Raw genomic sequence first — 106,211 nt, 5'->3', positions numbered from 1 at the left:
AGCATATCCACCAGCCATTCAAGAATTAATAATGGGGAAATCCCTACCAAAAGAAATCTTGATTAGACAGACTAAATATCTAAACAACATTGTGGAGCAAGATCACCGATTCATTAAGAAAATCACAAAACCGATGCTTGGTTTCAAATCGTTTCTTACAGCGGATCAGACGTTAAAGGGAATTGAGGCTTTACATATGATAAGGAAAGGGCAGGCCGATGATAATTCGACTGTCCTCACTGCTGTTGAATGGCTAAATAAGATACTTGGTTTAGTGGCATAGTCAAAGTATAGTTTGTCGTGTAACTGCGACTTTTTTAAATCCTTGCACCAGAACCACATTTATTAATTGAAATAAGGGATGTAGAAACGGAAGGCCCGATTGAATGGGGGGAGACAAAATCCTATTATTCGAACGGTCCTTATTTGTTTTTGATAGTATAATGGGAAAGAATGTGACGATGATAATTTAAATGTGAAACGGGCAGGCGAATGAGATGCATGAAGTTTGAACTCGATCGTAGTTTACTAAGAGAACTTGTATCTGAACGGTATGAGATAGTTTTTTATATGATATAATTAGAAAATAACTCCAAAAAATCAGGATGGCGAAAAATCATGCAGAATCATGTTCGGCGTATTTTTGAAAGGCAGGCCAAAGCTGATCCTGTGAAGATAACAGCAAAAGATATCGAACTGGACATAGATGGTTTTCGGTGTATTATTGATGGGATGAATATCGAATTAACGCAAAAGGAATTTCATTTGCTACAAATTTTAATGCTTAACGAGGGTCGTACCATGACACGCGATTATCTTCTCAATACGGTCTGGGGTTACGACTATTATAACGAGAGCCGTGTTGTCGATAATCATATAAAAAATATACGACGTAAGCTTGGGACTTATTCGATATCTATCAAAACAGTCATTTCTGTCGGGTACAAATACGAGAAAAACATATGAAAATTAAGAAATCAATAATGCTTCAAATATTTTTTACAATCTTATCTAATATTTTTACTTGTATTTGTTTTGCAATTTATATTTTTTGGCAAATATTTCACTTCCCTATATAGCAATTTTTTATTAAGAGATATCCGTGCAGAATTTCAAAGTGCGGTTGAACAATTTTCTAGCAGCAAAAATGAGCAGGCCAATTCTGTTTTAAGTACCTATGCTGTGTCTTATGACGCACCTGTGTTTGCTTTTACCGAAGATTACAGCGTTATTGGGCAAGGGCTTTTCAACTACCTAAGCATTTTGACGGTTCGAGTACCCGGAGTTGGCATTTGTCGTATTCTTATCAGCGGTTTAAATGAAATGCCAAATATTAATTTAAATGATATACTCACGATTGAAGCGGTACGTGTGGGTGAAAGCAATTACTTTGAACCCTATTCGATCCTCTCTACGAACAATATCTATCTATATCGACAAACAGAGAGAGCAAAGAGCACGAAAACAATGACGGCAACCAGTAACTGGTATACTAAAAATGAAGGAAGTCTTTTAAACAACCGTGCACGAATCATCTATGATCTAATGAAAGCTTGCCTGATTAAAAGAAAAGATATAAAAACTTATCTTGCTGCGATTACAAAAGAGCCGTTTACAGATAAGAGAGGAACTTCGTACTATATTATTTCAGAAAGCAGGCGTAAAGACGGAGTTGTGACTTATTTTGTAACGATCCGGCCTATTGTTGTATCCAATAGTGAAGTGCGATATTTTAGCAATTATTTTTATACAGTGTATTGTATTCTTGGCATCCTTTTAATAGCCGCGGTATTTATTTTGTCCAGGAAGCTAAGTGCACCTATCGTGCGTCTTTCAAATGTAACCAGTAAGCTTGCTTCCAAGGATTTTTCAGTCAGGGCAAATGTCAACTTACAGAACGAAGTTGGACAACTTTCAGCAAGCATAAATGTGATGGCAGACAACCTTCAAGCAGCAATGGAAGAATTGCAGCAATCGGCTGAGATAGCAAAAGTAAACGAAAAACGTATGAAGCTGCTGCTTGCTGACCTGGCACATGAGTTTAAAACACCGCTTGGGATAATTTCACTTTATAGCGAAGTCATTGAAAACGGAATGTTTGAAAAGGAGCCTGCATACTATTTTGGAATGTGCCGCATGAGAAATTAGATTACTCATCTTTCAACTTGAATCTCAAGTTACTTGAGGTTTTATAATAACTTTGGAGGTGTTGCAACGTGCACTCAAATTCGAGGAACAGCGTAGACACCACACAAGATCAACAGACTGATCCGACAGCAAAAGAAGTGAAGTTTTCCATCGGACAAGTGGCGAAAATCACAGGATCTACTGTACCCACTGTCCGTTATTACGACGAGATCGGCCTGCTCTCACCTGCAGAGATAACGTCTGGCGGTCATCGTCTGTATACAGCAGCGGAAATATGGCGGTTAAAACTGATCCTTACGCTCCGTTATCTGAATTTTGGCATTGATGAGATTCAGAAAATGATATCTGGGGATACACCTGTTGATACAGCAATAGACTGGCAAATGGAAGTGTTGGACAACCAAATGCGTACGCTTGCCAGCATGAAATCCATTTTGGAACAGACCAAGCAGAGTAAGGGTGGCACAGATTCTCTCCGCTTTATGTACGAGCTGGTTGAATCAATTTCAGCAAATACATTGGCACGGGAAAAGTTTATTTTGGAAAAAATGTTCTTGTCCGTTTTCCCTGAACAATTTCCGGTTGAATGGCGAGAGATTTTTTTACTTGGGATTAAAGTCTCTACTTTGCTGGATGGTAAGCTTTCGGCAGCACAAACGGCTGCATTAGATGAGTTGGAGGAAATGTTTAATGATTCACAGATTGTTCGGGAGTTGAAGAAAGATTTTCTGTCCTACCTGGAAGTCGTTCAGCTACCGAGAATCAGCGTTGAGATGTGGAGCGCCAAAATGATGAAAAACCATAAACAGTTGTTGAAGTTAGCGGAGCAACATGCAACTCCTGACAGTCCTTTCGTACAGGCGAACGTTCAAGAGTATGTCTCGCTGTTTGCCGATGTTGACGAACCCCTTGTCTCGGAGTCATTTTTCCGGCGGTTTGCAGAAAAGATGCTTTCAATGCAGTCAGAAAATCTCGAACGTTTCAGAAGAATTAGCTTTATCTTGTACCCAAGTCTGCAATCGTATATGAAAACAAATGAGTTATTCTACCAAGCATTAGTGTGGAAGCTTCAACAACTGGATAAAGAGTAATAGAACTCTTTGTCTTTCACTTTCTTTGGAAGCGTTAACATGATTAACGTACAGTTTGCAAAGGAGGTGAAATCATAACAATCATCGGAAGTACTTTCAGACAGAAAAGTGAAGTAGGGGGGACTGTAGTTATATGAAGAAAAACAAGCGAAGAACGTTCAGAGTCTTTTTGGGGGGATTTGTGACTCTCTGTATGTTTATGGTGGTTGGCTGCAGCAGTCAAAAAAATGAACCAGCCGAGCAAAAAGAGAGTGCCAAACCAGAGATGGGCGGAACCATTACAGTAGCGTACCCTTATGATCCGGATACGTTAGATGTCCAGAAGTCTGCTGGATCAGCTGAGGTCTATACCTGGTTGCTGGGTGGATCCCTGCTCTATAAGGATCCTGCCACAAACGAATACAAGCCCTCTCTTGCAAGTGACTATAAAATTTCAGAGGATGGCAAAACGTTGACCTTTACCATTCGTTCCGGGATTACTTTTCACGATGGGACACCTCTGACCGCAAAAAGTTTTAAGGAAACCTTCGATCGCGCTCTCAATCCGGAGACGAAAGCAATGACAGTCGGTGAATTAATGACTCCAATAAAAAGTGTGAAAGCGCCAGACGATCATACTCTCGTTCTGGAACTATATGAACCCAATGCTACCTTTCTCTATACGTTAGGGATTAATTCCTCGCAGCCGTTATCGTTGAAAGCGATTGAAAAGGCAGGAGAGGCTTACGGCCGGAATCCTGTAGGAGTAGGGCCGTGGAAGTTTGAGAGCTGGAAAGCGGGCAAAGTCACCTTGGTTAGAAATGAAGCTTTTAAGTGGGGAGAGGCCTATTATGAAAATCAAGGACCTCCAAGAGCGGACAAACTTGTCATAAAATCGATTCCTGACACCAATCTGAGGATGTCAGCGCTAGAGAGTGGTGCGATTGATGTAGCAACGGAGGTACCTGTTAAAGAAGCGAAAAAATTTCAAAACAATCCGAAATATCAAGTTATGGAGCGTGTACGTTCTGGAGTGGGTATGTTGCTGGAGATGAATCTGAGAAGACCGGAGTTTCAGGATATTAAGGTGCGTCAAGCATTAAATATGCTCGTCAATAAAAAAGCCATTATCCAAGCTGTTATGCAGGGAGATGGGGAAGTAGCCCAAACGCCGTTATCTCCAGCAACGCTAGGGTATGACAAATCTTTAGAGAAGTATGGGTACGAGTATAATGTGAACGAAGCAAAGAAATTGTTGGACGACGCTGGTTGGAAAGTTAACGGGAGTGGTGTGAGAGAAAAGGACGGGAAAACATTTAGTCTGGATTTGCTTAGTAGTACAGATATTGACAAAGAAGCCCAATTGGTACAAGCAATGCTGGGGGAAGCTGGTATCAAAATTACGATTCAGAAGCTAGAACTAGGGACGTATTTGCAGGAAGCAGTCAAAGGGAATTTTGATCTAACGCTAATGACCGGTGCGTATGATGATCCAGATATTTTATACTTTTACTTTTATTCCAACGGTGCCTACAACATGACAGGTGTAAAAGATGACAAACTGGATGCTCTCCTTTTGAAAGGGCGTACAACCATACAGATTGATGCCAGAAACCAAGTGTATAAGGATGTACAAAAACGTATAGTTGAGCAAGCGTATGTTGTCCCAATCTATTTCGATAAGGTCTTTACCGTCATAAATTCGCGAGTAAAAGGAGTGAAGTGGACATCTATCATGCCCACCTATAATGACAGCTGGATCGAGAACTAACAAGCAATTAGACGATCTATATGTGAAAGAAGGGAGAGTAGCGAATGCAAAATAACGGATGGGTTGATTCTTTTGAAACGTATGCGGAAAAATTGATAACTAAAGGTCAGGTTCCTGGTGTAGGTTTGGGATTGGCAAAGGATGGACAACTCTTTTATCAAAAGGGATTTGGCTTCCGAGATGTAGAACAGCAGGTAGGCGTTACGATCGATACGGTATTTGGAATTGCATCCATAACGAAATCTTTTACTTGTGTGGCGATCATGCAATTACAGGAAGCCGGTAAGTTATCCGTACATGACCCTGTAGTGAAATACTTGCCGGAATTCCGATTGAAAAATATTGATGTTGGGCAAATCACGATTCATCATTTTATGACGAATACGAGTGGCATTCCTCCCTTGCCAACAATGTTTGCAACGGTGATGCGAAGTTTGGAAGCGAATGGGGCAGAAGACCATTCATTCCCGGAAAGCAATAGAGGTGTTACGGTACCAATCGATACGTACGAAGAATTGATGCATGTTATTTCTACATTAGATGTAGAGCTTTTAGGGCCTCCAGGTACAGAGTTCAGTTATTCTAATGATTGCTTCGCCTTGCTGGGGGCGATCATCAATCGCGTCAGCGGCAAGTCGTATGAGTTGTATGTCAAAGAGCACATCCTTGAACCAATCGGGATGGAGCACACTAGCTTTTTCTTGGAAGAGCTGAATGGGTATGAGAATATTACAAAACTGTATATCATGCGTGACAGAGGCGATCAAAAGGAAGTGATCTCATCTCCGAATTGGTGGGATTTTCCCGCTTCCCGGGGGGCAGGAGCATTGAAATCAACGGTGCGGGATATGCTGCGATATACGGACATGTTCTGCAAAAGTGGGCTTACAGCCGGGGGAAACCTTATCCTGACACCTGAAAGTGTACAACAAATGATGACTCCTTATTTCCCGACAGATATGACACCTGGTCAGTTTTACGGGTACGGCTTGATCATAACGTCTGATTATTATGGAAAAAAGTTTGTTGAACATAGTGGTGGTTTAAAAGGGGTTACCAGTCAGATGTGCTTCTTTCCCGAAACAGGACTGGCCGGAGTAGTGCTGTCCAATATCGAATTGTCGCCGGCTTTGGCGATCATGTCGGGTGCGCTAAATAGTTTGGAAAACCGCCCTCCAGAATCCTCACACCTGGATAGCAAGTATGATTCCGTATCTGAGGAAGTAATGCATCAATTCGTGGGGGATTATCAATCGAGAGAGATTGGGACTTTGCCGGTCAGATTGGATAATGGTCAACTGATGCTCTCCTTTTCGGGAGAAAACTATGTGATGAGACCATTTGCTGAAGATCTTTTTGTCATCCGGCTTTTTGGAACTGATGCCTCTGCACGGTTTATCAGAAACGGAAAGAATGAGATTGTTCGAATGGCTTTTGCGGGGAGACAATGTTCGAAAGAGGTAGCTGCGAATACGTTTGGAAATAAGGCGAGTGGGGGAAACGAAAAATGACACAGCGAGCCAACGCAAGTGATGTGAGATGCCGCCAGCTTGACGAGCTTCTTTCAACAATTGCTGAAAAAAACAATTGGAGCGGGAACCTATTGATTTTGGAAGAAGGGAACCCTTTCTATCAAAATTCCATAGGGATGGCCAATCGGGAAACAGCTGAAAAATTGTCACCGGATTCGGTATTTGAACTCGCATCGGTTTCCAAGGCATTTACAGCAATGGGCATCATGATCCTGCAGGAACAAGGGAAGCTCGATTATTCAGATAAAGTTGACAACTTCTTCCCGGATTTTCCCTATGCCGATATTACCGTAGAGAATCTACTGGTGCACACATCCGGTTTGCCTGATTACATGGAGCTATTTTCTCATTGCTGGGATAAAACGAAAATTGCTACGAATCAAGACATTCTCGATCAGCTACAAAAGCATCGACCAGACGTCTTGTTTCAACCGAATGAAAAGTATGAGTACAGCAATACCGGCTATGCTTTATTGGCTTCCATTGTAGAACACGTAGCAGACACACCATTTGCAGATTTCTTGCAAAAGCATATTTTTCAACCACTCAATATGCACAACACAAGAGTGTACAACCGAAGATATTCTCCTCAGTTGATCCAGCATTACGCCTATGGTTATGTATATTCTGCCCCATCTGAAGCATTTGTGTTGCCCGATGAATCAAGTGAGCACGATTTTGTCATTCATCTGGATGGCATTCAGGGAGACGGTGCTGTCAACTCAACTCTGGATGACTTACGCAAGTGGGACAGAGCGCTTTACACAGAAAAACTGGTCAAGAAAGAAACGCTAGAAAAAGCCTTTTCCCCAGTGCGACTTTCTGACAACAGTATGTCTAATTATGGTTATGGCTGGCGACTGCAAGAAGATCAGGTGACAGGAAAAGTGGTCCAACACGGCGGAAGCTGGCCGGGGTATCGAAGCTGGTTACGACGATATATTGGGACAGATAAAACGATTATTTATCTTACAAACGTGGATCAGGAACATCAGTGGACGGAAAAGACTCTTGAAGCAGTCGAAAATATTATATTTGAACGACCGTACATCATTCCATAAGGATGGGGGTGAACACATCATGAAGCAATACATTTTCAAGCGACTCATTTCGGGTGTCATTGTTCTCTTTGGACTCTCGATTTTTACCTTTATGCTCATTCATTTCATCCCTGGCGATCCGGTACGTATTATGCTCGGTCAGCGGGCAACGGTTGAACAAATCGAGGCGCTGCGAGAAGAGCTTGGGCTCAATAAGCCTCTCGTGACTCAGTATCTCAGCTATGCGTCCGGGGTAGTAAAAGGAGATTTGGGTACGTCACTCAAGACAGGAAGACCTGTAAGCACGGAAATTGCAGAGCGCTTTCCAGCAACGGCGAAAATGGCAGTGGCAAGTCTAGGTGTTGCTGTTGTTGTCGGAATAGGCATGGGAGTCCTTGCTGCGAGATGGAAAGATACGTTTATTGATAGCTTCGTCATGACGTTGTCAACCTTTGGCATGGCACTGCCGGGTTTCTGGTTAGGTCTTCTTGTGATTTTGGTGTTTTCTGTGCACTTGGGCTGGTTTCCGATCGCAGGAGGCACCGGATTCATGGATATCGTACTGCCTGCGTTCACGCTCGGTATTTTGATGGCGACATCGCTCAGTCGTTTGACACGTGCAGGCATGGTGGAAGTTTTATCCAATGATTACATCCGCACAGCTCGTGCAAAAGGCATGAGTGAGCGACTTGTGCTAATGCGGCACGCATTTCGCAACGTGATGATCCCGATTGTTGCGGTAATCGGACTAGAATTCGCGGGACTGTTAGGCGGGGCTGTCATTGTTGAGCAAGTATTCAACTGGCCGGGGATAGGGACATTGGCGATTCAAGCGATCAGCTCGCGAGATTTCCCCATGATACAGGGAACGACATTGTTTATCGGTGCGATTTACGTTCTTGTCGTGATCGTAATTGACGGGTTGTACGCCATCCTCGATCCACGTATCGACTACACGGTAAAACGAGAGGGAGTGTAGTATGGGTCAGGTCAACAAAACGATTTCCGTCGATTCGATAGGGCGTAAAGAAAGGTCTCTTCCCCGTTTTGAATTGCTAGGAAAGATTATGCAACAAAAGAAAGCACGATTTAGTTTCATGATGATGCTGGGTATTATTGTAATCGGTATCATCGGTCCTTGGATTGCTCCACACGATCCGACCAAAACGTATTACGAAGCTTTTATGCAAGGTCCATCGAAGGAATTTTGGCTTGGGACGGATGCGATTGGCCGCGATATATTATCGCGTTTGCTGTATGGAACTAGGGTGACGTTGACAGTAGCGGTGATGGCGTCTGCAATGACGTTTGTAACCGGAACGCTCATCGGTGTGACAAGCGCCTATTTGGGAGGATTATTTGATAACGTGATGATGCGGATCATGGATGTCTTGCTCGCGTTGCCAGGGATTGTATTGGCTTTGGCGATCGTAGCAGTCCTTGGGCCCAGTCAGGAAAATGCGATGATTGCAATCGGCATCGCGTCCGTACCCGCTTTTTCTATCCTCGTCCGAGGGGCAGCTCTAACCGTCAAGGGAGCAGGGTATGTGGAAGCAAGTCGGTCAATCGGAAGCTCCAACTGGTGGATTATTATCAACCAAATGATACCGAATATTTCAAATATACTAATCGTGTATACGACTATGTTCATTGGAAGCGCAATTTTAGGTACATCCGCACTCGGGTTTATCGGCCTTGGAGCGCAACCGCCTACTCCTGAGTGGGGAACGATGCTGAGTGAAGGCAAGGATTATTTGGGGGAAGCATGGTGGCTGGCGACGTTTCCGGGAATCGCGATAACTGTCGTAGTTTTTACTGTATACATGCTAGGCGATGCCCTGCGCGATATTTTTGACCCGAAAACATAGAAACGGTAAAAAATCAGCTTTCATTCAGTAGCAAGGAGGGGACAACATGACTAACGTACTGGAAGTGTACGGTTTGACAACTACGTTTACAAAAAATAATAAAGAATTCAAGGTAGTGGATGATCTTTCTCTGTACGTCGGGAAAGGAGAATCCCTGGGAATTGTTGGAGAGTCTGGGGGCGGGAAAAGCGTTACCTCCCTCTCTATCATGCGCTTGCTCGGGAAGAACGGAAAAATTGAAGGAAGCATTCAGTTAAACGGTACTGAAATATTGGCGTTTAACGAAAAAGTGATGCAAAAAATCAGAGGAAAAGAAATGGCGATGATCTTTCAGGAGCCGATGACCGCGCTTAATCCTGTTTTGACAATCGGCAAGCAAATGAGTGAAGGACTCGAAAAGCATGAAGGTATGAAGCGCGCGCAAGCAAAGCAAAAGTCGATTGAGCTACTTACACAGGTAGGGATTTCACGAGCGAATGAAATCTACAACGAATACCCTCATCGTTTATCTGGAGGGATGAGACAGCGGGTCATGATTGCGATGGCGATCGCTTGCAGCCCGAAGCTATTGATTGCGGATGAGCCGACAACAGCTCTCGACGTGACGATTCAGGCACAAATTCTGGATTTGATTCAAAAAGTCCGCGTGGAATTGGGCATGTCTCTGATCATGATCACACATGATTTGGGAGTTGTTGCCGAGACTTGTGACCGGGTGATGGTGATGTATGCGGGGCAGGTCATTGAATCAGCAGATGTCCGTACGCTGCTGCGTAACCCGAAGCATCCATACACCATCGGCTTGATCCATTCCACTCCGCATAAGGCAAAAGGACAGAAGCGTCTGAACAGCATCGCCGGAAGTGTACCGGCCCCAGACGAATATCCCAAAGGCTGCCGCTTTGCTCCGCGATGCGACAAAGCCATGCCCATTTGTGCCGAACAGAATCCTCAGTTGATGGCTGTGGACGATCAGTCCCATTGCCGGTGCTGGTTGTATCAAGATATAGGGAAGAGATCGGCGGTGAATGTATGACGACGCCTCTTTTGGAAGTGAAAAATTTGCAGAAGCGGTTTCTTACAAGCAAAGGGTGGTTCCAACAGCCAACCTACGTACACGCTGTCAACGACGTGAATGTGACGGTAAACGTGGGAGAGACCTTAGGCATTGTCGGGGAGTCAGGATGCGGCAAATCGACGCTTGGAAGGTGCATTCTGCGCTTGGTAGAGCCGACTGATGGCGAGATCGTGTTCCAAGGCAACAACATCCGTACTTTCAACAAAGCGGACATGCACAAGGTACGGCGTAATATGCAAATGGTGTTTCAAAATCCTTTTGATACGCTGAATCCCAAGCTGACGATTCAGCACGTCTTAACAGAACCGCTGATTGCCCATGATATACCAAAGGAACATAGACAATCGCTGATCGAAGAGACGATTGAAATTGTCGGTTTGAGCAAAAGGCACCTCTCACGATACGCGCATGAGTTTTCAGGGGGACAAAGACAAAGGATTGGGATTGCTCGTGCCTTGATGCTAAGGCCAAAGCTAATTATTGCCGACGAGCCGGTTTCCGCTCTAGATGTATCGATTCAATCCCAGATTCTTAATCTGCTTCAAGATTTGCAGGAGCAGTTTTCTCTCACATACCTCTTTATTTCTCATGATTTACGTGTCGTCGAACATATTGCTGATCGAGTAGCGGTCATGTACTTGGGGGAAGTTATCGAGCTGGCGAAAAAAGAAGAGCTATTTCAAAGGCCGATGCATCCGTACGCGCAATCACTTCTCTCAGCCGTTCCCGTTTCTGATCCAGATGAAAAAAGGGAACGGATTATTTTAACGGGGGACTTGCCCTCACCCTCCAATCCTCCCAAAGGGTGCAAGTTTCACCCGCGCTGCTGGGCATGTATGGATGTTTGCAAAACAGAAACTCCTGTGTTGAAAGAAGTAGAAGGAAGAATGGTCGCCTGTCATCTCTATTCGATGGCGGGAAAATAAAAAAAGATGGCGGAGGTGTCAGTGATCGATGTTGGACTCACGTCTTACCAAATTGGCGAATGTGCTGGTGAACTACTCGACTCATGTACAGCCAGGGGACAATGTACTGATTGAAGCGATTGAAATCGACACGCCTTTGATCAAGGAGCTTGTGAAAGCTGTCCATAAAGCGGGAGGACATCCTTTTGTTAACTTGCGAGATATCAGCATACATCGCGAGCTTTTGTTGAGAGGAACCACAGAACAGTTTCGGACTTGGGCAGAGATTGATCGTTATCAGATGGAGAAGATGCATGCTTTTATCCTCATTGATGGCGGAAACAATATCAACGAGCTGTCCGATGTGCCTGATGAGCAGATGAAGCTGTCCGCTTCCTTTACCAAATCGGTGCGAGAGGTTCGTCTCCAGAAAAAATGGGTCTATCTCCGTTATCCCAATCCTTCTGTGGCTCAGCTGGCTAACAAGAGTACAGAAGCTTTTGAACAGTTCTACTTTGATGTCTGCACGATGGATTACGCCAGAATGGCCAACGCAATGCTTCCGCTAAAGGAACTGATGGAAAGAACAGACAGAGTGAAAATAATCGGACCAGGCACCGAGCTTACCTTTTCGATCAAAGGCATCCCAGCAATTCCGTGTGCGGGAGAAATGAACATACCCGACGGAGAAGTATTTACTGCTCCGGTACGAGATTCGGTGAACGGTGTCATCACATTTAACACGCCATCTCCTTATCAAGGCTTTACGTTTGAAAATGTTCGTCTGGAGTTTGCAAACGGGAAGATCGTGAATGCGACAGCTAATGATACGAAGCGATTGACGGGCATTTTGGATACGGATGAAGGTGCGCGGTTTATTGGCGAGTTCGCACTGGGGGTACATCCTTTCATTCGGGAACCCATGAAGGATATCTTATTTGACGAAAAAATTGATGGCAGCTTCCACTTCACACCGGGACAATGCTATGACATTGCTCCAAATGGTAACGATTCCATGATTCACTGGGATATGGTCATGATCCAACGTCCAGAGTATGGTGGGGGAGAGATCTGGTTCGACGATCGGTTGATTCGAAAAGATGGACGGTTCGTGATACCGGCAATGGAACCGCTCAATCCTGAAAACTTGAGATAAAATCGGCGCAGCACAAGAGAAGCGAGTAAAGATAGAATGCCAAGGAAAAGGAGTGGAAAAAGCGCATGACACACGTTATTGATGCTCATTTTGATCTGCTGTTGGATGTGGCAGTCCAACGGGAACATGGCAAAAGAAACGTCATTGTATCGGACTATTTGCCTGGTTTTGTAGCAGGCGGGGTACATACCATCGTCGCTGCAATTTATATCGACAACAAATTTTTGCCAGAGATGGGCCTGCGAAAGGCGCTCCAGCAAATAAGTGCGCTACATGCAGAGGCGCATGAATCACCTGACAAAATCATGGTATGTAAAAGTGTGGATGATATCGAAAATGCAAAAAAAGCGGGAAAAGTCGGCTTTGTCCTTTCTTTGGAAGGAGCCGAACCGTTGTACAACGATCTGAGTATGCTTCGAATCTTCTATGAGCTGGGCGTGCGTTTTATGGGACTCGTGTGGAGCCGACGCAACTTCGTTGGAGACGGCAGTCACTTTTCGCCAGTGCGTGAGGGAAAAAAAGGGGGAATTACCGAATTTGGCGTGCGACTGGTTGAAGAGGCAGAAGCAATGGGGATGATCATCGATGTGAGCCATCTAAACGATGAAGGCTTCTGGGATGTTATCGAAATCGCCAAAAAGCCAATCATCGCCTCCCATTCCAACTGTCGGTCACTTGCTGACTCTATGCGCAATCTTACAGATGAGCAAATCAAGGCGATTGCTTCCACCAATGGGGTGATCGGCATAAATGGTGTCAATATTTTTGTAGCAGATAACGATGACGAGTCAGATCTCGAACACCTGCTGAACCATGTGGACCATATTACATCACTCGTTGGGGTAGAGCATGTCGGAATCGGCCTGGATATAATCGAGCCATTCATGAAGTACGATTCGCCAGATGCAATCGCACAGGCATCGCGCAAAGATTTTGACGTTGTAAAAGGACACATCCAGGTACCGGAGATTGCCAGGGCTCTTGCTAAAAGAGGGTATACAGAAGAAGCGATCGAGCTGATCATGGGCAAAAACTTTATCAGGGTCTATAAAAGAAGTCTGGAAATAAGAGAGAAATTGGATTGAACGACGATATAACATGATGCGCGACTTAAAATGGCTACATCTAAAAAGGAGGTCCGTAGTGTTACGAAAGCGCTTGGATTTGCACATAGGGTATTTGCTGTTTGTATGTTTACTCGCCATTTCTACAGTGGGATGTACTTCTGCACCCCCACCAGTAGAAACGGCCGATCAACAGTCAAAAACGAATGTCAGCCTGACGCCAAAAACAGGGGGAACAATCACAATCGGGTACCAAGCGGAGCCGGATACGTTAGATCCGCAAAAAACAGCTCTTCCAGCCGGCAACTTCGTAGGCGGTTTACTGGGAGGAGCCTTGATGGTTATGGACCCATATACCTTTGAGCTGAAGCCGAATCTGGCTGAATCGTACACGATCTCCAAGGATGGAAAGACCTGGACGTTCAAGCTTCGCCCGGGGGTGAAGTTTCATGATGGAACACCGCTGACCGCATCTTCCATCAAGCAAAGCATGGAGCGGGCAATGGACCCCAAAACTGCTTCACCGCTTACCGGACAAGAGTTAGCTTTGATCCAGTCCATTTCTGCACCCGATGATTCTACTCTAATTTTTCAATTGAAACAGCCTTCTGCTCCGCTGCTTAGTGCTTTGTCCTATGGAGGATACCATCAGCCTTTATCGATGGAGGCGGTGAAGAAATACGGAAATAATTATGGACGAAATCCTGTGGGAGTGGGACCGTGGAAGTTCGAGAGCTGGAAGACGGGGGAATCCATTACGCTGAAACGAAACGATGACTATCAATGGGCGCCTCCGTTTGTGGAGAACAAAGGCCCTGTACGGCCAGATCGGCTCGTCATCAAGTTTATCAAAGACAATCAGACTCTGATGGCTGCGCTTGACAGTGGAACAATTGATATCGCGAACGTACCTGCAAAAGACGTGAAGAAGTACAAGAATGATAAGAAATTCACCGTCGTGGAAGGGACGCAGCCAGTTGAGAACTTCATCGGAATGAATTTGGAAAATGAGATTTTGCAAGATATTAACGTACGCAAAGCTCTTAATCTGGCGATCAACAAGGAAGCGCTGATCGCCGCAGACCTGAAGGGAGAAGGAGTGCCTGTCTACGGACCTATCCCGCCTACAATGATTGGGTACGACCCGGCAGTGGAGCAATACGGCTACAAATACAATAAAGAGGAAGCGATGAGATTGCTGGAGGAGGCCGGTTGGAAGACCAATGAGCGAGGAATCAGGGAAAAAGATGGAAAAGGGCTCAGCCTCATGATGATCATCGACACTCCAAAGCCAGGAAATCAACTTGTGCAAAGCATGCTGAAAGAAATTGGTGTCGATTTGAAAATTCAAAGCTATGAAATGGCCACAGCCACAGCGCAAGCAGTAAAAGGCGCATTTGATTTGATGGCGACTGATCACGGAAGCAATGACCCCGATATTTTGAATCTGCTCTTGAATTCCAATCAAATCGGCGGCTTGAATTTTTTCCGCATCAGCAATAAGAAGCTGGACAGCCTGCTGGAAAAAGGCGCCACAATAATGGATAGCGGGCAAAGAAAGAAAACTTATGCAGCAATACAGAAGCTTGTAGTTGATGAAGCTTACTGGATTCCGCTGTATTCTGCGAAGATGTTCCAGGTCATCAACAATCGCATTCAAGGGGTCAAACCTAACCCGTTGGCGACTTTGAACATCCAGGATATGTGGGTGAACGAATGACATTCGTGCAGTTAGGCGAAGGATTTCGCTTTACCATGAAAATCGAAATATTGATCTGTATATGCTTCCGGGAATGAAGTGGACTGGCTTGGTCCGGCAAATGCCGTTGATGGTGATGGAAGTACAAGATGAGGGGTGTGGGAGACACAAGAACACCGGTGTACGTCACCTTTAATATGAATATAATCAATGTGGTCTTAAATGTTTTTCCTTCTTTAACTGACGAGTCCAGTACGCTGCATTTAGCTTTGGAGAAGGGAAAGGGAACTAGCGAATCGATTCAAACTTATGTGAACATTAAAGGAAAAAAATTACGGCGATTAACAGCACCTATCCTCTTTATGAAGGAAACAAAATCATAGGTGCAGTTGAAATAGCCAAAGATGTCACTAAGATCATGAATATGCATGATGAGATTGTAGATTTGCGCCGACATTTAATAGAGACGAACAGGAAAAAAAATTATCCGTCGGTACTGCAACCTATCACTTTGATGACCTAATTGGATCTGACCCTACCTTCAGGCAAGCAATATCATTAGCTAAAAAAGCCACACGAACCCAGTCGCCGATAATGATTTGCGGAGCAACCGGAACAGGAAAAGAGCTCATTGCCCAAAGTATTCACAATGCAAGTATCCGTCGCGATAAAGCTTTTATAGCGATTAATTGCGCAGCTGTGCCGAAGGATTTAATGGAAGGGCTATTGTTTGGAACCCAAAAAGGAGCTTTTACAGGTGCGGTGGATCGACCTGGTTTTTTTGAACAAGCGGATGAGGGCACGTTATTTCTTGATGAATTGAATAGTCTTGATATTTCTTTGCAGTCCAAATTGTTGCGAGTGCTGCAAGATAGGAAGATTCGTCGGGTTGGTGGCGATGTTGAACAAGAAGTCGATGCAAGAATTATTACAGCAATGAATATGATGCCGAGTGAAGCTTTACAAAGTGGTATTATTCGTTCTGATCTGTTTTATCGCTTAAACGTAGTGACGATAGTTATGCCTTCACTGCAAGAACGTAAATCAGATATCCCTGAATTAGCAAATCATTTTATCCAGCATTTTAATAATTTGTTTGGCATGGATGTGAAAGGGATTAGTGATCCGGCTATGCAAAAAATGATGCAGAATCATTGGTCTGGAAATATACGTGAACTTGAACATGCTATAGAATCGGCTTTTAATATGATGGACGGCGGGCAAGATCTGATCCAGGAGTATCATCTGCCGGCCTATGTTTTTCAAACGAAAAAAGAAGAAATATCCCTAGCCTCTCCGGCCGATTTCTCACAAGAGATCGATTTGCCCAAAATGCTTGAAGAACTGGAACGGGATGCAATTATGACTATGCTTGATAAATGCCAGGGCAATGTAAGCAAGACGGCTGAAGCGCTAGGTTTGAGGAGGCAGGCGCTGCAATACAAATTAGACAAGTACAATATTCAACGGGTGTTTATTCAGAAAAACAAAGTGGAACCGTCCAGCGATTACATTTGATCTATTACCAACCTTGCAGGCCGCCGACGAAGGACACATCGCAAGTACCGAGACCGTAAGCAGTGTTAAGTGCGCGGGCGACGTCTGCGAGGTGCTCCAACTTGATGACGAAAGACATCTTGATCTCGGACGTGCTGACAAGCTTGATCGACACGCCCTGCGATGAGATCACCTCGAAAATTTTGGCGGCTACACCCGAAGTACTCTATCTCGTGCGTCGCTTGGCGGTATCCAAGGTCGGCCTGGATGCTGTCGATGACGGTGAGCGCTTTGTCGAAGTCGATCAGCGCCGTCGTGAATGAAAAGTCGGCTACTCCGTCAAAAACCATGCCCTTCGTGATGATGTCCACATTGATCTGTTCCTTTGCCAGTGCGGTGAACACCTTCGCCAATTGATCCGGCTTCTCTGGCACTCCTAGAATGTTGATTTTTGCGATGTTCTTATCATAAGCGATGCCTTGAACGACAATGCCTTGTTCCATGACCGCTTCCTCCTCCACTTCGTCTAATAATTCCACTCAGTTATTGCTCTAGATTCTGTTTACAGATCATAGGGTCCTCATTTTTTTGCCCATCTTTCTTTAGATATCAAGGGAAAATTGCATGCTCAGCCCACTGAAAACATTACGGGTCTTCCTCTCAACAGAGCTCAGTAATAACCAGTATACTAGAAGACATATTTGTGTGTTAGTCAAATTATCTGGCACTGTGTTAGAAAAAGGAGGGCTGTTCACCCTCTTTTTTCTATGTTTTCAACGATTCGATTATTGGCACGATTATTGCTTTATAGAAAAAAGTTCATACCTTGGCGGAAGTAGACACTATCGGGAAATTGACTTGTGGAAAGATGTAACGGAGGAGCAATGGAATAATATCTTAATTTTTGCTTCTATGCCAGCTGCTGTGACTGTACGACAATTAGTATCCAAGTGTATATTTTGGATTGCATTCGCATCTTTCATTGTTTTGCCAGTCATGATAAAGATGCTTGACTGAACCTTTTCCCTTTTTCATTATAAGCTTGTTTTGTGGTGATGGTTATGGTATAAATGAATAAAAAATGATAAAATAACTTCATCAAATAGAAAAATTGAAGTTGTAACTTCAATATAACCGAGGGAGGTGTTAATCACGAGTTCTTTAGTATCGAATAATTACTTCGATCAGCAGCGAGAGTATATTATTCAAACCTATCGCGATTTGCATGATTTGGCAGAGCCCAGTTGGCAAGAAGAGAAAACATCGCGCTACTTGCAAGAACGCTTGCAACAGGCTGGTTTTACGGTTCTGACATTTGCGGGGCACTACGGTCTTGTAGCGGAGATTCAAGGGGAAACAACGGATGTCGTAGCTCTTCGTGCTGATATGGATGCATTGGTACAAGAGGTTGATGGGATAGTGAAAGCCAACCATTCTTGTGGTCATGATGCTCACAGCACAATGGTCTTACACACCGCAATGGCTCTCAAAGACTGTCAAATTCGTCCTCATAAAACGATTCGCTTTATATTTCAGCCCGCAGAGGAAAAAGGAGAGGGAGCGCTACAAATGATCCGCGACGGCGCCATGGATGGAGTAACGATGCTCTTAGGGGTGCATTTGCGCCCAAGCATGGAAGTGCCGTATGGCAAAGCCGCTCCCGTTATTGTGCATGGGGCGTCTACGTCCATTCGGGGAGTGATATTGGGTCTGCAAGCCCACGCTGCTCGTCCGGAAAATGGTAAAAATCCTCTTGAAGCAGCAGCCTTGATCATTCAAGCATTACAGGGAATTCGCCTGCAAGCACGGTGCCCGTTTTCTGTGAAAATCACGCAATTGCAAGGAGGCGGTGAAACCTCCAATGTCATACCGGAGAGAGCTGAATTTACGCTCGATCTGAGAGCCCAGACCAATGAGGGAATGGTCGAGTTAAAAGAAAAAACCGCTCATGTTCTTCACACGGTTGCCACATTAACGGGTACTAACGTGGAGTGGAAGTATGACGGCTACGTACCTGCAGCAACAGTAAATGAGCAGATGGTAAATCTCGCGAAAAAAGCTATCAGCAAAGTGCTTGGGCCTGAAAATATGGCGGATCAATGCATGACGCAGGGAGGGGAGGATTTTCATTTCTACCCTCTGGAAAAGAACGGTCTAGTATCGACGATGATTGGACTCGGCTGCGATTTAAAGCCCGGCCTGCACCATCCCCACATGTCGTTTGTATTGGATGCTTTGGTGTACGGCACACAAATTTTATCAAGTGCAGTGTTGGAAGCTGCCCAAGCATAAACTTTAACTTACAGGAGCTGTTAATAGAGAATATGTCGTTTGAACAACTGGTCAAAGAAAGGTTTAACGAATTATCACCGGGTCAGAAGAAAGTAGCTGAGTACTTGGTTCAACAACCGGAGGAAGCTGTATTTAGCAAAGCTGCTCAGATCGGGCGTAAAGTGGAAGTAAGCGAAACAACTGTCATTCGGTTATCGTATGCGCTCGGTTTTAGCGGATTCACAGATATGCAGGAAAAAATCCAACGACAATTATTTGTAAACAATCATCAGTCTCCTATATTATCCGACATTAACAGTTCGGTACACTTTGAACAGGCAGACAGAGAGATCAGTCCATACGCTGAGGTTATCGAAAATGAGATCTTGTATTTAAGACAGATGATTGAGCAATTAAAGACAGAAGAAATGGATAAAGTAATTGACCGTTTGATCAACGCTGATCAAATCCTGATCGCCGGGTTTGGTTCGTCTTATGCTCCGGCCTATTGGTTTTCTTACACGCTTGGCATGCTTCGGGAAAACGTCACGGTTTGTCATCAGACGGGGGAATTTTATCAGAAGGTATGCAACCTCACAGAGAAATCCGTGGTCCTTGTCCTGTCTTTCCCGCGTTATAGCAAGGATGCCTTGCGCGTCGCTGTATGCGCAAAGGAACAAGGTATCCCATTGATTTCCGTGACTGACCGCATACTTTCGCCTGTAGGGCGTATTTCCGATATCACGCTGCCAACAAATGTGGATCCCAACTCCATTGCCACCGTCTTCAGTTTTCTTTTTCTGATTATTGAGGGGATCAATCACAAAGACAAAGCGAGAATACAAACGAGACAGCAAAAATTGGAGCAAATGTACTCAAGCTATGAAGTTTTTATCGAATAACTCATTTCTATTTTTGTCAAAATGTCAAGAAAGGGGATTGACATGTTGGGGAATAATAAGTTGGAGACGCACATTTCTGTACGACTTTTACATTCCTTCGAGGAATTGACCTTGGTGCAGGAATTGGAGGGAATGGTCTGGGAAGCAGATCATCCCCTTCCGATTCATCAAACCATAACGGCAGTAAAAAATGGAGGAATAGTGCTCGGAGCCTATGACGAGGATAAGCTCGTCGGATTTCAGTACAGTTTTGCTGGATTCGACGGAAAGAAAGCCTATCTATGCTCACACACGCTTGGCATACATACTGACTATCGAAAATGCGGGATTGGGGAGATGCTGAAACGTGCACAGCGAGATGAAGCTATAAAAAAAGGCTATGACCTGATTACCTGGACGTATGACCCGCTGGAAACTGTCAACGCGAATCTAAACATTAAGAAGCTAGGGGCCATATGCTCTCAATACATCGAGAACTGTTACGGAGAAATGCCGGATAGCCTCAATGCAGGAATTCCATCTGACCGGTTGCTCGCGGAGTGGTGGATTATTAGCGATCATGTCGCTGAAACCTTAGGACATAATGGCGGAGCACAGGTTACCGTTACGGATTGCTCAACCGTAATTAAGGTGAACATCAATGATCAAGGATATCCTGTTCCGGTGGAGACGATTACAAGCTTGACTACCAAAGACGTAAGACTTCTTGTACCGGTTCCTGCTTTCTATCAAAATATCAAGGGGCACGATTTATCGTTGGCATTATCGTGGCGAATGGCCACACGTTCTGTGTTCACTCATTATTTTCAACAAGGATGGCAAGTGGTTGGTTTTATTAAGAATGAAGTAGCGGAGCACGAAAAAACCAGCAGCGTTCATTATTATGTGATGGAAAAGAACAAGTAAAGATAGGTGGAGGAATTTGACATGGAGATCGAGCACATTGTACTGCGACATTTGAAAATGAAATTGTTGCAACCGTTTACAACGAGTTTAGGCAAGGAACTAGATAAAGACTTTATACTGGTTGAGATCAAATCCAAACAAGGGATATCCGGTTGGGCAGAGTCCGTAGCCAGTATTAACCCTCTGTATAAAGAAGAAACAGTAAAAACGAACTGGCATGTGATGGAGGATTTTTTAATTCCGCTCTTGTTTCAGAAGGAAATCGAGCATCCGGATGAAGTGACGGAACGCTTCAAGCATATCCGGGGCAATTACATGGCCAAATCTGCCCTGGAAGGGGCGATGTGGGATCTATACGCCAAAGAACAGGGCATTTCACTTGCCAAAGCATTGGGAGGCATAAAGGAGAAAATCGATGTCGGTATAAGCATAGGAATTCAGGATTCCGTTGGGCAATTGCTGCGGTTGGTAGATGAAAACGTAACGAAAGGCTATAAAAGGATCAAGGTGAAAATACAGCCTGGATGGGATGTCGACGTCATCCGGGAAATCAGAAGACATTTTCCGGATATTCAGTTAATGGCTGATGCCAATAGTGCCTATACGCTGCAGGACTTGGAACACTTGGCTGCTCTGGATGAGTTCAACTTGATGATGATTGAACAGCCAATTGCTCATGATGATATCATTGACCACGCAGTGCTGCAGGCGAGACTGAAAACACCTATTTGCCTAGATGAGAGTATTCATTCTGTAGACGATGTGCGAAAAGCGATCCAGCTGGGCAGCTGCAAGGTAATCAACATTAAAATCGGCAGAGTAGGGGGATTGACGGAAGCTAAAAAAATTCACGACTTGTGTGCAGAACATCAAATCCCGGTATGGTGCGGTGGCATGCTGGAGGCGGGAATAGGCAGAGCGCATAACATTGCGATCACTACATTGCCCAACTTCATAATGCCAGGAGATACGGCAGCTTCCTCAAACTATTGGTCACAGGATATCATTGATCCGGAGGTAACCGTGGAAAGCGGCGTTATTACGGTGCCAACCACGCCTGGGATCGGCTATGAACCCAATCGCGAACGGATTGCAGAGCGCACGCTGTACAGCAAATATTATCGGGCTTAAGAGGGACGATATCCAGTCGCTCACAGTACGAAGGAGGAAGTTATTATGTGACGGACTTATAAGTAATAATTTTTCTCCATCAGTGGCTGCTTTAGGAAATCAGAAAATGATTATGAGAACCTATTTATGAGGGGGAAAGATATTGAAAACAAAATCTACGAGTCTGTCAAGAATTTTGTGTAAGCTCTCAAAATCGATCTATTAAACTGCGGCGCCGCGGCTTGACATGGAGCCGGCCAAATAGCAGGAGTGAGAGAATGAAACCTGTTCTTCATTTTGCAATAGTAACCGAACCAGCGCACATGTCAGATGTCGAAGAGTTGCAACGTCAAGTTTGGGGAAACAAGGCTACAACGCCGCTTGCGCAGCTTGTAGCGGCAATTCACAATGGCGGGGTCGTCATTGGAGCGTACGATCAAGACCAATTGGTTGGTTTTTGCTATGGGTTTGCCGGGATTAAGAACGGTGAAGTCTCGCTATGTTCTCACATGATGGCGATAGATCCCGAATATCGCGATCTAGGCTCGGTTATCAGCTAAAACAAAAACAGCGCATTGGGCAATTGATTACGGCTATAAAAAAATCATCTGGACGTTCGACCCGTTGGAGACGCGAAATGCATATCTCAATCTATGCAAATTAGGCGGTACGATACGGACGTACCTACCTGCTTTTTACGGAGATTTGGCTGACGAAGTGAATAAAGGATTGCCGTCAGACCGCTTTTTGGTCGAGTGGGAACTGGAATCTGTGCGAGCAGTTGATGCCGCAGCAGGTAAATCCATTACCAGTGAAAGATGGCAAAGCTATCCGTCACTGGTGAAGTGGTTGCAATCAGGGAGCTTTGCCCGCCCTGTTCTTGGCCAAGTGCTTGGGAATGAGAACGAGTATATCATTCCGGTGCCACGCTATCTTCATGATATGAAACGAGATCAGTTAGATTTGGCGAAAGAATGGCGATTTATCCTGCGCGATCAATTTCAACATGCTTTGGCAAACGGATATGTAGTCACCGGGTTATTACGCAGCGAGGATCCGGTTCATTATTATGTGGTTGAAAAAATGACCGTTTGAGGAGATCTCGTTGTCCGCTCATAAAACTGATTTAGCATGGTAGGGATATAAAAAAAGCGATTTCAAAGAATGGAGGGTCGAAATGGAAATTTTTCAATCTATGGTGAAAGACGATTACGAAGAGGTTTTGTTCTGCCAGGATAAGTGTTCGGGATTAAAGGCGATCATCGCTATTCACGATACCACACTGGGTCCGGCACTGGGCGGAGCGAGAATGTGGAACTATGCTTCCGATGACGCTGCAATTGAAGATGCTCTGCGGTTGGCCAGAGGAATGACCTATAAAAACGCCGTATCGTCGCTTAACTTCGGTGGGGGAAAAAGTGTCATTATAGGTGATCCGAAAAAAGATAAAAATGTAGAAATGCTGCGTGCATTCGGACGATATATTCAACACCTGAACGGACGCTACATTACTGCTGAGGATGTAGGCACTACGGTCGAGGATATGGATATCATTCAACAGGAAATGAAGTACGTGGCAGGTAAATCCGCTAAACAAGCGATTGTCTACAGCCTTTGACAGCGTCACCTTGTATGGGCAAGACCCTGATTACCGTCCCGACATTTATGGGAAAATCGGCAACAGCGGTGTGAGCATATGCACATTGGACGACATGAAGAAGCTGTATGAAGGTTTTGACCTGTGTCATCCTTCCACAGTGTGTCCATGACCATCAATGGACCGGCACCGATAATCTTGGCGATGTTTATGAATACTGCCATTCATCAGCAGGTCGAAAAATTCGTCGGGAAGAACGGAAGACAACCACGTCAAGAAGAATACGAGAGCATCAAAGCGTATACGCTGCAAACGGTGCGCGGCACGGTTCAAGCGGATATTCTCAAAGAGGACCAAGGGCAAAACACATGCATTTTCTCTACCGAATTTGCGCTAAAAATGATGGGGGATATCCAGCAGTATTTCATTGATCAGAAGGTGCGCAACTACTATTCCGTCAGTATCAGCGGCTATCATATTGCCGAAGCGGGAGCCAATCCCATTAGCACGTTCGACGGAAGAAGAAAAGCGAACCCAGATCGATAATCTTCAAGCTTTCTGGTCGAAGCACGAAGTGCAAGGCCCTATAGCGCTTGAACGCCTGAAACAGGTTGCCCTTCAAGATGGCAACATTTTCGAAGAACTGATGGAAGCCGTTAAAGTAAATTCCCTTGGACAGATTACCACCGCTTTATATGAAGTAGGGGGACAATATCGTCGAAATATGTAGCTTGTTTTGTGGTAATGGTTATGCTATAAATGGTAAGAATGACAAAATAACTTCATCAAATGAAAAATATGAAGTTGTAACCTCATACAAGGGAATCTTTGGTGTACGGCACACAAATTGATAATTTCGTTATGTCCATCGATCACAGAAACGTTGTATGAATCGCAGCTTTCCGACCAGATCGTAGGAAGAACGAGGTATTCCATCCATCCTGCCAATCAAATTCAACAAGCCATTCGTTAAAAATGTAGCAGGTGCCAAAACAATATTGGTTGACGGAGAGAGTTTCAGCTGGTACGGGACGCACATGATAAAGGCCGCTAGCTATTTAAATCTGCTCATTAATGGTTTAAAACAATGAAAAGGAAGAAACATCGAAAGCGAAGCGAGGGATAAGTCATGTACAACAACAATATTCTGGGGAAATCGTTGGAACGATGGATAGAGGAATTTCCTTTGATAACGCAATTGATTTCCACCGAGGAAGTATTTTGGAACAATCCACATTATCGACCATTTGAACAATGTGCTGGTGAGCTTCCCTTGGAAGAAAAACATGTACAGGATGCGGAGCAGAGGCTACAACGGTTTGCTCCTTATCTGGCCAAAGCTTTTCCTGAAACAAGACAAATGAATGGGATCATTGAGTCTCCTCTCGTGCAAATTCCAGCTATGCAACAAGATGTGGAGGACAGGTACGGTCAAAAAATTCTTGGGCAATTATGGCTCAAATGCGATAGTCATCTGCCCATTTCAGGATCTATAAAAGCAAGAGGCGGCATTTATGAAGTATTGAAGTATGCTGAGGATTTAGCCATCCATCATAACATGCTTACCGTTGAAGAGGATTACTCTATCCTGGCTGACCAAGCTTTCAAGGATTTCTTTTCACAATATTCTATCGCCGTAGGATCAACGGGTAATTTAGGGATGAGCATTGGAATTATTAGTGCCGAAATCGGGTTCCATGTAACTGTGCATATGTCTGCGGATGCAAAGCAGTGGAAAAAAGATTTGCTTAGAAAAAAAGGCGTGGTTGTCGTTGAATATGCATCGGATTACAGCAAGGCCGTAGAAGAAGGACGTAAACAATCGGAGCAAGACCCTACTTGTTATTTCATTGATGATGAAAATTCCCAAGATTTATTTTTGGGGTATTCGGTAGCCGCCCCCCGATTAAAGAAACAACTGGAAGACAGGAAGGTCATTGTAGATGAAGACCATCCGCTGTTTGTATATCTCCCATGTGGAGTAGGTGGGGGACCGGGCGGCGTAGCTTTTGGCTTAAAGTTGCTTTATAAGGATCAAGTACATTGCTTTTTCGGTGAGCCTACCCATTCACCATGTATGCTGCTTGGTTTAATGACGGGTATGCACAATAAAATTTCTGTACAAGATTTTGGGATAGACAACATTACAATTGCTGACGGACTAGCAGTGGGAAGGCCGTCCGGTTTTGTTGGAAAAACCGTCGAAGGTTTATTGAGTGGAATTTATACAGTGAGTGACGATCAGTTGGTTGAACTGTTACGTGCGCTAGTCGATACGGAAAACATTCACCTAGAGCCTTCGGCATTGGCGGGTGCTTATGGCGCCATTCAATTATTCAAGAGCGAAGCCGGGCACAATTATGTGGAAAAGCATGACTTGCGAAAAAAACTAATGAATGCCACACACATCATTTGGGCAACCGGAGGTAGTATGGTTCCTGAAGATATCATGGCATCCTACTATTCCATGGCCAAATCGTGAGTGTCAATATTTTATTGAGCTATTCAAAGCATATCGGGGAGCAGCTCTCATATGCAGAAGCCACGCTTCAGACGATGCACGGGGAGATTCGAGCAGGGTGGAAGAAACTGGATCATGCTCGCGTTCAATTAGCCGTCGCGATTCCAGCCAATACGACAGCTGAAATCATCCTCCCGCCCGTACCAGCCAAACAAGTATCGGAAAGTAGAAATCCCATCATGAGCATGGAAGGTTTGCATTCCTCGTAGAAGGCGATGATGGATTGATCATTCGCATAGGTTCCGGAAGTTACTGTTTTGATTATTAAAGTGAAATTTTGGATAAAAAACCCCCGATTGGAAACCCTATCCTTATTCAATAGAAGGATGATTCCAGGAGGTAACGACAATATGTTAAATAATGAACAAGGAGAAGTAATACTTTTTGACCTTGAATTGGAACCATACTTCATTTTGATGATGATACCGGTATTACACATTAAATGAGTTACCTACAAAGTTTTCAAATTCTTCGCGCAAAAAATTAAAATTAGAAGAAAGAAAGCTCCTATGCAAATTATAGTAAAAGTAACCAAATGACTTTCTTAGTCCAGTTTTATTATCAGTTTCATTGGTTTCGTAGTTTTTAAGGAATTCGTAATAGTTTAGGGGCCAGTTTGTAAATATGTGCAACCTTTTTAAAATCAAACCCGCACTTACAAAAGTCAATTATATTCCTGCCCTGCCAAGATATCGTTTTTTTGCAAGAAGGGCAACTATCTATTAGAGAAATTAAATGTCTTTCGCAAGCAGTATAAAAGGCAAGTTCCCAGACTTTTCTGCTATACATAGGACTTTCACTTAAGCACATTGGACAGACTTTTGATTTAAGATTATGTATAGCATTCTCAGGTATAGTCTCATTTCCGTAAATTACAAACCTACCTTCTGATTCACAAAACGTTAAATTCCGTAAAGAGTCGCTAGAATAATTGCACAAAATACTTAGTCTTTCAAGGCTTTGAGTGGCCTCAATATCGTTGTACAAGCTATTCTGCTTAAATATCCCGGCATTGTTAATCCAGAAAGTTGGAACATGGGAAGTGGATTCTCGAAATGATTAGCGGATGCCAGTCGAAAAATGTAACCCGAGAGGCTTTCATCGAAAAAGGGAATAGGTCGTTTTGGAAGAATCAATATTGTAACTCCATTCAATTAGAAAACGTAATAAAATAACTTTAATTCAAATTATCATTTTTTCATTATTAACATAAATATCCATAATTATAACTCAGGCTAAAGGAACAAAAATTGGAGTACAGCCTACTGGATGATCTTCCATTAATACTTTTATCAGCCTAAACGTAAAATACTGTGTTTTCCTTGTTCAAGCCAAAAACAGCTAAGTTCTTTGGGTTTCTGCACATATTTAGAAACGCATTGAAGTTTATAAGGCCAGCGGACTCACTATGGTAACATGGTGCAGTACCAATCAAGTCAATTTGGAACAATTGAAATATTGGACACGGAAACTCAAAAAAATCGCCTCGTCAGACATCGTTTCTTCGGCCCGCTTTATTCCGGTTACCGTCACGGAGCTCGCCGCTCCTCTTGCCTCTTCTTCGCTTGTTATTCATGTCGGGCCTGCCAGCATCACCCTCCAAAAAGGATTTGACCGGCAGTTGCTACGTGAAGTGGTAGAAGCCTTAACCTCATCATGCTTACGTTTTCAAACGCACACCCTGTCTATCTGGCTTTCGGCGCCACGGACTTGCGTAAATCAATCGATGGACTCGCTGCGCTCGTCCAAGAAGATTATGGCCTGAATCCATTCTCTCCGAGCTTGTTCGTGTTTTGCAATCGCGAGCGTAACAAGCTCAAGCTACTCTTTTGGGAGGTCAACGGCTTCTGGCTTTTTTACCGTCGTCTTAAATTTTGAAGGTCGACGATTCTCAATCCCATATAGCCCGTTAAATCAGGCTTCTCAGTCTAAAACTTTATTTTCACTGGTCACTAATAACTACTTCAACTATTCGCCAGTTAGTTTAGCGGCCGGGGGCGAAAAATTAAACAAATTTAATATATTTAAACGACTTTATTATGAATTAAGCAACTTAATAACAGCTCGCATCTATCTTACGTGCGCGCGTAACTTTCAGCTGCGCAAATGATTTCATGAATCCCGTCGCTTTTCTAGGTGTGCGGGATTTGACGCTTACTTATCAGCTACCGCTACGTCACTGTTGTCCATCAATCATCGAGAGGGATTAGGCAAAAGTGTTGGTCGTGTTGTAAAAATTACGCCATTACTAATTACAAACATTCATAAAAAAGACATTTTAAATTACAATAAATGTCGTTTTTGCTTTACAAATTAGCCATGAAACAGATAATTAAAATAACAAAACAAATTACAATTCACAGTGTGTTTGTTGTAATTAAAAATGTCGCTGGCCCTTACCTTGATGGTGGGGGCTTTTCTTATGTTTTCATAAAATTCTATATTTGCGATTTGTTCAGAAATGGAATATTATTTGTCGTTTTTCAGGAATTTCAGATAGCGCCAAAAAGTTTGTGTATGGAAGTTGTAGGGTCTTCATCGGAAGGCGGGTTCAGATTTTCCTGCAGAGGAGGTAAATCAGTTTGCGAATCCACGATTGTGTCTCCCAACTAACATGGCCTGACTACATGAATGAAAATGTCTTGGCCTGTGCATCTACAAGTTCTATAATGGAACTGCAGGTGACAGGTTGATACTTTTTTTGGTAGATATAACTTTGAGTCCCAGACTTGCCGATTGTGATATCGGCTCAGTACAGCTCGAATCGGTTCGCTTCCTTCTTGAAGAGATGAATCTAATGTCACTCGAGTTATTCGACGTTATAGTTACCTTTTATGAGGCAAATGGTTCATAATTACCCTGGCCGCGCAGCGACTCTACATTCCTATTGAAAGCAGGTACAGAACATGAGCAATGCCAAGGAGACCCCCATACATAAGTTGATTGCCGATATTTTCAATACACTGGCTTTTACTCACAGGCAAGTGTTCATTTTCGAGCTGTTGTACAAGGCACTCACGCTATTCATATTTATTCCGGCGATTTCTTTCATCTTCCACAGGCTTCTCCGCTTGGGCGGATATGTCGGTGCGACGAATTATGAGCTGCTGAATTTCGTTTTGAGCCGATACGGTTTCCTATGCATGCTTATTTTGATCCCGGCCGCTACGGTATTGATATTTTTGGAATTTTCGGTTCTGGTGATCATTTCGTACTATGGGCAAAAGAAACAAAGAATCGGGCTTATCCCGGCATTTCTGCAATCAGTGGCCTATCTTCCGTCGCTTTTCAAATACGGCTTTGTCGGCTGGGCCTTTTACTTACTGCTGGTTATTCCTTTGCTGGGTTCGGGCGGCGGCTCCACCCTGTTGCCTACCCTGCAAATTCCGAATTTTATTTCTGGAGAGCTGTTGAAAACGGGCTGGGGCACGCTGCTCTATATAGGGCTGTTCGTCGTCATGACCTTTTTCAATATCCGGTGGATCTTCCTGCTCCATGTGATCGTCATTGAGGGAACAAGCAGCTTCCGGCAAGCCGCTAAAAAAAGCGCAGCTATCCTGAAAAAAAGCTATATCCGAATGTTCGTGGTGCTGCTGTGCATTTCTCTTTTGTTTGCAGTCGTCGTTGTCTTGATTCTGGCCGCGGTGATTCTCATTTATATCGTGCTGCCTCAAGAGACAGTTTTTGCTGAAATTGCGTGGTTCGTCGTATCGAAGAGCGCCGTCATTTCTTTGTACCTTGCTACCTTGTTTGTAACGCCGCTTTACATTACAACGCTCACCAGAATCTACATAGCCAAAGCGGACCCGGATCATGCCGTCCTGCAAATGCCCGACTGGAGCGCCATTGAAAACCGCTCCTCCCAAAGCTACGGTCTACTTCACAAGCATAAACGAAAGCTGATCGTACTCGGACTGATCATCGCCTTCGCAACGGCACTCGTGCTGGTTCCGACTCTGAGCGATATCCAGCCAAACGATCAAAAAGCGACGGTGATGGCCCATCGCGGCTATATTTCGAAAGGCCCCGAGAATACGATCGAAGCGATTCAAGGTGCTATAGACGCCCATGCGGATTATGCGGAAATCGACATATTGGAAACGAAGGACGGGGAGCTCGCCGTCATTCACGACACCAATCTGAAAAGACTGACAGGCAGCAACGCGGAAGTGTACGATTTGACGATGGCTGAACTACGGAAGCTGGAAGTTAAACAGGGGAATTTCACAAGCCAAATCAGCAGTCTTGCGGAAATAATGGACGCCGCTCGCGGAAAAATCAAACTGAATATTGAAATAAAAACGCACGGAAAAGAACGTAATTTAGTCAATACGTTCATTAAGACCATTCGTGAAAATGATTTTCAGACACATTGTGTCGTGCAATCGCTGGATTATGAAATCGTGCAAAAAATCAAAGCCGCGGAGCCGGCGCTTCAGGTCGGCTTCATCATGTTCGCCGGAGTCCCCGATATAGGACAGATCCGCGCCGATTTTGTCGTGATGGAAGAATATATGGTCAACGAATCGATCGTCGCTTCGGCCAAGCTGCATAACAAACCGATCTATGTATGGACGGTGAACGACAGGGATAGTATGGAACGATTTATCGGCATGGGGGTCGACGGGATCATTACGGATTATCCGGAAGATGCGATTTCCGTTGTGGAAGAACTGCGCAGCGGATATCTTGTTCCCCTCCTACGGTGGCTCAACACCCTGCGGATTTAAACATTCAATATAATGCATAAACATTCACGTGTGTATATTGGTGAATGCTTATGCATTTTCTTTTATGTCCGGATGAATAAACAAGTTCATTTAGTGCGTTCTTCTCCTGGTAAAAAGCCAGCCGCCGGCTACGAAAACGAAATAAAGCATAAGGTTAAATCCGACGCCCGCCGGCAGCGAGCTGTTGAATAACAGTGCTTTGAAAAAATAGACGACATGAACGCGCAGCGAAGGAATCGCCGTTCCAATCGGGATTGCAGCAAGGAGCAGCGCCCACAGCAGCCAACCGACAGGGTGGTAGTAACCGGAGATCAGCATGCTTAGAAGCGCCATCGCCATCAAATAAAAGGCGATTTGGTAAAGAAAAGAACCTGCCAAGCCAAAGTCAACCCAATGAAACGCTTCAATAAGATCAACGGTGTTCGTATAATTCCGGATTACATTCACTTCCAGCACAAACCATAAAGAATTGAACAAAGCGATGGCTGCTGCCCAGACGGCAAAGACGAATTGAAGTCCCTTAAAATATTGCTCGCGGCTTGCGCCCAAATGTACGATGCGTTTGTAATAACTGAGCGGCAGCACGATAGCAATAAGGAGCAAAATGAGAATCAGCATGTTACCGTCCGAAAGGCGGGTATTTTTGCTGCTGTCCGCAAAGAGGCTAACAATGAAATCCGCAAGCCTTCCAAGAAGGATAAGAATAATGACGCACCAGATATAAATTCTCATTTGCAAATAGGTTGCCTTTAAATGAACGGCCCATGCGCCCAACTTAGTGACCTCCTTCGATCAAGTACGAGAAAAACTTTTGAAGTGTCAGATGTTCAATCGAAATGTCCATCTCGCGCGCCTGCTGCAAGTCCCCATCGTCCAGCATTTCGTAAATAGCGGCAAGTGTGCCGCGGCCATAGGCTTCCGTATGTAATACTCGCTTTCCGGCTGTAAACGAAGCCACCGCTTCTGAATTTCCCCGGATCAGATGAGCTGCCATACGTATCCGATCCATCTCATCATGAAGCAGGAGGGAGCCGGCTTCAATGATGTACACTCTTTCTGCGACGGTGGCGATTTCGTCAACCAAATGCGTAGACAGTAAAATCGTGCGAGGGTGATTGGCGTAATCCTCCAGAAGCGCCTTGTAAAACCTTTCCCGCATCAAGACATCGAGTCCGAGCACCGGCTCGTCGTATAACGTCAGCGACGCCCGGCTGGCCAGACCGATGATGTTTCCAACGAGCGATTCCGTGCCTCTTGAGAGCTGTCTGATTTTTTTGTGCGGATCGAGCCGAAACGTCTCGAGCAGCTCATGAGCGAACGTCCAGTCCCAGTTTGGATGAAAATTCGCAGCAAGCTGCAAAACCTCGATAACCCGCGCTCCTCCGAAGGGTTTGTTTTTCTCGCGTACGAAACAGAAATCCTTCGGAAGTTCTCCCTTGCCCAGCTGTTTTCCTCTTACTTCAATTGTGCCGCTGTCCGGGAAGATTCCGCCTGCGATCATGTTAAGCAGCGTCGTTTTGCCGGCGCCGTTTCGCCCAAGCAAGCCGTAAATGACGTTTTCCTCCAGCTGCAGATCCAGATTCCGCAATGCGTCAGTTCGACCGTATTTTTTGTTTAGATTGCCGCAAGTCAATGCAATGCTCACGGTTCGTTCATTCCTTTCTCAACTGTTTGATCATGTCCATAATCTCTTCGGTTGTCAGCCCGAGCTTGTCGGCTTCATTCAGCAGATTGGACAACAGTTCCTTGTAGAAACGATCTCTTCGTTTCATCTGAATCTTCTGTTTCGCATCGGTCGTGACATACATGCCAAGCCCTCTTTTTTTGTACAGAATACCTTCGTTGACGAGCAGGCCGATCCCCTTCACGACGGTCGCCGGATTAATTTGAAACAGTTGAGAAAACTGAGCCACGGAAAGAATTTGCTCGTCCACGCGGAAAGTGCCGTTCAAAATATCGTCCTCAATGATGTTGGCTACTTGTTGAAAAATCGGTTGTTTATCGTCGAAAGTGATGTTCATTGCCCCACCTTCAGTGTATCGGTATGTTATCCATCCAGCATACGATAATTTATATGCAAACAATTGTCAATAAACGATTCGTTCGATCGGGTAGAGGGGGGCGAACTGGACGATTTCGAACGTATGATTGGTGATTGACAATAATTTGAACATGAATTATAGTGTGCTACATGAGTAACATACCGATATGCCGAAAGAAAAAAAATTTGGCAAAGAGGAACGGACAAAGTTTCAACAATTGTAGTCGAGGAGAGGTCGGAAGTGAAAAAGTTAATCGAGTTCAAAAAAGTAACGAAACAATACAAAATAGGAGAAGTGCCAATCAAGGCGCTTGACGGTGTTGATTTTTCCATTTCAGAGGGGGAATTCGTCGTTATTTTGGGAGCAAGCGGCGCGGGTAAAAGTACGATTTTGAATATCCTTGGCGGTATGGATACGGCTACCTCAGGCCAAGTGTTTGTCGGCGATCAAGAAATAACAGGATACAACGAAAAAAAATTAACCGAATATCGCGCTGAGAAGGTTGGTTTTGTCTTTCAATTCTACAATTTGATTCCGAATTTAAACGCACTGGAAAATGTCGAATTTGCCGCTGAAGTATGTAAAAACCATCTGGATGCTCAAGATATTTTACATCGAGTCGGATTAAAGGATCGAATCAAAAACTTCCCTTCCCAGCTCTCCGGAGGAGAACAACAACGAGTGGCAATTGCTAGAGCGGTCGCCAAAAATCCTTTGCTTTTACTCTGTGACGAACCGACAGGAGCTTTGGATTATGTTACCGGTAAATCCGTCTTAAAGCTTCTTCAGGATTTAAACAGGGAAACGAAAAAGTGTGTTGTATTGGTCACACATAATTCCGCAATCGCTCCGATGGCCGATAAAATTATTAAAGTAAAAAGCGGAAGGATCGAAGACGTTACGATCAATGAGGTGAAACAAAGTGTGGAAGGAATTGAGTGGTAATGATGAAATTAGTATTAAAATTAATAAGGGACATTAGACAATCGATAGGGCAATTCCTAGCCATTGTTTCGGTTATTGCGGTAGGAGCTTTTTTCTATGCGGGGCTGACCACGTATAGTGATACCCTTAGTGCTTATACGAAGGTATACTTTAAAGAACATAATTTAAGCGATTTGAATGTGTATTACAGTCAAATTTCCAAAAATGATGTGGCTCGTTTAAGTGAAATTGAAGGGATCAATAAAATAGAAGGACGTTATACATTGGACGCCACGCAATCGTTTGAAGGGTATAAAGCTTCAATAAAAATCCATTCGATCCCTGTAAAAAATGAAATCAACACGCCTACGATGGTGGAGGGCAGGATCCCGTCAAAAAAAGATGAGATCTTGTTAGACTCCCATTATGCCAAAGAACATCAGGTTCATGTTGGCGATAAAATCAGGATAAGTTCGAATAAAAAAGACTATAGCTTTACGATCAGCGGTTTGTGCGAAAATGTTGAATATGCCAAAAAGAACGAAATCCAAGACCATAAAACCTTCGGAGTAGCTTATATGGCCGAAGAGACGATCCCTGAAATGGCAGACGGCTTTTCCTATAACGAAGTTCTGATTGATGCCAAGGAAGGTTACGATCTTGACCAATTAGGTAAATCGGTTGAAGCGAAATCCAAACCACTTCCCTATTTAAACCAAGTAAGTAAAGAAAGGACTTTCAGTTATTCTAAAATAACGCAAACAATACACAACAATAACTTAATGAGCAAGGTTATCCCTTTCGTTCTCTTTTTGATAGGAGCGATTATCCTGTTCCTGACCATGTCGAGGATGATCGATTCTCAAAGAAATCAAGTAGGGATTATGAAGGCTTTGGGTGTAAAAAACAGAACGATCATGCTTCATTACATGGGATACCCTTTGCTGGTTGCGATGATAGGCTCAATTCTAGGTTGCTTCATAGCCGCTATGGTATTTATTCCTTTAGTAACTGCGTCGAGTTCAAGGGCTTACTCTCTGCCAGGAATAAAATACGCCCTTGATTTGTATTCGATCTTTCCTCCCATTCTATTCTCTAGTGCCTTTGGACTCCTTTCGTGTTACTTAAGCGGCAGAACCGTATTAAAAGAACGTGTGGCTCAAGCTATGCGTCCGAAACCGCCAAAGAAGATGAAAATGCTTCTCATCGAAAGAATTCCGGGTGTTTGGAGTCGTATTTCCTACAGTTACAAACTCATTTTGAGAAATATACTGCTGAATAAACAAAAAGCTTTAGTGAGCTCGGTCGGTGTTGTGGCAAGCACGGTTTTATTGATAACTGCCTTCGGCACGCACACGGCCTTGCTAAAAGTAGCTGACCAGATTGAAGAGGTTTATGCTTATGATTTCAAAGTAGATTATGCGATAGGAGCATCTTCCGAGGCGTCAAAACTCCCCTCCGGTATTAAACAAAAATTTCATTTATCCGCCTTTCCTGTTGAATTCATCAAAGATGATAAAAAAGAAAAGGCCACTTTAACGGTTACTGAAAAAGAAAACAATCTCATTCATTTCTTTGACGAATATAACAATAAACTGTATTTGGAGAATAACGGTGTGTTGGTGCCTAAATCTTACGCCGACAAATATCATATTGGGGAAGGGGACCTCATCCGGATCAAGTTTACAGCACCAGAGTTTAAAAATAAGACGATCGAGATGAAGGTTTTAAATATATCCACCCAGTATTCGAATCCGTTGTTTTATAGTACGCCAGCCTACTTAAAGAGCTTTGACATCGACTACCATCCATCCTCGCTTTTAGTTGAAGCCAATAGCTCTACAGATCTTGTAAGCGTTCGTAACTTCTTGGAGCAAGATCCTCACGTAGATAAGATTACAGATAAGAATGATCTTAAGAAATCAGGTCAATATATTGTGAAGCAAAACAGCTTTGTGTTTATCATGTTTATCATTTGTGCCGTCATTCTCTCCTTTGGCGCCATTTATACGATATCTTCCATAAACATTTATGAAAGGAATCGTGAGCTTGCCACACTTAAGGTACTAGGCTATCCAAAATATAAAATAAACAGACTCATATTTTTGGAAAACATCATCCTAACTACAGTTGCGGTAATTGTAGCATTACCGATTAGTGGATATATGTACACCATTATTGTAAAGGCGCTTTCTAGCGCCCATCAACAAATCCCGGATCAATTAAATATTTTTACAATTTTAGTAGCTATTATTCTTTCATTCATACTTACCATTCTGGCAAACTTGCTGCTTAGGAAAAAAGTAACCCAGATCCATATGATTGAATCACTAAAAAGTATAGAGTAACGGGAGTTCGGTGCATTCAAGAATGAGACTCTTATCTATGAATGGATCTCATTTTATTTATAGTCTCATTTGTAGACCATGAAGCGCTAGCAATCATTCGGAAATTTATTTTTGCGGCTTTATCTCCATCCAAGCCGTTCATTTTTGCGGAAGCTGTGGCATCGTAAACCACGGCCACCTCAAATCCTCGTTCAATGAGTTCACGCATATGAGATTCAACGCACAGGTTCCCGGACATTCCTGCAAGAATGACGCGGGAAATACACTGTTTTCGCAGTTGCAAAACCAAGTCGTTGGCTTCGGGTCCGAAAATTTTATGCGGACTGCAGATGACGGTTTGACCATCTTCAATATAGGGCTTATACCTATCCAAAAAGTCGGCTCCAGAACCTGTAAAGCCTTCAAGCGATAATGGACTTTTTCGTTGATACATCTTGAGATCGTGCATCAAATGTTCTAAAACTCCCCCAAACTTCCATTTTTGGTCATAGGGATAATACCAGTGGGGCGACACAAACACTTTAAACTTATTTTCCTTGGCTGTTTTTAATAATAATTCAATGTTCTCGATCGTATGATTTTCAGCCACGCTGTCTTTAACTAAATTCCATGCTGCACCTTTTGGACTTAAAAAGTCATTTTGAGGATCTGTAATCACTAAAGCGGTATTGTTTCGATCCACCTTCATTCCCTGTGCTGGAACTGGTGCGGTTTGTGCTGCTGCAGCATTGTGATGAAAACTATTGTAAAACTGAGGGACCATCTGCTTTTCCGAGTAAATGTGGTGAGATGTTCTAACGTAAGGTATGGATGGTTGCTGAAAGGTAATCGGATAATATGTTAAATGTTGGCGTAATAAGCGATGATTTCCATAGCCCTCCCATTCAAAAGGGCTTCCAAAACCTCCGTGCCCAAAACCGCCGAAGCTACAGTGAAAGCACATAACAGTGTTATCCTCCGTTTATGTTGGCATACCGATGATTTAATGTATGGGCATCTATCATAAAAAGTTCGTAGTTAAATGTTAAATTATCCAGTAAAACAGCGCCACTCTCATGGTTATCCATCCTCGTCTCACTGAAGTTGAAAAAAGTGAGTACTTGATTTTAATGATACAATATAACATAATAATCACTCTGCATGCTTAAAGGAAAAACTGGGGATCATGACGAAGTATGTAGCCATTATATCAATGAGGAGAGATCAGCATGGATTTGAAAAATAGAACAGCGATTATTACCGGAGCGGGAAAAGGCATCGGCAAAGCGATCGCCGTGGAGCTTGCCAAAGAAGGAGTAAACCTCGGTCTGACGGCCAGAACCTCGTCCGATCTGGAATCGCTTCGCACGGAGCTGGAAAGTACATATGGCGTGAAAGTATATACCGCGGCCGCAGACATTGCCAAAAGAGAAGCCGCCGAGCAAGCGGTCGGATCGCTCATCGGCAGCCTCGGTTCGCTTGACATTTTGATCAATAATGCAGGGATCGCGCAGTTCGGCACCGTGGCCGATATGGAACCCGAGTTATGGGAGAGCATTATTCAAACGAACCTGATGGGCACCTACTATGTCACTCGCGCCGCGCTGCCGACGATGCTGGCGCAAGCGAGCGGCAGCATCATCAATGTCTCGTCCACGGCTGGAGAGCGGGGCTTCGCGACCGGCTCCGCTTACTGTGCGTCCAAGCACGCGGTGATGGGTTTTACGGAAGCGCTGATGCAGGAGGTACGCAAGTCCAACATCCGCGTAACCGCGCTTACTCCAAGTACGGTCAACACCGAGCTCGCAACGAATGCCGGTCTCAAAATTGGTGACGAAGACCGGATGATGCAGCCGGAGGACGTGGCGGATCTTGTGCTCGCCACTTTGAAGCTGCCGGCACGCGTTTTCATCAAAAACGCCGGGATTTGGACGACCAATCCGCAATAGTTCCGGTCGCGATCGCCCGTGGTATGATGCGGAGTCCGTATTGGCAACGCATGCGGAATGGAAAAAGAAGATTTCAACTTTTCATGGAGTCATTCTTCGAAATGGTGAATATGTTATACAAAACGGAGTCTCGCGGGTTTGCGGGCTCTGTTTTTTTATTATTAATGATGGAAATAAATGCATGGTTTGGACTATAGTAGAGTAATAGGGAAAACATTTCTAAAATCCCTCTTTTTATTGGTACTTATTTTCACGAGGGTAGATGTGCAGAAACAAAGAGAGGAGATGAAGAACCGATGACACCTGCTGACGGAACAGCCCTGAATGATACTTTGGGCGGCAGCCGATGTTGCTTGCCGCTGTTTTCGAATAACAGGGGCCAGGGCGAACCCGTGGGCGATTACGTTTTCCATAAGATCCGTTTGGGAAACCGACAATTCAAAGTAACGACGGAATTTGTCCGCAGGCATCAGCTTTGCATGCCTTCGTTTCTTACGGCGGTATGGTCTGTTCTGCTATCCCATTATGCCAATCAATACGAGGTGCCTGTTTTGTATTCCGTTATGCCGGATGAAGTGGGAGGCGAACCTAACTATCCGCTGCTCGTCAACATTCGGAAAGAAGATGGTCTTCTTGATTTGGTGCGCAGGGTCAAGACGCAATTGGATGATGGGAAAACAGGCGGCGGTTCCTGGAGCGGCACGTTAACGCAGCAAGCCGAAGGGAGTCGTTCCGCACCAGGGCACGGGGACTATTGTAAAGTCGGCATCTTGGAAGCGCACGGAAGGAATCTGCTCCCCGAGGTTCATACGAAAAACTCTCCGCGTGGTATGGGCCAGCCTGAGATTGTACTTCGTTATCGTTACAGCCTCGACGAATTCGAATGCGCGATTCAGTATGACGGCAAGCGCTTCGGCAAAACGCAGATTTCCCGGCTCGCAGGGCAGTTCCGGGTATTGCTGACCAACGCATTGAATGGCCCGGAGAAGCCTGTACTTTTCCACCCGTTCCTCACGGCAAACGAAGGGAAGCAATTTCTCCGATGGAACGATACGGACAGGGCATATCCTGCACGTAAAACCGTCCATCAATTGGTCGAGGAACAAGCGGTCAGGACGCCGGAGGCGGTCGCCTTGGAGTTTAATCAGCAGAAGCTGACCTACTTCGAATTAAACCGCCGGGCTAACCGAATTGCCCGCGTCATTATGGATGCGTGTCGGAGGAACGAGCAGAGCGATCTGCCGCGAGGGACGCTGATCCCTATCATGCTGGAACGAAGCGCGGATGTGCTTCCGGCCATGCTGGGCGTGATGAAGACGGGAGGGGCTTACCTTCCGATCGATCCTCAGTATCCGGAGGAACGCATTCGGTTTATTTTGGAGGACGCTCAAGCCCAAATCATTGTGACAACCAGCCAATTGGCCGCCAGGCTGGAGCCGGTCATTTCTCAAGCCGGTATGGAGGCGGTGACGCTTATTTGTATCGACGAGTGGCTTGCGCAACCTTGCGATTCCGCTGAAAATTTAAACGTTGAGGTCAAACAGGACGATCTGGCATACGTCATCTATACGTCCGGCTCCACCGGAAAACCGAAGGGCGCGCTCATCGAACACGCCGGACTTGTTGCGCTGATTCCTTATCTTATCGACAAGTTTGGGCTGACTTCGGAGACGCGCGTGCTGCAATTCGCTTCCATCAGCTTTGACGCGTCGGTTTACGAATGGATCGGAACGTTAACGGTCGGTGGAACAATCGTTGTCCTGTCGGAAGAGGAACTGCCTCCATATGCCGATATTTCGGACGTGATCGAACAAAAAAACATTCACCTTGCCATGCTGACCCCGGCCGTCTTACGAACGATGAGTAAGCGGGAGTTGCCCGGCTTGCGAACGATCGTATCGGCCGGGGAGGCTTGTACGCCGGATATTGTGAACGATTGGGGAAAAGACCGCTTTTTCCTGAATGCATACGGTCCGACCGAAGTGACGATTATTTGTTCCGTAGGGCTCTGTCGGCCGGGGAAAAGAGTGACGATCGGACAGCCCGTTTACAACAAACGCCTGTTTGTCCTGAATCCGTTCGGCCAACCGGTTCCGGTCGGCGTTCCCGGTGAGCTGTGGGTGGGCGGCGTCGGGGTGGCCCGAGGCTACCTGAACCGCGAAGAGCTGACCCAGGAACGGTTCGTTTACAAAGAGTTTGTGATGGGGGATGGGCACGCTCCACAAATTGAGAGGTTATATAAAACCGGAGATATCGTGAAATGGACGCCGGGCGGGGAATTGATTTTTATCGGTCGTAACGACGATCAGGTCAAGATTAGAGGTTACCGCATTGAGCTGGGGGAAATCGAGCATCGGCTTCGGCAATATCCGGGCATCCGACAATGCATGGTCCGGGCGTGGCACGACGGGCATTATCAGAAGCTGGCGGCGTACTATACTTCTTCCCAAGAGCTGGAAGAGGCCGAATTGACGCTGCACTTATCCTCCGTGTTACCGTCCTACATGGTTCCGTCTTACTTTTGTCGACTGGAAGCGTTTCCTTTGAATACTAACGGCAAAGTGGACCGGTCGGCGCTTCCTCATCCGAATACGGTGTGGGAGCAATCTACCGAAAAGGCGCCGGAAACGGGCGAAGACGAAATGGAAAAGCGACTGCTTCACATTTGGCGGCACCTGCTTAAGCGGCAAAATATCGGGGTCAACGATCATTTTTATGCCGTTGGGGGAGACTCGATCCTTGCCATACAGACGGTTTCCATGGCCAGGGATCACGGAATTGTCGTGACGCCCAGGCAAGTGGCGGAGCATCCGACCGTGAAGGATTTGGCGGCCGTGGCCGCTTGGGTGGACGGCGGGAAGCAAAAGGAGCAGGCCATCGATTTGGCGGGCGAATTCGGGCTGACGCCGATTCAGCACTGGTTTTTCGAGCAGCGGTTCGAAGAGCCGAACTACTTCAATCAGTCGCATATGCTGCTGCTTAACCATTGCGACCCGACGAAGCTGGAGACGTCTCTTAACCGGCTGGTCCGGCTGCATCCGGAGCTGGCGGCGCAATTCGTAAGGCACGGGTCTACGTATGTGCAGCGCTACCGAACGGATGCCGTCGTGCGGCTTGCTTCCCACACCATTCGGGAGACAGAGCGCCCCGATCCGGAAGTTGCCGCCGTCTGCGCGAAATGGCACGGCCAACTGAACTACGAGTCGGGAACCATGCTTCGTGCCGGCTGGATCGAAGGTCACCCTGACGGTAAAATTCGTCTGTTCCTTACCGTTCATCATCTGGTCATCGACGGAGTTTCCTGGAGAATTTTGCTTCAAGAGCTGTATCAGTTGTATCACGGTGCCGACCTCCTCCCGGTTCCTAGCCCGTTTAAAATATGGCAGGCTGCGATCACGGACTATGCTCAAAAAGAGGACCTGCGCGACCATATCGGCTATTGGAGCGATGTGCTGAGCCGTTCCGCCGCGTTCCAGCTACCCGTAGACCGTTGCTCGGATCACCGGGGCAGCGCCGAATCCGCGGAGCTTGTTGCAACGCTGCCGCCAAACGATACGCAGCGGCTGCTGCACCGGTGCGCTCACGCTTACCATACGCAGATCAACGATCTGCTGCTTACCGCCTGGTCGCTGCTGCTGTCCGCCTGGTCCGGACAGGGGACAGTCGCTTTCCGGCTGGAGGGCCATGGACGGGAGCACTCCGTATCCGACATGAACTTGACCCGAACGATCGGCTGGTTCACGTCGATGTTTCCCGTATGCATCCGTTTGTCGGCTGATGCTTCCTTGGGAGAAGCGATCAAATCCGTCAAGGAGCAGCTGCGCCGCATTCCTGACCGGGGCATCTCGTACGGAGCTCTGCGGTACTGCCATCCGGACGAGGCGGTTCGAACCGCTTTGACGGCTTCCGAGCCGCAGGCGCTATTCAACTATTTGGGCCAGTTCGATCAGGCCGAAACCGGGGAAGCGAACGAATGGTTAAACTTCACGCGCGATGCCGCACAGGATCATAGCTCGCCGCGGAACCACGGAACGAGTCTGTTGGAGCTTAACTGCTCCGTCGTTCAGGGCCAACTGCATTTGTTTATGAAATACAGCAGACGTCATTACGAGGAAGCGACGATTGCCGGCTTGATGGAATCTTTCAGCTCTTATCTGCGCTCCATCATCGAACACTGCGAGGGGAAAGAGAGCGAAGAGTTTACGCCGAGCGATTTTCCACTAGTTTCCATCGAACGGCATTCGCTGGACCGGATCGTAAACACCTACCATGCGCAACACGGTCTGGATAAAATCATGCCGCTTAGTCCGCTGCAGAAAGGACTTTTGTTCCATTATTTGGATCATCCGTCCTCCGACCAATATTTCGTGCAGACAAGCTGGAAATACGAGGGCAGGCTCGATGTTACCCGTTATCGGGAAGCGTGGCAGCATGTCGTTGCCGAGAACGATTGTTTGCGGACGTGCTTCGTCTGGGAAGAGCTGGACGAGCCGGTACAGTGCGTCGTTCAAGCAGCGGAACCGGATTGGACCGTGGTAGATATCGCCTCACAGCCTGCGGATCGACAGCAAGAGTATTTCGAACAGTGGATGACGCTGGACCGCGAGCGCCGCTTCGACCTGCGACGGCCCACGTACCGCCTTGCGCTGATTCGCAGCAGTCCGGAGGAATGGACGGTGGTTTGGAGCTACCACCATATTTTGCTGGACGGATGGAGCCTCCCGCTGCTGCTCAATCGGGTTCACGACCTCTATGAATGCAGCTTGCAGAACATAATGCCTCACCGCAATCCGTCGCTCCCTTTCGAGCCTTACATGCGGTGGCTGATGACGAAGGAGCGGACGGAAGCCGAAACCTTCTGGAAGGCTTATTTGGCTGACGTTACCGAGCCGACCCTGCTGCCGATGGAGAAGAGCGGCATGTACTTCGATGCGCACCAACCGATCCGCAAGCAGCAGATCGAAACGCTGCAATTGGATTCAAGCTTTACCGGGCGCATGGAGGCATTTGTGCGGCAGATGCAAATATCGCTCAATACGTTGGTGCAGTTCGCTTGGGGAAAAGTGCTGCAAGTGCTTTATGATGCGGAGGTCACCGTATTCGGCATGGTCGTGTCCGGCCGTGGGTCCGATCTTGCCAAAGCGGACCGTATTACCGGCTTGCTGATTAATACGCTTCCTTTGGTGATGCATTGGAATACGGAGCAATCCGTCGCCGGCTGTATGAAGGAGCTTCATCACACGATTCAAAAGCTGAACGATTACTGCTGCGTCAGCCTGAATGAATTGAAGGGCTGGAGCTCCGTGCAAGGCCATACTTTGTTCCACAGCATTGTCGCGTTCGAAAATTATTTGAACGACTACCGTCAACCGGCAAGCGGACTGCACATGTCGGCGATGGAGGAACGCGAGAAAACGAATTATCCGCTGACGATCACCATCGCAAGCGACTCAGACCGGATCTTCATCAAGCTGATTTACGATGCCGACCGATTGGAGCGGGAAACGGTGCGCCGGTTGACGGAGCATTTGCGTCTGGTATTGCATTTTGCGGTGGAGCATCCGGATACTGCTGTAGGAGACATTTGTTTAATGACCAAAGACGATTACAACCGGATCGTCTACGATTGGAACCGTACGTTCACGGAGTACCCAAGGGAAAGCTCGGTTCCCGAGCTATTCGGGGAACAAGTCCGGCTCCGGCCTTCCCAACCGGCGGTAATCACATGTGATCGGGTCGTGACTTACGATCGGCTCGACCAACTGTCCCGGCATGTGGCAAGCATACTGGCGGAGGATGCGCCTGTTCGCGAGAAGCTCATCGGCGTCTGTCTGCCGCGCTCGCTCGAATTTATCGTTTCCATCCTGGGTATCTTGAAGGCGGGCTGCGCTTATGTGCCGATCGATCCCGATTTTCCGGCGGAACGCATACGCGACATGATCCGGGACGCCGAATTGGACACGATCATCACCTCGCGCAGCGGAGCGGACAGCTTGGCAGAAGCGTGCCAGGGTGTGAGCTTAAAGCTGATCTGTGCCGATGATTTCGACAACATGACTTTTGTGGAACAGGAAGAAAAAGGGAGACGTCCCGCGGCCGCTTCCGATCTTGCTTATCTGATGTATACGTCCGGTTCGACGGGCAAGCCGAAGGGGGTAATGGTGGAGCATCGCAGCATCGTCCGTCTGGTGAAGCATACGAACTATTTCCCGTTTTCCCCGGACATCAAGCTGCTTTATACCGGTTCGCCGGTCTTTGACGCTTCCACGTTTGAAATTTGGGGCACGCTGCTGAACGGAGGCCGATTGTTCGTCGTTTCCAAAGACGACCTGATGAACGTCCGCCTGCTGGAGCAGCGGATGAAGGCATGGGGCATTAACGCGTTATGGCTCAGTGCCGCATTGTGCAATCAGTGGACCCAGGAGAACGAAGCGATGTTCGCCGGACTCCGTTGGCTGCTTGTAGGCGGGGAAGCGTTATCGCCGAAGCCGATCAATCGTCTGCGGATGGCGTATCCGTCGCTTACCATCCTCAACGCCTACGGTCCGACGGAGAACACGACCTTTTCGACGAGTTATCCGATCGAGCGGCCCTTTGAACGCGACATCCCCATCGGCAAGCCGATCAGTAATACGACGTGCTACATTTTGGACAAAAGGGGACATGTCCAGCCTGTCGGGGCCGTCGGAGAAATCTTCGTGGGAGGAGACGGCGTCGCGCGCGGCTATTGGAAGCAGGAGGAACTGACGCGAAAAGCGTTTGTTCCGAATCCGTACGCTTCTGCCGAGGATCGCGCAAAAGGAAGAAATTTGGTGCTGTACCGGACAGGCGATCTCGGGAGATGGCTTCTGGACGGCAACATCGAATATATCGGGCGGAGCGACGGCCAGTTGAAGCTTCGCGGCTTCCGGATCGAACCGGGAGAGATCGAGCACCGTCTTGGCTCCTATCCCGACGTCAAGCAATGCCTTGTCATCGCCCGCAAGCTCCATGGGGAGCTGCGGCTGATCGCTTATTATACATCGGAGATGGATGAACAGGACATCCCGGAAGAACGGTTTCAAGCCTTTATGGCCGACGGCCTGCCTTCGTACATGCTTCCTTTCCGGTACGTTCGGCTGGAGTCGTTTCCGTTAACGGTAAATGGCAAAATCGACCGGGCGAGACTGCCTCTGCCGGAAGTGCGTCGTACCGGACAGACGTCCGACCCCGATGCCGCAACCGCTCTGGAGCAGCTGATGGAGCAGATCTGGCGCACTGTGCTGAAGCTCGATCATATCCGCAAGGATGAAGATTTTCACGCATTGGGAGGCCATTCGCTCCATGCGCTGCGCATCGTCAGCCTGCTGCAAAAGAGCGGCTATCCGGTGACGGTGAACCAAATTTTTCGGGAGCAAACGATCGAACGTTTGGCCCGCTCCTTGAGCGGAACACTTTCGGCGCCGGATTCGGCTTCGGCTATGGAGGCCCGCCCGGATACGGAAATGGCTTCGGCTTCGGGACAGCGGACGTACCCGAATAACGGATTTCCGCTGTCGGCGGTGCAACGACGGTTTTTCAAACGCGACTTGAAGAACCGCAACATGTTCAACGTGCCTTATCTGGCTTTGCTCAAGCTGCGGATCACGAAGCAAGAGATGCGCCGTGCGCTGCAGCTTCTGGTCGATCGGCATGCGGCACTGCGGCTAACCTTCGCCCGGCTCGATCACGGAGAATGGTACCAAGTTGAGCTGGACATCGATATGGACCGGGCATTTGCCTATGTGGATTTGCGGGAGCTCTCGGCATCTCACAATGTCTTCATCTCGGACTACTGCTCGAAGCTTCAGCATGAATTTGATATCGGGGAAGGTCCTTTGTGGAAAGCCGTATTGTTCGACCATTATGGCGCCGGAAGCGGGCAGGTGCTGCTTCTCTTGTTCCATCATTTAATTTTTGACGGGATGTCGATGAACATCTTTCTGGATGAATGCAGACAGCTTCTCTACACGGGGGCTGATGAAGATCTCGACAGGGAAGCGGGAAGCAGCTACCGCGATTGGTGTCTGGCGTTAACGCAATACGCAGCCGCAGGTGTTACTGCCGAGGCGGCGGCCTATTGGAGGGACGTTGTCGAAGGCGGCAAGTCTTTGCAGGTCGACTGGGAAGCGCAGCAATCGCCGGTTCACCGCCACATGGCGACGATGACCTATGATTTGCTGGAAGGCGTGGAGCAGGTCGGCCTGCTGAAAGCATTGGCGGCACAGCGGCACACCACCCCGCTCGGCGTCCTGTTAGCGGCTTTGTCCCGGGCCTGCTTCGACTTGAAAAAACAGCCGGACCTGCTGCTGCATGTGATGTCCTACCAGCGCGAGTCCTTTTTGCCTAACATTGCGATATATCGCACGGTGGGATTTTTTGCCGGGGCGTATCCCGTACGAATCCGCATCGGGAAGCAGGAGCTTCTGGGCGATGCCGAGGCACTGCTGGAGCATGTCAAGCGGACGCTGAACGCTATTCCCAAGGAAGGCATGGACTATTTTGCTTTGCGACATATCATTCCGGAGCTTCATCCGGAGGCGGAGCCGCTTATCGATGACAGCCGCATGCTGTTCCACTACCAATCGGAGGAAACGGCTTGGCAAGCCGACGATTTCTACGAGCCGTTGACCCTTCCGTACGGAAATACCAGCGCGCCGGACAACCCTTCCGCTTATTGGTTAAATATGACGGTTAGCTTGAAGCGGGACAGGCTGAGCTTGACCTGCTATTACAGCACGCTGCACTACGAAGAACAAACGATTGCCGGGCTGGTGCGCCGGTTTACCGAACATTTGCGCCATGGTATCGAGGTTAACACGCTGACAACGACAGGAGAAGGGAGCTTCCGGTCATGAAAATTTATGAATTTTGCCCGTTTTTCAACGAAAACCGGGTGGCGGAAATCAAACTGAAAGAAGATGCCCGCTGGGTCGACGAGCTTCACGTGATTGAGGCCAACAAGACCTTCAGCTATGCGGACAAGCCTCGAAACTTCGATCCGGCTCATCTCGGTCCGAAGGTGATTTACCATGCGCTGCAAGCCGACAACGCGTTTCGCAAGCCGGAGCGGCACCAATTGTATTTTAACCCGGACACGTGCCAAGCGGCGAACTTTGACCGCTGGTATTGGCGCTTGCTGAGCTACAACAGCGCGTTTCATAACGAAGCGTACCAAAGAAGCCGATGCGCTGACATTTTGCGGGAGCGGGTCGAGGATGACGATGTGATCATTCTGGCCGACTTCGACGAGATCATCGATAGCCGAATGGCGGACCGGATTGTCTCCGAGGTGAAAAGACGTCAAGTCATTACCGTCAAAATGCACTATTCCGTTTTTTTCCTGAATCTATTTTGCCGCTCCAATCACGGCGCTCCTCACTGGAGCTATCGCGTCTTTGCGATGACCGGACGATTTTTCAGAAGCATGCCTTTCTCGGCGGATTATCTAAGGAAGAAGGGGATTGCCGAAGGGTTATATCCAGACATCTACTGCCTGGAGGAACCGGCCGGATTTCATCATTCGTGGCTGGACTATCGCCAAACCGCGCTGCCCAAGCTTCAAGCGTTCGCAGCCAATGTCAAGGACAAAAGTATCGTGAACGAGGATTACATCAAGCAGTGTCTGGATGATAAAAAGCTGTATTACCTCGACACCGAGCTGTACGTGGATAACGAAAAATCGTTTTTGGCCGCTCTCCAGGACATCCAAACGGCGGATCTGTGGTATTGAAATCTAGCGAAGAACCCGAAGCTTTCGGGTTCTTTTTTTGTATTGTTACAAAAAAGGATTGACAACGCTTACATTTTCGTGAATGATGGACATAGAAAACAAATCTGAAACAAACCAGATGTGAATTTTATTTAGTCAAATTTATAATTTTTAAACCAGTACATAACCAGATTGAAAAAGATGTTACAAAATCAAAGTGTAAGCAATCGGAGGCCATACCATGTTTCAACGATCAAATCTGGAAAAGATGCTTGCTTCCTGCCCCAGCGGCCGCTGCCGCCGGGAACCCGTTCATAGTAGAGGGGGGTGATCATGCGGAGCTAGTTACTGCATCGAAGAGCACGACGATCAAGTTCAAATCGGAAAACGGATACCCGGCGAAAAGGAGCTGTTGAACGATGTTCTACTCGGAAAATGGAACAAACGGCAAGGCGAACGAAGCGATCAGCAGACGAAAAGTGCTGAAAACTTTGGGAATCGGAGGGGCGATACTGGCCGGCAGCGCCTTCGGCGGCTCGCGGTTTGCTTCGGCAGAAAGTCTGCAATCCGACGGCAAGGGGGATCGTCAAACGTTATGGGTCGCCAGCGTGGAGGAGCTGATGTCGCTTCCGCCCGGCCAGCTCAAGGACGGCTTGCATGTATTCGTTGGCGGCTACTACAAGAGCGGCGACGGGGGAGGCAAGCTGGTTCGCTATATGGCCGGCAGCGCCAAAGCCGATAACGGCGGCACGGTACACAAACCGGCAAAAGGCCAAGGTTGCTTTGAAGTCGTGCATGACGGCGTGGGGGATTTTCGCTGGTTCGGCATTTTCGATGCGAAGACGAATGCGGACGGGGCGCTGGACGCGCTGGTCAACGATCTGTCGATCCGCCGGGTCGAAGCATACTCGGATTTGAATTTCGTCAAGCGCCATGTATTTCACCGCAGCGATATCGAGATTGATTTTCAGGGACATACCGTAACGACCGAGGGGATCGAACTGAACAAGGTAGACAACCCGTTTGGCGCCGTTATGTTTTTCCAGGGAATCAAAACCGATATGGTCCACACCGTGACGCTGAGCGAAGAACTGCCGGAGTACTCGGATATTTTCGAGGTCGCCGATTCGTCCGTTTTCGCGGTAGATAGCTGGTGGCATGCGCAAATCAAGAACAACCCGGGCGGAAACGCGCAGCGTGAGCTCGACTACCTTCTCAAAGTAACGGAAATTCTCGACTCTACCCATGTCCGGTTCAATTATAAGCTCGGGTGGCCGCTGGCGAAGGGACGCCTGCTAACCTACCGGAAGATCAGCCCGGCTTTTCGCTGCCATGTGCGGAATATGAGCTTTATCGGCATCCCGGTGCCGCCCAACGGCACGAGCACCCGGCCGTTCCCGACTTGGGACCAGATCGGGTCGAATCCGGTCGCGTTCGAATTCGCGGTCGAATGCGACGCATCGGGCATCACGGCGACCAAAGTGTTCTGGCCGGTCGTGATGCGCAGGTACAACACCCATTATGTGACGGAACGCTGTCAACTGATCAACCCGGAAGAACGCGATTGGGGCGGCACCGGCTATTTGACGCAGCAGATCAACGTGCTGTACGGCCACGTCAGGGATTGCAACACGAGCAATGCCCGTCACTTGAACGATTTTACGTGCGCGGCCTACTGCATGGTTGAGAACTGCCACGGAGATGGCGACGAGTACGGCCCGTTCGTCACACACGGTCAATTCGAGCACGATCTGACGTATATCAACAACTCCGGCCTGTTGTCGTTCGCGAATAGCGGCTCGACTTGGGGCGACAGCGCCAAGCGGGTGACCGTCAAGAAGCATATCGCGTCGCGGATCGTCGCGCACAAGCGGCTTACCGACCTGACGCTTGAGGATTGCCATGCCGTCGTGACGTATACGAAGCCCGGCGTGAAAATGGCGAATTCAGGCTCGTTCTGGGTCAACATGGACGGGTTGCAGATGAGAGGCTGTACGGCGCAAGAGATGGTAACGATTTCGAAAAGCTCCTCCCGGGGCACAAGGAAAAATATGATCGACAGCTGCTCCTTCGGCATGCTGAAGGGCTATGAAATCGCCCGTCCGATCCGCTCGGGAACGAACCAAGTCGGTTATATGCCGTGCAGCGGGGATTTGACGATTCTCAACAGTGAGTTTTACAACGTCGAGGATGTCAATTTGGGGAGCATCGATAAGCTGACCCTTATCAATACTTGGTTTAAGGGACTGCCACAGGCAGGAGGCACGGTTAAGGTCGGCGCGCGTGAAATCGTCATGCAGGGCGGCGGACTTGTGGATTGCTGCTTCTTGTTCACCGGTGCATGGGACAAGGTCGGCGACGTCAACAATCCGAAAAATAAAGCAGACCAGTGGATCGCAATCGACGGCGGCGCGGTATTCAGCGGAACGAACGGCGAGAAGGCGTTCCTGAAGAGCATCGATCCGACGAACGTCATCACGTGGAATTTCGGAAACTGCAGGAGCGCCGCAGTGGACGCGGACACGGCACATTTCCAGATCCAAGGCGGGACGAACAAGCTGAAGGCCGTCGGCGCTCACTTCACGGGTGGCAAGTATGAAGCGGCGGATGGCGCTTTCGGAAGCGGAGGCTACTTCTTCATGACATCGTGCCTGGAAGAGAAGGTCAACCGGACGGCGCTGCCGGCGGAAAACGATACGGTAAAACACAGCGCCGGCAACTTTTCGCTTTCTTAAGCGTGACGGGATTCACGGTATAGCGGCATCGTTATGCCGTGAATCCTTCGTATGTTGACATGGAATATTGGGACCTTGTTATAATAACAACGAATAGAGCGGATACAGGATTTGTCCCTATTTCCTGTTCTTTACCGTGTATCGGATGGAAATGAGGTCTAAGGATGGAAGAAAGGACAAGCCGCAAGAAGCCCCGTGAGCGGCTGAGCGAATTCGTCAGCGCGCTGCGGGAAGACATATTGACAGGAAAGTGGGCGATAGGAGACTTTTTGCCTTCCGAAAAATCTTTCGCCGCGGAATTTCAATTAAGCAATCAATCGGTGCGAAAAGGGCTGGACGTTCTCGTGTCAGAGGGGCTGATCGAAAAAATACCGCGCGTCGGTACGAAGGTCATCGGTCCTCTGGACGAAGCTTTCGTCACAGTAAAGCTGGGCTTTCACAGCTCCGTCACCGGAGAAGCGGGGATTCATCAGCTGTTGTCCATCTTCCAGGAGGAAAACCCGCATATCCGGGTACAAGCCGTGCCTACATCCAGCACCAATTACAGATATATCAGCGATTACTTGTCCGGCGGCATCCTCGATGTGGTCATGATGAACTTTATGAATTTTCAGGAATGTGTGGAGAACGGAGCCGAAGGGCTGCTGGAGCCGATGGAACGCAATCCGGAGCTGTATTCCTTCCTCTCGGACGCGTTTCAAGTGAATGGCCGCCAGCTCGTGCAGCCGTTTATTTTTTCCCCGCTCATTCTTTGTTATAACCGGGAGCACTTTCGGGCGGCCCATTTATCTGAGCCGGATAGCAGCTGGCAGTGGAACGATCTGATCGACTATTCGTCGCGGCTTGCCATTTCGGGCGAACGGCTTGGCTTTCACTGCGACCTGTATTCGTCGAACCGCTGGCCTCTTTTGCTGCTGCAGACCGGAGGAAAGTTCGAGCGGCACGAAGACGGCCGGCTTAAGCTTGCCGGTACGCCGATGATGGACGCGCTTCGCTACTGCGGGGAGATGAAGCATAGTATTCCCTCGCTATCCGAAGGGGTGACGACCGGCGAATCGGAGCTGCTTCTGGCCAAGGGCAAAGCGTCGATGATCATGACCAGTTATTTTTATTTGAATTATTTGCTTGGCGAGCAGGTATCCTTTGACATCGCGCCCGTACCGCATCTGGGTACGCCGATGACGATGCTGCTGAATATCGGGCTTGCGATCAATCGTCAGTCGCGCGTCAAAGCCGCCGCCGCCAAGCTGGTGGAATTTTTGACCGCCTACAAAGCTCAGCTTTTCGTTCGGCAGAACACGTACAGTCTTCCTGCGAGAAAATCCGCCGCCGAGTGGCTAGGGGAAGAGAAACGGTATCTTCCGTCGCGGTTTTCGCTATTTCGTGAAACGATTCCCGGCTTTCGATATTTTACGGACTTGGCGATCAGCGCAAGAGAGCTGTCCGTCATCAACCAGGAGCTCAAGATGTATTGGGCGGGCTTGGAAACCGAGGAGGCAATGTGCTCCCAAATCGAGGAGCGCCTGGCGGTCGCTTCATTATTGTAATCCGAAAATTTCACGCAATAAGATAGGTATTGAACAAGAGCCGTGTTTCCCAAAAATAAGGGAAGCTGAAACGGCTCTTTTTCTTTTTGAAGCACAGGGTTAGTCAACGGATTGACATTCGATCAAGTGCAAGCTACAATGAAGTTTAGATTTAGTAATTTAGTAAATTAGTAAATAAGTGATTCGATAAATGAAAAGAGGTCATAACATGAAAATACCGACTACGTTAAAGCATAAGCCGGTTGTTGTTTCCGAAAATTATGAGCAGGTTGATGGCAGATTCGCCCGCAATTCGGATGCCAAAGGTCTTTCCTTGGGATTGGCCCAATGGAATGACAGGGGGAAAATCGATATTTCGGCCAAGGTATGGCGGTACACGGGGGAAAAATGGTCCCGGCAATCGGAGGAGCTGCCGCTCCATCGCGTTCTCGATTTATCCATTCTGATTTGCCGGACGATGGCGCATTTTCGCGAAGCTTACCGGTATGAGCATTTATATGATCCGCAGGAGCCGGTCATCGACCGGGTCGGTCTGCAGGGGGACGCCATGACCGTGGCCATCTGTACGGACAATGAGCGAATCAATGAAGATATCAAGCTGTTCAATCAGGCGCTGAGCGATGACGACGAGCTGATCGGGGAGCGGTTGCGCACGTTATCCAGAATTTTGAAGGATATGGGGTATTAACCTGGATTAGGGGAAGTGGTTAGGAATGAGTCAGGAATATGTGTTGTCTCCTGCAAGACAACTGAGCGATGCGGAACAAGCGCTTGTGTGGCAAAAGCCGTCAACGCATAAGGCCAGCGAAGAAGAACGGCGCATCTGTGCGGAGGTCAAGCGCAACTGGCACCGCGGGGAAATGAAAATCGCCAATATTTTGTTGGAGGGCGACGCAGGCTCGGGCAAAACGCAGCTCGCCAAAGCGTTATCGGCGAATTTCGGGCTGCCGTATACGAAGGTCACCTGCTTTGCGGACATGGATAAATCGGACATTATCGGCGCGATTTTGCCCGTGATTTCTTCGGAACGGCTGGAGAAGCTGGAGCCTGCGGACCAGGCAGCGTTGAAGGCGTTATACGAGAGCGACGGTTTTCAGAGTGCAGCCGGGGTTTTGACCGATGTTCTGGGGATAGCGCCGGAGCAGGCTGCTTATAAGATGAAGCAGCTGCTAAAGCTGGCTGCGGAAAACACCGACGGCGAAGCGGTAGAGTATCGTTTCTACCCTTCCGAGATCGTCCGGGCTTATCAGAAGGGGTACGTTCTGGAAATCCAGGAGCCGAATGTCATTCGGGATGCCGCGGTGTTAATGGCACTGAACTCTGCTCTAGAGCTGGATGGCAGCATCAATCTTCCTACGGAAATCGTGCGCAGACATCCGGATTTCATCGCGGTCATCACGACAAACCGCAGCTACGCTGGAGCCAGGCCGTTAAACGAGGCATTGCGCGACAGAGTTCAGCACTCGGAAAAGATGGATCTGCCGACGAAAGAAGTGATGATGGAACGCGCCATGGCCAAAACCGGTTACAGAAACGAACGGGTATTGGACATTTTGGCAGACACCATTATTATTTTGGACAAAACCGCCCGGGCCAATGCGATTAAAGGGGTGGCCGGTATGCGTTCGTATTTCTATTGGGCGGATGCGGTCGCCGGAGGGGCTTCCGTCAAACAATCCCTTTATCATAAAGTCATCTACAAGATCACAACCGACTCCGAGGAAATCAAGCTGCTGGAAGATGCGCTTGCAAGCCATGGCTTGACGGCAAGCTTGGAGGACGTTGAGACTCAAGTAAAAAAAAACGGGATTCTGAAGCCTTAGAGATCAGGATATGGGGAGATGTTGACAGTACCGGCTTGGATCTGGACCGTCCTGCGGACGATGACGCGATCGCATTGAAAAAAAGCGCGGATAGCGAAGAGAGCTCGTCCGATGCTGCCAATGATTCCGATGGTTCCGATGACGACGCCGGCATGGAAAGCTCGGATTTGGGGGAGAGCAGTGCCCCGGCCTATCATCCTGCCGACCCTGAACCCGTGTCAGAGGAGGCGAAGCGGCAAGAGCGCGATTTCCGCAAAAAGCTGAATCAAGACGCTCGGGAAGTGGTGTCCCATACCATTCATCATAAGGTAAAGCTCGTCGTCCATCGTCCGGATTACGATCAGGCAAATCAGCAGGAATATGTCCGGCTGAGCAAGGGACTGATGCCGATCGTGCAGGAAATTGCAAGAAAGACGCTTCCGCTGCTGGAGCACGAGGCTTCCTTTGACTTTGCCAAGAATCATTACTATGGCAGCAAATTTCAAGCGGACAGCGTGGCTTACCGGGATTTCCGGTATTTTGCCAAAAAACGTCCTCCGACGGAATCGCCTTCGCTTGTGGTCGGTCTGAGGGTGGACGAGTCGGCATCGATGAAGGCTTTTGGCAGATTGGAAGCAGCCAAACGCGCAGTGATCGCCGTATATGAATTTTGTCAGGTGTGTCATATCCCCGTTTTGATCTATGGCGATACGGCGGATGCTTCCAGACTGGAGCAAATGTCGGTTTATGCCTATACCGACTTTGAGCGAACCGATGCGAATGACCGTTTCCGACTGATGGGGATTCGGGCCAGAAGCAATAATCGCGACGGGATGGCTTTACGAATTATGGCCGAACGGCTGGCTGTTACGCCGCAAAAGACGAAGCTCTTAATCAGCATTAGCGACGGGCAGCCGAAAGCGATGGACGATTATACCGGAAGCTATGCCATTCAAGACATGCAGCAGACAATCGCCGAATACGAGCGGAAAGGCCTTACATTTCTTGCCGCCGCGATCGGTCAAGACAAAGACGTCATCAGTCAAATCTACGGGAATGAGCGATTCCTGGATATTACCAATCTACATGAATTTCCGGCCAAGCTGGTTCGGATTATCGCCCGGTATTTATGATGTACGGGCCCGGAAGGAGAAGCAAAACAATGGATAAGAGCAAACGCAAGGAGCTGCTGGAGGAATTTAAGCAGATTAAGACTTACATGGGTGTCATCCAAATTACAAACAAAGTCAGCGGCAAAATTTACGTGGACAGCTATCCGAACTTGAAAAACAAATGGATGACCATCAAGATGCAGCTGGATATGGGGAGATTCGCCAATTTAGAGCTGCAAAAGGATTGGAAGGAGCTCGGGGCTGAAGCCTTCACCTATGAGGTATTGGAGGAGCAGAAAACGGACGATGTGACGGATATGAAGTGGGAGCTCAAAATGATGGAAAAACCGTGGCTGGAGAAATTGCAGCCCTACGGGGACAGAGGATATAACAAGCCGCCAAGACAGTGAATCCGCTTCCGGTCGCTGCACCGCCCCGCAAAGCAAGGTTGAATCAAGGAAGGGAAATCCGGGCGCTTTGCGGGGAGCCCGGGAATGCAGGGAATTTTAACTGGGTCCTAAGTATTTCTGTATAAATTGGAGGAATTAGGAATTGAGCATCGAATCCTAAATTATGGTGTTTTAATCATGAAATAGGAGGATGTTCATGAGCGAAAAGGCCGAAGTCCGTCAAATTAGCTCCTTAACCGAGGGATATGAGGAACAAAAGCCAACTTTTATGCAAGCGATACAAGAAGAGATAAGTATCCCTTTCCCGATCGATAAGTTCAGATTTTTAATGAAGGAACTATCCGTTCAGCAAAAACGAGCCATAGCCCATTTCTTAAATTTCCCCATCGTTTTCTCCAGGTATAAGAAATTTCCCGATGCACTCTTTCAAAAATTACTCTTCCAGCTGCAAAAACATTACCTCACTTCCGATCGAGAACGACTTTGTTGGGTTATCATATTCACCGTGTTCGATTTGTTGAAAAACGAATCTTCTGGCTCTCTGGAAACATTTCTGGCTACGAAAGAGGATAATATCTTAAAATTTGGGCGATGGCATGTTTATTGGGCTCTTCGGTTTCATCCTGGCCGCGCGACAGGAAGAACATCTTGGGAAGAGGCCATAAGAGAGTTTGAAGAAGGCATAAAAGAGAAGGCTCCGGAAGCGAAGAGCCCGCAAGATGACCGTTCCAACGACGAAAAGTATTCTGTTATTGAGCAAAAGCTGAAGAATGAGTTTGCCTTACGCCAGACCAGGGAAAAGGAAGCCGAGCAGTTGCGCAAGGAGCTTGGAGCTCAATCGAAAAAGCTGGAGCAAATCGAAAGAGAAAAGCAGCAATTAGCGGCGGAGCTGCTGATTTTGAAAGAAGAAGCGCAGAAGCAAAAGGAGGAAGCGGAAGCCTACCGGAATCAGCTGGAAGCACGGCTGCATCGTCTGAATAAGGAAAAAAACGAATTGCAAGATCTGGTGAAAAAAGCTGAGTTGAAAGTCCAGGAAATGAAAGCCAATGCGGTAAAAGCGGAGCATGAATTGGAACAATGGAAACAACGGCATGAGCGGAAGGGGCAGGGGAACACACAAGAGCTTATCGCGCTTCTTTTAAAATCCTTGCTGCCGGAGTCGGACAAGCTTTATTACGAGCTTCGACGAGCCAATCCGGAGAACGCGTCTGTTCTTCGGACGCAGATAAGGAAAATTTTTGACTTGACCGATCTTTTGGAGCAGTTTCGGCAAGAAACCGGGCAGGCGCAACCGCAAGATCCTGTACAGGTAAGCGATCCTTCGTTTGAACCGGTTCCAAGCGAACCCGAGGCGAGCCGGCAATCTTGTGTCGGTACGTTCTATCGAAGGGATCATGGCGGGTACGTCGTACTAGAGGATGGAAAATCGTTTAACGTTACGGAATCGATGGTCCATCAACACGGACTTGAGCATGAAGCCGAAGTCCAATGCTCGCCAGGCAAGCAACAAAACGGCATGACACTCTATGAAATTGAGCTCTTGCTTCAAGGAGACGATACTTATGCTCCGATCCGCCAATTCGATGGATATGTCGAGCTCGGGGATTATTTCACCTGGTACTGTGTAGACATTAACAATGCACAAAATCGATATCCATTGCACCGACGGGACATTGAAATCCAACAGCCTAACGACGGAGATCCATGTCTATTCAATGTGGCTGACGAAGGGCGGTTTGCCCGATTATCCCGATTGTACCGGAAAACAAAACAGTCTGTGGCCGAGCAAGAATTTAAAGCGTATAAGCCATCTTTACTCCGGAGGCAAGCCGAGAAACCGAAGCCCGTTCCATTCTTGGAAAACTGTAAAATTGTCATTGTCGGCGGTTTGCGGAAATGGTTCGAGGGGGTTGTGGCGGAGACGGGCGCAAGCCTCATCCATGATAGCGGTGATGCCCCGGAGCGAATTCACGCGGATTTAAGCAAAGCCGATGCCTTATTTTTTCTACTGACCGCCACATCGCATCGAGCTACCTGGAGCTGCGTTGAAATTGCAAAGCAAAAACAAATTCCGCATTTTGTTATTCAAGGATCTAAATCTAATTTGCGCATGCTTCTGTGGGAAAATCGGGAGTTAATTAGACGGAAGCAGACATGAATGGCCAGCCTGGATGGCAAATATTACGGGAAGAACCACCGAAGGATGAAAAATCCAGTGCGGTGGTTCTTTTTTTCTCTCGTTTTCCATGCCATCATTAGAGATGGGGGCGATGAAGGATGTTCCAGGATTTCAAGCTCGTCGGTGACCGTCCGGTCGCGATACAAGTAAAAGAATACGTCAAACGTTTAATTATAAAAGGGTCGCTTCAAGGGGATCAGAAGCTGCCCTCCACACGAGAAATGAGCGGTCTGCTTAAGGTGAGCCGCAATACCGTCATTGCCGCCTACGAAGGTCTGGAGGATGACGGGTTTACGTATGCGATTCCCGGCAAGGGCAGCTATGTGGCCGCCATGGTGGGCCAGTCGGCTGCAGACCACGGAGGAGCTGACGGCTCCGCCGCCTGGCAGATCGACTGGAAAGCAAGAATGAACGAGTATGCTGTATCGGCTGTAGAGCTGGATAGGATGAAGCAGGGCATTCGCGGCAAAAAAGGAGCCATCTCGTTCACAAGCATCGCTCCGGATGAGCAGCTGTTTGATCTGGGGGATGTCAGGCGAGCCTTTATGGACCGGATGGCCATCGAAGGGCAGGTGCTGCTCAACTACGGCTATGCCAAGGGCTATAAGCCGCTGATCGATTACCTGATGCATTATATGGAGAACAAGGGCGTCGATATAAGCGGCAAGGATATGCTGATTACAGGCGGGTTTACAGAAGGCTTTGACATTGTACTATCGGCATTGCGCCCTTCTGCGCGCCGCGGAGCGGCCATTTGCGAAAATCCGACCCATCATACGGCGATCAAAAATTTGAAGCTGCAAGGATTTGAGATTACCGGCATTCCGATGGAGCGTGACGGAATGGATGTGGAGCGGCTGGAGGCGGTGTTGCAGAAGCAGCCAAACCGCTTCGATCTGGCCTATTTGACTCCTTCTTATCACAATCCGACAGGCATCGTCATGTCGCCAGCCAAGCGCAGCGCCGTTATGAAACTAATGATGCGCTATCAGATCCCGGTAATCGAGGATGGATTCAATGAGGAGCTGCGTTACTCGGGAGCACATGTTGCGCCGTTAATAGCGACAGCAGGGCAAGGGAACGGAGTCATCTATATTGGCAGCTTCTCCAAAGTGCTGTTCCCTGGCTTGCGAGTCGGCTGGGTGCTCGGAGACCGGGCGCTGATCGGTACACTGGAAAGCATTAAGCGTGCACGCACCATTCATACCTCAACCATCGATCAATCGATTTTATACCAATATTTGCTGAACGGAAATTTCGATAAGTATGTAAAAAAAGCACGTACGGAGTATAAACGCAAATATGAGCTGACAAAGGCATGCTGTGAAGCGCATCTTCCTGAGGCGCAGCTGTCCGGCGACGGGGGCTTGCATTTGTTCCTCACCTTCCCGACAGGCGTAAATACACGCCGGCTGCTGGAAGCCTGCACGGAACAGGGCGTTATTTTTACACCGGGAGACAAGTTTTTTATTCATGAAGGCGAAGGGACGAATACATTGCGGCTTGGGTTTTCACAGGTAACGGATGAAAATATCGAGCGGGGAATTCAAATCATCGGCAAACAGGCGCGCAGCTTTCTTGAGATATAACGATGAAGAAAAGAGCTAAAATGAGGTGTCATGATGAAAATTGGCGTTATTATGGGCGGTATTTCCTCTGAGCGTGAGGTTTCTCTGCTGACAGGTCAGGAGATGATCCATCATTTGGATCGCAGCCGCTATGAGGTGGTTCCCATTGTGATCGATCAGCGAGCGGATTTAATCGCACAGGTTCAGCAGGCAGGCATCGATCTCGCGCTGCTGGCGCTGCATGGCCAATATGGCGAGGACGGTACGGTGCAGGGAGCGCTGGAGACGCTGGGCATTCCATATACAGGCAGCGGTGTCCTGGCTAGCAGTCTATGCATGAATAAGCACCTGACCAAGATGCTGCTGAAGGCAGCGGGTGTGCATACGCCTGCAGGCCTTTGCTGGCAGGGGATGGACGATTATGATCCGCAGGCGGTGGAGCGGCTGGGCTATCCGGTTATTGTGAAGCCGAATACGGGGGGATCCAGCATCGGCATCCAGCTTGTTCATAATGAGAAGGAGCTGCTGCCGGCTGTTCAGGAGGCTTGCAGCTTGGATCAAGCGATCTTGATTGAGCCCTATATTCAAGGGACGGAGCTCACCTGCCCGATCGTGGATGGCGAGGTATGGCCGATAATCGGTATTCGCTCCGCGCATTCGGAGTGGTTCGACTACAAAGCGAAATATGAGGCCGGCGGCGCTGAGGAAAAGGTGATCCAGCTTCTTCCCGTTATTGAGCAGCGTGTGCGCGAGGCGGCGCTGACCAGCTACCGGCTGCTGCAATGCAAGGTTTATGCAAGGGTCGATATGATTTTGTGTCAGGATACGCCTTACGTGCTGGAAGTGAACACTTTACCGGGAATGACCGCGGGCAGCCTGCTTCCGAAGAGTGCGGCGGCTGCGGGTGTAACCTTTACCCAACTGCTGGACCGTATTATTGCCAGCTCGCTTCATGAGCGGGAACTGGAATGGGGGATGGTGCGGCATGCTTAGTAAAGAGGGTACAGGGCGGTTTTTATCCTCGCGTGTACGGGATATTCGGCCATCGGGCATACGCGCTTTTTTTGATCTGAATGCGGCAGGCGGAGATACAATCGCCCTTGGAGTCGGAGAGCCAGATTTCGTTACCCCGGAAAAGGTACGTGAAGCTTGCATTCAGGCATTGCGTGAAGGGCAGACGAAATATACTTCGAATGCCGGCCTGATGGAGCTGCGGGAGGAGCTCTCGGCTTATTTTGCCAACAGCTTCGCGCTTTCCTACGACCCCGAGCAGGAAATCATCGTGACAGTAGGGAGCAGTGAAGCCGTCGACCTGGCGCTGCGGGCAGTGATCGATCCAGGTGACGAGGTGCTGATTCCGGCGCCAAGCTACATTGCCTATGAACCGATTACCCATCTGCATGGCGGTAAAATCGTGGAGGTGGCGGCTGCGGCAGAGGAACAGTTCAAGCTTACCCCGCAAGCGCTGCAAGCGGCAATTACGCCTCATTCAAAGGTTTTGATGATCAATTATCCGTGTAATCCGACCGGAACAGTTATGACAGAGCAGGATTGGCTGCCGATCGCAGAGCTCGTTATGAAACATAATCTGGTTGTCATTTCGGATGAAGTCTATGCCGAACTAACTTATGGGAGGAGGCATGTCAGTATCGCCTCCTTGCCAGGCATGAAGGAGCGTACGATTGTCATCAGCGGCTTTTCCAAAGCGTTCGCGATGACAGGCTGGCGGATAGGCTATGCGTGCGGACCGCGTGAGCTGATTGCCGGCATGCTGAAAATTCACCAGTACACGGCCATGTGTGCTCCCACCATTGCACAGATTGCCGCGCTTGAATCCTTGCGTCATGGCTTGGCTGCCAAGGATGAGATGATGGCGAGCTACAATGAACGCCGCAAGCTGTTTGTGGCCGGCTTGAATGCAATCGGGCTGGTCTGTCACGAGCCTGAGGGGGCTTTCTATGCTTTCCCTTCCATGGCTTCTACCGGCATGTCATCCGAGCGGTTCGCTCTTCGGCTGCTGGAGGAAGCGAAGGTGGCGGTTGTACCGGGACATGTATTTGGATCAGGAGGAGAGGGTTTTATTCGCTGTTCCTATGCAACCTCGCTCGTCGATTTGGAGAAGGCGCTGGAACGGATGGGAAGGTTTATGCAGGTGATGCAGCCGGTTTGATGATAATTCAGCACATGGAACTGGAGAGAGCTTCAACTTTGAAGCTCTATTTGTTCATTATGAACATGTGCCTCCATCCAATGAGTACCATGATGACAATACGCGGGTAGTTGTCGATCGGTTGGAAATGTGGGCGTAGATTTGAAAAGCTTTTCATTCATTTCGCCTCGAAAAACGGGAAATCCGTGGCTTCTCTCGATAGTGTTAAGCTAACACGGTCCAACGGCAAAAATCAAAGTAAAACCCGCGAAAAAAACCACTTTACAACTACCTGCAATCTCACTAATAATAGAGTGGAAGGATTCGATAGGCTTGATGACATGCTTTGGTTGAATTTGAAAAGCTTTTCAAATACTAATTTTACGTTCCGGGAGTGATAAGCGGTGACATGGACATTGACGAACAATGAATTGACTCCGAAAGCTTTGCTGAATCTGGAAAGCTTATTTTCTTTAGGCAACGGGTATCTTGGCGTTCGCGGCAACTTTGAAGAAGGCTACCGCCCGGAGATGGTCTCGATTCGGGGCACGTATCAGAACGCGTTTCATGATGTGATCGAAATCCCTTACGGAGAAAAGCTTTACGCCTTCCCGGGGACCCAGCAGAAGCTGCTCAATATCATCGACGCGCAAACGATCAAGATCTATTTGAGCGACGACGAAGAAGAGTTCTCTGTATTTGCCGGGGAAGCGGTTGCTTACGAGCGGCGGCTTCACCTTGACCGCGGCTATTCCGAAAGAACGGTGCACTGGCGTTCTCCGGGCGGCAAAGAAGTGAAGCTCCACTTCCGGCGCGTCGTTTCCATGACCGTGAGAGAATTGTTTGCGATCGATCTTCGGATCGAGCCGGTCAATTTCACCGGACGGGTCAAAGTGGTGTCGACCGTCAACGGAGACGTGTCCAACTTCGCCGATCCGAACGATCCCCGGGTCGCCTCCGGCCATTCCAAACGTCTGCAAGTGGAGGAAGCTGGAGAAAAGCAAGGCTACGTCTACGCAGTGGACCGCACCCTGGCTTCCGGCTTGAAAACGGCTTGCGTCAGCCGTCATTCGGCATCCGGCGCGGCCGAAGTCAGGAGCGCAAACGGCGAAACCGTGCTGACATTCCATTTGACCGAACCGGTTCGGGTGACGAAATGGAATGTATATACGGATACTTTGCGCCACCGGGACAATCTCGTTGAACAAGCCATCGGCATACATGAACAGCTCGGCGGGCTGACGTTTGAAGATCTGCTGGATGCCCAAAAAACGTACCTCGACGACTTTTGGGCAAACGCCGACATCCATATCGAAGGAGACGGCAGCCTGCAGGAAGGCATCCGCTTCAACCTCTATCATCTGCTCCAGTCGGTCGGCCGGGACGAATACAGCAATATTTCGGCCAAGGGCTTGTCCGGGGAAGGTTACGAAGGCCATTATTTCTGGGATACGGAAATTTACATGTTCCCGGTCTTTCTGATGACGAAGCCGGAAATTGCCCGCCAACTGCTGATTTACCGTTATTCGACCTTGGATCAGGCCCGGGCCCGGGCCAAAGAAATGGGGCATAAGCAAGGAGCCTTGTTCCCATGGCGCACGATTTCCGGGACGGAATGCTCGTCGTTCTTCCCGTCGGGCACGGCCCAGTATCATATTAGCGGGGATATCGCCTACAGCTACATCCAGTATTATCTCGGCACCCAAGACGACGAATTCATGAAGACGTATGGTGCCGAATTGCTGTTCGAAACGGCGCGTCTGTGGCTGGATATGGGCCATTATTTGAACGGCGAGTTCCGGATCGACAATGTGACCGGTCCCGACGAATATACGTGCGTTGTTAACAACAACTACTATACCAACGTCATGGCCAAGCATAATCTGAAGTGGGCGGCCAAGGCATACGGACTGCTGGCCGAAATTGCCCCGGCAACATTAGACCGGTTGTGCGCGCGGCTGAATGTGACGAAGCAGGAGGCGGAGGCATGGCAACAGGCGGCGGAATGTATATACCTGCCGTACGATCCGGCGCTGAACATTAACCCCCAGGACGATACGTTCCTGCAAAAAGCGGTTTGGGATTTTGAAAACACGCCGGAAGAGAAATACCCGCTGCTGCTGCATTACCATCCTTTGACGCTCTACCGTTACCAGGTGTGCAAGCAAGCGGATACGGTGCTCGCGCATTTCCTGTTGGAGGACGAGCAGGAGCTGGAGACGATCCGCAACTCTTATACCTATTACGAGAAGATCACGACCCATGATTCGTCGCTGTCTTCCTGCATTTTCAGTATTATGGCCTCCAAGCTGGGATACGATGCCAAAGCTTACGATTATTTTATCGAAACGGCTCGTCTGGATCTCGATAACACGCATGGCAATACCAAGGACGGCCTGCATATGGCGAACATGGGCGGCACCTGGATGTCGATCGTTTACGGCTTTGCCGGCTTGCGCTTGAAAGAGAGCGGGCTATCGCTGGCTCCTGCAATTCCGGGGCAGTGGGACCGGTACTCGTTCCGGCTTCAATACCGCGGACGCAAGCTGGCCGTGGATGTCGACCGTCAAAGCATCCGGCTTACGCTGGAAGCAGGCGAAGCGCTGACGCTCAAGCTGTACGGGGACGACGTGACGCTGCAGCACAATCGGCCGTTGGAGCAGGCCTTGAAAGCAAACTAACCGAGCGGCCCAAGCTTGATTTATGGAAAGGGGAAGCAGAACATGAACACACCGGTGCAAGCGGTTATTTTCGATCTTGACGGCGTCATTACGGATACGGCCGAATACCATTACGAGGCATGGAAGGCGCTGGCCGGGGAGCTGTCCATCCCGTTTACGCGCGAATTCAACGAGGAGCTGAAAGGGATCTCCCGGATGGAATCGCTGGAAAAAATTCTCGTGCTCGGCGGCAAAGCGCACGATTATACCGAGGAACAAAAAAACGCGCTGGCGGACAAAAAGAACGAGCATTATTTGACCTTGATTCAAAATATTAGTCCTGCGGACGTATTGCCGGGCATCAACGAATTTATTGCCGAGATTGAGGCCCAAGGGCTCAAGATCGGACTGGCGTCCGCCAGCAAAAACGCGTTTGCGGTTCTGGAATCGCTCGGTCTCAAAGACAAGTTTCACGCGATTGTAGATGCCAAGACGGTGCTGCGCGGCAAGCCGGACCCCGAAATCTTTTTAAAAGCCGCTCATTTGCTGGAAGTGGAGCCCGGCGCTTGCATTGGCGTCGAAGACGCGGCAGCAGGAGTAGAAGCGATTAAAGGAGCGGGCATGTTCGCGGTGGCAATCGGCGCGAAGGAGCTGTTCGCCCATGCCGACCTGGTGTACGAAAGCACGGCCGAGCTTTCCTTGGAAGCCATCTTGCCGCTGGTTCGCTAAACGGATAGTCACCTTTCGGGCGATTTGACGACGAATGCCAAATCATTTACAATGAAACAGGTATGAAAACCTTTTCATGCTCATTCCCCTGAATCGGGAGAGTAGTATATTATGGCTACGATAAAAGATGTTGCAAAACTGGCGGGCGTGTCCATAAGCACCATTTCGCGGGTGTTGAATGCGCCGGACAAAGTCTCGAAGGACAAAAGGGAACGGGTTCTCCGCGCGATCGAACAATTGAAATATCACCCCAATGCTTTGGCAAGAGGCCTGATCCATAAGAAGACGAAAACATTGGGGATTTTAATTCCTGATATTTCCAATTATTATTACGCCGAAATGTTCCGCGGCATGGAGGATGCGGCGCAGGAATTCGGGCATAACATTATCATCTGCAACACCGATAAGGACAAGCAGCGGATGATCTCGGCGCTCCGGAGCATGAAGGAAAAGCAGATCGACGGCTTCGTGTTCACCAGTGAGCCGGTCTATCCCGATTATTACGACATCTTCAATCAGCTCGGCTTGCCGGTCGTGCTGGCTTCCACGCAAAGTCTGGAATACGCCATTCCTTCGGTCAAAATCGACGACGAGCAGGCCGGCTTCGATGCGGCGCAATATTTGATCGATTGCGGGCACCGGCGGATCGCCATGATTAGCGGACCGCACTTGGACCCGATCGCTGGAATGTCCCGTCTGCAGGGCTTCATGCGGGCGATGAGAACAAACGAGCTTGACTTCGATTCCACCCGGTGTGTAGAGTTCGGGAATTACCGTTATGACGACGGCTATGCAGCGATGGAGAGACTGTGGACCAAAAATCCGGAGCTGACCGCCGTGTTCGCGGCAAGTGACGAGATGGCGCTGGGGGCGATTTATTTTCTTTATCGCAGCGGTATCCGGGTGCCCGACGAGGTGTCCGTCCTAGGGCTGGACAACACGAGAATCGCCAGCATGTCGCTGCCGCGGTTGACGACCGTCGCCCAGCCGATTTACGAGATTGGCTACAAGGCCGTGCGAACGCTTCAGGAAGTGCTGGACGGAGCGGGTCCGGCCACACTTAGAACGTATCTTCCGCATCAAATCGTCGCCCGCGATACGGTAAAAAATGCAAACGGCGAAATTTTCTAAAAAAATTAATGTTGCAAATTCGGACGGTTGTGTTTTAATATCTTTTTATACAAGTGGATAAACGGGGCAACGGTGCCTGGCTGCAGAAGTGTGTAATTTCGCTTCTGCTCCAAGGCATTTTTTTGTTTCCGGAACGATTGGGATCAGAACCAGAAAGGGCGGGAGATAAAGTATGAGGCTGGCCGAACCTAAGAGAACGGAAAGACCATCGGGAAGCGTCAAAACAACCAAAGCGGTCGTTTCGATATTAGCCGCCGCATTCGTAAGCTTGTCGGCAGGCTGCAGCCCATCGACCACAACGCAGCAGGAAGTCAAGACCCAAGCGGAACAACCTGCGCCGTCCCCTTCGCAACAACTGGCCCTTCTGCATTGGGCCCCGGCCAATCACAAAGCGATTCAAGCCTTAATCGACGACTACGGCATCCGCAGCAAAAGCTATAACAAGGACAAAAGGCCTTACGCCGTCTTCGATTGGGACAACACCTCCGCATTCAACGATGTCGAAGAAACCTTGTTGACGTACCAGCTTACGAACTTGCAGTTTAAAATGACGCCGGAACAATTTGTAAGCGCAATCAAAAAGAATATTCCGAAGGATAATTTCAAGAAAGAATTCAATAATAAGGCTGGGAAGCCTGTCCAGATCGACCTCATCAGCGAAGATCTGGGCGCGGATTACAAGTATCTTTATGAAAACTACAAGGGGTTCAAGGGAACCAAATCTTTGGAGGAAATCAAAGCAACTCCGCAATATCAAGATTTTGTCGCCAAGGCCAGATATCTTTACGAAGCGATCGGAGGAACTTTCAGCCCGGATGTCAGCTATCCCTGGGTGACGTATTTGTTCGCCGGGATGACGGAGAAGGAAGTGCGTCAATTAGCGGGAGCCTCCATCGATTACAATCTGCAGGACGCCATCGGCGAAAAAACGCTGACCAGTCCGGGCGAGCTGCCGGGTCAAGCGGGCGTTGTCGAAGTGAAGATCAAAACCGGCTTGCGGGCGTTCGCGGAGCAGCAAAATCTGTATAAAACGTTCATGGATAACGGAATCGACGTCTACGTATGCTCGGCTTCCTTCATCGATGTGGTCAAAGAATTTGCGTCGAATCCGAAATACGGCTATTCCCTTCCGGAGGATCACGTTCTGGCAATGGAGCTGGAACGGGATTCGGCGGGCGTCATCCAGCCGGAATATCGCAAAGGGTACGACCAGACGCAGGGCAAAGGAAAGACGAAGACGATCGAGCGTTTTCTGGTATCCAAATACGGGCACGGGCCGATCTTCGTGGCCGGAGATAGCGACGGCGATACGGCAATGCTGTCGGATTTTAAAGACATGAAGCTGGGATTGATCGTCAACCGCTTGAAGGGAGGGGAACTCGGAGAATTGTCGAAAACGGCGGCTAACGGCATAGGCACAGGAAACGCCAAATATTTGCTGCAGGGAAGGGACGATAATACAGGAGCCTTCCGAAATAGCGAAAAAAGCGTTAGTTTAGGATCGTCCGAAGAGAAATTGCTGAAATAGTCCTCATAGCCCACATGAAGGAGAGAACTGACGTATGGAAAATCATGAATTGAAAAAGACGTTAAAGCCGATTCATCTTTGGGCAATTGCGGTCGGGATGGTCATCTCCGGTCAATATTTCGGGTGGAACTACGGGTTTGAGCAGGGCGGAATTATGGGCCTTGCGATCGCTTCGCTGCTCGTCATCGTATTTTTTACCTGTTTTATATTCAGCTACTCCGAGCTGTCCACGTCCATTCCTAATGCCGGCGGGCCTTCGGCTTACGCGGCAAGGGCGATGGGGCCGTTCGGCGGCTTTATTGCCGGGATCGCGTGTCTGTTGGAGTTTGTGTTTGCGCCGCCGGCCATTGCGGTTTCGACGGGGGCGTACGTGCATTTCCTGATTCCTGCGGTTGAGCCGGTCTACGTGACCATCGGCGTGTTCGTATTTTTTATTCTGATCAACTTGGTGGGCATGAAAGGCGCCGCGCTGATCGAGCTTGGCGCAACGATCGCCGCGTTGATCGGGCTTGCGATTTTTTACGCAGCGGGGCTGCCGCATGTGAAGATGGAGAATTTGGTGAACGCAAATTCGTTTATCGGGGGAAGCGGCGGCGTCATGGCGGCCATCCCGTTTGCAATCTGGTTCTTCCTCGCGATCGAAGGCGGCGCGATGGCGGCTGAAGAAGTCAAGAATCCGAAGCGGGACATTCCGCGCGGCTTTATCTCCGGCATTTTAACACTGACCGTAGCAACGCTGTTGACGCTGTTCGTGACGGCCGGTCTTGGAGGAGGCATCGGAAAACCGGCAGATTACCCGCTTCCTCAGGCGCTTGGAAGCGTTTACGGCGAAGGCAGCTGGCTTGCCATGAGCGTGGCAATTATCGGATTGTTCGGCCTGATTGCCAGCCTGCACGGCATTATTATCGGCTATTCCCGGCAGACGTACGCGCTGGCCCGCGCCGGCTACTTCCCGCAGTTTCTGGCTAAACTCAATTCCAAAAGCGTACCGGTATGGGGGCTCATCGTCCCGGGTGCGATCGGCGTCATTTGCGCCGGCTCCGCCGATTTTGCCAACGCGTTGATCCTGCTTGCGGTATTCGGAGCCGTCGTTATGTACGTTCTCAGCATGATTTCCTTGTTCATTCTGCGCGTGAAGGAACCGAATATGGAGCGGCCCTTTAAAGTGGCCTTTCCCGTTGTTCCGGCGATTGCGCTGCTTCTGGGGCTGGTGTTCCTCTATTGCGTGATCCGCTACAGCCTCATGACGACCTCGCTTCCGCTGTTCGGCATGAATGTTCCGCTCTGGGGCGTCGTTGTCGTCATTTTCGCAGTAGCCGTGCTTTATTATCTGGTTCGCGTAAAGCCAGCGGATGCTCCCGCGGGGGAAAGCACCGTACTGGATTAGAACTCGTGCAGCCGACGTTTTCGGCCGGGCGGCAGCTTCAAAATATGAGGCTGCCGCTTCGGTTCAATCATCGGAGCGTTTGCGCAGCATATGCCGAAGCAGCTGCTTCAAGTCCTGATCGCTTTGTTCCGTCTTCGGATAATCGAGCTCGTAGGAAAAAATCATTTTGACCAACATAAACGCGGTAAGCGGCAGCGGCACCTGGGCATAGTGCCCTTGCTGCTGCCCTTCCCGGATCAAGCTGCCGATCAATTGAACGGCGGCTTCTTCGGATTGGACGAAGCATTTTTCAATCTCCGCGAGCCGGAATTCTTTGTATTCCTCGAACAAGGTGGAAACGAAAGGGTCCTGATGCACCTCTGCGCTTAAATAGCCAAGAATGCTTCGTAGACGCACCAAAACATCGCTTTCTTGTTGAAGCTCGGCGAAAGCCTTCGACCGCATCTGGTTGACATGCCTTATGTAGCAATCCATCAGAATTTGGGTCTTATCCTCGTAATAGTAATAGATCGTTCCTTTGCCGATCCCCGCCTTCTCCGCAATCTTGCTCAACGTTGTCCGCCGGACCCCCAAACCCAGGAACAGCTCGGTTGCCGCTTCGATAATTTTTTGTTTTTTATCCGGTTGTTTCATTGACCCGCCCATGCCCCCATAATATATAATCTGCTATCTATTATTCATTAACCTAGTTAAATAGTCAATATTTGCCAAAATCGTTGGAATGTCCTATTATTGAATTATGACCAATGGATAAATTTGGTCGATTTTTTCACTCAAATTTCGACCGTTTTATGCATTTGGTCGAATTTAAGGCGGTGTGATGTCAACAATAGAGCCGAAAGGCGCAGCAAACTAAACGATGAGGAAGGAAGGTAGAACATTATGTGCGGAATTGCAGGATGGGTGGATTGGTCCCAAGACCTTTCCGAAGAACGGGCGGTATTAACGGAGATGACGAGGTCCATTGCGCATCGCGGGCCGGATGCCGAAGGTTTCTGGTATTCGAAGCGGGCTGCTTTCGGGCACCGTCGCCTGATCGTCATCGATCCCGAAGGCGGGAAGCAGCCGATGCTTTATCGGGACGGCGAGCAGACCATTGCCTTGACTTACAACGGCGAGCTCTACAATTACCGGGAGCTGAGAAGGGAACTGGAAGGAAAAGGCCACCGGTTTGAAACGAATTCCGATACGGAGGTGCTTCTGCATTCGTATGTCGAGTGGAAGGAGGATTGCGTTAGGCATTTTAACGGCATCTATGCGTTTGGTATCTGGGATGAGCAGCGTGGACAGTTGATGCTCGGCCGGGACCACCTTGGAGTAAAACCGCTGTTTTTTGCCAGAAGAGGAAGCGCCATCATTTTCGGGTCGGAAATCAAGGTGCTGCTGGCCCATCCGTTGGTAGAACCCGTCGTCGACCGTGAAGGGCTGGCGGACCTTTTCGGCATGGGGGCGATGCGAACTCCCGGGCAAGGGGTGTTCAAGGACGTCGAGGAGGTCAAAGGAGGCCATTACGTGACGTTTACGGCGGAAGGCAGCCGCAATATCCGCTACTGGAAGCTGGTAAGCCGCAAGCATACGGATGACACCGAGACCACGGTCCGGACGATCCGCTCGCTTCTCGAAGATACGGTGAAGCGGCAGCTCATCGCGGATAAGCCGGTCGTCTGCATGCTGTCCGGCGGGCTCGACTCCAGCGGATTGACGGCGCTGGCGGGCCAAAATTTCCGTGAACAAGGGAAGAAGCTCCACACGTATTCCATCGATTTTGCAAACAACGACCGCGACTTCGAAGAGGATTTTATGCGGCGCGACAAAGACGAGCCTTGGGTCAGGCGGGTATCCGAGCATGTCGGCACGGAGCATCATTCCGTCGTCTTTGGGCCGGAGAAGCTGATCGAGCATCTGCTTGAGCCGATGCGGGCCCGTGACCTTCCGAGCGTCGGCGAGATCGAAACGTCGCTTTATTTGCTGTTTACGGAAATGAAGAAGGATGCGACGGTAGCGCTGTCCGGCGAGTCCGCCGACGAGGTGTTTTCCGGGTATCCGTGGTTTTATCAAGAGCAGTTTTTGAATGCCGAGATCTTTCCGTGGCTGATCAATTTCGGCTATACCTCCGGCATCCTGAAAACGGAGATTCGGGATATGCTTCAGCTCGAAGCGTATCGCAAGCGGCGTTTTCAAGAGGCTGTCGGCGAGATTCCGTTCCTCGAAGGGGAAGCGGAGCTTGAGCGGAAGCAGCGGCAGATGTCGTACCTGTTCATCATGCGGTTCCTGCCTTATATGTTGGACCGGAAAGACCGGGCCAGCATGATGACGGGCTTCGAAGTGCGCGTGCCGTTCTGCGATTACCGGCTCGTGGAATATTTGTGGAACGTGCCGTTCGAGCTGAAAAGCATCGATCATATCGAAAAAGGGATTTTGCGCCGTGCCTTCGAAGGCGTTCTTCCGGATGATGTCCGAAACCGCCGCAAGAGCGCTTACCCAAGCACGAAGGACAAAGCTTACCTCGACCTGATCAGCCGATGGATGCTTGACATTCTGGACGACCCGAACGCTCCGATTCATGCGCTGATCGATGTCGCGAAGGTGAGGCTTATTGCGGAAGGCAAGAGCACCGCAGAGAGCGGAACCGATGCCCGCGCGATTCTTGATTACCTGGTGCAGGTGAATTGCTGGCTCAAGGAATATGGTGTCAAGCTGGAGCTTGGGGCGTGAAGTGAGGGAGTCTGTGCATAGTATTCCGTCCGCACTGGATATTCTATACATGTCGAAAACAAAACGACCGACAAGCGAGGGAATCCGATGGCAGAATACAATGCCCCCAAGGAAGAAAAGCAGACGCAAGAAAGCAGCACGGAGTCATTTAGCGAAATGAACGAATTCGAGCACAACCGGAATCCGGTTGCCTCCGCGCAGAAGCAAATGGCATCGCAGGAAACGGCCGGCGTCCTAGAGCAGGAATAGCCCGGCTTCGGCGGCGGAACGGAGTGGCAGGCGTGCAGTCCGCGTTTCGGCGCAGGCTGCGCGTCAAGCTCCGGTCCTGCAATCCGGGCGTCCGGCCCGCTTTATTGAGATACTCGCCCCAAATTCTTTAAGCCTCGTCCATGTCCCTTCGCGTTGCCTCATTCCACGATCCCCCCCTTTCGATCGCAGTATCCTCCGTTTCATGATTTTCCCGTTGAGCCTTCAGGTACAGCCTTGGTCTAATATGACAATAGATGTCATGTGCGGCACGTATACTTGATCTAGGAAGATACGGTACCCAAGACAGATGGAAACGAGGAGGATACACGATGGAAGGAGCTATTGTCATCCAAGGCGCCTATGAAAACAATCTGAAGCATGTCTCGCTGAGCATTCCGAAGAATAAGCTCGTCGTCTTGACCGGATTGTCCGGTTCCGGAAAATCGACGCTGGCGATGGACATTTTGCAGAAGGAATGCCAGAGGCAGTATATGGAATCGATGGGCATGGTCACGGATGCGATCGACAAGCCGAAGGTGGAATCGATCACCGGGCTTTCCCCGTCGATTGGGGTCGGCCAGCAGATCGCCAACCGGAACCCAAGGTCTACGCTGGGAACGGTAACGGAGATTTATACGTATTTGCGGGTTTTGTACGCCCGGCTCGGGGAGCGGCCATGTCCGTCGTGCGGCGCCACGATAAGGCCCTCGTTCGAACCGGTCGGGGAAGGAGCGGTCCCCGGGGCGAAGCTTCTGGAGGAGAGCTATAGCTCGGAAACGGACCGCTGTCCCCAATGCCGGGGCGCGGTTCCTAAGCTGAAGATGGCCCACTTCTCCTTCAACAAGCCGGAAGGCGCCTGTGAAGCGTGCGCCGGGCTCGGAATCGTGACAAGCCTGGAGACAGGCTTGGTTTTCGATGAAGAACGGAGCTTTCGCGGGGGCTGCGTCACCTTTTGGGACGGCATGTTCATCGACTATTATTCGGACGTGCTGCAGGCTGCGGCGAAGCATTACGGGTTTGCGTTTGATCCGGACGCGCCTATGAAGGATTATAGTCCGGTTCAGCGGGATTTGCTGCTTCACGGCGTGGAAAGCGAGACGTTTGCGGGACGTTTTCCCGGCATCAAGGCGCCCAAATCGGTCGGCAAAGGCCGGTTCGAGGGCGTGCTGACTTATTTGGACCGGCGGCACCGGGAGCAGACCGGAGATACCGCTCAGTCGAGGAAGCTGGCGGGGTATTTCACCCGCCGCCTATGTCCTACTTGCGAAGGCACGCGCCTGCGAAGCGAGAGCCGCATGGTTACGATCAGCGGGCAATCGATCGCCGAAATTTCGTCATGGCCGCTTCACCGCTTAATGGGGTGGCTGGAAGAGGTGCGGCCCGCCATATCCGAAGCGGGACAGCACGTGTTGGACCCGATCCTCCACGATATCGCGGAGCGCATGAGGCGGGTTACCAAGGTCGGCTTGGGGTATTTGTCACTTGATCGGCAGGCCAATACGCTGTCTGGCGGGGAAGCGCAGCGTCTCCGGCTGGCCTCGCTGTTAGGCTCGGGTCTGACCGGCGTCTTGTACGTTCTGGACGAGCCGACGGCAGGGCTGCATCCGAAGGATACCGCTTCGCTCATCGGCGTGCTGCAGCAGCTGCGCGATCTGGGAAATACCGTGCTTGTGATCGAGCATGACGTCGAAGTGATGGAAGCAGCCGATTATATGATCGATATGGGGCCGGGCGCAGGCCGGCAAGGAGGGACGATCGTCGGTACCGGAACGTTGGAGGAGCTGAAGTCGAATCCTGGCTCGGTCACCGGACAATTTCTGAGCAGCGATCATGGACGGCCGCTATCCTCCGGGCGAAGGTCCGGCAACGGTGCTTTCTTGACCGTCCGGGACGCGGTTGCGCGAAACTTGAAAAACATTACGGTCGAGCTTCCTTTAGGCACGTTTATTGCCATTACCGGCGTTTCCGGCTCTGGAAAGTCGACGTTATTGTTCGACCTGATCGATCCGGCCGGCCGACAGCACTTTCAGGGGCGCACGGAAGGCGGCTTGGATTGCGGAAGCATCGACGGGCTCGGGCATATCGACAGATTGATTACGGTCGATCAAGCGCCCATCGGACGTATCCAGCGCTCCAACATCGCCACCTATACCGACGTATTTACACTGATCCGCAATCTGTTCTCCGAGCTGCCGGAAGCCAAGCGGAGAAAGCTGTCGTCGAAGCATTTTTCGTTCAATGTGCCCGGAGGAAGATGCGAGAAATGCCAGGGGCTGGGCGTGCTGCTGCTGGATATGCATTTTTTGCTGGACGTGGAGGCCGTGTGTCCGGATTGCGGCGGAAGGCGGTTTAAGGACGATATCCTGAGCGTCACGTACGAGGGCAAAAACATCTCCGAGCTTCTGGATATGACGGTCCGGGAAAGCCTGCACTTCTTCGGCGGGCATCGCGAGCTGGCGGAAAAGCTGGCGCTGCTGTGCGAAGTGGGGCTTGGCTATTTGCAACTGGGCCAACCGGCGACTACGCTTTCCGGAGGAGAAGCTCAGCGTCTCAAGCTGGCCAAGGAATTAAGCAAAAAAACAAAAGGGCATACCGTGTACCTGCTGGACGAGCCGACGACGGGACTGCATCCTTCCGATGTGCGTCAGCTTCTCCTCCTGCTGAACAAACTGGTAGATTCAGGTAATACGGTTATCGTTATCGAGCATCATCTGGACCTGATCCGCGAGGCGGATTGGATCGTCGATCTGGGACCGGACGGGGGAGAAGCGGGCGGCTATCTTGTCGCGCAGGGCCGGCCGGAGCAAGTCGCGCAAGCGGACGGATCTTATACCGCGGTCTTTTTGAAGCGGGCGCTGACCGGATAAAAGCGGTTCTTGAAAAATAGCCTCTTTACCTTGACGCTAATGTCATAGTTTATAATGAGGAACGGAGTATTTTGGGTAAAGGAGGCATTTGCCATGAAAATCAGTCAGTTATCCAGAGCAACCGGCGCAAGCCCGCGTTCCATCCGGCATTATGAGAAGAAGAAGCTGCTGACGGCACACCGGCTGGAAAACGATTACCGCGAGTACGACGAGTCGGCTGTGGATCGTGTGAAAACGATCCAAATCTTCTTGCGCTTAGGTCTGAGCACCGAAGAAATAGAACAAGTATTGAACTGCAAGGACAATTATCCGGAGTATGCAGAGGACGAATATTGCGATGAAATGCTGGCCGTCTATGAGGAGAAGCTGAACGAGATTAACAAGCAAATGAACGCGTTGGCCACGGTTCAGCAGCGGTTGGAAAAGCAAATCCGTCAAATGAAAGAAAAAGGAGTCGCGACGGGCGGCAGATGTTAGACCGCTCGGTTTATCGCGATGGATTGATCCCGGTCCGGGGAACGGACCGGGATCGTTTTTATGAAGTCGTCCGGCTTCTGCCCGATTACGCAGACGGCTTGCTGAATAGCTCGGTCAGAAGCGAAAATCCGTCGGTGCCTTGACCGGCGCCAATGGCCCGCCTAGCGACGGCATGAGCGGCGCTCAGTACGCTGGCGTCGATCCCGCGGGCTTCTGCGGCATGAATGATATGCTCCATACTGGCCGCAGCCGACTGGATATTGGACTTATCGCCGGGATAATGGCCGTCGTCGACCTGCTGTGCGAATTCCGCCATAATGTCCGGCATGATGCTGACAATCCCTTGAGCATACGCCGCAAGGTCCTTGGCTGCGATATTCTCCGCCCGGGCCAGGGCAAGGGCGTGCATATAGCCGCTCATGGACGTCCAGAAGATGTCGAGCAGCGCCACGTCATAGGCTGCCGCCCTTCCGGGGTCCGCACCCAGATGTGCGGCGGTGCCTCCCAGACTGGCCAAGACCGGTCGATTGACCTCATATACGGCTTCCGGGCCGCTGTACAGGGTGACTGCCGAGGGCTGCCCGATGGTCGGGGTAGGGGACATGATCGCGCCGTCGAGATAGTCGATTCCCCGCGCGGCCGCCCATGCGGCCATTTCGCGGGCCCGCTCGGGGGTATCGGCGGTGAGGTTGACCAGCGTCCGTCCCTTTAAGGCTTCCCCTGCAGGGGCAAGAATGGCATTCGCGGCGTTGTAGTCCAACACGCAGATGATAACAAGCGTGCTGGCGGCGACGGCGTCAATCACCGTGTTTGCGAGAATTGCTCCTTGTGCGACAAGAGCGTCCGCTTTTCCGGCCGAGCGGTTCCAGACGGTCGTCGGGTGGCCTGCCTTCAGGAACGCGCCGGCTAACGCCTGACCCATCGGACCCAGGCCGAGAACCGTTACCGGTGTGCGGTTTTCATTTGCAGCATTCGTATTCATTTGGGATTACCTCCTCGTAATCGATTTATACCAGTTGCGGCTTCTTTAGCAGCTCGACCAATCTGGTTAGGCCGTCCGCTCCATAGCCTTCTGCGACCGCCCGATTGACAAGAGCTTGAATCGGGGCGACCAATTCAGTGCTGACGCCCTGCTCTTGGCTGGCTTCGATCAAATTCACGAAGCCCACTTTGTTGATGTAGAGGCTGGAGACATCGGTCGTATGATTGTTCGCGTCAATCGCTTGCGCTTGCGAGGGCAGAGAGGCAATCATGGCCTGCAACCACGGAATGACGAGCGCCGTGAACGCCGCCGCTTCGACCTTTTCCGTGCCGACCATCGCCACGGCGTGGAAAAAGCCGCCCATCAATCCGTATGCTGTAGTAAGCAAAGCCAGGTCGTAGAGTGCAGCCAGCCCGGTATCTTCGCCCAAGTATTTGCTGGCGCCGAGAACGTCCAGCTCCCTCCGATGCGTTTCGAAAGCCTCCAGCGATCCGCTGTAAAGCAGGAAGGCCTCAGGCCCCGCAATCATCTGGGGCACCGCCATAATCCCCCCATCGAGGTAGTCTGCCCCCTGTTCGTTAGCCCACTTCGCAGCCTTGCGCGCCTGCTCCGGCTTTCCGTTGGTGAGGTTCACTACCGTGCGTCCGGCCAATAGCCCGCCAGCGGGACCCAGGATCTCGTGTACGGCCTCATAGTCCAATACACAGACGACGATGAGCGGGCTGGCCGACACCGCTTCGGCTGGCGAAGCCGCAAGGATGGCTCCTTTGGCGACGAGAGCGTCGGCCTTATCGGCCGAGCGGTTCCAAACGGTCGTCCGGTGGCCTGACTTCAGGAACGCATCGGCGAGTGCCGACCCCATCATCCCCAGACCGAATACCGTTACCGGCGTTTGGCCGGCTGCTTCTGTTTGCTCTTGTTTTTCTTTTTCGTTTGGGCTGTTATTCATCAGTTCAAGCACTCCTTTCAACGTCTTCGATCCTTATTCTAGAGATTGACACTAGTGACAATGTCAATAAAAATTTTTCTTGAAGTTTTCGACGGAAACATCGAAAAATCGACTATTTTTGTACGGGATAAGGCGGTTTTTCAGCGAGATCTTTCCAAAAACTAAAAAGAAGCGGGAAGTAGGCTATGATGAATGTGTTCAGTCAATCAGAATAAGAAAATAAAAAGGAGCGAGTATCATGAGAAAAATAGCAACCTTGGCATTGCTGTCGGCGTTGGCTCTTAGTTCGATTGCACCTGCTGCGTATGCGAAAAGTTCCTGCTCTGATTATGACGAATTGATCAAAGTTTCTGTAAATTCGCTTGGAGGTCCCGTTTTCGGAGATACAGGAACCATTGAACCGGTCAGGGGCTGGCCTGATATTTTTGACTTGAAAGTAAAGCACCACGGAACTTACGATTCCGCGCAAGTAAAAGGAGTAGAAGTTGGAACGGGCTGCGTTGTTTCGAAGCATAATGGTTCCAATTATTATTACAAGATTAAAGTAACCGATTGATAAGGCCAACAACGTGATTTATGTAAAACAGAACCTGCTAGCCTTGTGCCGGCAGGTTTTTTGTTTTGAAGAAGGAAGCGCACTTTTGTCCGCCGCTATGCAGCCCCAACGCAAAAAATTGTCGTTGACAAAAAATGAAAAGCAGTGTAATTTGAAATTGACTGATCCAGTCAATCTAAAAAAGTCAGGAACAACGTCTTAGCAATTTTCGTCCGGCTTTGAGGTGACTCGATAAGCCGCAGCCTTTTGCCACAAGCCTAAGGTTTATGAGCAGGCTACAGGAATAGCTGCGCCTAATTATTGACTGACCAAGTCAATCTATATCAAAAAGGAGCGTTATTTATGAACAACATGTCAAAAAAGGGAACAGCCCTCATTATTGGAGGAGGCATTGCCGGATTACTGTCTGCACGGGTGCTCTCGGATTATTACGAAGAGGTCGTGATCGTGGAGAAGGACAATTTTCCCGCCGGTCCGGAAGACCGGGCGGGCACGCCCCAGTCGTTTCACCCGCATCGCTTCACCCAGCGGGGCAAAGAGATTATGACCCGCTTCTTTCCCGACTTCGAACAGGATTTGGCGGAGCAGGGAGCCCGGTCGGTGCTGAACAAGACCGTGCACAACATGAATCAACACGGAAGCGTGGTCGTCCAGTATCCGCGCAACGATTACAAGTTCAGCCGGGCTTTGCTGGAGTGGGTCGTTCGCAGGCGTGTCCGGGAAATTCCCGGCGTCCGGTTTCTTCCGAAGCATGAAGTGCTGCGCTTATTGACGACGTCTGATCATGCCGCCGTTACGGGGATTGCGGTCCGGGATCGGGGATCGGACGGGCAAGAAAAGGTTCTGATGGCCGATCTGGTCGTAGATACCAGCGGGCGGTCCTCCAAGCTGACCGTATGGCTTGAGAATCTGGGATATGACGTGCCGCAGCCGGACCTGCTGAAGGTCAATCTGGGCTACAGCACCCGGCGGTACCGGATTCCTCCGGGTCAAGCCCATCTGATCGAAACGTGGGATACCGTGATCATCGGGGGGCAGCCGGCAAACGGCACGTTCTCGGGCGTATTTTCGATTATCGAGAATCAGATCGCGGAGGTGCTGCTTTATCGCCCGGGCGGACATTACCCGCCAACGGATGCGGAGCAATTCGAGCAGGCGGTCGCCCAGCTTCCGAGCCCGCTTATTGCCGAGCTGCTGCAAGAGCTCGAGCCGATCACCAACCCGCGCGGATTTCGCGTGCCGGCCCTGTACCGCCATCATTTTGAACAAATGGAGCGGTGGCCATCCGGACTGCTGGTGTTGGGAGACGCTTTCTGCATCTACGATCCGATCTTCGGTCAAGGCATGACGGTCGCTGCGATTGAAGCGGAGGTGCTGGAAGCTTGCCTGCGCGAGCAATGGGAGGCCCCACGGCCGCATTTCGAACAACGGGCGCTCCGAAACATTCAGGCTGCGATCGAGCCCGCCTGGTGGTTGAACTGCGCGAACGATCTGCAATGGGAGGGCGTCGAGTATGAGGGTGCGGAGCCGCTAAAGGGCATTTCGTTCGGCCGGAAATATCTCGATCTGCATCTGGAGCGCGCGACGGCCGGGCCTGATTTTAAGCTGTTCGGACTATATTGGGCCGTGAATACGCTGTCGATCTCGCCGCGGGAAATGCTGAATCCGCATCTGGTCACGAGCGTGCTCGCGGCGACGGAGGAAGGCCGGCAGTGGCTTGACGAGCTCACGCAGCAGTACGGTCAGCCGCTGGAACACGTCTGGAACGACATCGTGCCCTCCTTCTCCGAGGCGCCTTATCCGTCCGTAAGCCGTTAAGGACCGTTATCATCCGGCGACCGGGTACAATAGCCATCGGATCATGAGAAATGGTATACTCATAGGCGACGTCTATCTATCCATGAATGGCCGTAAGATTTTCAGGCAAAGGAATGAATAATCATTGGCGCCTTTAAACGATGAACAATTGCACCAAATTCGCGACGAGCGCAAGGAACAGATTATGGAGGCCGCGCTTAAGGTGTTTTCCCGGCGGGGCATCGCCGGAACGAAAATGAGCATGATTGCGGCCGAGGCCGGTATCAGCCATGGCTTGCTGTACCACTATTTCAAATCGAAAGACGAGCTTTTCACGACGCTTGTTCAAATGGCGATGCTGGGAGCGCAGGACGCGATGAAGAGCATCTATGGCCTGCAAGGCTCGCCGCTCGACAAAATAAAATATTTAACGAAAGAGATTCTCGACGAAGGCGGCAGGCCTTACTTCATGCTGATTCATCAAGCGCGCACGTCCGAAGGCGTCCCGGAGAAGGTGAAAGAACTGATTGCCCAATATTCCATGAAAAGCTTTGTGGACGAACTGCTTCCTGTTTTCAAGGAAGGCCAACAAACGGGCGAAATTGCGGCGGGCGATCCTGCGGAGCTTATTTCCGCTTATTTATCGGTGCTTTCCAGTCTCATGATGCTGAATGCCCAAGACGAAGAAATTTACCGGATTCCAAGCAGCGACATTTTAATGCGGATGGTAACCGGCCCTTAATCGGGGAATGCCAGAAAAAAAGCAGGTGGAACGATGCAGCACGATATTCGAATTCTTATTGCCGATGACGATCGGGAAATTCGCGAGCTGGTGAAAACGTATTTGGAAAGAGAAACGTACCGGATCGATACGGCGGCAGACGGGGAAGAAGCTCTCCGTCTGTTCGAATCGCACCGCTATAACCTGATCCTACTCGATTTGATGATGCCCAAGGTCGACGGCATCGAGGTATGCCGGAGACTGCGCATGAAGACGAACGTTCCGATTCTCATGCTCACGGCCAAGGATCAGGAAATCGATAAAGTATTGGGGCTGAGCATCGGGGCGGACGACTATATTACGAAGCCGTTCAGCGTCCATGAGCTGGTGGCCCGGATTAAAGCCCATTTGCGCCGCTTCCTGGTCTTGGGCAGCGAAAGCGGCTCGCCGCAGGAGACGGTGCTGAGCTTTAAGAACCTTTCGATTCATTTGCAAAAGTATACGGTCACGAGAGCCGGGGAAGAGATCACGCTGACGGGCAAAGAGTTCGAGCTGTTGAAGTTTATGGCTTCGCATCCCGAGCAGGTGTTTACGAAGACGCAGCTGTTCCGGCAAGTATGGGACAGCGATTATCTGGAAGACGACAATACCGTGATGGTCCATATCCGCAAGCTCCGGATGAAAATCGAGGAGGACCCGTCCGATCCGAAATGGATTCAGACCGTATGGGGAATCGGGTACAAATTTGCAGGTGACAAAGATGAAGCATGACAAAGGCGCCTTTCTCCTTATTGTGCAGTTCATCGTCTTGTCCGCGCTTTTCATTCTGGATTGGATTTACCAGCCCCAAGGCATCGTCCGCGGGGCTTTATTCGCTGCGCTGTTTGCCGTGACGGTCATCCATTTGTACGTCCGGTACCGCTTCACGGCGAGGCTGAAGGATATGGCGGCTGCTCTGAGGCGTGCCATGCAAGGAAATACGAATACACGCCTGCTTGCGAACGACGACCGTCACTTGGACGAGGTGATCTTTTCGATCAACGAATTGATCGAGCAGCTGGCCAAGGTTCACGTCCGCACGATCCGCTCCGAGGCGGCGAGAAAAAGTCTGCTGTCCAACATCTCCCACGATATCCGGACTCCGCTCACGTCGATCATCGGCTATGCGGATGCGTTGAAGGATGACATCGCGGCTTCGAGCGAAGAGAAGGAGCGTTATTTGGACATTTTGTCCGGGAAGGCCGTCGCCTTGAAAGAGCTGATTGACGAAATTTTCGAGCTGGCCAAGCTGGATGCGGACGAAATGCCGTTGAAGCCGGAAACGCTGGATTTTGCGGAAATTGTCCGGGAATCGGTAATCGGGTTTTTGCCCGAGCTGAAAAAGTATGGCATCGAGTTAAAAGTCAACATTCCGGAAGAAGCCTGCTCCATCGTGGCCGATCGGGTAAGCGTGCTGCGGATCGTCAGCAATCTGATCAAAAATGCCGTCGAGCACGGAAAAGACGGTAAAGTGCTGGGCATCGAACTGGCGGAAGCCGGAGGCAAGTACCGGCTGCTGGTGTGGGACCGGGGCAGGGGGATTGCGCCGGAGGATTTGCCCCGTGTGTTCGAACGAATGTACCGCACGGACCGGGCAAGGAATCCTGCCGCTCATGGAAGCGGGTTAGGTCTGGCCATCGCGAAGGCGCTCGCCGAGAAGCATTCGGGCACCCTCTGGGCCGAAAGCGAGCCCGGCGTGAAAACGACCTTCGGCTTCGCCATCCCGAAGCGGGGCGCTGCGAGCCGGGATTAAGAAACAATTAAGAACTTATTAAGAGGCATTTAAAATCGCCTGCTTATCATGAAATTACGATCTGATGAAAGCAGGAGGGGTTACGGTTTGAGTGCGGTTATTAAAACGACGCAGTTAACGAAGATGTACGGGACGCAGAAAGCGGTGGACAACCTTGACATGAATGTGCGTCAAGGGCAGATTTACGGTTTTCTCGGCCAGAACGGCGCGGGCAAAACGACGACGATCCGCATGCTGCTCGGTTTAATCAAACCGACGCACGGGGAAATTGAAATCTTCGGTGAAAGTCTGCACAAGCACCAGAAAGAGATTTTAAGAAGAATCGGGTCGATTGTCGAGTTCTCCGGATTTTACGAGAATTTAACGGCTCGCGAGAATCTGTTGATCAACGCCAAGCTGATGGGCGTGCATAAGAAAAACGCCATGGACGAAGCATTGGAAATCGTCGGTCTGCATCAGGAAACGAAAAAGCTGGTCGGCAGCTATTCCTTGGGGATGAAGCAGCGGCTTGGCATCGCCAGAGCCATTCTCCATCATCCCGAGCTGTTAATTTTAGACGAGCCTACCAATGGCCTGGACCCGGTGGGCATTAAAGAAATCCGCAGACTGATCAAGTCTCTCGCCGAGGAACGGAAAATAACGATTCTCGTTTCCAGCCATATTTTGTCCGAAGTCGAGCAGCTGGCCGACCAGATCGGGGTCGTTCATCAAGGGAAGCTGCTGGAGGAGATTTCCTTCGAAGAGCTTCGCAAACGGAACCGCAAATATCTTGAGTTTCAAGTGTCCGACGACAATAAGGCGGCGATGCTGCTGGAGAAGCACTTCGGCATCACGGATTACGAGGTTCACGACGAACGGGTGATCCGGATATACAGCCATATCGGCGAGCAGGGCAAGCTCAATCGGATGCTGGTGGAGCATGGGATAGAAGTCACAAAAATGACAATGAGTGTAGACAGATTGGAAGATTACTTTATACAATTGATAGGGGGCGGGACGATTGGTTAATTTGCTCTATACCGAACTGATCAAACTGAAGCGGGCCAAGATGTTTATGGTCAGCCTGCTTGGAGCCGTGTCGGCCCCTATCATGATGTTTCTCGCCTTGATGAATATGAAAAGCAAGAAGCCCGAGACTCCGATTGAGTTCGAAGTCGCTTTCATGAACACGAATATGTACGTGATTTTGCTCGTGGGAACCCTTCTGTACGGGGTCATTACGGCGTATCTGTTTCATCGGGAATATGCGGAGGATACCTTGAAAAACCTGCTGACCATCCCGGTATCCCGAGTCAGTCTGATCGTGAGCAAGCTGATTTTGCTATTTTTATGGATTATGGTCCTGACGCTTACCATTTGGTCGTTGACGCTGATTCTGGGGCTGATCGGGCAGTTTGAAGGCTTGACTGGGGCCTTGCTGCTCCAATCCTTGAAGCAATTTGTAGTCGGGGGCGCGCTTTTATTTCTTCTGTGCACGCCGACGATGCTGATCACCTTTTTGTTCAAAAATTACGTTCCCACCATCATTTTTACGGCGATGATCACGATGGCTAACGTGGTGCTTTCCGAATCGGAATACAAGGCTTTATTCCCATGGTCTGCCTCGTACGTGATCGCGAACGAAGGCTTCGTTCCCCAGTATCCGCCGGCTTTTTCTTACGCCGTTATACTGGCAGCTTCGCTCATCGGACTTGCGGCAACGATTATCTACTTCAAGAAGGTAGATATTCATTGATATAAATACACAGACGAGAAAATAGGAGTGTGGAGCTGTTGAATTTGTGGGAATTGTTTGTTGGATTCATTCTTGGACTCGTGGAGGGCCTTACCGAGTTCGCGCCGGTTTCTTCGACCGGCCATATGATTATCGTTGACGATTTCTTATTCCAGTCCAAGGACATCTTTTCCCCGAGCGTAGCGAATACGTTCAAGATCGTCATTCAATTGGGATCGATTCTGGCGGTCGTCGTCCTGATGTGGGACCGGTTCATGAACTTGCTCGGACTTAAAAAAATGCCGGGGCAAACGTCTTCCGGTCCGCGCTTGAATCTGCTGCAAGTTTTCGTCGGACTGGTTCCGGCCGGTATCCTCGGCGTGCTGTTCGACGATTACATCGATGAATATTTGTTCTCTACGAAAACGGTCGTCGTCGGTCTGGTGCTCGGAGCCGTTCTTATGCTCGCGGCCGATTGGTTCCGCCCCCGCCGCCCGAAAACGGAGACGGCCGACCAGATTACATACAAGCAGGCGTTCCTTGTGGGACTGGTGCAATGCTTGTCCCTGTGGCCGGGCTTCTCACGCTCCGGGTCGACCATCTCCGGCGGCGTTCTGCTCGGGATGAGCCATCGCGCGGCTGCGGACTTCACCTTCATTATGGCCGTGCCGATTATGGCCGGGGCAAGCTTCCTGTCGCTCCTCAAGAGCTGGGACTCGATCACGATGGATGCTATTCCGTTTTTCGTCGTCGGATTTATTAGCGCCTTCGTCTTCGCGCTTCTGTCGATCCGCTTCTTCCTGAAGCTGATCAATCGCATCAAGCTCGTGCCGTTTGCGATCTATCGCTTGGTGCTCGCGGCTGTTATTTATTTTGTATTTTTGTAAGCAAAGAGGTAATTTTAGAGGTGTACGAGGGGGTGGGGTATCCACTTCCGACCGCTCCTCCAGTGGATACCCCACCCACGTATGTATCTCTATTCTTGTCCAAAACCAAATTTCTCAACACCTAGCCTCCCCCCGTCATATATGGGGTCAGGCTTTTTTTGTGTAAAAAAGCAAACCATAAATGTACTATGAACAGCAGATTACGGCTTTTTCCAGTTGGGATTCCAGGATAAAGACGTTCCCCGATGTATCAAGCTGATAAGATATATGGTTTTGTTCTAAGCGGCTCGTAAGAGCCGTCGTAAGTTCTTGATTCAGGTTGGTCACATGCGCGAAAACTACGTAAGTATCGGGGCGATCGGGCATGGAGAGCCAAGATACCAAAATGCCAAAACCTATAGCTAAGCTAATGGCCATTGCTATTTTCACATCATCACATCCTTTTTATTGGACGTTATACAAGTATATTACATCGAATTCGTACCAAATTAAAATTGCCTGGCGGCGGCGATCCTGCTATCTTGGTAGTGTCTGTTGAAAATCTGGGAGGAATCGCTATGTATCGCATTTACATCATAGAAGACGACGACAAGATAGGAGCCGTCCTGAAAAAAAATATGGAGAAATACGGCTTCGAAGCGGCGTGCGCGACGCAATTCCGCGAGCTGATGCCGGAGCTGGAAGCCTACGCGCCGCATCTGGTGCTGCTGGATATTAACCTGCCTTATTTTGACGGCTATTACTGGTGCAGACAAATTCGCACGCGTTCCAGCGTGCCGATCATCTTCATCTCCGCGCGGGCCGGGGAGATGGATCAGGTGTTGGCCATTGAGAACGGCGGCGATGACTATATTACGAAACCGATCCCGTTGGATCTTCTTATGGCGAAGATTAAGGGGGTGCTCCGAAGAGTCTACGGGGAGTATGCCACTGCTGCCGGACATGACGGCACGGCTGCGGGAGCTCCGGAAGCGGAGCTGAACGCGCGCGGGTTGCGGCTGCACCTCGGACGGGGCGAGCTGGTATGGCAGAAGCAGAAAGCGATGCTGACGAAGAACGAGCGGCTGCTGGCGGAATGCTTCATGCGGCATCCGGGGCGGATCGTCTCCCGGGAGCAGCTTCTGGAGGCGCTGTGGGACGATGTGCAGTTTGTCGATGACAATACGCTGACGGTCAATGTGACCAGGCTTCGGAAGAAGCTGGAGGAGCTGGGACTGCCGAAGGCCATCGAAACGGTGCGCGGCCAAGGCTATATGCTTCACTTACGCGACGAGCGGGAGGGGGCGGACGCATGAGAGGAGCGTCGGCCGTTATGTTTTTGCGCGATCGGCTCGTTTATGCGCTTGTCTGCCTGCTTCTGATCGGACTCGGCGCCGGTCTTATGTTGCTGGAGCATGCACGCAATCCGGCGGGGATTGGAACGGGCACAATCTCTTATTTTGTCATCCTCGGATTATGTGTTGCCGGCATGTGGCTGGCCGTTGATTATATTCGCCAAAGAGCGTATTACAAGCAGTTGATGCATGCGGTGGAGCGGTCCGGCGAGCTGCAGACCGCCGCGATCGTCCAGTCCGCGGTTACGAGCGAGCAGCGGCTTGTCATGCGGTTGCTGCGGGAGCAGCACAGCGCCTATTTGAACGAGCTTGGGCAATACCGCCGCCAGCAGGAGCAGCACAACCATTTTGTGCTGCAATGGGTGCATCATATGAAAACCCCCGTATCCGTTATCGACTTGTTGGTGCAGGATGCGCTGCATCAGCTACCTGTTGCGGAAGAGGAGCAGAAGCAGCTTGCGCTCAGCCTGCAGGAGGAAGCCGAACGCATGACGAGGGGACTCGATCTGATGCTGAATACGGCGCGTCTCGATAAGTTTCGAATGGATCTCCATTTCCGGCAAACGGCGCTTCACGAGCTGGTGCGTACCGTCATGAATGCGCATAAGCGGCTCTGTATCCGGCACTCGATCTTTCCGCAGATCGAAGGCGAAGCATGGGCGGAAACGGATGGAAAATGGATGACGGTCGTCCTGAATCAGTTTGTCAGCAACGCGATCAAATACAGCAAGGGCAAGCCGGGAACCAAGAAGCTTATTTTCCGATTGAAGCCGGATGCGGACGGGGGCAGCAAGCTGATCGTGACGGACGAGGGGATTGGAATTGCGCCCCACGATCTGCCGCGAATCTTCGATCCGTTCTTCACCGGAGAGAACGGACGGGAGGCCGGAGAGTCGACCGGCATGGGACTTTATTTGGCAAAGCAGGTATGCAGCGGACTCGGACACCGGTTGACCGTGGAGTCGAAGCTGGGCGAGGGAACGACGTTTACCGTTCTTTTTCAACCGCGGAGCATTCATACGTTAGGTGACAAGGATGAACGGGACACGCGATTCAGGTGACAAGTTTGTAAGGTACAATGTCATGCAAATCGATGGGACCGGCGTTTCCTTCGAGCTATACTAGCGCTATAGGCATCAAAGACAGCAACGAAGGAGGAACGGAACAAACGATGAATGTACTAAGAGCGCAGGGACTCGGCAAAACGTACAGCTCCCCTGGAAATATCGTTTATCAAGCGTTGGAGGATATTGATTTAACGATCGAGACGGGCGAATTTGTCGGTGTCATGGGGCCGTCGGGAAGCGGGAAGACGACGCTGCTGAATCTGCTGGCGACGATTGACCGCCCGACGTCGGGACGCATCGAGATCAACGGGGCTGACCCGGCAGCGCTGAGCGACAAGAAGTTGGCGTTATTCCGGCGGCGCGCGCTTGGCTTCGTATTTCAAGATTTCAATCTGCTCGATACGTTGTCGATCAAGGAAAATATAATTTTGCCCCTCGTTCTGGAAGGGATGGCTCCGAACCTGATCGAGCAGCGGCTGGAGCCGCTTGTCGAGAGACTGCAAATCGCCGGGCTGCTCGGCAAGCGCCCGTATGAGGTGTCCGGCGGGCAGAAGCAGCGTGCGGCGATTGCGCGGGCACTCATTCACAAACCGTCTCTGCTGCTGGCCGACGAGCTGACCGGCAACCTCGATTCGAAGGCGGCGCCAAGGATGTCATGGATGCGCTTCAGGAGATGAACGAGCACTTCCAGGCGACTGTTCTGATGGTCACGCACGATCCTTTCTCGGCCAGCTACTGCCGGCGCATCGTGTTGATTAAAGACGGCAAGCTGTTCTCGGAATTGCGGCGAGGTACGAGCCGGCAAGTGTTTTTCCAACAAATCTTGGACGCGCTCAGCGTGCTGGGAGGGAATTTCGATGACGTTTCGCTCGCTCGCGCTTAGCAATACCCGCGGCAATTGGCGGTCATACGGCGCGTTTTTTATGAGCAGCGTGTTTTCCGTCATGATTTTCTACATCTATGCCGCGTTTCTTGCTCATCCCGAGGTGGCAAGCGGCCGGCTCGTGGCTGCGGCAAAAGTCCGACAGGGCATGGTGTTCTGCGAATATGTCATTGTCATCTTCTCGTTCCTGTTCGTGCTGTATTCCAACTCCGCGTTTCTGAAGACGCGCCAGCAGGAGTTCGGCCTGTTCTCGCTGTTCGGGATGACCCGCGCGCAGCTCCGCAAGCTTGTATTGTACGAGAACGCAACGATTGCGGCGCTGTCCATCGGAGCGGGGATCGGGCTTGGCATCCTGTTTAGCAAGCTGTTCTTTATGGGGCTTGGCGTGCTGCTCGGGATGAGCGATACGATCCCGTTTGCCATCCCGCAGCAAGCGGTGTGGGTTACCGCAGGGGGCTTCTTCCTGCTGTTCACGCTGATTTCGCTATGGACGACGCTGCGAATGAGCCGTACGGAAATCGCCGATCGGCTTAAAGCTTCGCGCAGGCCGAAAGGGCAGCTCGTCTATTCGCGCTGGCTTGCGCTGCTTGCGGTGGTTTGTCTGGGGACGGGCTACAGCCTGGCGCTGACGTTGAACGAGGCTTATTTTGATCTGAAAGTGCTGCTGATTCTGCTTACGGTGGTCCTCGGCACTTATCTTTTGTTTACACAGTTCAGCTTTCTGTTTCTGCGGCTGATCCGGAAGCGCGCCGGCATCTACTACAACAGAACGAATATGCTCGTCTATGCCCAGCTTGGCTACAAAATGAAAGACAACGCCCGCGTGTTGTTCATCGTATCGATTTTGAGCGCGGTTATTTTAACGGCTTCCAGCGCGGTGTATATGCTTGCGGTCGCGGAGCAATACCAGGATCTGAAGACGCAATACGATAATGTCAGAGAAGTGATCGCCCTGACGATGTTTATCGGGCTCTTCATCAGCCTGCTGTTCTTTATCGCGTCCGGCAGCATGATGTATTTCAAGCTGTTTACGGAGCTGCAGGAAGACCGGGCGCAATTCAAGGCTTTGACCCGAATCGGCATCACCGTGGATGAAATTCGCGCAATCGTCGTTCCGCAGGTCGGTGTCATGTTCTTCGCGCCCTGTCTGATCGGCATTGCCCACGCACTGGTTGCGATGAAAGCACTGGATAACCTGCTTCATTTATCCAATTGGCTTTGTTCGTTCGTCGTCATCGGCGTGTATATGGCCATGCAGACGGTTTACTTTGTCGTCGCGTGCAGAGGTTATATGAAAAGCGTGCTGCGCGGCGCAGCTTCGTAAGGGACATAGACAAACTGAAGGACTGAACGAAGGAGACAAGACGAGATGAAAACTTTTTACGCAAAATATTTCCATATTTTTCTTTTAATTATAATTATTTCTGGATTGATCCTATCCCCGCTGTCGGCCAGGGCCGAAGCGAAAACGTTTCAGATCGATCCTGCCAAAATCGATGCCTACGTTGAAGCGGCCATGGACAGGCTTCACATTCCGGGCGCGGCCTTGGGGATCGTCAAGGGAGACCGGACCGTCTACCTGAAGGGCTACGGCATCTCGGGCCCTGACCAAGCGCCTGTCACGCCGCAGACGCCTTTTGTCCTCGGTTCCACCAGCAAGTCGTTTACCGCCTTGGCGGTCATGCAGCAGGTAGAGGCAGGGAAAATTGAGCTTGATGCGCCGGTGCAGCGGTATTTGCCATACTTTCGAACCGCCGATGAGGCAGCTTCATCCCAAATAACCGTACGCCACTTATTGAATCAAACCAGCGGATTTTCCATCTATGCCGGCCGTAAAGGAATGGTAGAAGGGGACAAGCCGATCGAGCAGCATGTCCGGGAAATGAAAGATACGCCGCTTGCCAAGCCCGCAGGCTCGGGTTATGAATATTCGAATATAAACTACAATATTCTTAGCGGGATCGTCCAAGCGGTCTCCGGAAAGCCGTACACCCAATATGTGAGCGACCATATTTTCAAGCCGTTGGCGATGAACCACAGCTACGCCGATCCGGAGCAAGCCCGGAACGACGGTTTGGCAGCCGGATATCAGCCCGTTTTCGGCTATATGGTCCCAACCAAGCAATTGAATCACGAGGCGACCGTCGCGTCAGGCTACTTGATCTCCAGCGCCGAAGACATGTCGAATTACTTAATCGCTCAGCTGAACGGGGGTCGTTTTCAAGCCCGGACCGTCCTGTCCGAGCAAGGCGTCAGGCAAATGCACGAGCCTGGGGCATCGATTGCTGACGGCTTATTTTACGGCATGGGGTGGAGTATCAACAATAGCGTCATTTTTCATAACGGCATTACGGAGAATACGTATTCGTTTATGGCGATGGACGGGGATTACGGCATCGTCCTGCTGATCAATGCCTACGATTTTCTCTCATCCTACGACGGCATCGTCTCGGGACTTAACGGAATTGTTCACGGTCAGGAACGCTCGGCAGCCGAACTGCCCGATTATACGAAATCCTATGTGATCCTGGATCTGATTATGGCGGTTATTCTCGCTCTGATCCTCAGGTCCGTTTACAGCTTGTGGACCTGGAAAACAAAATTTAAGGCGACGCCGCTGCGCATAACCGTGCATGCCGTGTCTGTCCTGTTCCTGAACGTGCTGCTTCCTTTGGCGGTATTGATTTATTTCCCTAAGCTGGACCCGGCTCCATGGTCGATCGTCACGTTGTTTTTTCCCGGCGCGGGACACGCGCTTTTGTTCGTCCCGATCGTGTTGCTGGGTCTGGGGGCGATCAAAACCGTTTTGCTCCTCCGCAGCGGCTTAGAGAGAAAGAGATCTGCCGTAAGGAGGGTGACCGGATGATAAAGGTGTTGGAGAATCTGGCCGCCGCCGCGATGACCACGGCCATTGTCAGCTTGCTGCTTCACGCTCCGTTTTTGAACGGCCGACCGTTAATTGATGTGCTTCGGGCTTTGTTTTCATAGACTATTTTGTTCCTGGCGGATAGTAGAGTTCCTTTCTTCGTGATTCGGCTCATAGCCTTCGCAGACGAAAGGGAGTAGGGTGAATGTATCCGAGGGGGGGCAGGTCAGTGGGGAATAAAGGTAACGACTACGGGATTCGAATCGATTCGTATCGGGCGGGAAACGATTATGTGTTTCTGATCACCGGGGGAGAAGCGCATGTGGGCGCGGTCGCCTGCGCTTACCGGCACGAAGGGGAGGTCCGGTCGGAGACGATATCCGTGCCCGGGCACCGGGAAGGGGAGCTGGTCAAGGAGTTGGCCAAAAGCGCAGCGTCGAAGCTGCGCCATCGTGCCGTCGTAATTATGGGAATCCACATCGATCACGCGACGAAGCAGGATATTGCACAAATTATCGCTCTCGTCCATGAGAAGATGAAGGCCGCTCTCGAAAGCTGCATCCAGGACAACGGAGCCGCACAGTTGAAGCTGTGACGGCTCTTTTCGTCAAAAATGATCTCCCCCATGAGGCGAGGGTCGATGAGCGCGCCTAGTCATCAGGCGGCCGCCTTTTGCCGGTTTTGCAAACCCAGAATGAACAAGAACGTTACGATGCTTAAGGCAATGCTGCACACGAGGGCGATGACGAAGGCGTGCATGTACGGCTCTGTGCCGTGTCCGGTCAGGAAGGAGAAGAAAATCGTGCCGATGACCGCGACCCCGAGTACGTTGGCGGTCTGCATGCAGGTCGTGAGCACGCCGGAGGCGGAGCCTGCATACTGGCTGGGAATGCCCGACAAGATCGTCTTCATCAGAGGAGACGCGACGAGCCCTTGACCCCATCCGATCAACAGAAACGGAATCAGCAGCGGCAGCCAATCAAGCGCCGCGCCGCCTGCGTTTATGAACCAAATCACGGCGGCATAACCGGCGGCCATGAGCCATGCGCCCCACTTAAGAACGGCCGTCCCTGCGCGATTCAGCCATTTCGGAGCCAGCAAGGAAGCCGCGAAGAAGGCGATGCCGATCGGCATAAAGGCCGCGGCGGATTGCATGGGAGACAGCATCAGCCCATCCTGCAGCGTGATCGAGACGGTGAGAAAAAAGCCCGAATTCCCTAACTGGAAAGCGATAAGCGCCAAAACACCGACGGTAAACGACCTTTCCTGGAAGATGGCGATCGGGATGAGCGGGGATTTCCCGCTGCGAAGCAGCTTTTTCTCATGCCAAACGAACGCGAGAAGAAACGCAACGCCTCCCAGAAAGCTGGCATAGACCCAAAGGGGCCACCCGGCTTCCCTTCCGATAACCATAGGATAAATGCACAGCAGCAAGCTGCACGTCAGGAGGACGATCCCCCATACGTCGATATTCTTTTTGTCGCTGGAACGGTTTTCCCGGACTAAGGGATGATCAGCAGAACGGCCAGCAGACCGATTGGAATATTGATCAAAAAGACGCTGCGCCATCCCAAGCCGAGCGCATCGAAGTGGAGCAGCATGCCGCCGACGATCTGTCCGGCGATTAACCCCAGACCGCTAACCGCACCGTAGAGACCGATCGCTTTGCCCTTTTCCTCCGGAGGGAAGATGACATGGATGATGGACAGCACTTGCGGGATCAGGATCGCTGCGCCGATCCCTTGAATTACGCGCGAGAAGATCAGGAACGGGGCTCCCGTCGCGAAACCGCACAAAGCCGACGCCGCGACGAACAGGATCATGCCGAGAATGAAGCTTTTTTTCCTGCCGATCCAGTCGCCGATCCGGGCCCCCGGAATGAGCAGCACCGCATAGCTGAGAACGTACGCGGCAACGATAAACTGGATTTGGGTAGACGAGGCTTGAAGCTGGCTTTGGATCGACGGGATGGCGACATTGACAATAAACGAGTCGAGAATAACCATAAACGTGCCCAGCAGCAAAACGGATAAGGCCCACCATCTTTTCGCTTCCAGAGGTTGGGAAGCATTAACTTTTGCCTGAATCATAGAGGAATCTCCTTTGAAGTGATTTGAGTAGTATTTTTAGATACTACTAAAGATAAGGCGGAAAAATGCGGTCAAACGTCTTCTTAATAAAAATTTAAAACAACACCATATGCATGAGTAAGCCTCCTTTATTTTTAGTAGTGTTCTATAATACTACTTATATTTAATTGGTTTGTCAATGACGTTCCTGCGGTTTTTTAAGCGGATTTTCATGCAAAACCGTGGAGTTAGCGGGAATTCCGTTTTGTACAACCCCCAAAATACTTCGTCGCTATAAAGCAAAAATGCTTTAAATCATGTACTTGTATTTCATGCTTGTTTCGTTATAAAATGCATCTTAATTAAATCAACTGAATGTTCTGACAAGCAATGAAGGAGAGAGTAAGCGAAGAACGCTTCTTGCCAGGGACGGCGTGCCGGCGACTGAGAGCACCCGACGAAGCACTGCGCTGAAGTTCACTCCCGAGCTGGTGCCTGATGAGTGGCCTGAATCAACAAGGCTTCTTGTAGGGTTACCCGTCGGTCCTGCGTTAAAGGATGGAAAGTGAGAAGAGCACTCCGGTTCGTTTGGTGAAGGGAGCGCACTTCTAATAAGGGTGGTACCACGGCTCCTCGTCCCTTGCGACGGGGGGCCTTTTTTTATGTTCCAACAAAAAACAATTCAAGGAGCGGATGAGAAATGAACCAACCAAGTTTAGAACCTTTACGCCAAAAATTGGACGAAACGAACCGCCAGCTTCTGGAGCTGTTGTCGGAACGCGCCCAGATTGCCCAGGAAATCGGGAACATCAAGGAGAAGCAGGGCATTCCGAAATTCGACCCTGTACGGGAGAAGGAAATGCTGACGGAGCTGGTAGCCAGCAACAAAGGGCCTTTCACCGACGATACGATCCGGCACCTGTTCAAGCAAATTTTCCAGGCTTCGCTGAATCTTCAGGTAACCGATCATAAGAAGCAGCTTCTGGTCAGCCGGAAGAAGCAAAAGGAAGATACCGTCGTTACGTTGGGCGACGATGTGAAGGTCGGCGGAGGAAGTCCCGTTCTGATTGCGGGACCTTGCTCGGTGGAGAGCTACGACCAGACGCGGACGGTAGCCGCGGCGCTGAAGCAGGCGGGCATTACCGTGCTGCGCGGAGGGGCGTTTAAGCCGAGAACTTCCCCTTACGATTTTCAGGGGCTGGGCATCGAGGGGCTTAAAATATTGAAGGAAGTCGGTGACGAATTCGGTCTGAAAACGATCAGCGAAATCGTTGATCCCGCTCATGTGGAATTGGCATGCGAGTATATCGACGTCATTCAGATCGGCGCTCGCAATATGCAAAACTTCGAGCTGCTGAAAGCGGCGGGCGAGGTGCGCAAGCCGATTCTGCTCAAGCGCGGACTGGCGGCAACGATCGACGAATTCCTTCATGCGGCCGAGTATATTTTGGCCCGCGGCAATACGCAGGTCATGCTCATCGAACGGGGCATTCGCACGTACGAAAAGGCGACCCGCAACACGCTCGATATTTCCGCCGTGCCGATCCTGAAGCAGGAAAGCCATCTGCCGGTGCTGGTCGACGTCACGCATTCGACAGGACGCAAAGACATTCTCGCCCCATGCGCCAAAGCGGCTCTAGCCGCCGGTGCCGACGGGGTTATGGTCGAGGTGCATCCGGACCCGGCCACGGCATTGTCCGATGCCGCCCAGCAGCTCAATATCGAGGAGTTCGGGAATTTTTACGCTCAGGTGCGGGAGTCCGGTCTTCTTGGGTAGATGATATCGATTGGCAAAGAAAAACCGTCTGGAGATGTCCAGACGGTGAGCTTGTTGAGAAACCCGCTTCGCGTAGAAAACTCTCTGCATACGCCGGTGGGATAAATCCCTCCAGCCGCTCTTGAAACCCGTGAATCGGATTAGAATTAGCGGTATTTTCACGGGTTTCAAAGGCGGACGTAAACTCTTACGGGATATACCCCACCTCTATTTGTCTGAGTTTTTCTACTACTAAGGTTTCTCAACACTCTGACCGTCTGGAGATGTCCGGACGGTTTTTTCTTTTAATTAACGGCGGCTTCCAGCGTGGGTGCCTCGACCTGCTTCTGCTGCCCGGCAAAGTAGTCGACGACGAAATCGCGAAAGTTGCGGGCCGCCTTCGATAAATAACGCTTCTCATGCCATGCGAGCTGGAACGTGCGCTGACAGACTGGCTGTTCGATATGCAGCAGCGTAAGCGGCGTTGAGGTTGCATTTATATTGCATCCCCCTGCAAAAGCGACGCCCAGCCCGGTGCGCACCAAGCTTGCTATGGCGGCAGGTTCGTCTACGCGGCACACGAAGTTCGGCGAGATCCCCGCTTCGCGGCAGAACGCATCGTTCATCTTTTGGAAAATGAATCCTTCCTTATACCCGATAAACGGCTCGTTGGCCACCTCGCTTAACGCAACGCTGCCACGGTGCGCCAGACGGTGCCCTGGAGGCACGGCCAAATACACTTCTTCGTGCAGAACGGCCACGGCATCGATGTCCGGCCCTTCGATGGGCATCGCCGTAAAGCAAAAATCGACCTCTCCGGCTTCGAGTAACTGCGCCATTTCATCCATGGAAGACTGGGTCATGCGAAAGTTCACATTCGGGTAAACCGATAAAAACGCGCTTAAAGGGTCCGTCAGGCGATTCAGCGTGGACATGGCCAAGCTGATGCTTCCCTGCTCGCTGCCGGCCATATCGGCCACTTCACGGCGGCCTTCCTCCAGCGCATTCAGCGCCGTTTCCACTTTGTCCAGAAACGCTTTGCCGAACGAGTTGAGCCGGATTTGCCGGCCCTCGCGGTCGAATAACGGCACGCCTACATCGGCCTCCAGCCGGGAAATCGTTTTGCTCAGCGCCGGCTGCGCGATGTGGAGCTCTTGCGCCGCTCTCGTCATATGCTCCAGCTTGGCGACCGTCCGAAAATAATGGAGCTGCAGCAGTTCCATTCTCGTTCACTCCTTTTCATTCCCATTCATTCATATACTCAAGGTTATATAATCTATGAGATCAGATGTATTTTTGTTTATTTATGTTCCAGTATAAAATAAATGCTGCAAGCGGGCAAATTCCGCGGAAAAAGGTTTGCGGATAGGCGCAAAATGAAGCTGCGCGGGAGCGGGCTGTTCTGCGGACGGGGCCAATAAAAAGGAGGGGTTTAGTATGAAAGCAGCGGCGTTTTCTTCTCCGGGCACACCGGATGTGCTGCAAACGATGGAATTTGACGATCCCCAAGCGGGAGCGGGACAGGTAAGGGTACGCGTCAAGGCGGCAGGCGTGCAGCCGTTTGACTTGGCGCTGCGGAGCGGCTGGAGCCCTCCGCCCGGTATCACCGTACAGTTCCCGCAAATTCCGGGCAACGAATTCGCCGGGGTTGTCGATCAAGTCGGAGAAGGGGTTAACGACTTTTCCGTCGGCAGCGAGGTGATCGGCTACAAAATGCTGACCTGTTATGCCGAGTATGTGACGGTCGATGCCGGTCAAGTCGTCGTCAAACCGCAGAGCATGCCTTGGGAGGTGGCGGGCGGTCTGTCCGGGGCGGGACAAGCGGCGTATACCGGGCTGAAGGAGATTGGGGCAGGCCGTGGCGACATCGTATTGATCCATGCCGCGGCCGGCGCTGTCGGTACGATCGCCGTGCAGCTGGCCCGGGCTTGGGGAGCGACGGTTATCGGTACCGCCAGCGAGCGTAACCACGACTACCTGCGTTCGCTCGGCGCCATCCCCGTCGCCTATGGAGAAGGCTTGGCCGACAGAGTGCGGGCCCTCGCTCCGCATGGAATCGACGCGGTGCTTGACGGGGCCGGAGGCGACGCCCTGCGCGTCTCGGTGGAATTGGTCCGGAACCGGGAGCGCATCGGCACCCTCGTCGGCTTCGAATTGGCCCAGGAATTGGGCATCCGCCCGATTCGCAGCCAGCGGTCGGCTGCCCGGCTGGCGGAGCTGGCCGATCTGTACGAGCAGGGCAAACTCCGCCTCCACATTCGCAGCACATTCCCCCTGCGCCAAGCCGCCGATGCCCACCGCGAAGTCGAAACCGGACACGGGCGCGGTAAAGTTGTTCTAACGTTTGATTAGAGGCGGGGAAAAAGGGCGGGCGGATTCCGCAAGTTTTTCCGTTTTTAACCGGTTTTAAACTCTCCGCGTTATGCTGTTAGGGTTAGCTTGATCATTAACAGGCGGAGAGGAGTTGTCGAAGACGTTGTTGTCGAAACAATTAAACGGAAGAATACGGGGCCGGCCGGCGGTCGTTCTAGCGGCTGCCGGGGTGCTGATGCTGGCCGGATTGTGCATCGAACGGCCGGTGATGGCGGCAGAGGGGTACCCGCCCCATCCGCTGCCCAAGTACATCGTCACCCAAAATGATTATACGTTGGGGCTTAATCCCGACGGAACGGTGGCCGGTGAGGGTCAATTCCAATCCTATAAGTTGAGTGGCTGGACGAACGTAGCGTCGCTCGATGCGGGACTGATGCATGCCGTCGCGGTCACGACGGACGGGCGGGTGTATGCGGTGGGGCAAAACGATGACATCGCTTGCTTCGCCAGCAACGACCGGACGCAAAGAGCGACGCAGTGGACACAGATGAAATCTGTGGCTGCGGGAAATTGTTTTACGGTGGGGTTGAAAAACGACGGAACCGTCGTCGGAATCGGCAGGATGAACGGTTACGGGCAAATCAGCGATTTGTCGGAATGGTCCGGCATCAAGCAGATTGCCGCCGGCGATATGTTCACGGCCGGTTTGACCAACAGCGGCAAGGTTGTCATGAAAGGCGACACGGCTTACGGGCAGGGAAATGTCGGCGGCTGGGCCAATATTGTGCAGATCGCTGCCGGCGATACTTTCATCATGGGGCTTCGAGCCGACGGAACGGTCGTATCGACGGGAGGCCCCGACGTATCCGGATGGAGAGATATCGTATGGATTTCCGGAGGCTCTTCGGTTGCGGCAGGCGTTACGAAGGACGGCAAGGTTGTCACGGCAGGCTATGTGTTCCCCGAAATTCAAGCGGAAATGAATAAGTGGACGGACATCATTCAGGTCTCGATCCGCCGTCAATCTCATGCCGTCGCCGTTCGTAAAAACGGACTGGCGGTGGCTGCTGCCCAAGCGCAAGGCTTCAATTACAAACCGAAGGTGAAATGGACTTTGAAGCAATATGCGCCACAGACGCCCGGCTCGTTTGCTACTCCGTCATCCCCTCGAAAAAAAGGGCCTGTCTCGCTGCAGTGGACATCTCCGGAGTGGGGGCTAGGCAGCGACCGGTACTATCAGGTGGAGTTTTACGACGGGAGCGCATGGACGCTAATTGGGGATCGGGTGACCGGTACGGAATTCACCTATGATATACCCGCAAGCGTCAATACATCCGTCGCCCGGTTTCGGGTGCGGGCAGGAAGCGAATACGGCTTGTCGGAGGATGTGACGACGAATCCGATTGTGATCGACAACCAACCGCCGCAAGCGCCGGTGATCACGGTCGGCTCGGAAGCATGGAGCGAGCAGCCTGTCCAGGTTACGATTGCGGAAAATCCGGCTGTAAGCGGAGTGGACCGCACGGAATACCGGCTGAACGGCGGCTTGTGGCAGACTTACACAGCGCCGTTCATCATCGAAGCGGACGGAGAGACGAAGGTCGAGGCGAGAACCTGGAACAAGCTGGGAGAAGTCAGCGAAGCAAGCGCCAAGACGGTCCGGGTCGACCGCCTTGGACCGAAGCCCCCGGTCGTGACAGCGGACGCTTCCGGCTGGACCCGCGCGGAGCAGATAACGGTTACCGTGGCGGACGGTGCGGATGCGGGAATCGGCGTATTGCGGTCTGAGGTTCAGCTTGTAGCCTCCGATGGCACCGTTATATCGGATTGGGCCCCTTACGTTTCGCCCTTGACGATCCGGGAAGAAGGACGTTGGACCGTTCGTGCGCGGACCGTCGATAAGCTGAATCATGTAAGCGAGGAGAGCGGCTTAGACGTATGGATCGACCGAACCAAGCCGAACGTTCCGGTCGTGACCCCGCAAACGTCCGACTGGATTGACGCGCCAAGCGTGTCCGTGGCCGTTTATGGCGAGGACGGATTGTCAGGCTTGCAGCGTCTGGAGTATAAGCTTAGCGGCGGTGCGACTGAAGACTGGACGGAATACACCGGCGAGCTTCGGGTCGAAGCCGAAGGCGAAACCGAGGTACGGGTGCGCGCCATTGACAAGGCGGGCAACATAAGCGACGAATCGTCCGCCATCGTCCGAATCGACCGGACGGCCCCGGATGCGCCGATGGTTTCGGTCAGCGAATCCGGATGGACCCGCCGGGACGTCAAGGTTGACTTCTCAGGCACGGACCGCCTGAGCGGGCTGCTGAAATATCAGGTTAAGCTGGGGGCGGACAGCTCTTGGCAGGATGTAACTCCCGGCGATTCCGTTACCGTTACCGCCGAAGGCGAAACGACAGTCACGGCACGTGCGGTGGACCGGCTCGGCCACATCGGCCCGGAGGCTGCCGTCCGGGTCCGGATTGACCGCACGGCGCCCACAATTCCGATCCTTACGACCGACGCACCCGGCTGGACGACCGGCAATGTGACGGTAGTCGTTTACGGAAGCACGGATGCCGTTTCCGGGGCGGTTAAGTATCAGTTTAAGCTGGGCACGGGCGGCGCATGGACCGATGTTCCGGGAACCGGCTTCACCGTGAGTGCCGAAGGCGAGACTCCCGTCTACGTGAGGGCATCGGACGAAGCGGGCAACATGAGCGAAGAGGTTTATACTGTCGTTCGCATCGATCGGACGGCTCCGACCGCCCCGGTCTTGGCGCCAAGCGCGACAAGCTGGACAAACGATAAGGTTACCTTTACCGTGAGCGGCGGTGCGGATGCGGACAGTGGAATCGCGCGCTTGCAGTATCGAATCGGCCGCGGCGGGAGCTGGACCGATTACATTGACGCTGCGGTGACCGTCGAGGCGGAAGGCGAAACGGCCGTCTTTGCCCGGGCCATGGACCGGGTTGGCTTGATCAGCGAAGAGGCTGGCGCGATCATTCGTATCGATCGGACGCCGCCGAGCGTGCCGATCTTGTCGTTAAGCGAAAGCGGCTGGACGAACCGTCCCGTCACGTTCGAGGTTTACGGCAGCACGGATACGGGAAGCGGCCTTGCGAAGTATCTGGTGAAGCAAGGCGCAAACGGACCTTGGATGGAATACCCGGGTACCCCGGTGGAAGTAAGCTCGGAGGGAGAGACACCGGTATTTGCGCTGGCCGTCGACGCGGCGGGCAATCGAAGCGCCGAAGGCCGCGCAGCAGCCCGCATCGACCGGGGAAAGCCGGTCATTACGCTAAAAGGGGAAAATCCGCTGCTGCTGGAGGTCGGCACGGCTTATACTGAGCCGGGCGCTGAGGCTCTGGATGCGCAGGATGGCGACCTGACCCGGCAAATGACGGTTTCGGGCAATGTCTATTCCGCCAAGCTCGGCACCTATGAGCTCCGGTACCGCGTGTCGGACCGGACGGGGAATACCGCGGAAGCGGCAAGGATCGTGCGCGTTGTCGATACGACGAAGCCAGTTATCGCGATCAGGGGAGCGAACCCGGCCATCGTCGCTTTGGGAGACGCCTACACCGATGCGGGCGCGACGGCGATGGACAATTACGACGGCGACTTAACGAGCCGGATGACCGTGACGGGCAGCGTATATACGAAGCAAACGGGAATCTACGTGATCCGTTACAGCGTCAATGACAGCTCTGGCAATGTGGCGGAAGCCGTCCGCACCGTTCATGTCGTGGACAAGGAAAGCCCTTATATCGTGCTGCTGGGCGAAAGTTCGCTGGATTGGCAGGCCGGTACGGCCTATGTCGATCCGGGCGCCAAGGCGTTCGATCCGCAGGACGGAGACCTTACGGGCCGGATCGCGGTAACGGGCCGTGTCGATGTATCGCGGCTCGGAAGCTACGTTCTCCAGTATGATGTGACCGATCGGGCCGGAAATCCGGCGCTCCCCGTAACCCGTACAGTACGGGTGAAGGATACGATCCGGCCGGTCATTACGTTGCAAGGAGAGCCGGAAATGTCCATAAGCTACGGCGTCTCCTTTGTCGATCCGGGCGCTATAGCCATGGATAACTATGACGGGGACATCGGCGGCCGCATTCGGGTGGTCGGGACGGTCGATTCCCGCAAGCCCGGAGTTTACGAGCTGCGCTATCAGGTCGATGATTCGTCCGGCAACCGAGCGCTTGAAGTCGTACGCAAGGTCCGGGTACGTCCGGAAGAGGAAGAGAGCGGAGGCTCCGCTCCAAGTTCGCCGACACCCGCCGCTTCGGCGCCAAGCGTATCGGGACCCGGACCTGCGGGCCAGCCCGAGGTCGCCAGACCCGGCTTGTTCGAAGTCAACAGCCCGGGGGCTGAGCAAGATCTGCGGCTAACCGTCCGCAAAGAGGCATTCGCCGAGGCGCTCGCGCAAGCCCGCGGGACGGACGTGGTGCTGCCAATCGACGCTTCGTACTTAGCGGGGAAACGTTCGGTACGCGTCGATCTGCCGGCGGAATCGGTCGTGGCGGCCGCGCAGGCGGCAGGGAAGAGGATTGTACTGCAAGGCGCGGAAGCCGGCTATAGGTTGACCGCAGACGCCGTCGATCTGTCGTCGCTCGCCAAGCGGCTCGGGAGCGGCATCAAAGAATTGACGATCTCGGTGACGATGAGACCGGTCGCGGACCCCGACAGGCTGCAGAGCTTCAAGCGGCAAGCGTCGGAAGCTGGCTATCGGCTTATAGCCCCGGTCGTAGATTTCGACGTAAGGGCCCGTGCCGGTGGATCTGCTGCGCCATTGGACATTTACCCCGTTTATGTTCCGAAAACGATAAAACTTCAGGATACGGCAAACCCGGATGAAACGACGGTGGTTCGTGTCCTGCCGGATGGTTCGATCAGCTTCGTTCCGGCGGTATTCTCCGGCGGTCAGGCGACCGTATTCAGCCGGACGAACGGCACTTACATGGCGCTAGTCCGGGAGAAAGGGAAGTTCCCGGATATAGCCGGTCATTGGGCGGAAAAGGAAATCGACCGATTGACGGTCAAGCTGATCGTTCGGGGGATGCCGAACGGTTCCTTCAACCCGGATGCGGAAATCACCCGGGCGCAGTTTGCGGCATTGTTGACGCGTACGCTCGGATTGCAGCCGGTACCGCCGCAAGGACGGTTCAAAGACGTTGCCGGAGCCGATTGGCATGCCGGAACGGTCGAGTCCGCGCTCGAGGCCGGATTGCTCGGCGGCTTCGACGATGGTACGTTTCGGCCGGATGCGCCGGTAACGCGGGAGCAAATGGCCGTTATGATTGCCAGGGCGATGACCCTTTCGGGGCTTAAGTCGGATGGGTATGCCGACAAGCCGGAGGAGACGCTGCAGGGCTTTCTGGACCGTGAGCATATCTCTTCGTGGGCCCGGGACGGGGTAGCGAGAAACGTGAAGGCGGGCGTGATTACCGGCTTCACCGATACGAGCTATGCTCCGGATCGAAAGGCGAGCAGGGCGGAAGCTGCGGTGATGATCAGCCGTTGGCTTACCCTTGCCCAGTGGATCAATTAACGGCATACAGCAAGCATAGGATGAACGGAAGCGACGGAGCCCGCAGATTTGCGGGCTCCTTTTTTTCGTTGGGAGAAAGCTCAGCGTTCGTGCAGGCCTTCTCATGCTGGCGGCAAAGCAAAAAACCGGCGTCCGCCTTGGCGAACACCGGTTTTATAGAAACAGTTGAAATATAGTCGGTTTTGTGTTAGAATGACGGTTAGCAGTAAAAAAATATGTGATATTCATCACTAATATCCAATTTTATACTATCACATCTTTATGGCTTTGTCAAGAATTAATAAAGAGTGGGTTCGGAGAAGAGGGGGCAGCATATGGCGAACGATCAGCACAAGGAAGCGGAGACAGAGCTTACGATTGATCGGGTGAAACAGCAACTCATCGCGCAGGGCAAAGAGCAAGCTTCGCTCGCTTACAAAGAAATTACGGAGAAACTCGCTCCTTTCGATCCCGATCCGGAACAAATCAACGAGTTCGTCGAGCAGCTCAGCGAGCTTGGCATCGAGGTGGGCGGCGAACCTGACGAGGGGCCTGTATTCGGAACGGATCACGAAGAACATGATCTGCTGCATGACGATCTGTCGCTCCCGCCGGGGATCAAGATCAATGACCCGGTACGTATGTATCTGAAGGAGATCGGACGGGTGCCGCTGCTTTCGGGAGATGACGAAATCGAGCTGGCGGAACGGATTCAGCAGGGCGACGAAGAAGCGAAGCGCAGACTGGCCGAGGCGAACCTCCGACTGGTGGTCAGTATCGCAAGACGCTATGTCGGCCGGGGTATGCTGTTTCTTGATTTGATACAGGAAGGCAATATGGGTTTAATCAAAGCGGTGGAAAAATTTGATCACACCAAAGGCTTCAAATTCAGTACGTATGCCACATGGTGGATTCGTCAGGCGATTACGCGCGCGATTGCCGATCAGGCGAGAACGATCCGGATACCGGTACATATGGTGGAAACGATCAACAAGCTCGTACGCGTATCCAGACAGCTGCTGCAGGAGCTTGGCCGGGAAGCGACCCCGGAGGAAATTGCGAAGGAAATGGATTTGACGCCCGATAAAGTGCGGGAAATTATGAAGATCGCGCAGGAGCCCGTGTCGCTCGAAACGCCGATTGGCGAGGAGAACGATTCGAACTTGGGCGACTTTATCGAGGACCAGGAGGCGCTTGCGCCGGCGGACGCGGCGGCTTACGAGCTGCTGAAGGAGCAGCTTGAGGATGTGCTCGATACGCTTACGGAGCGGGAAGAGAACGTGCTGCGTCTTCGTTTCGGTCTTGATGACGGCCGCACGCGCACGCTGGAGGAAGTGGGCAAGGTATTCGGTGTGACCCGGGAGCGCATCCGGCAGATCGAAGCCAAGGCGCTGCGCAAGCTCAGACATCCGAGCCGCAGCAAGCGGCTGAAAGACTTTATGGATTGAGCTTTATTCGCGGGGCGAATGCAGGAAGTCGTGCTCTTGGAGCACGGCTTTTTTTTGTCAATAAGCAAAGGTTAATAATTTCTCATTAATTTCTAATAATAGCTTCTTATAGCAGGCGGGGCGCGGGGAAATTGATTTTCTGGAAAATCATGTACTTTTTAATTGTGTTATGGTGTTCTTGGGGCGCTTGCCCAATCGCCAAACCAAGGAGGAAGTCATGATTAACACGAAGAAAAGCCGGATCGTCAAAGCGTTACTGGGAGTAACGATGAGCCTATCGATTGCCGTCACAGGAAATATGCTTGCAGTGCCGCAATCGGCTCAAGCGGCTACCGTATCTAAAGCATCGGTTGCAGATAAAATCATAGCCACGGGGAAGCGTTATTTAGGAGTCCGCTATCAGTTCGCGGCGCCTGCGGGAAGAACGGATGTATTTGATTGCTCTTCATTTACTCAATATGTATTCAAGCAGAACGGAATCAAGCTTCCTCGTTCCTCCAGACAACAAGCCACGGTTGGCACCAAGGTTGCCAAGAAGGATCTGCAACCGGGCGATCTGGTATTCTCGGACACGAATCGGGACGGAAAAATCAACCATGTGAGCATTTATATCGGGAACGGCAAGCTGCTTCATACGTATCGGGTCGGGGTCGGCGTTACCATTTCCAACTTTAAAGGCAGCACATGGGACAAGACCTTCGTTACCGCCCGTCGCGTTATCCGCTAAAACAGGAACGGCTTGCCGGCAGCATGCAAGCGGCTGCCGAATAAGCTTGTATAAGAAAATCCTTGAGCCAATCAAGGATTTTCTTGTTTTTCGGGGGAATAGCCTTGTGAAGCGGCTTTTCAAGGATACATAAACATAACACCGACATCTAGTATAACTCAATAACTCAAGGCTGCTGCCCGTATGGCGGGGACTCCCGCACGGAGACCGCTGCTTTTTTTGCGGGTAAGGACATTTCTGTTTGGGAATTCATTTCAGCACTCCGGTGCTTTCGATGTGCAAATGTTTGTGTTTGCTTTTATTTATGATAGACTACTTGCATAGAGAAGTGCGGCGTGCCCGTCATTTCACGGAGAGGAGGGAGCGGGTTGTTCGCTGAGCAAAGGCATCAAGCGATTATTCAAAAAATAAACCGCGAAAAGTCGATCAAGGCGTCGGATCTGATGGAGCTGTTCGGTGTGTCGTTCGAAACGGTCCGTCGCGACCTGGAGCATTTGGAGAAGGCGGGTTACTTGAAGCGCGTCCACGGCGGCGCGATCCTGAAGGAGTGGGATTACCGCGAAGAGATTCCGATGACGGTCCGGGAAAAGGTCCATTTGGACGGAAAAAACGAGCTGTCCGAAATTGCCGCGCGGTATGTGACGGAGGGGCAGTCCATCGCCCTTGACGTAAGCACGACCAATACGCAATTTGTCAAAGCGCTGAAGAATAAAATCGAACGGTTGACGGTCATTACGAATTCGCTGCCGATCGCAAACGAGCTGGTCCATATGCCGGGATATACGATCATTTTGATCGGGGGCGTGATCCGCAACGAAGAGCAGGGCATGATCGGGGATTTGGCCGAGGAGTTCGCTTCCCGGTTCCATGCCGATTTGTTTTTTATGAGCATGAGCGGCGTCACGTTGACCGAAGGCGTCACAGACTATGGTCTCGGCGAAGTGCAGATGAAGAAAATCATGCTGAGGAACGCCAAACGGACGATTGCGCTCGCCGACAGCAGCAAGTTTGAGGCGGTTTCGCTGATCAAAGTGTGCGGCTGCGCGGAGATTGAACGGTTCGTGACCGACTCGAACATCGATCCGGCTATCGTGGACAAATATAAAAAGCACGGCGTCGAGATCGTCTATCAATAGCGGGAACCATCCCGCCGGTTACAAAAGTATGTCTGGAGTCCCGGAGCTTGTCCGGGACTTTTTGTTTTTGATGTGGCAAGTCTTAGTTTGTGCAGAGAATTATAAATTGTTGTAAATGTGTGTATATGTGTGTTATTATGTTGGAAAAGTTGAATATCTCGGGAGGTGCTTGAAAATTGTACTTTCATTGTTGCTTGTGATTGGTTCGGGCATGACGCATGCGGTGTGGAATTTGTTCGCCAAGCAAAGCGAGGACAAAAGCGCGTTTCTGTGGGCGATTTTCATGCCTACGACGATCGCACTCATTCCGTACCTGGTTCTTGAGCTTGTCCAGACGGGGATTCCGGCCGAAGCCTACATGTTCATCGTCGCATCCTTGCTGGCGCAAAGCGCTTACGCTCTGCTGCTGTCCCACACCTATAAACTTGGAGATTTATCGCAGGTGTACCCGGTGATGCGGGGAACATCCACGCTGCTCATTCCCGCGACGGGAGTTCTCTTCTTGGGGGAATCGCTTCCGCTCTGGGGGTGGCTCGGGATCGGGTGTATGCTTCTGGGCTTTGCGGTCATGAGCGGGCGGAAGCGGGATACGGAACGCGCGCCTGCGGCCT

At 50.6% G+C, this 106,211-nt stretch carries 85 protein-coding genes and 3 pseudogenes (1 of these 88 only partly in view); 75 read left to right on the top strand and 13 right to left on the bottom strand.

The window, feature by feature from the left end; all coding sequences use genetic code 11:
• The 15 genes from KQX66_RS22425 to KQX66_RS38110 form a co-directional block, all read left to right on the top strand.
• On the top strand, positions 1–283 hold a 283-nt coding region (locus KQX66_RS22425; protein WP_216795029.1), incomplete at its 5' end, for a DDE-type integrase/transposase/recombinase.
• 335 nt (positions 284–618) lie between these two features.
• The gene (locus tag KQX66_RS22420) at positions 619–966 is read left to right on the top strand and encodes a winged helix-turn-helix domain-containing protein (protein WP_216795028.1); all 348 of its coding nucleotides are present in this window, start codon (positions 619–621) and stop codon (positions 964–966) included.
• Positions 967–1,035: 69 nt separating this feature from the next.
• Entirely contained in the window at positions 1,036–2,148 is a 1,113-nt protein-coding gene (locus KQX66_RS22415; RefSeq protein WP_216795027.1) for a HAMP domain-containing protein, read from the top strand.
• A 68-nt stretch (positions 2,149–2,216) separates the two neighbouring features.
• Positions 2,217–3,239 carry a MerR family transcriptional regulator gene (locus KQX66_RS22410; protein ID WP_216795026.1) on the top strand — a complete coding sequence of 341 codons (1,023 nt, stop codon included), beginning with the start codon at positions 2,217–2,219 and terminating at the stop codon, positions 3,237–3,239.
• Between the two features lie 133 nt (positions 3,240–3,372).
• Positions 3,373–4,989 carry an ABC transporter substrate-binding protein gene (locus tag KQX66_RS22405; protein ID WP_216795025.1) on the top strand — a complete coding sequence of 539 codons (1,617 nt, stop codon included), beginning with the start codon at positions 3,373–3,375 and terminating at the stop codon, positions 4,987–4,989.
• Between the two features lie 44 nt (positions 4,990–5,033).
• Complete coding sequence (locus KQX66_RS22400) at positions 5,034–6,500, top strand: serine hydrolase (protein WP_216795024.1); 1,467 nt, start codon at positions 5,034–5,036, stop codon at positions 6,498–6,500.
• On the top strand, positions 6,497–7,582 hold the full coding sequence (locus KQX66_RS22395) for a serine hydrolase domain-containing protein (protein ID WP_216795023.1): 1,086 nt from the start codon (positions 6,497–6,499) through the stop codon (positions 7,580–7,582). Before KQX66_RS22400 ends, KQX66_RS22395 begins: the two co-directional genes overlap by 4 nt.
• 19 nt (positions 7,583–7,601) lie before the next feature.
• Positions 7,602–8,540 carry a nickel ABC transporter permease gene (nikB, locus tag KQX66_RS22390; RefSeq protein ID WP_216795022.1) on the top strand — a complete coding sequence of 313 codons (939 nt, stop codon included), beginning with the start codon at positions 7,602–7,604 and terminating at the stop codon, positions 8,538–8,540.
• An 88-nt stretch (positions 8,541–8,628) separates the two neighbouring features.
• A complete protein-coding gene (locus tag KQX66_RS22385) occupies positions 8,629–9,429 on the top strand; it encodes an ABC transporter permease (RefSeq protein ID WP_438804206.1) in 801 nt (266 codons plus the stop codon).
• Between the two features lie 46 nt (positions 9,430–9,475).
• Positions 9,476–10,465, top strand: coding sequence for an ABC transporter ATP-binding protein (locus KQX66_RS22380; RefSeq protein WP_216795020.1), 990 nt, complete (start codon positions 9,476–9,478; stop codon positions 10,463–10,465).
• Complete coding sequence (locus tag KQX66_RS22375; protein ID WP_216795019.1) at positions 10,462–11,433, top strand: ABC transporter ATP-binding protein; 972 nt, start codon at positions 10,462–10,464, stop codon at positions 11,431–11,433. The genes KQX66_RS22380 and KQX66_RS22375 overlap by 4 nt, the downstream gene beginning before the upstream one ends.
• A gap of 28 nt (positions 11,434–11,461) precedes the next feature.
• Positions 11,462–12,568, top strand: coding sequence for an aminopeptidase (locus tag KQX66_RS22370; protein WP_216795018.1), 1,107 nt, complete (start codon positions 11,462–11,464; stop codon positions 12,566–12,568).
• A 65-nt stretch (positions 12,569–12,633) separates the two neighbouring features.
• A complete protein-coding gene (locus KQX66_RS22365) occupies positions 12,634–13,653 on the top strand; it encodes a dipeptidase (RefSeq protein WP_216795017.1) in 1,020 nt (339 codons plus the stop codon).
• A 58-nt stretch (positions 13,654–13,711) separates the two neighbouring features.
• Positions 13,712–15,352 carry an ABC transporter substrate-binding protein gene (locus KQX66_RS22360; RefSeq protein WP_216795016.1) on the top strand — a complete coding sequence of 547 codons (1,641 nt, stop codon included), beginning with the start codon at positions 13,712–13,714 and terminating at the stop codon, positions 15,350–15,352.
• A gap of 501 nt (positions 15,353–15,853) precedes the next feature.
• Positions 15,854–16,849: a sigma-54 interaction domain-containing protein gene (locus KQX66_RS38110; RefSeq protein ID WP_308647261.1), complete on the top strand. Its 996-nt coding sequence runs from the start codon at positions 15,854–15,856 to the stop codon at positions 16,847–16,849.
• Between the two features lie 4 nt (positions 16,850–16,853).
• On the opposite strand, the gene KQX66_RS37500 is transcribed toward KQX66_RS38110, so the two are convergent.
• Positions 16,854–17,003 carry a hypothetical protein gene (locus tag KQX66_RS37500; protein WP_308647260.1) on the bottom strand — a complete coding sequence of 50 codons (150 nt, stop codon included), beginning with the start codon at positions 17,001–17,003 and terminating at the stop codon, positions 16,854–16,856.
• Between KQX66_RS37500 and KQX66_RS37495 the strand changes: the two genes are divergently transcribed.
• The 11 genes and pseudogenes from KQX66_RS37495 (at position 16,993) to KQX66_RS38220 (ending at position 26,344) form a co-directional block, all read left to right on the top strand.
• Positions 16,993–17,151 (top strand): hypothetical protein, encoded by a 159-nt coding sequence (locus KQX66_RS37495; protein ID WP_253957351.1) that lies wholly within the window; start codon positions 16,993–16,995, stop codon positions 17,149–17,151. The genes KQX66_RS37500 and KQX66_RS37495 overlap by 11 nt on opposite strands.
• A gap of 820 nt (positions 17,152–17,971) precedes the next feature.
• Positions 17,972–19,120: a M20 peptidase aminoacylase family protein gene (locus tag KQX66_RS22345; RefSeq protein WP_281939501.1), complete on the top strand. Its 1,149-nt coding sequence runs from the start codon at positions 17,972–17,974 to the stop codon at positions 19,118–19,120.
• Positions 19,121–19,152: 32 nt separating this feature from the next.
• Positions 19,153–20,001, top strand: a complete 849-nt coding sequence (locus KQX66_RS22340; RefSeq protein WP_216795014.1) for a MurR/RpiR family transcriptional regulator — start codon at positions 19,153–19,155, stop codon at positions 19,999–20,001.
• A gap of 60 nt (positions 20,002–20,061) precedes the next feature.
• Positions 20,062–20,907: a GNAT family N-acetyltransferase gene (locus KQX66_RS22335; RefSeq protein ID WP_253957350.1), complete on the top strand. Its 846-nt coding sequence runs from the start codon at positions 20,062–20,064 to the stop codon at positions 20,905–20,907.
• 21 nt (positions 20,908–20,928) lie between these two features.
• Entirely contained in the window at positions 20,929–22,038 is a 1,110-nt protein-coding gene (gene menC, locus KQX66_RS22330) for an o-succinylbenzoate synthase (protein WP_216795012.1), read from the top strand.
• A gap of 257 nt (positions 22,039–22,295) precedes the next feature.
• Complete coding sequence (locus KQX66_RS22325) at positions 22,296–22,577, top strand: hypothetical protein (RefSeq protein ID WP_216795011.1); 282 nt, start codon at positions 22,296–22,298, stop codon at positions 22,575–22,577.
• 157 nt (positions 22,578–22,734) lie between these two features.
• On the top strand, positions 22,735–23,112 hold the full coding sequence (locus KQX66_RS22320) for a hypothetical protein (RefSeq protein ID WP_216795010.1): 378 nt from the start codon (positions 22,735–22,737) through the stop codon (positions 23,110–23,112).
• 82 nt (positions 23,113–23,194) lie between these two features.
• Positions 23,195–23,605, top strand: a pseudogene (locus tag KQX66_RS22315) (Glu/Leu/Phe/Val dehydrogenase dimerization domain-containing protein); the annotation flags it as partial.
• 7 nt (positions 23,606–23,612) lie between these two features.
• A pseudogene (locus tag KQX66_RS22310) lies at positions 23,613–24,121 on the top strand (methylmalonyl-CoA mutase family protein); the annotation flags it as partial.
• 622 nt (positions 24,122–24,743) lie between these two features.
• Positions 24,744–26,096: a D-serine ammonia-lyase gene (dsdA, locus tag KQX66_RS22305; protein WP_216795009.1), complete on the top strand. Its 1,353-nt coding sequence runs from the start codon at positions 24,744–24,746 to the stop codon at positions 26,094–26,096.
• Entirely contained in the window at positions 26,093–26,344 is a 252-nt protein-coding gene (locus KQX66_RS38220) for an alpha-L-rhamnosidase C-terminal domain-containing protein (protein ID WP_216795008.1), read from the top strand. Before dsdA ends, KQX66_RS38220 begins: the two co-directional genes overlap by 4 nt.
• A gap of 376 nt (positions 26,345–26,720) precedes the next feature.
• On the opposite strand, the gene KQX66_RS38215 is transcribed toward KQX66_RS38220, so the two are convergent.
• Positions 26,721–27,122, bottom strand: a complete 402-nt coding sequence (locus tag KQX66_RS38215; RefSeq protein ID WP_216795007.1) for a TniQ family protein — start codon at positions 27,120–27,122, stop codon at positions 26,721–26,723.
• Positions 27,123–27,513: 391 nt separating this feature from the next.
• Between KQX66_RS38215 and tnpA the strand changes: the two genes are divergently transcribed.
• From tnpA to KQX66_RS22280, 3 genes are all read left to right on the top strand, one after another.
• Positions 27,514–27,900: an IS66 family insertion sequence element accessory protein TnpA gene (tnpA, locus tag KQX66_RS22290; RefSeq protein ID WP_438804205.1), complete on the top strand. Its 387-nt coding sequence runs from the start codon at positions 27,514–27,516 to the stop codon at positions 27,898–27,900.
• A complete protein-coding gene (tnpB, locus tag KQX66_RS38210; protein ID WP_368858149.1) occupies positions 27,846–28,013 on the top strand; it encodes an IS66 family insertion sequence element accessory protein TnpB in 168 nt (55 codons plus the stop codon). Before tnpA ends, tnpB begins: the two co-directional genes overlap by 55 nt.
• A gap of 1,028 nt (positions 28,014–29,041) precedes the next feature.
• Complete coding sequence (locus tag KQX66_RS22280; RefSeq protein WP_216795005.1) at positions 29,042–30,865, top strand: glycerophosphoryl diester phosphodiesterase membrane domain-containing protein; 1,824 nt, start codon at positions 29,042–29,044, stop codon at positions 30,863–30,865.
• Between the two features lie 90 nt (positions 30,866–30,955).
• On the opposite strand, the gene KQX66_RS22275 is transcribed toward KQX66_RS22280, so the two are convergent.
• From KQX66_RS22275 to KQX66_RS22265, 3 genes are read right to left on the bottom strand one after another with little or no spacing between them, the layout of a single operon-like run.
• On the bottom strand, positions 30,956–31,639 hold the full coding sequence (locus KQX66_RS22275) for a hypothetical protein (protein ID WP_216795004.1): 684 nt from the start codon (positions 31,637–31,639) through the stop codon (positions 30,956–30,958).
• A gap of 1 nt (position 31,640) precedes the next feature.
• On the bottom strand, positions 31,641–32,510 hold the full coding sequence (locus tag KQX66_RS22270; RefSeq protein WP_216795003.1) for an ATP-binding cassette domain-containing protein: 870 nt from the start codon (positions 32,508–32,510) through the stop codon (positions 31,641–31,643).
• A 7-nt stretch (positions 32,511–32,517) separates the two neighbouring features.
• Positions 32,518–32,886, bottom strand: a complete 369-nt coding sequence (locus KQX66_RS22265) for a GntR family transcriptional regulator (RefSeq protein WP_216795002.1) — start codon at positions 32,884–32,886, stop codon at positions 32,518–32,520.
• Between the two features lie 261 nt (positions 32,887–33,147).
• Here KQX66_RS22265 and KQX66_RS22260 point away from each other — a divergent pair, with 261 nt between their 5' ends.
• Both KQX66_RS22260 and KQX66_RS22255 read left to right on the top strand, forming a co-directional pair.
• On the top strand, positions 33,148–33,852 hold the full coding sequence (locus KQX66_RS22260) for an ABC transporter ATP-binding protein (RefSeq protein WP_216795001.1): 705 nt from the start codon (positions 33,148–33,150) through the stop codon (positions 33,850–33,852).
• A 2-nt stretch (positions 33,853–33,854) separates the two neighbouring features.
• Positions 33,855–36,179 carry an ABC transporter permease gene (locus KQX66_RS22255; RefSeq protein ID WP_216795035.1) on the top strand — a complete coding sequence of 775 codons (2,325 nt, stop codon included), beginning with the start codon at positions 33,855–33,857 and terminating at the stop codon, positions 36,177–36,179.
• Positions 36,180–36,210: 31 nt separating this feature from the next.
• On the opposite strand, the gene KQX66_RS22250 is transcribed toward KQX66_RS22255, so the two are convergent.
• The gene (locus KQX66_RS22250; RefSeq protein WP_216795000.1) at positions 36,211–37,122 is read right to left on the bottom strand and encodes a cysteine hydrolase family protein; all 912 of its coding nucleotides are present in this window, start codon (positions 37,120–37,122) and stop codon (positions 36,211–36,213) included.
• Positions 37,123–37,387: 265 nt separating this feature from the next.
• On the opposite strand from KQX66_RS22250, the gene KQX66_RS22245 reads away from it, so the two are divergent.
• The 18 genes from KQX66_RS22245 to eat all read left to right on the top strand — a co-directional run bounded on the left by KQX66_RS22245 (position 37,388) and on the right by eat (position 68,774).
• On the top strand, positions 37,388–38,107 hold the full coding sequence (locus KQX66_RS22245) for a 3-ketoacyl-ACP reductase (protein ID WP_216794999.1): 720 nt from the start codon (positions 37,388–37,390) through the stop codon (positions 38,105–38,107).
• A 392-nt stretch (positions 38,108–38,499) separates the two neighbouring features.
• A complete protein-coding gene (locus KQX66_RS22240; RefSeq protein ID WP_308647259.1) occupies positions 38,500–46,983 on the top strand; it encodes a non-ribosomal peptide synthetase in 8,484 nt (2,827 codons plus the stop codon).
• Positions 46,980–47,858: a glycosyltransferase family 17 protein gene (locus KQX66_RS22235; protein ID WP_216794997.1), complete on the top strand. Its 879-nt coding sequence runs from the start codon at positions 46,980–46,982 to the stop codon at positions 47,856–47,858. The genes KQX66_RS22240 and KQX66_RS22235 overlap by 4 nt, the downstream gene beginning before the upstream one ends.
• 398 nt (positions 47,859–48,256) lie before the next feature.
• A complete protein-coding gene (locus tag KQX66_RS22230) occupies positions 48,257–50,572 on the top strand; it encodes a putative phage tail protein (RefSeq protein WP_216794996.1) in 2,316 nt (771 codons plus the stop codon).
• A gap of 164 nt (positions 50,573–50,736) precedes the next feature.
• Positions 50,737–52,119, top strand: a complete 1,383-nt coding sequence (locus KQX66_RS22225; RefSeq protein WP_216794995.1) for an extracellular solute-binding protein — start codon at positions 50,737–50,739, stop codon at positions 52,117–52,119.
• Between the two features lie 208 nt (positions 52,120–52,327).
• Complete coding sequence (locus tag KQX66_RS22220) at positions 52,328–52,807, top strand: DUF6530 family protein (protein ID WP_216794994.1); 480 nt, start codon at positions 52,328–52,330, stop codon at positions 52,805–52,807.
• A 25-nt stretch (positions 52,808–52,832) separates the two neighbouring features.
• The gene (locus KQX66_RS37490) at positions 52,833–53,942 is read left to right on the top strand and encodes an AAA family ATPase (protein WP_253957349.1); all 1,110 of its coding nucleotides are present in this window, start codon (positions 52,833–52,835) and stop codon (positions 53,940–53,942) included.
• A gap of 35 nt (positions 53,943–53,977) precedes the next feature.
• Positions 53,978–55,054, top strand: a complete 1,077-nt coding sequence (locus KQX66_RS37485; protein ID WP_253957348.1) for a vWA domain-containing protein — start codon at positions 53,978–53,980, stop codon at positions 55,052–55,054.
• 29 nt (positions 55,055–55,083) lie between these two features.
• Complete coding sequence (locus KQX66_RS22210; RefSeq protein WP_054974004.1) at positions 55,084–55,443, top strand: GIY-YIG nuclease family protein; 360 nt, start codon at positions 55,084–55,086, stop codon at positions 55,441–55,443.
• A 196-nt stretch (positions 55,444–55,639) separates the two neighbouring features.
• The gene (locus KQX66_RS22205) at positions 55,640–57,601 is read left to right on the top strand and encodes a hypothetical protein (RefSeq protein ID WP_216794993.1); all 1,962 of its coding nucleotides are present in this window, start codon (positions 55,640–55,642) and stop codon (positions 57,599–57,601) included.
• A gap of 119 nt (positions 57,602–57,720) precedes the next feature.
• Complete coding sequence (locus KQX66_RS22200) at positions 57,721–59,211, top strand: aminotransferase-like domain-containing protein (protein ID WP_216794992.1); 1,491 nt, start codon at positions 57,721–57,723, stop codon at positions 59,209–59,211.
• A gap of 33 nt (positions 59,212–59,244) precedes the next feature.
• Entirely contained in the window at positions 59,245–60,183 is a 939-nt protein-coding gene (locus KQX66_RS22195; RefSeq protein ID WP_216794991.1) for a D-alanine--D-alanine ligase, read from the top strand.
• Entirely contained in the window at positions 60,176–61,360 is a 1,185-nt protein-coding gene (locus tag KQX66_RS22190) for an aminotransferase class I/II-fold pyridoxal phosphate-dependent enzyme (protein WP_216794990.1), read from the top strand. The genes KQX66_RS22195 and KQX66_RS22190 overlap by 8 nt, the downstream gene beginning before the upstream one ends.
• 383 nt (positions 61,361–61,743) lie before the next feature.
• Positions 61,744–64,020 carry a glycoside hydrolase family 65 protein gene (locus KQX66_RS22185; protein ID WP_216794989.1) on the top strand — a complete coding sequence of 759 codons (2,277 nt, stop codon included), beginning with the start codon at positions 61,744–61,746 and terminating at the stop codon, positions 64,018–64,020.
• Positions 64,021–64,062: 42 nt separating this feature from the next.
• Positions 64,063–64,728 (top strand): beta-phosphoglucomutase, encoded by a 666-nt coding sequence (gene pgmB, locus KQX66_RS22180; RefSeq protein ID WP_216794988.1) that lies wholly within the window; start codon positions 64,063–64,065, stop codon positions 64,726–64,728.
• Positions 64,729–64,839: 111 nt separating this feature from the next.
• On the top strand, positions 64,840–65,859 hold the full coding sequence (locus KQX66_RS22175) for a LacI family DNA-binding transcriptional regulator (protein ID WP_216794987.1): 1,020 nt from the start codon (positions 64,840–64,842) through the stop codon (positions 65,857–65,859).
• A 172-nt stretch (positions 65,860–66,031) separates the two neighbouring features.
• Positions 66,032–67,387, top strand: coding sequence for an HAD family hydrolase (locus KQX66_RS22170; RefSeq protein ID WP_253957347.1), 1,356 nt, complete (start codon positions 66,032–66,034; stop codon positions 67,385–67,387).
• A gap of 34 nt (positions 67,388–67,421) precedes the next feature.
• On the top strand, positions 67,422–68,774 hold the full coding sequence (eat, locus tag KQX66_RS22165) for an ethanolamine permease (protein ID WP_216794986.1): 1,353 nt from the start codon (positions 67,422–67,424) through the stop codon (positions 68,772–68,774).
• Positions 68,775–68,837: 63 nt separating this feature from the next.
• Here the strand turns inward: eat and KQX66_RS22160 are convergent, their stop codons facing one another.
• Complete coding sequence (locus tag KQX66_RS22160; RefSeq protein ID WP_216794985.1) at positions 68,838–69,407, bottom strand: TetR/AcrR family transcriptional regulator; 570 nt, start codon at positions 69,405–69,407, stop codon at positions 68,838–68,840.
• Positions 69,408–69,656: 249 nt separating this feature from the next.
• Between KQX66_RS22160 and asnB the strand changes: the two genes are divergently transcribed.
• The 4 genes from asnB (at position 69,657) to KQX66_RS22140 (ending at position 75,082) form a co-directional block, all read left to right on the top strand.
• Entirely contained in the window at positions 69,657–71,489 is a 1,833-nt protein-coding gene (gene asnB, locus KQX66_RS22155) for an asparagine synthase (glutamine-hydrolyzing) (protein WP_216794984.1), read from the top strand.
• 87 nt (positions 71,490–71,576) lie between these two features.
• Complete coding sequence (locus KQX66_RS22150) at positions 71,577–71,738, top strand: hypothetical protein (RefSeq protein ID WP_216794983.1); 162 nt, start codon at positions 71,577–71,579, stop codon at positions 71,736–71,738.
• Between the two features lie 329 nt (positions 71,739–72,067).
• Positions 72,068–74,605 carry an excinuclease ABC subunit UvrA gene (gene uvrA, locus KQX66_RS22145; RefSeq protein WP_216794982.1) on the top strand — a complete coding sequence of 846 codons (2,538 nt, stop codon included), beginning with the start codon at positions 72,068–72,070 and terminating at the stop codon, positions 74,603–74,605.
• A 93-nt stretch (positions 74,606–74,698) separates the two neighbouring features.
• A complete protein-coding gene (locus tag KQX66_RS22140) occupies positions 74,699–75,082 on the top strand; it encodes a MerR family transcriptional regulator (RefSeq protein ID WP_216794981.1) in 384 nt (127 codons plus the stop codon).
• Positions 75,083–75,167: 85 nt separating this feature from the next.
• On the opposite strand, the gene KQX66_RS22135 is transcribed toward KQX66_RS22140, so the two are convergent.
• Together KQX66_RS22135 and KQX66_RS22130 are read right to left on the bottom strand one after the other, a co-directional pair.
• On the bottom strand, positions 75,168–76,064 hold the full coding sequence (locus KQX66_RS22135) for an NAD(P)-dependent oxidoreductase (RefSeq protein WP_216794980.1): 897 nt from the start codon (positions 76,062–76,064) through the stop codon (positions 75,168–75,170).
• Positions 76,065–76,089: 25 nt separating this feature from the next.
• Positions 76,090–77,013 carry an NAD(P)-dependent oxidoreductase gene (locus tag KQX66_RS22130; protein WP_216794979.1) on the bottom strand — a complete coding sequence of 308 codons (924 nt, stop codon included), beginning with the start codon at positions 77,011–77,013 and terminating at the stop codon, positions 76,090–76,092.
• 238 nt (positions 77,014–77,251) lie between these two features.
• Between KQX66_RS22130 and KQX66_RS22125 the strand changes: the two genes are divergently transcribed.
• The 8 genes from KQX66_RS22125 to KQX66_RS22090 all read left to right on the top strand — a co-directional run bounded on the left by KQX66_RS22125 (position 77,252) and on the right by KQX66_RS22090 (position 84,480).
• Positions 77,252–77,569, top strand: coding sequence for a hypothetical protein (locus KQX66_RS22125; RefSeq protein ID WP_216794978.1), 318 nt, complete (start codon positions 77,252–77,254; stop codon positions 77,567–77,569).
• Between the two features lie 342 nt (positions 77,570–77,911).
• The gene (locus KQX66_RS22120) at positions 77,912–79,387 is read left to right on the top strand and encodes an FAD-dependent oxidoreductase (protein ID WP_216794977.1); all 1,476 of its coding nucleotides are present in this window, start codon (positions 77,912–77,914) and stop codon (positions 79,385–79,387) included.
• Between the two features lie 124 nt (positions 79,388–79,511).
• A complete protein-coding gene (locus KQX66_RS22115) occupies positions 79,512–80,108 on the top strand; it encodes a TetR/AcrR family transcriptional regulator (RefSeq protein ID WP_216794976.1) in 597 nt (198 codons plus the stop codon).
• Between the two features lie 33 nt (positions 80,109–80,141).
• Positions 80,142–80,858: a response regulator transcription factor gene (locus KQX66_RS22110; protein WP_216794975.1), complete on the top strand. Its 717-nt coding sequence runs from the start codon at positions 80,142–80,144 to the stop codon at positions 80,856–80,858.
• Positions 80,848–81,879, top strand: coding sequence for a sensor histidine kinase (locus tag KQX66_RS22105; RefSeq protein WP_216794974.1), 1,032 nt, complete (start codon positions 80,848–80,850; stop codon positions 81,877–81,879). The genes KQX66_RS22110 and KQX66_RS22105 overlap by 11 nt, the downstream gene beginning before the upstream one ends.
• Before the next feature lie 87 nt (positions 81,880–81,966).
• Complete coding sequence (locus tag KQX66_RS22100; RefSeq protein ID WP_216794973.1) at positions 81,967–82,887, top strand: ABC transporter ATP-binding protein; 921 nt, start codon at positions 81,967–81,969, stop codon at positions 82,885–82,887.
• Positions 82,880–83,614: an ABC transporter permease gene (locus KQX66_RS22095; protein WP_216794972.1), complete on the top strand. Its 735-nt coding sequence runs from the start codon at positions 82,880–82,882 to the stop codon at positions 83,612–83,614. Before KQX66_RS22100 ends, KQX66_RS22095 begins: the two co-directional genes overlap by 8 nt.
• Positions 83,615–83,652: 38 nt before the next feature.
• Positions 83,653–84,480, top strand: coding sequence for an undecaprenyl-diphosphate phosphatase (locus KQX66_RS22090; RefSeq protein WP_284439835.1), 828 nt, complete (start codon positions 83,653–83,655; stop codon positions 84,478–84,480).
• A gap of 186 nt (positions 84,481–84,666) precedes the next feature.
• Here the strand turns inward: KQX66_RS22090 and KQX66_RS22085 are convergent, their stop codons facing one another.
• Positions 84,667–84,909, bottom strand: coding sequence for a hypothetical protein (locus KQX66_RS22085; RefSeq protein WP_216794971.1), 243 nt, complete (start codon positions 84,907–84,909; stop codon positions 84,667–84,669).
• Positions 84,910–85,037: 128 nt separating this feature from the next.
• Here KQX66_RS22085 and KQX66_RS22080 point away from each other — a divergent pair, with 128 nt between their 5' ends.
• From KQX66_RS22080 to lpdD, 7 genes and pseudogenes are all read left to right on the top strand, one after another.
• Complete coding sequence (locus KQX66_RS22080; RefSeq protein WP_216794970.1) at positions 85,038–85,775, top strand: response regulator transcription factor; 738 nt, start codon at positions 85,038–85,040, stop codon at positions 85,773–85,775.
• A complete protein-coding gene (locus KQX66_RS22075; RefSeq protein ID WP_216794969.1) occupies positions 85,772–86,875 on the top strand; it encodes a sensor histidine kinase in 1,104 nt (367 codons plus the stop codon). The genes KQX66_RS22080 and KQX66_RS22075 overlap by 4 nt, the downstream gene beginning before the upstream one ends.
• Positions 86,876–86,985: 110 nt before the next feature.
• Positions 86,986–87,764: pseudogene (locus KQX66_RS22070) on the top strand (ABC transporter ATP-binding protein).
• The gene (locus tag KQX66_RS22065) at positions 87,739–89,088 is read left to right on the top strand and encodes an FtsX-like permease family protein (protein WP_216794968.1); all 1,350 of its coding nucleotides are present in this window, start codon (positions 87,739–87,741) and stop codon (positions 89,086–89,088) included. The pseudogene KQX66_RS22070 and the gene KQX66_RS22065 overlap by 26 nt, the downstream one beginning before the upstream one ends.
• A gap of 45 nt (positions 89,089–89,133) precedes the next feature.
• The gene (locus tag KQX66_RS22060) at positions 89,134–90,630 is read left to right on the top strand and encodes a serine hydrolase domain-containing protein (RefSeq protein WP_216794967.1); all 1,497 of its coding nucleotides are present in this window, start codon (positions 89,134–89,136) and stop codon (positions 90,628–90,630) included.
• Positions 90,627–90,752: a hypothetical protein gene (locus KQX66_RS37840; protein WP_284439834.1), complete on the top strand. Its 126-nt coding sequence runs from the start codon at positions 90,627–90,629 to the stop codon at positions 90,750–90,752. Before KQX66_RS22060 ends, KQX66_RS37840 begins: the two co-directional genes overlap by 4 nt.
• A 107-nt stretch (positions 90,753–90,859) precedes the next feature.
• Positions 90,860–91,225 (top strand): prenylated flavin chaperone LpdD, encoded by a 366-nt coding sequence (gene lpdD, locus KQX66_RS22055; RefSeq protein ID WP_216794966.1) that lies wholly within the window; start codon positions 90,860–90,862, stop codon positions 91,223–91,225.
• A gap of 62 nt (positions 91,226–91,287) precedes the next feature.
• Here lpdD and KQX66_RS22050 read toward each other — a convergent pair whose 3' ends face one another.
• Both KQX66_RS22050 and KQX66_RS22045 read right to left on the bottom strand, forming a co-directional pair.
• Entirely contained in the window at positions 91,288–92,199 is a 912-nt protein-coding gene (locus tag KQX66_RS22050; RefSeq protein WP_216794965.1) for an MFS transporter, read from the bottom strand.
• Positions 92,133–92,720: an MFS transporter gene (locus KQX66_RS22045; RefSeq protein ID WP_216794964.1), complete on the bottom strand. Its 588-nt coding sequence runs from the start codon at positions 92,718–92,720 to the stop codon at positions 92,133–92,135. The genes KQX66_RS22050 and KQX66_RS22045 overlap by 67 nt, the downstream gene beginning before the upstream one ends.
• A gap of 679 nt (positions 92,721–93,399) precedes the next feature.
• On the opposite strand from KQX66_RS22045, the gene KQX66_RS22040 reads away from it, so the two are divergent.
• On the top strand, positions 93,400–94,476 hold the full coding sequence (locus KQX66_RS22040; protein WP_216794963.1) for a bifunctional 3-deoxy-7-phosphoheptulonate synthase/chorismate mutase: 1,077 nt from the start codon (positions 93,400–93,402) through the stop codon (positions 94,474–94,476).
• Positions 94,477–94,760: 284 nt separating this feature from the next.
• Here the strand turns inward: KQX66_RS22040 and KQX66_RS22035 are convergent, their stop codons facing one another.
• Complete coding sequence (locus KQX66_RS22035) at positions 94,761–95,678, bottom strand: LysR family transcriptional regulator (protein WP_216794962.1); 918 nt, start codon at positions 95,676–95,678, stop codon at positions 94,761–94,763.
• Between the two features lie 214 nt (positions 95,679–95,892).
• Here KQX66_RS22035 and KQX66_RS22030 point away from each other — a divergent pair, with 214 nt between their 5' ends.
• From KQX66_RS22030 to KQX66_RS22005, 6 genes are all read left to right on the top strand, one after another.
• Positions 95,893–96,807 (top strand): NADP-dependent oxidoreductase, encoded by a 915-nt coding sequence (locus KQX66_RS22030; protein WP_216794961.1) that lies wholly within the window; start codon positions 95,893–95,895, stop codon positions 96,805–96,807.
• Positions 96,808–96,919: 112 nt separating this feature from the next.
• Positions 96,920–102,310, top strand: a complete 5,391-nt coding sequence (locus tag KQX66_RS22025; protein ID WP_216794960.1) for an OmpL47-type beta-barrel domain-containing protein — start codon at positions 96,920–96,922, stop codon at positions 102,308–102,310.
• 314 nt (positions 102,311–102,624) lie between these two features.
• On the top strand, positions 102,625–103,737 hold the full coding sequence (gene rpoD, locus KQX66_RS22020) for an RNA polymerase sigma factor RpoD (RefSeq protein ID WP_216794959.1): 1,113 nt from the start codon (positions 102,625–102,627) through the stop codon (positions 103,735–103,737).
• A gap of 217 nt (positions 103,738–103,954) precedes the next feature.
• Positions 103,955–104,464, top strand: coding sequence for a C40 family peptidase (locus KQX66_RS22015; protein ID WP_216794958.1), 510 nt, complete (start codon positions 103,955–103,957; stop codon positions 104,462–104,464).
• A 368-nt stretch (positions 104,465–104,832) separates the two neighbouring features.
• The gene (locus tag KQX66_RS22010; RefSeq protein WP_216794957.1) at positions 104,833–105,600 is read left to right on the top strand and encodes a DeoR/GlpR family DNA-binding transcription regulator; all 768 of its coding nucleotides are present in this window, start codon (positions 104,833–104,835) and stop codon (positions 105,598–105,600) included.
• 169 nt (positions 105,601–105,769) lie between these two features.
• Positions 105,770–106,211, top strand: the 5' portion of a protein-coding gene (locus KQX66_RS22005; protein WP_253957346.1) for a DMT family transporter. 413 nt of this gene lie beyond the right edge of the window; the window shows 442 of its 855 coding nt (coding positions 1–442); it begins with the start codon at positions 105,770–105,772; its stop codon lies beyond the right edge, outside the window.

Source organism: Paenibacillus oleatilyticus (genome assembly GCF_018998565.1).
GTDB classification, from domain to species: domain Bacteria; phylum Bacillota; class Bacilli; order Paenibacillales; family NBRC-103111; genus Paenibacillus_G; species Paenibacillus_G oleatilyticus.
This window is presented reverse-complemented; position numbering and strand designations above follow the sequence as displayed.

Excerpts from the sequence above, each read along its gene's own strand:
- KQX66_RS22420 (WP_216795028.1), top strand. The coding sequence starts at position 619 with ATGCAGAATCATGTTCGGCGTATTTTTGAAAGGCAGGCCAAAGCTGAT.
- KQX66_RS22405 (WP_216795025.1), top strand. The coding sequence starts at position 3,373 with ATGAAGAAAAACAAGCGAAGAACGTTCAGAGTCTTTTTGGGGGGATTT.
- KQX66_RS22400 (WP_216795024.1), top strand. The coding sequence starts at position 5,034 with ATGCAAAATAACGGATGGGTTGATTCTTTTGAAACGTATGCGGAAAAA.
- KQX66_RS22395 (WP_216795023.1), top strand. The coding sequence starts at position 6,497 with ATGACACAGCGAGCCAACGCAAGTGATGTGAGATGCCGCCAGCTTGAC.
- nikB (WP_216795022.1), top strand. The coding sequence starts at position 7,602 with ATGAAGCAATACATTTTCAAGCGACTCATTTCGGGTGTCATTGTTCTC.
- KQX66_RS22385 (WP_438804206.1), top strand. The coding sequence starts at position 8,629 with ATGCAACAAAAGAAAGCACGATTTAGTTTCATGATGATGCTGGGTATT.
- KQX66_RS22380 (WP_216795020.1), top strand. The coding sequence starts at position 9,476 with ATGACTAACGTACTGGAAGTGTACGGTTTGACAACTACGTTTACAAAA.
- KQX66_RS22375 (WP_216795019.1), top strand. The coding sequence starts at position 10,462 with ATGACGACGCCTCTTTTGGAAGTGAAAAATTTGCAGAAGCGGTTTCTT.
- KQX66_RS22370 (WP_216795018.1), top strand. The coding sequence starts at position 11,462 with ATGTTGGACTCACGTCTTACCAAATTGGCGAATGTGCTGGTGAACTAC.
- KQX66_RS22365 (WP_216795017.1), top strand. The coding sequence starts at position 12,634 with ATGACACACGTTATTGATGCTCATTTTGATCTGCTGTTGGATGTGGCA.
- KQX66_RS22340 (WP_216795014.1), top strand. The coding sequence starts at position 19,153 with ATGTCGTTTGAACAACTGGTCAAAGAAAGGTTTAACGAATTATCACCG.
- menC (WP_216795012.1), top strand. The coding sequence starts at position 20,929 with ATGGAGATCGAGCACATTGTACTGCGACATTTGAAAATGAAATTGTTG.
- KQX66_RS22325 (WP_216795011.1), top strand. The coding sequence starts at position 22,296 with ATGAAACCTGTTCTTCATTTTGCAATAGTAACCGAACCAGCGCACATG.
- dsdA (WP_216795009.1), top strand. The coding sequence starts at position 24,744 with ATGTACAACAACAATATTCTGGGGAAATCGTTGGAACGATGGATAGAG.
- KQX66_RS22280 (WP_216795005.1), top strand. The coding sequence starts at position 29,042 with ATGAGCAATGCCAAGGAGACCCCCATACATAAGTTGATTGCCGATATT.
- KQX66_RS22265 (WP_216795002.1), bottom strand. The coding sequence starts at position 32,886 with ATGAACATCACTTTCGACGATAAACAACCGATTTTTCAACAAGTAGCC.
- KQX66_RS22255 (WP_216795035.1), top strand. The coding sequence starts at position 33,855 with ATGAAATTAGTATTAAAATTAATAAGGGACATTAGACAATCGATAGGG.
- KQX66_RS22250 (WP_216795000.1), bottom strand. The coding sequence starts at position 37,122 with ATGTGCTTTCACTGTAGCTTCGGCGGTTTTGGGCACGGAGGTTTTGGA.
- KQX66_RS22245 (WP_216794999.1), top strand. The coding sequence starts at position 37,388 with ATGGATTTGAAAAATAGAACAGCGATTATTACCGGAGCGGGAAAAGGC.
- KQX66_RS22235 (WP_216794997.1), top strand. The coding sequence starts at position 46,980 with ATGAAAATTTATGAATTTTGCCCGTTTTTCAACGAAAACCGGGTGGCG.
- KQX66_RS22230 (WP_216794996.1), top strand. The coding sequence starts at position 48,257 with ATGTTCTACTCGGAAAATGGAACAAACGGCAAGGCGAACGAAGCGATC.
- KQX66_RS22225 (WP_216794995.1), top strand. The coding sequence starts at position 50,737 with ATGGAAGAAAGGACAAGCCGCAAGAAGCCCCGTGAGCGGCTGAGCGAA.
- KQX66_RS22220 (WP_216794994.1), top strand. The coding sequence starts at position 52,328 with ATGAAAATACCGACTACGTTAAAGCATAAGCCGGTTGTTGTTTCCGAA.
- KQX66_RS37490 (WP_253957349.1), top strand. The coding sequence starts at position 52,833 with ATGAGTCAGGAATATGTGTTGTCTCCTGCAAGACAACTGAGCGATGCG.
- KQX66_RS22210 (WP_054974004.1), top strand. The coding sequence starts at position 55,084 with ATGGATAAGAGCAAACGCAAGGAGCTGCTGGAGGAATTTAAGCAGATT.
- KQX66_RS22205 (WP_216794993.1), top strand. The coding sequence starts at position 55,640 with ATGAGCGAAAAGGCCGAAGTCCGTCAAATTAGCTCCTTAACCGAGGGA.
- KQX66_RS22200 (WP_216794992.1), top strand. The coding sequence starts at position 57,721 with ATGTTCCAGGATTTCAAGCTCGTCGGTGACCGTCCGGTCGCGATACAA.
- KQX66_RS22195 (WP_216794991.1), top strand. The coding sequence starts at position 59,245 with ATGAAAATTGGCGTTATTATGGGCGGTATTTCCTCTGAGCGTGAGGTT.
- KQX66_RS22190 (WP_216794990.1), top strand. The coding sequence starts at position 60,176 with ATGCTTAGTAAAGAGGGTACAGGGCGGTTTTTATCCTCGCGTGTACGG.
- pgmB (WP_216794988.1), top strand. The coding sequence starts at position 64,063 with ATGAACACACCGGTGCAAGCGGTTATTTTCGATCTTGACGGCGTCATT.
- KQX66_RS22175 (WP_216794987.1), top strand. The coding sequence starts at position 64,840 with ATGGCTACGATAAAAGATGTTGCAAAACTGGCGGGCGTGTCCATAAGC.
- KQX66_RS22170 (WP_253957347.1), top strand. The coding sequence starts at position 66,032 with ATGAGGCTGGCCGAACCTAAGAGAACGGAAAGACCATCGGGAAGCGTC.
- eat (WP_216794986.1), top strand. The coding sequence starts at position 67,422 with ATGGAAAATCATGAATTGAAAAAGACGTTAAAGCCGATTCATCTTTGG.
- KQX66_RS22160 (WP_216794985.1), bottom strand. The coding sequence starts at position 69,407 with ATGAAACAACCGGATAAAAAACAAAAAATTATCGAAGCGGCAACCGAG.
- asnB (WP_216794984.1), top strand. The coding sequence starts at position 69,657 with ATGTGCGGAATTGCAGGATGGGTGGATTGGTCCCAAGACCTTTCCGAA.
- KQX66_RS22150 (WP_216794983.1), top strand. The coding sequence starts at position 71,577 with ATGGCAGAATACAATGCCCCCAAGGAAGAAAAGCAGACGCAAGAAAGC.
- uvrA (WP_216794982.1), top strand. The coding sequence starts at position 72,068 with ATGGAAGGAGCTATTGTCATCCAAGGCGCCTATGAAAACAATCTGAAG.
- KQX66_RS22140 (WP_216794981.1), top strand. The coding sequence starts at position 74,699 with ATGAAAATCAGTCAGTTATCCAGAGCAACCGGCGCAAGCCCGCGTTCC.
- KQX66_RS22135 (WP_216794980.1), bottom strand. The coding sequence starts at position 76,064 with ATGAATACGAATGCTGCAAATGAAAACCGCACACCGGTAACGGTTCTC.
- KQX66_RS22130 (WP_216794979.1), bottom strand. The coding sequence starts at position 77,013 with ATGAATAACAGCCCAAACGAAAAAGAAAAACAAGAGCAAACAGAAGCA.
- KQX66_RS22125 (WP_216794978.1), top strand. The coding sequence starts at position 77,252 with ATGAGAAAAATAGCAACCTTGGCATTGCTGTCGGCGTTGGCTCTTAGT.
- KQX66_RS22120 (WP_216794977.1), top strand. The coding sequence starts at position 77,912 with ATGAACAACATGTCAAAAAAGGGAACAGCCCTCATTATTGGAGGAGGC.
- KQX66_RS22110 (WP_216794975.1), top strand. The coding sequence starts at position 80,142 with ATGCAGCACGATATTCGAATTCTTATTGCCGATGACGATCGGGAAATT.
- KQX66_RS22105 (WP_216794974.1), top strand. The coding sequence starts at position 80,848 with ATGAAGCATGACAAAGGCGCCTTTCTCCTTATTGTGCAGTTCATCGTC.
- KQX66_RS22080 (WP_216794970.1), top strand. The coding sequence starts at position 85,038 with ATGTATCGCATTTACATCATAGAAGACGACGACAAGATAGGAGCCGTC.
- KQX66_RS22075 (WP_216794969.1), top strand. The coding sequence starts at position 85,772 with ATGAGAGGAGCGTCGGCCGTTATGTTTTTGCGCGATCGGCTCGTTTAT.
- KQX66_RS22065 (WP_216794968.1), top strand. The coding sequence starts at position 87,739 with ATGACGTTTCGCTCGCTCGCGCTTAGCAATACCCGCGGCAATTGGCGG.
- KQX66_RS22060 (WP_216794967.1), top strand. The coding sequence starts at position 89,134 with ATGAAAACTTTTTACGCAAAATATTTCCATATTTTTCTTTTAATTATA.
- KQX66_RS37840 (WP_284439834.1), top strand. The coding sequence starts at position 90,627 with ATGATAAAGGTGTTGGAGAATCTGGCCGCCGCCGCGATGACCACGGCC.
- KQX66_RS22050 (WP_216794965.1), bottom strand. The coding sequence starts at position 92,199 with ATGGCGCAGCGTCTTTTTGATCAATATTCCAATCGGTCTGCTGGCCGT.
- KQX66_RS22045 (WP_216794964.1), bottom strand. The coding sequence starts at position 92,720 with ATGATTCAGGCAAAAGTTAATGCTTCCCAACCTCTGGAAGCGAAAAGA.
- KQX66_RS22040 (WP_216794963.1), top strand. The coding sequence starts at position 93,400 with ATGAACCAACCAAGTTTAGAACCTTTACGCCAAAAATTGGACGAAACG.
- KQX66_RS22035 (WP_216794962.1), bottom strand. The coding sequence starts at position 95,678 with ATGGAACTGCTGCAGCTCCATTATTTTCGGACGGTCGCCAAGCTGGAG.
- KQX66_RS22030 (WP_216794961.1), top strand. The coding sequence starts at position 95,893 with ATGAAAGCAGCGGCGTTTTCTTCTCCGGGCACACCGGATGTGCTGCAA.
- rpoD (WP_216794959.1), top strand. The coding sequence starts at position 102,625 with ATGGCGAACGATCAGCACAAGGAAGCGGAGACAGAGCTTACGATTGAT.
- KQX66_RS22015 (WP_216794958.1), top strand. The coding sequence starts at position 103,955 with ATGATTAACACGAAGAAAAGCCGGATCGTCAAAGCGTTACTGGGAGTA.